At 68.6% G+C, this 114,604-nt stretch carries 102 protein-coding genes and 1 pseudogene (2 of these 103 running past the window's edge); 29 read left to right on the forward strand and 74 right to left on the reverse strand.

Annotated features, from left to right (window positions below):
* The 5 genes from mgtA to blaL1 all read left to right on the forward strand — a co-directional run.
* A protein-coding gene (gene mgtA / locus N8888_RS09930; RefSeq protein ID WP_263174378.1) for a magnesium-translocating P-type ATPase crosses the window boundary here: on the forward strand, positions 1–141 show its 3' end. Its footprint begins 2,619 nt before the window's first position; 141 of the gene's 2,760 nt are visible here — the last part of the coding sequence; its start codon lies off the left edge, out of view; its stop codon occupies positions 139–141.
* A 30-nt stretch (positions 142–171) separates the two neighbouring features.
* Positions 172–912: an MgtC/SapB family protein gene (locus tag N8888_RS09935; RefSeq protein WP_065176105.1), complete on the forward strand. Its 741-nt coding sequence runs from the start codon at positions 172–174 to the stop codon at positions 910–912.
* Positions 913–1,031: 119 nt separating this feature from the next.
* Positions 1,032–2,087 (forward strand): sensor histidine kinase, encoded by a 1,056-nt coding sequence (locus N8888_RS09940; RefSeq protein WP_128989685.1) that lies wholly within the window; start codon positions 1,032–1,034, stop codon positions 2,085–2,087.
* Entirely contained in the window at positions 2,080–2,721 is a 642-nt protein-coding gene (locus N8888_RS09945) for a response regulator transcription factor (RefSeq protein ID WP_197571380.1), read from the forward strand. Before N8888_RS09940 ends, N8888_RS09945 begins: the two co-directional genes overlap by 8 nt.
* A gap of 85 nt (positions 2,722–2,806) precedes the next feature.
* The gene (gene blaL1 / locus N8888_RS09950; RefSeq protein WP_262100595.1) at positions 2,807–3,673 is read left to right on the forward strand and encodes a L1 family subclass B3 metallo-beta-lactamase; all 867 of its coding nucleotides are present in this window, start codon (positions 2,807–2,809) and stop codon (positions 3,671–3,673) included.
* A gap of 40 nt (positions 3,674–3,713) precedes the next feature.
* Here blaL1 and N8888_RS09955 read toward each other — a convergent pair whose 3' ends face one another.
* Positions 3,714–4,241, reverse strand: coding sequence for a DUF411 domain-containing protein (locus tag N8888_RS09955; protein WP_081284412.1), 528 nt, complete (start codon positions 4,239–4,241; stop codon positions 3,714–3,716).
* A 504-nt stretch (positions 4,242–4,745) separates the two neighbouring features.
* Positions 4,746–7,037 carry an FdhF/YdeP family oxidoreductase gene (locus tag N8888_RS09960; protein ID WP_263174389.1) on the reverse strand — a complete coding sequence of 764 codons (2,292 nt, stop codon included), beginning with the start codon at positions 7,035–7,037 and terminating at the stop codon, positions 4,746–4,748.
* A gap of 212 nt (positions 7,038–7,249) precedes the next feature.
* On the opposite strand from N8888_RS09960, the gene fdhD reads away from it, so the two are divergent.
* Entirely contained in the window at positions 7,250–8,104 is an 855-nt protein-coding gene (gene fdhD, locus N8888_RS09965) for a formate dehydrogenase accessory sulfurtransferase FdhD (RefSeq protein ID WP_263174391.1), read from the forward strand.
* Positions 8,105–8,148: 44 nt separating this feature from the next.
* Here fdhD and N8888_RS09970 read toward each other — a convergent pair whose 3' ends face one another.
* From N8888_RS09970 to N8888_RS10005, 8 genes are all read right to left on the reverse strand, one after another.
* The gene (locus tag N8888_RS09970; protein WP_065182328.1) at positions 8,149–8,694 is read right to left on the reverse strand and encodes a TetR/AcrR family transcriptional regulator; all 546 of its coding nucleotides are present in this window, start codon (positions 8,692–8,694) and stop codon (positions 8,149–8,151) included.
* A gap of 4 nt (positions 8,695–8,698) precedes the next feature.
* Positions 8,699–10,231: an MFS transporter gene (locus N8888_RS09975; RefSeq protein WP_263174394.1), complete on the reverse strand. Its 1,533-nt coding sequence runs from the start codon at positions 10,229–10,231 to the stop codon at positions 8,699–8,701.
* A gap of 125 nt (positions 10,232–10,356) precedes the next feature.
* Positions 10,357–11,103, reverse strand: a complete 747-nt coding sequence (locus N8888_RS09980; RefSeq protein ID WP_128989671.1) for a hypothetical protein — start codon at positions 11,101–11,103, stop codon at positions 10,357–10,359.
* Positions 11,103–11,723, reverse strand: a complete 621-nt coding sequence (locus tag N8888_RS09985; RefSeq protein WP_065182330.1) for a DUF3299 domain-containing protein — start codon at positions 11,721–11,723, stop codon at positions 11,103–11,105. Before N8888_RS09985 ends, N8888_RS09980 begins: the two co-directional genes overlap by 1 nt.
* Positions 11,713–12,258 carry a DUF3299 domain-containing protein gene (locus tag N8888_RS09990; RefSeq protein ID WP_263178390.1) on the reverse strand — a complete coding sequence of 182 codons (546 nt, stop codon included), beginning with the start codon at positions 12,256–12,258 and terminating at the stop codon, positions 11,713–11,715. The genes N8888_RS09985 and N8888_RS09990 overlap by 11 nt, the downstream gene beginning before the upstream one ends.
* Positions 12,259–12,260: 2 nt before the next feature.
* Positions 12,261–13,514: an ABC transporter permease gene (locus N8888_RS09995; RefSeq protein ID WP_263174399.1), complete on the reverse strand. Its 1,254-nt coding sequence runs from the start codon at positions 13,512–13,514 to the stop codon at positions 12,261–12,263.
* Entirely contained in the window at positions 13,507–14,199 is a 693-nt protein-coding gene (locus N8888_RS10000; protein ID WP_065182332.1) for an ABC transporter ATP-binding protein, read from the reverse strand. The genes N8888_RS09995 and N8888_RS10000 overlap by 8 nt, the downstream gene beginning before the upstream one ends.
* On the reverse strand, positions 14,196–14,726 hold the full coding sequence (locus tag N8888_RS10005) for a ZrgA family zinc uptake protein (RefSeq protein ID WP_053516263.1): 531 nt from the start codon (positions 14,724–14,726) through the stop codon (positions 14,196–14,198). The genes N8888_RS10000 and N8888_RS10005 overlap by 4 nt, the downstream gene beginning before the upstream one ends.
* A gap of 31 nt (positions 14,727–14,757) precedes the next feature.
* Between N8888_RS10005 and N8888_RS10010 the strand changes: the two genes are divergently transcribed.
* From N8888_RS10010 to N8888_RS10030, 5 genes are all read left to right on the forward strand, one after another.
* Complete coding sequence (locus N8888_RS10010; RefSeq protein ID WP_065182334.1) at positions 14,758–15,246, forward strand: MerC family mercury resistance protein; 489 nt, start codon at positions 14,758–14,760, stop codon at positions 15,244–15,246.
* Positions 15,247–15,362: 116 nt separating this feature from the next.
* The gene (gene copC, locus N8888_RS10015; protein WP_053516266.1) at positions 15,363–15,740 is read left to right on the forward strand and encodes a copper homeostasis periplasmic binding protein CopC; all 378 of its coding nucleotides are present in this window, start codon (positions 15,363–15,365) and stop codon (positions 15,738–15,740) included.
* A 9-nt stretch (positions 15,741–15,749) separates the two neighbouring features.
* On the forward strand, positions 15,750–16,634 hold the full coding sequence (gene copD / locus N8888_RS10020; RefSeq protein ID WP_111187011.1) for a copper homeostasis membrane protein CopD: 885 nt from the start codon (positions 15,750–15,752) through the stop codon (positions 16,632–16,634).
* A gap of 31 nt (positions 16,635–16,665) precedes the next feature.
* Complete coding sequence (locus tag N8888_RS10025) at positions 16,666–17,364, forward strand: heavy metal response regulator transcription factor (protein WP_263174407.1); 699 nt, start codon at positions 16,666–16,668, stop codon at positions 17,362–17,364.
* Positions 17,361–18,755, forward strand: coding sequence for a heavy metal sensor histidine kinase (locus N8888_RS10030; RefSeq protein ID WP_111186898.1), 1,395 nt, complete (start codon positions 17,361–17,363; stop codon positions 18,753–18,755). The genes N8888_RS10025 and N8888_RS10030 overlap by 4 nt, the downstream gene beginning before the upstream one ends.
* Here the strand turns inward: N8888_RS10030 and N8888_RS10035 are convergent.
* Entirely contained in the window at positions 18,715–19,608 is an 894-nt protein-coding gene (locus tag N8888_RS10035) for a LysR family transcriptional regulator (protein ID WP_065176182.1), read from the reverse strand. The genes N8888_RS10030 and N8888_RS10035 overlap by 41 nt on opposite strands.
* A 107-nt stretch (positions 19,609–19,715) precedes the next feature.
* On the opposite strand from N8888_RS10035, the gene N8888_RS10040 reads away from it, so the two are divergent.
* Positions 19,716–20,459: an SDR family oxidoreductase gene (locus tag N8888_RS10040; RefSeq protein WP_263174408.1), complete on the forward strand. Its 744-nt coding sequence runs from the start codon at positions 19,716–19,718 to the stop codon at positions 20,457–20,459.
* 34 nt (positions 20,460–20,493) lie between these two features.
* Here N8888_RS10040 and N8888_RS10045 read toward each other — a convergent pair whose 3' ends face one another.
* The 3 genes and pseudogenes from N8888_RS10045 to N8888_RS10055 all read right to left on the reverse strand — a co-directional run bounded on the left by N8888_RS10045 (position 20,494) and on the right by N8888_RS10055 (position 23,685).
* The gene (locus tag N8888_RS10045) at positions 20,494–22,848 is read right to left on the reverse strand and encodes a GH92 family glycosyl hydrolase (protein WP_065182336.1); all 2,355 of its coding nucleotides are present in this window, start codon (positions 22,846–22,848) and stop codon (positions 20,494–20,496) included.
* 91 nt (positions 22,849–22,939) lie between these two features.
* Positions 22,940–23,263, reverse strand: a pseudogene (locus N8888_RS10050) (thioredoxin family protein).
* Positions 23,264–23,268: 5 nt separating this feature from the next.
* A complete protein-coding gene (locus N8888_RS10055; protein WP_053516277.1) occupies positions 23,269–23,685 on the reverse strand; it encodes a baeRF12 domain-containing protein in 417 nt (138 codons plus the stop codon).
* Positions 23,686–23,851: 166 nt separating this feature from the next.
* On the opposite strand from N8888_RS10055, the gene N8888_RS10060 reads away from it, so the two are divergent.
* The gene (locus N8888_RS10060; RefSeq protein WP_053516280.1) at positions 23,852–24,076 is read left to right on the forward strand and encodes a hypothetical protein; all 225 of its coding nucleotides are present in this window, start codon (positions 23,852–23,854) and stop codon (positions 24,074–24,076) included.
* A gap of 29 nt (positions 24,077–24,105) precedes the next feature.
* Here N8888_RS10060 and N8888_RS10065 read toward each other — a convergent pair whose 3' ends face one another.
* The 7 genes from N8888_RS10065 to N8888_RS10095 form a co-directional block, all read right to left on the reverse strand.
* The gene (locus N8888_RS10065; protein WP_263174415.1) at positions 24,106–25,701 is read right to left on the reverse strand and encodes a sensor histidine kinase; all 1,596 of its coding nucleotides are present in this window, start codon (positions 25,699–25,701) and stop codon (positions 24,106–24,108) included.
* Positions 25,702–25,710: 9 nt separating this feature from the next.
* Positions 25,711–26,115, reverse strand: coding sequence for a response regulator (locus N8888_RS10070; RefSeq protein ID WP_263174417.1), 405 nt, complete (start codon positions 26,113–26,115; stop codon positions 25,711–25,713).
* A gap of 145 nt (positions 26,116–26,260) precedes the next feature.
* Positions 26,261–27,715, reverse strand: coding sequence for a surface lipoprotein assembly modifier (locus N8888_RS10075; protein WP_164152784.1), 1,455 nt, complete (start codon positions 27,713–27,715; stop codon positions 26,261–26,263).
* Positions 27,716–27,806: 91 nt separating this feature from the next.
* On the reverse strand, positions 27,807–28,571 hold the full coding sequence (locus tag N8888_RS10080; RefSeq protein WP_065176177.1) for a Slam-dependent surface lipoprotein: 765 nt from the start codon (positions 28,569–28,571) through the stop codon (positions 27,807–27,809).
* Between the two features lie 54 nt (positions 28,572–28,625).
* Complete coding sequence (locus N8888_RS10085; protein WP_263174421.1) at positions 28,626–31,760, reverse strand: TonB-dependent receptor; 3,135 nt, start codon at positions 31,758–31,760, stop codon at positions 28,626–28,628.
* Between the two features lie 171 nt (positions 31,761–31,931).
* Positions 31,932–32,888 (reverse strand): FecR family protein, encoded by a 957-nt coding sequence (locus N8888_RS10090; RefSeq protein WP_253118528.1) that lies wholly within the window; start codon positions 32,886–32,888, stop codon positions 31,932–31,934.
* 82 nt (positions 32,889–32,970) lie between these two features.
* The gene (locus tag N8888_RS10095) at positions 32,971–33,471 is read right to left on the reverse strand and encodes an RNA polymerase sigma factor (RefSeq protein ID WP_053516292.1); all 501 of its coding nucleotides are present in this window, start codon (positions 33,469–33,471) and stop codon (positions 32,971–32,973) included.
* A 222-nt stretch (positions 33,472–33,693) separates the two neighbouring features.
* Here N8888_RS10095 and N8888_RS10100 point away from each other — a divergent pair, with 222 nt between their 5' ends.
* Positions 33,694–34,107: an OsmC family protein gene (locus tag N8888_RS10100; RefSeq protein ID WP_065182342.1), complete on the forward strand. Its 414-nt coding sequence runs from the start codon at positions 33,694–33,696 to the stop codon at positions 34,105–34,107.
* Here the strand turns inward: N8888_RS10100 and N8888_RS10105 are convergent.
* The 6 genes from N8888_RS10105 to N8888_RS10130 form a co-directional block, all read right to left on the reverse strand.
* The gene (locus N8888_RS10105) at positions 34,104–34,433 is read right to left on the reverse strand and encodes a hypothetical protein (protein WP_065182343.1); all 330 of its coding nucleotides are present in this window, start codon (positions 34,431–34,433) and stop codon (positions 34,104–34,106) included. The two genes, N8888_RS10100 and N8888_RS10105, sit on opposite strands and share 4 nt — an antisense overlap.
* Positions 34,434–34,531: 98 nt before the next feature.
* A complete protein-coding gene (locus tag N8888_RS10110; protein ID WP_263174426.1) occupies positions 34,532–36,277 on the reverse strand; it encodes a putative porin in 1,746 nt (581 codons plus the stop codon).
* Between the two features lie 42 nt (positions 36,278–36,319).
* The gene (locus tag N8888_RS10115; RefSeq protein ID WP_317629489.1) at positions 36,320–36,985 is read right to left on the reverse strand and encodes a cell envelope integrity protein TolA; all 666 of its coding nucleotides are present in this window, start codon (positions 36,983–36,985) and stop codon (positions 36,320–36,322) included.
* Positions 36,986–37,024: 39 nt separating this feature from the next.
* Positions 37,025–37,438: an ExbD/TolR family protein gene (locus N8888_RS10120; protein ID WP_053516303.1), complete on the reverse strand. Its 414-nt coding sequence runs from the start codon at positions 37,436–37,438 to the stop codon at positions 37,025–37,027.
* Between the two features lie 10 nt (positions 37,439–37,448).
* Positions 37,449–39,233: a DUF2341 domain-containing protein gene (locus N8888_RS10125; RefSeq protein WP_263174434.1), complete on the reverse strand. Its 1,785-nt coding sequence runs from the start codon at positions 39,231–39,233 to the stop codon at positions 37,449–37,451.
* Between the two features lie 38 nt (positions 39,234–39,271).
* Complete coding sequence (locus tag N8888_RS10130) at positions 39,272–40,894, reverse strand: ShlB/FhaC/HecB family hemolysin secretion/activation protein (RefSeq protein ID WP_263174436.1); 1,623 nt, start codon at positions 40,892–40,894, stop codon at positions 39,272–39,274.
* Positions 40,895–41,155: 261 nt separating this feature from the next.
* Here N8888_RS10130 and N8888_RS10135 point away from each other — a divergent pair, with 261 nt between their 5' ends.
* Entirely contained in the window at positions 41,156–41,431 is a 276-nt protein-coding gene (locus N8888_RS10135) for a hypothetical protein (RefSeq protein ID WP_229765786.1), read from the forward strand.
* A gap of 7 nt (positions 41,432–41,438) precedes the next feature.
* Here N8888_RS10135 and N8888_RS10140 read toward each other — a convergent pair whose 3' ends face one another.
* Positions 41,439–41,897, reverse strand: a complete 459-nt coding sequence (locus tag N8888_RS10140; protein WP_053516310.1) for a general secretion pathway protein — start codon at positions 41,895–41,897, stop codon at positions 41,439–41,441.
* Positions 41,898–42,012: 115 nt separating this feature from the next.
* Here N8888_RS10140 and gspH point away from each other — a divergent pair, with 115 nt between their 5' ends.
* From gspH to N8888_RS10155, 3 genes are read left to right on the forward strand one after another with little or no spacing between them, the layout of a single operon-like run.
* Entirely contained in the window at positions 42,013–42,459 is a 447-nt protein-coding gene (gene gspH, locus N8888_RS10145; protein ID WP_053516372.1) for a type II secretion system minor pseudopilin GspH, read from the forward strand.
* Positions 42,459–42,818: a type II secretion system minor pseudopilin GspI gene (gene gspI / locus N8888_RS10150; RefSeq protein ID WP_414487427.1), complete on the forward strand. Its 360-nt coding sequence runs from the start codon at positions 42,459–42,461 to the stop codon at positions 42,816–42,818. Before gspH ends, gspI begins: the two co-directional genes overlap by 1 nt.
* Positions 42,815–43,429: a prepilin-type N-terminal cleavage/methylation domain-containing protein gene (locus N8888_RS10155; protein WP_317629490.1), complete on the forward strand. Its 615-nt coding sequence runs from the start codon at positions 42,815–42,817 to the stop codon at positions 43,427–43,429. Before gspI ends, N8888_RS10155 begins: the two co-directional genes overlap by 4 nt.
* A 221-nt stretch (positions 43,430–43,650) precedes the next feature.
* On the opposite strand, the gene N8888_RS10160 is transcribed toward N8888_RS10155, so the two are convergent.
* The 15 genes from N8888_RS10160 to N8888_RS10230 all read right to left on the reverse strand — a co-directional run bounded on the left by N8888_RS10160 (position 43,651) and on the right by N8888_RS10230 (position 69,954).
* Complete coding sequence (locus N8888_RS10160; RefSeq protein WP_263174443.1) at positions 43,651–56,049, reverse strand: putative filamentous hemagglutinin family protein; 12,399 nt, start codon at positions 56,047–56,049, stop codon at positions 43,651–43,653.
* A 205-nt stretch (positions 56,050–56,254) separates the two neighbouring features.
* Positions 56,255–57,430, reverse strand: a complete 1,176-nt coding sequence (locus tag N8888_RS10165) for a substrate-binding domain-containing protein (protein WP_263174444.1) — start codon at positions 57,428–57,430, stop codon at positions 56,255–56,257.
* Positions 57,431–57,642: 212 nt separating this feature from the next.
* Positions 57,643–58,842, reverse strand: coding sequence for a type II secretion system inner membrane protein GspF (gene gspF, locus N8888_RS10170; RefSeq protein WP_263174446.1), 1,200 nt, complete (start codon positions 58,840–58,842; stop codon positions 57,643–57,645).
* Between the two features lie 7 nt (positions 58,843–58,849).
* Positions 58,850–60,232, reverse strand: a complete 1,383-nt coding sequence (gene gspE / locus N8888_RS10175) for a type II secretion system ATPase GspE (RefSeq protein WP_263178391.1) — start codon at positions 60,230–60,232, stop codon at positions 58,850–58,852.
* A 56-nt stretch (positions 60,233–60,288) separates the two neighbouring features.
* Positions 60,289–62,664: a type II secretion system secretin GspD gene (gspD, locus tag N8888_RS10180; protein ID WP_317629458.1), complete on the reverse strand. Its 2,376-nt coding sequence runs from the start codon at positions 62,662–62,664 to the stop codon at positions 60,289–60,291.
* Positions 62,661–63,188 (reverse strand): type II secretion system protein M, encoded by a 528-nt coding sequence (locus N8888_RS10185; RefSeq protein ID WP_263174451.1) that lies wholly within the window; start codon positions 63,186–63,188, stop codon positions 62,661–62,663. The genes gspD and N8888_RS10185 overlap by 4 nt, the downstream gene beginning before the upstream one ends.
* Complete coding sequence (gspL, locus tag N8888_RS10190) at positions 63,185–64,351, reverse strand: type II secretion system protein GspL (protein ID WP_263174453.1); 1,167 nt, start codon at positions 64,349–64,351, stop codon at positions 63,185–63,187. Before gspL ends, N8888_RS10185 begins: the two co-directional genes overlap by 4 nt.
* On the reverse strand, positions 64,348–65,208 hold the full coding sequence (gene gspK / locus N8888_RS10195) for a type II secretion system minor pseudopilin GspK (RefSeq protein ID WP_128988305.1): 861 nt from the start codon (positions 65,206–65,208) through the stop codon (positions 64,348–64,350). Before gspK ends, gspL begins: the two co-directional genes overlap by 4 nt.
* Positions 65,209–65,262: 54 nt before the next feature.
* Entirely contained in the window at positions 65,263–65,700 is a 438-nt protein-coding gene (gene gspG, locus N8888_RS10200) for a type II secretion system major pseudopilin GspG (protein ID WP_111186858.1), read from the reverse strand.
* Positions 65,701–65,757: 57 nt separating this feature from the next.
* Positions 65,758–66,318, reverse strand: coding sequence for a hypothetical protein (locus tag N8888_RS10205; protein WP_258012752.1), 561 nt, complete (start codon positions 66,316–66,318; stop codon positions 65,758–65,760).
* Between the two features lie 143 nt (positions 66,319–66,461).
* Entirely contained in the window at positions 66,462–67,010 is a 549-nt protein-coding gene (locus N8888_RS10210; RefSeq protein ID WP_065176118.1) for a hypothetical protein, read from the reverse strand.
* A gap of 53 nt (positions 67,011–67,063) precedes the next feature.
* On the reverse strand, positions 67,064–68,044 hold the full coding sequence (locus N8888_RS10215; protein ID WP_317629491.1) for a FecR family protein: 981 nt from the start codon (positions 68,042–68,044) through the stop codon (positions 67,064–67,066).
* 69 nt (positions 68,045–68,113) lie between these two features.
* Positions 68,114–68,644 carry an RNA polymerase sigma factor gene (locus N8888_RS10220; RefSeq protein ID WP_053516348.1) on the reverse strand — a complete coding sequence of 177 codons (531 nt, stop codon included), beginning with the start codon at positions 68,642–68,644 and terminating at the stop codon, positions 68,114–68,116.
* A gap of 16 nt (positions 68,645–68,660) precedes the next feature.
* Positions 68,661–69,341: a TonB-dependent receptor gene (locus N8888_RS10225; protein WP_128988257.1), complete on the reverse strand. Its 681-nt coding sequence runs from the start codon at positions 69,339–69,341 to the stop codon at positions 68,661–68,663.
* Between the two features lie 148 nt (positions 69,342–69,489).
* On the reverse strand, positions 69,490–69,954 hold the full coding sequence (locus tag N8888_RS10230; protein WP_128988259.1) for an Lrp/AsnC family transcriptional regulator: 465 nt from the start codon (positions 69,952–69,954) through the stop codon (positions 69,490–69,492).
* 125 nt (positions 69,955–70,079) lie between these two features.
* Between N8888_RS10230 and N8888_RS10235 the strand changes: the two genes are divergently transcribed.
* Together N8888_RS10235 and N8888_RS10240 are read left to right on the forward strand one after the other, a co-directional pair.
* A complete protein-coding gene (locus N8888_RS10235) occupies positions 70,080–70,814 on the forward strand; it encodes an AzlC family ABC transporter permease (RefSeq protein ID WP_065176122.1) in 735 nt (244 codons plus the stop codon).
* Positions 70,811–71,110, forward strand: a complete 300-nt coding sequence (locus N8888_RS10240; protein WP_053516356.1) for a branched-chain amino acid transport AzlD family protein — start codon at positions 70,811–70,813, stop codon at positions 71,108–71,110. Before N8888_RS10235 ends, N8888_RS10240 begins: the two co-directional genes overlap by 4 nt.
* Positions 71,111–71,176: 66 nt before the next feature.
* Here N8888_RS10240 and glgX read toward each other — a convergent pair whose 3' ends face one another.
* Genes glgX through glgA form a run of 7 tightly spaced genes read right to left on the reverse strand, consistent with a single transcriptional unit; the run spans position 71,177 to position 83,165 of the window.
* Positions 71,177–73,294 carry a glycogen debranching protein GlgX gene (gene glgX / locus N8888_RS10245; RefSeq protein WP_065176123.1) on the reverse strand — a complete coding sequence of 706 codons (2,118 nt, stop codon included), beginning with the start codon at positions 73,292–73,294 and terminating at the stop codon, positions 71,177–71,179.
* Positions 73,281–73,451 carry a DUF2934 domain-containing protein gene (locus N8888_RS10250; protein ID WP_080375226.1) on the reverse strand — a complete coding sequence of 57 codons (171 nt, stop codon included), beginning with the start codon at positions 73,449–73,451 and terminating at the stop codon, positions 73,281–73,283. Before N8888_RS10250 ends, glgX begins: the two co-directional genes overlap by 14 nt.
* Positions 73,420–75,993, reverse strand: coding sequence for a malto-oligosyltrehalose synthase (gene treY, locus N8888_RS10255; protein ID WP_263174475.1), 2,574 nt, complete (start codon positions 75,991–75,993; stop codon positions 73,420–73,422). The genes N8888_RS10250 and treY overlap by 32 nt, the downstream gene beginning before the upstream one ends.
* On the reverse strand, positions 75,990–77,834 hold the full coding sequence (locus N8888_RS10260) for a 4-alpha-glucanotransferase (RefSeq protein WP_430542945.1): 1,845 nt from the start codon (positions 77,832–77,834) through the stop codon (positions 75,990–75,992). The genes treY and N8888_RS10260 overlap by 4 nt, the downstream gene beginning before the upstream one ends.
* Positions 77,831–79,549 carry a malto-oligosyltrehalose trehalohydrolase gene (gene treZ, locus N8888_RS10265; protein WP_128988267.1) on the reverse strand — a complete coding sequence of 573 codons (1,719 nt, stop codon included), beginning with the start codon at positions 79,547–79,549 and terminating at the stop codon, positions 77,831–77,833. The genes N8888_RS10260 and treZ overlap by 4 nt, the downstream gene beginning before the upstream one ends.
* Positions 79,546–81,780 carry a 1,4-alpha-glucan branching enzyme gene (locus tag N8888_RS10270; protein WP_263174479.1) on the reverse strand — a complete coding sequence of 745 codons (2,235 nt, stop codon included), beginning with the start codon at positions 81,778–81,780 and terminating at the stop codon, positions 79,546–79,548. Before N8888_RS10270 ends, treZ begins: the two co-directional genes overlap by 4 nt.
* Positions 81,777–83,165 (reverse strand): glycogen synthase GlgA, encoded by a 1,389-nt coding sequence (gene glgA, locus N8888_RS10275; protein WP_430542983.1) that lies wholly within the window; start codon positions 83,163–83,165, stop codon positions 81,777–81,779. The genes N8888_RS10270 and glgA overlap by 4 nt, the downstream gene beginning before the upstream one ends.
* A 569-nt stretch (positions 83,166–83,734) precedes the next feature.
* Between glgA and N8888_RS10280 the strand changes: the two genes are divergently transcribed.
* Both N8888_RS10280 and N8888_RS10285 read left to right on the forward strand, forming a co-directional pair.
* On the forward strand, positions 83,735–84,163 hold the full coding sequence (locus N8888_RS10280; protein WP_263174484.1) for a PAS domain-containing protein: 429 nt from the start codon (positions 83,735–83,737) through the stop codon (positions 84,161–84,163).
* Complete coding sequence (locus N8888_RS10285) at positions 84,160–85,692, forward strand: flavodoxin domain-containing protein (RefSeq protein ID WP_263174486.1); 1,533 nt, start codon at positions 84,160–84,162, stop codon at positions 85,690–85,692. Before N8888_RS10280 ends, N8888_RS10285 begins: the two co-directional genes overlap by 4 nt.
* 45 nt (positions 85,693–85,737) lie before the next feature.
* Here N8888_RS10285 and N8888_RS10290 read toward each other — a convergent pair whose 3' ends face one another.
* The 15 genes from N8888_RS10290 to N8888_RS10360 form a co-directional block, all read right to left on the reverse strand.
* On the reverse strand, positions 85,738–86,406 hold the full coding sequence (locus N8888_RS10290) for a sulfate/molybdate ABC transporter ATP-binding protein (protein ID WP_263174488.1): 669 nt from the start codon (positions 86,404–86,406) through the stop codon (positions 85,738–85,740).
* Positions 86,396–87,079: a molybdate ABC transporter permease subunit gene (gene modB / locus N8888_RS10295; protein WP_065176130.1), complete on the reverse strand. Its 684-nt coding sequence runs from the start codon at positions 87,077–87,079 to the stop codon at positions 86,396–86,398. Before modB ends, N8888_RS10290 begins: the two co-directional genes overlap by 11 nt.
* 3 nt (positions 87,080–87,082) lie before the next feature.
* Positions 87,083–87,826 (reverse strand): molybdate ABC transporter substrate-binding protein, encoded by a 744-nt coding sequence (gene modA, locus N8888_RS10300; RefSeq protein WP_263174491.1) that lies wholly within the window; start codon positions 87,824–87,826, stop codon positions 87,083–87,085.
* 19 nt (positions 87,827–87,845) lie between these two features.
* A complete protein-coding gene (locus tag N8888_RS10305) occupies positions 87,846–88,622 on the reverse strand; it encodes a helix-turn-helix domain-containing protein (RefSeq protein ID WP_053519761.1) in 777 nt (258 codons plus the stop codon).
* Positions 88,623–88,677: 55 nt separating this feature from the next.
* Entirely contained in the window at positions 88,678–89,043 is a 366-nt protein-coding gene (locus tag N8888_RS10310) for a hypothetical protein (protein ID WP_111186844.1), read from the reverse strand.
* A complete protein-coding gene (gene mobA / locus N8888_RS10315; protein ID WP_430542946.1) occupies positions 89,040–89,597 on the reverse strand; it encodes a molybdenum cofactor guanylyltransferase in 558 nt (185 codons plus the stop codon). The genes N8888_RS10310 and mobA overlap by 4 nt, the downstream gene beginning before the upstream one ends.
* The gene (locus tag N8888_RS10320) at positions 89,569–90,063 is read right to left on the reverse strand and encodes a molybdenum cofactor biosynthesis protein MoaE (protein ID WP_065183010.1); all 495 of its coding nucleotides are present in this window, start codon (positions 90,061–90,063) and stop codon (positions 89,569–89,571) included. Before N8888_RS10320 ends, mobA begins: the two co-directional genes overlap by 29 nt.
* 3 nt (positions 90,064–90,066) lie before the next feature.
* Positions 90,067–90,327, reverse strand: a complete 261-nt coding sequence (locus N8888_RS10325) for a MoaD/ThiS family protein (RefSeq protein ID WP_193395874.1) — start codon at positions 90,325–90,327, stop codon at positions 90,067–90,069.
* Entirely contained in the window at positions 90,324–91,580 is a 1,257-nt protein-coding gene (locus N8888_RS10330) for a molybdopterin molybdotransferase MoeA (RefSeq protein ID WP_263174498.1), read from the reverse strand. The genes N8888_RS10325 and N8888_RS10330 overlap by 4 nt, the downstream gene beginning before the upstream one ends.
* Positions 91,577–92,575: a bifunctional molybdenum cofactor biosynthesis protein MoaC/MoaB gene (gene moaCB / locus N8888_RS10335; RefSeq protein ID WP_263174499.1), complete on the reverse strand. Its 999-nt coding sequence runs from the start codon at positions 92,573–92,575 to the stop codon at positions 91,577–91,579. The genes N8888_RS10330 and moaCB overlap by 4 nt, the downstream gene beginning before the upstream one ends.
* 8 nt (positions 92,576–92,583) lie before the next feature.
* Positions 92,584–93,564 carry a GTP 3',8-cyclase MoaA gene (gene moaA, locus N8888_RS10340; RefSeq protein ID WP_128988285.1) on the reverse strand — a complete coding sequence of 327 codons (981 nt, stop codon included), beginning with the start codon at positions 93,562–93,564 and terminating at the stop codon, positions 92,584–92,586.
* Positions 93,565–93,784: 220 nt separating this feature from the next.
* Positions 93,785–94,465: a L,D-transpeptidase gene (locus N8888_RS10345; RefSeq protein WP_263174503.1), complete on the reverse strand. Its 681-nt coding sequence runs from the start codon at positions 94,463–94,465 to the stop codon at positions 93,785–93,787.
* A gap of 142 nt (positions 94,466–94,607) precedes the next feature.
* The gene (locus N8888_RS10350) at positions 94,608–94,877 is read right to left on the reverse strand and encodes a hypothetical protein (RefSeq protein ID WP_053519770.1); all 270 of its coding nucleotides are present in this window, start codon (positions 94,875–94,877) and stop codon (positions 94,608–94,610) included.
* A gap of 111 nt (positions 94,878–94,988) precedes the next feature.
* A complete protein-coding gene (locus N8888_RS10355) occupies positions 94,989–96,389 on the reverse strand; it encodes an MFS transporter (protein ID WP_263174505.1) in 1,401 nt (466 codons plus the stop codon).
* A gap of 12 nt (positions 96,390–96,401) precedes the next feature.
* The gene (locus tag N8888_RS10360) at positions 96,402–97,148 is read right to left on the reverse strand and encodes a glucose 1-dehydrogenase (RefSeq protein WP_065183016.1); all 747 of its coding nucleotides are present in this window, start codon (positions 97,146–97,148) and stop codon (positions 96,402–96,404) included.
* 118 nt (positions 97,149–97,266) lie between these two features.
* On the opposite strand from N8888_RS10360, the gene N8888_RS10365 reads away from it, so the two are divergent.
* On the forward strand, positions 97,267–98,160 hold the full coding sequence (locus N8888_RS10365) for a LysR family transcriptional regulator (RefSeq protein WP_253118553.1): 894 nt from the start codon (positions 97,267–97,269) through the stop codon (positions 98,158–98,160).
* A gap of 72 nt (positions 98,161–98,232) precedes the next feature.
* A complete protein-coding gene (locus tag N8888_RS10370; protein WP_053519774.1) occupies positions 98,233–98,574 on the forward strand; it encodes an RcnB family protein in 342 nt (113 codons plus the stop codon).
* A 97-nt stretch (positions 98,575–98,671) separates the two neighbouring features.
* On the opposite strand, the gene N8888_RS10375 is transcribed toward N8888_RS10370, so the two are convergent.
* Entirely contained in the window at positions 98,672–99,568 is an 897-nt protein-coding gene (locus N8888_RS10375; RefSeq protein ID WP_263174509.1) for a retropepsin-like aspartic protease, read from the reverse strand.
* 264 nt (positions 99,569–99,832) lie between these two features.
* On the opposite strand from N8888_RS10375, the gene N8888_RS10380 reads away from it, so the two are divergent.
* The gene (locus tag N8888_RS10380) at positions 99,833–100,885 is read left to right on the forward strand and encodes a sensor domain-containing diguanylate cyclase (protein WP_111186834.1); all 1,053 of its coding nucleotides are present in this window, start codon (positions 99,833–99,835) and stop codon (positions 100,883–100,885) included.
* Positions 100,886–100,932: 47 nt separating this feature from the next.
* Here the strand turns inward: N8888_RS10380 and N8888_RS10385 are convergent, their stop codons facing one another.
* Positions 100,933–101,850, reverse strand: coding sequence for a M14 family metallopeptidase (locus tag N8888_RS10385; RefSeq protein WP_263174513.1), 918 nt, complete (start codon positions 101,848–101,850; stop codon positions 100,933–100,935).
* A gap of 144 nt (positions 101,851–101,994) precedes the next feature.
* Here N8888_RS10385 and N8888_RS10390 point away from each other — a divergent pair, with 144 nt between their 5' ends.
* Genes N8888_RS10390 through N8888_RS10405 form a run of 4 tightly spaced genes read left to right on the forward strand, consistent with a single transcriptional unit; the run spans position 101,995 to position 105,839 of the window.
* Complete coding sequence (locus N8888_RS10390) at positions 101,995–102,648, forward strand: DUF3348 family protein (protein WP_065175212.1); 654 nt, start codon at positions 101,995–101,997, stop codon at positions 102,646–102,648.
* 11 nt (positions 102,649–102,659) lie between these two features.
* Positions 102,660–104,837 (forward strand): DUF802 domain-containing protein, encoded by a 2,178-nt coding sequence (locus tag N8888_RS10395; protein WP_053517789.1) that lies wholly within the window; start codon positions 102,660–102,662, stop codon positions 104,835–104,837.
* Positions 104,834–105,472, forward strand: coding sequence for an OmpA family protein (locus tag N8888_RS10400; RefSeq protein ID WP_263174521.1), 639 nt, complete (start codon positions 104,834–104,836; stop codon positions 105,470–105,472). Before N8888_RS10395 ends, N8888_RS10400 begins: the two co-directional genes overlap by 4 nt.
* Positions 105,462–105,839: a DUF2894 domain-containing protein gene (locus N8888_RS10405; protein ID WP_263174524.1), complete on the forward strand. Its 378-nt coding sequence runs from the start codon at positions 105,462–105,464 to the stop codon at positions 105,837–105,839. The genes N8888_RS10400 and N8888_RS10405 overlap by 11 nt, the downstream gene beginning before the upstream one ends.
* A gap of 22 nt (positions 105,840–105,861) precedes the next feature.
* Here the strand turns inward: N8888_RS10405 and N8888_RS10410 are convergent, their stop codons facing one another.
* The 7 genes in view from N8888_RS10410 to N8888_RS10440 are tightly spaced (each overlapping or abutting the next) and all read right to left on the reverse strand, a layout consistent with a single transcriptional unit that may run on beyond the window.
* Complete coding sequence (locus N8888_RS10410; protein ID WP_128987976.1) at positions 105,862–106,620, reverse strand: 2,3-dihydro-2,3-dihydroxybenzoate dehydrogenase; 759 nt, start codon at positions 106,618–106,620, stop codon at positions 105,862–105,864.
* Complete coding sequence (locus tag N8888_RS10415; RefSeq protein ID WP_263174526.1) at positions 106,611–110,501, reverse strand: non-ribosomal peptide synthetase; 3,891 nt, start codon at positions 110,499–110,501, stop codon at positions 106,611–106,613. Before N8888_RS10415 ends, N8888_RS10410 begins: the two co-directional genes overlap by 10 nt.
* Positions 110,498–110,755: a phosphopantetheine-binding protein gene (locus N8888_RS10420; RefSeq protein ID WP_053517795.1), complete on the reverse strand. Its 258-nt coding sequence runs from the start codon at positions 110,753–110,755 to the stop codon at positions 110,498–110,500. The genes N8888_RS10415 and N8888_RS10420 overlap by 4 nt, the downstream gene beginning before the upstream one ends.
* A complete protein-coding gene (locus N8888_RS10425; protein WP_053517796.1) occupies positions 110,755–111,387 on the reverse strand; it encodes an isochorismatase family protein in 633 nt (210 codons plus the stop codon). Before N8888_RS10425 ends, N8888_RS10420 begins: the two co-directional genes overlap by 1 nt.
* A complete protein-coding gene (locus tag N8888_RS10430; protein WP_263174530.1) occupies positions 111,387–113,033 on the reverse strand; it encodes a (2,3-dihydroxybenzoyl)adenylate synthase in 1,647 nt (548 codons plus the stop codon). The genes N8888_RS10425 and N8888_RS10430 overlap by 1 nt, the downstream gene beginning before the upstream one ends.
* Entirely contained in the window at positions 113,030–114,223 is a 1,194-nt protein-coding gene (locus tag N8888_RS10435) for an isochorismate synthase (protein ID WP_263174532.1), read from the reverse strand. The genes N8888_RS10430 and N8888_RS10435 overlap by 4 nt, the downstream gene beginning before the upstream one ends.
* Positions 114,220–114,604 carry the 3' end of an MFS transporter gene (locus tag N8888_RS10440; RefSeq protein WP_065182925.1) on the reverse strand. The gene runs 812 nt beyond the window's last position, so 385 of the gene's 1,197 nt are visible here — the last part of the coding sequence; the start codon falls outside the window, past its right edge — the gene reads right to left on this strand; the stop codon is at positions 114,220–114,222. The genes N8888_RS10435 and N8888_RS10440 overlap by 4 nt, the downstream gene beginning before the upstream one ends.

Here is a 114,604-nt window from a genome sequence, read left to right on the forward strand (position 1 = left end):
ATGAGCCCGCTGGCCACCTACTTCAGGCTGCAGGTACTGCCGGCAGGGTACTGGCCATTCCTGGTGGCGATCCTGTTCGGCTATGCCGCACTGACCACTGCACTGAAGAAGCTTTACATCCGTCGCTACGGCTGGCAGTAGGCGTTGCCGGCCGTGCCTGGGGAGATCCTGATGTCCGCCATCAACCTGAACCTGCCCGCGTTCAACGCCGGCGCCACGCTCGGCTCGCTGCTGAGCCTGTCCACCGCCTTCGTCCTCGGTGCCGCCATCGGCCTGGAGCGCCAGCTGCGCCAACGTACCGCAGGGCTGCGCACCAACACGCTGGTAGCCGTCGGCGCGGCGGTGTTCGTCGACCTGGCTGTCCGTTTCCACGACCTGTACGGCGGGCCGCCGTCGCCGCTGCACGTGGTCGCCTACGTGATCTCCGGTGTCGGCTTCCTGGGCGCGGGCGCGATCATGAAGGAGGGCGCGCAGGTCTCGGGCCTGAACACCGCCGCCACCCTGTGGGGCTCGGCGGCAGTGGGGGCCTGTGCCGGCATCAAGCTGTTGCCGGAGGCGGTGATGGCCACGCTGTTCGTGCTCGCCGCCAACACGCTGCTGCGGCCGGTGGTCAACCGCATCCAGCGGCAGCCCTTGCCGGAGACGTTCAGCGAAGCCGTCTATGCCATCAATGTCGTCTGCCAGCGCGAACAGCAGGCCGAGGTACTGGATCGCCTGCTGCTGTTGCTGGAACAGGCCCAGTACCCCGTGCGCGCGGTGGACCACCATCCGTTCGGCGAGCGCGATGTGGAGATCGAAGCGGTGCTGTATGCCACCACCGCCGATGGCGACGAGCTGGATGCGGTCCTGGCGGCGTTGTCCACCACGCCCGGCGTCCTGCAGGGGTTCTGGAATGCCAGCCTGGAGGAGTGACGCGAGATCATCGCGCGCACGTGCAGCGCGGCAGCCGCTGCCGTCCAGGTGCACACGCCCAGCCACGGGAGGCAGAGCCGGCTTTGCTATCCTTTCCATCCCGCCAGGGAACTGTCCCGATGCCTTCGCTGTCGTCCCGCCGTCCACTGGTGCTGCTGGCCTTGATCGTCTCCGTAGTGGCGATCTTCCTGCTCGACACGTTGACCGACTACGCGGTGGCAGCCGCCTGCTTCTATGCAGCGGTGATCCTGGCAGCCTCGCGGGTGCTTTCGCCGCGCGGATTGCTGGCCCTGGCCGTAGCCTGTGTCGCCCTGACCGGCCTGAGCTTCGTGCTGACGCGTTTCGGCACCTACCGCATCGGTCTGGTCAATTCGGTGATCGGTATGCTGGTGATCGCCATCACCACCTGGCTGACGCTGAAAATGGAAGCCGCCAAGGCCGCCGTGCAGGAGGCGCAGGCACGCCTGCTGCGGGTCGCCCGCGCGTCCACCGTCGGCGAGCTGACCACGTCCATCGCGCACGAGGTGAACCAGCCGCTGGCGGCCATTGCCAGCAGCGCCGACGCCTGCCAGCGCTGGCTGGCGCAGGAACCGCCGAATGTTGACAAGGCACGGCAGGCGCTGTCACGCATCCTCGCCGACGCGCATCGTGCCGGCGATGTGATCGCCCGCATCCGCGGACTGACCCGGGGTGCGGCACCCCAGCGCGACACCTTCGACCTGAATCAGGCCGTGGAGGAAATGCTTGCGCTCTCGCGCAGCGAACTCGATCAGCATGGGGTGACCGTGGCCCTGCTGCTGGAGCCGGACCTGCCGCCGGTGCAGGCCGACCGCGTGCAGGTGCAGCAGGTGATCGGCAACCTGATTCTCAATGCCGTCGATGCGATGGAAGGCGTAGCGGTGGCCGAACGCCGGCTGTCACTGCTGAGCCGGCGCGACGGGCAACGGATCACCCTGAGCGTGCGCGACCGTGGCATCGGCCTGCCGGCGGAACAGCCGGAGCGCGTGTTCGAGGCGTTCTGGACCACGAAGTCGAGCGGACTCGGCCTGGGCCTGAGCTTGAGCCGCTCCATGATCGAGGCCAATGACGGCCACATCCGCGCGGAACGCGTTGCCGGCGGTGGCGCCTGCTTCGTGTTCGACCTGCCTGTTGCCATCGGGGACCGCCATGCGTAGACCCGCTGCACCGGCCGTCGAGCCGGCGCCCATCGTGTACGTGATCGACGATGATCCCTCGGTGCGCGCGGCGCTGGAGGATCTGCTGGCCTCGATGGGCCTGCAGGTACGGGGCTTCGCGTCCACCCAGGCGTTCCTCGAACAACCGCTGCTGGATGCGCCCGCTTGCCTGGTGCTGGATGTGCGCATGCCGGGCCAGAGCGGCCTGGAATTCCACCGCGGCATGCGCCAGCGTGGCCTGCACCTGCCGGTGGTGTTCATCACCGGCCACGGTGACATCGCGATGGGTGTCAACGCGATCAAGGACGGTGCGATCGAGTTCCTGACCAAGCCCTTCCGCGACCAGGAACTGTTGGATGCGATCCACAAGGGCATCGGCATCGATCGCCAGCGCCGCCGCGAAGGCGACGAACTGGGCGCCCTCCAGCAGCGCTGGGAGTCGCTGTCGGCCGGCGAGCGCGACGTGGTGGATGGCGTGGTCCGGGGCCGGCTCAACAAGCAGATCGCTGCGGACCTGGGCGTCAGCGAGATCACTGTGAAGGTGCGCCGCGCCCAGGTGATGCGCAAGATGGGCGCGCGTACGCTGGTCGACCTGGTCCGCCTGTACGACCGGCTGCGGGCCGGGCTCGCCTAGCCTTATGGGAGCCATGAAATCTATGCGGAACGCGACCGACGAGGCCCATGCTAGTTTCTGCGCCTCCTCCCAGCGAACCCTCACGATGCGCTCTCTCCTGCCTGCCCTCGTCCTTGCCGTGGCGGTCCCGCCGGTACACGCAGCAGAGCCGCCCCTGCCCCAGCTGCGGGCCTACACGGTGGATGCTTCATGGCTGCAGCCGATGAGGCCGCTGCAGATCGCCGACCACACCTGGCAGATCGGCACCGAAAACCTGACCGCACTGCTGGTACAGACCGACGACGGCGCGGTGCTGATCGATGGCGGCATGCCGCAGATGGCCGATCACCTGCTGGCCAACCTGCAGCAGCGCGGCGTCGCACCGCAGCAGCTGCGCTGGATCCTGCTCAGCCATGCCCATGCCGACCACGCCGGTGCGGTGGCCGAACTCAAGCGCCGCACCGGCGCGCAGATCGCCAGCAACGCCGAAACGGCCGTCCTGCTGGCGCGCGGGGGCAGCAACGATCTGCACTTCGGCGATGACATCACTTTCCCTCCGGCCAATGCCGACCGCATCCTGATGGACGGCGAGGTCGTGTCGCTGGGCGGAATGCACTTCACCGCGCATTTCATGCCGGGTCACACACCGGGCAGCACCGCCTGGACCTGGAACGACACCCGCGATGGTAGGCCGGTACGCATCGCCTATGCGGACAGCCTCAGTGCGCCGGGCTACCGGTTGCAGGGCAATCCCCGCTATCCGCACCTGATCGAGGACTATCGCCGCAGCTTCGCGACCGTGCGCCGCCTGCCCTGCGACGTGCTGTTGACCCCGCATCCTGGCGCCAGCGGCTGGGACTATGCCGCAGGCGCCAAGGCCAGTGCTGCAGCGATGCGCTGTAGCGCCTACGCGGATTCAGCCGAGCGCAGTTTCGAGGCACAGCTGGCCAGGGAGCGCGACAACGCGCACTGAAGCCGTGGCGGCCTGTGAGCCGCCACAGCAGCAGCGACCCTCAGCCGCCCTGGCCGTGGTGGGCGAACGGCTCGGTGCTGCCGTCACCGCGCACCAGTTCCACCGTGTACGGCTGCACATAACCGTCGGGCATCTCCATGCCGGGCGAACCGGCCGGCATGCCCGGCAGCACCAGTCCACGCGCCGCAGGACGCTCCTTCAGCAGCCGCTTGATGTCCTCGGCCGGAACGTGCCCCTCCACCACATAGCCGTCGATCTCGGCGGTATGGCAGGACCCCTTGCCGACCGGCACACCCAGGCGCTGCTTGATCGGGTTCATGTCATCGGTATCCCGTACGTCCACCGCGAAGCCCGCGGCCTGCAGGTGTTCGATCCAGACGCCACAGCAACCGCAGCTGGCGGTCTTGTGGACGATGGCGGTCGGCAGCTGCGCATCGGGGACGGAGGCGGCATCGGCCGCTGCGTGGGCATGGCCCGGCGCCGCGGCCACCTCTTCGGCTGCACGGGCGCAGCCGGCGCCGGACAGAATGCTGGCCAGCAGCAGGCCGAGAGAGAGAGAACGGTTCATCGTGTTGGTTCCTTTGTGCATGCGGGCGGAACGCCCGCGACCCACGCATCGAAGGCGCGGGAAAATCGGGAATGGGACAGGCAGGACAACAGGCGGCTGGCGCCTGCAGGCCATCACACGATGGGAGGTCGCAACGCGTCGGTCAGGGGCGGCGGCACAGGCCGTCGTGCAAGGGCAGCGCGTGGCGCCTCACGCCAGGGTGTGATCGCCACGGCGGAAGAGGTCGCAGGCACGCCGGTACACGCGGGAGGGCACGGACACTCACTGGCTGCGCAGTCGCCCGATGATCGATCGCCGCAGCATCCGGCCCGATCCACGGCCGTCTCATGCGACGCGGCGCAGTACTCCGTGTCGCCCTGTCCACCGTCGCCCGATGCAGCCCGCGCCAGCCCCGGTGCGGTCAGCACCAGGGCAACGAGCAACAGCCAGCGCAGCAGGAGAGCAGCAGCATTCATCGCAGGCATCATAGCCGATGGGCGTGGCAGGCTGGGCCGCCGCCCGACCCTATGCGGTGTTCGCGCTGCCTGTGTCTGCCCGCATGCGTACCGGAATCGACTTCGCCGCAGGCGTGCCGCTGAGGCGATCGTAGTAGTCCAGCGGCAGCAGCGCATTCAACTCAGGGTAGTAGCCCGCCAGCGCGCCCCGTGGCATGGGGTAGTCGAGCACGGTCAGCCCGTCGATGCGACGCCGCACGCCATCTGCGCTGAGCGTCTCCAGGCTGACCCGCGCCTCCTTCTCCAGACCGCGTGCCAGCCGGTCTTCGATGTTCATGAACACCACCCTGCGATCGTTGTATACGCCGCGATAGCGGTCGTTGTAGCTGTAGATGGTGGTGTTGAACTGGTCATGCGAACGCACCGTGGCCAGTCGCAGCATGTCAGGATCATCCACCGGGTCGTCCACATCCAGGCCCGGCATCACCAGGATGTTGGCCTTGCCGTTGGCGGTGGGCCACACCCGGCGGCGCGGTGCAATGTCCAGATGGAAGCCGTGCGGCTGCCGGATGCGCTCATTGAAGCCTGCATAGATCTGCGGGTACACGGCAGCGATCAGGTCACGGATCCGCGCATAGTCATGCCTGCAACCTGCCCAGTCGACCCTGCTGTCCGGCAGCGTCGCCATCGCCATGCGACAGACGATCTCGACCTCCGGCAGCAGCTGGTCGCTGGCCGGCTCAAGAACACCGCGCGAAGCGGTCACGTTCGACATCGCATCCTCGATCGTCACGAACTGCTCGCCTGCGGGCGTGACGATACGTTCCGAGCGCGCCACCACCGGCAGGATCAGCGCATCGCGCCCATGCACCAGGTGCCCGCGGTTGAGCTTGGTGGCGATACCCACCGTCAGCTGCAGGCTGCGCATGGCTTCGTAGGCCCGGGGCGTGTCCGGCACGGCATGGATGAAATTGCCGCCCAGCCCGACGAACACCCTGGCGCTGCCATCGAGCATGGCCTCGATCGACTCGACCACATGATGCCCGTGCTCCCGCGGCGGATTGAAACCGAACACCTCCTGAAGGCGATCCAGATACGCTGCCGCCGGCTTCTCGTCGATGCCGACGGTACGATCGCCCTGCACGTTGGAATGACCCCGGATCGGGCCGATCCCCGCCCCCGGCTTGCCGAAGTTGCCGCGCAGCATCAGCAGATTGGCGACCTGCTGCAGCAGCCGCGAACCATACTGGTGCTGGGTCAGGCCCATGCCATAGCAGATCACCGTGGCACTGGAGCGGATGTAGATCTCGGCGCAGCGCCGGATCTGCGCCTCCGAGATGCCGGAGACCCTGACGATGTCGTCCCAGTCCTGCGCCATCACGTCCGCGCGCAAGGCCTCCAGGCCGACCGTATGTTCATCCAGGAACCGATGGTCGAGCACGCGCTGGCCCTGTGCCTCGCGCTCGAACATCACCTTCATCATGCCTTTGATCAGCGCCAGATCACCGCCGATGCGGATATGCACGAATTCGCTGCTGATCTCGGTGGAGCCGAAGGTCGCCATCTGCACCACATCCTGCGGCTCGGCAAACCGGATCAGGGCGCGCTCGGGCATCGGGTTGACCGCCACGATCGGCACGCCGCGCCTGCGCGCCTCGACCAGGTTGCCCATCATCCGCGGCGAATTGGTGCCGGTGTTCTGGCCGATCACGAAGATCGCCTCGGCGTGCTCGAAATCCTCCAGGACGATGGTGCCCTTGCCCACACCGATGGAAGGTGGCAGGCCACGGCTGGTCGGCTCGTGGCACATGTTCGAACAATCGGGGAAGTTGTTGGTGCCGAACTCGCGTACGAAGATCGAATACAGGAACGCCGCCTCGTTCGGCGTGCGGCCCGACGTGTAGAACTCGGCCTGATGCGGGCTGTCCAGTGACCGCAGGTGACGGCCGATGAGTGCGAACGCCTCGTCCCAGCTGCATGGCACATAGTGGTCGGTGGCTGCGTCGTAACGCATCGGCTCGGTCAGCCGGCCCTGCATTTCCAGCCAGTAGTCGGTCCGCTCCATCAGCTCGCTGACGGTATAACGCGCGAACAGCTCGCGATCCGCCCGGAACCGGGTCGCCTCCCAGGCCAGTGCCTTGGCCCCGTTCTCGCAGAACTCCAGTTTCCTGCGCTCGTCGGCGTCGGGGAAGGCGCAGCTGGGACATTTGAAGCCAGCGGGCTGGTTCATCGCCAGCAGTGCCCTGGAGCCGTTGCCGATCACGCTCTGCTGCAGCAGAACCCGGGCGGTGGCGCCGGCCGCACCCCAGCCGCCTGCGGGCTGGTTGTAGGGCTTGTAACGGGGTGGTTTCTGCTCGGACATGTTCGAAGACCTGGCGCCAGGAGACGAGACTGCGAAGGGCACGACAGACAGAGTCAAGCACGGCCGGGACCACTTCGCCAGAGCCGCCCCGAATCTTCCGGCGCGCCCCCTCCGGGTCGACGGAGTCTGCTGCATTGCCACGGACGCACTGCGCTATCCTCGGGGCGTGGGGCAGCAGCCCATGACACGCTCACTCTGTCCGGACACTCTGCATGGCTGACTCGCCCCCGCCGCCCTCTCCGCCTGCCGGCACCGCGCAGCGCACGTTGCAGCGCTGGCGCGAGGGCGGGCTGCAGGTGCAGGCGCAGGCCGACGTGGTCGCCGAAGAGGTGCCGGTAGCGCTGCACTACAACGGCACCGTGTTCGCCGTGATGATGGCCACGCCCTGTGACCTGGAGGACTTTGCGCTCGGTTTCTCGCTCAGCGAGGGCTTGATCACCACGCCGACGCAGCTGCTCTCGATCGATGTGGCGCCGCAGCTGGAAGGCATCGAACTGCGGATGACGGTTGCCGCCGAGGCACCGGGCGCCGGTCTGGATCCGGCCGATGGCCGCCTGCTGCCCGGCCGTGGCGGCTGCGGCCTGTGCGGAACACGGCAGCTCGAGGATGTGCTGCGGCCCCTGCCCCCGGTACGCGAACGACGGACCTACGCGCCGGCGGCCCTGCAGCGGGCACTGGCCACGCTGTCGCAGCACCAGCCGATGAATGCGGCCAGCGGCTCCACCCACGCGGCCGCCTGGGCCGACGCCAACGGGCGCATCGGCTGGGTGCGCGAGGACGTGGGCCGCCACAATGCACTGGACAAGCTGATCGGCGCCCTGCATCACAACGAGCACGCCATCGACGGTGGACTGCTGCTGATTTCCAGCCGGGCCAGCTACGAGATGGTCAGCAAAGCAGTGCGCGCCGGTACCAGCGTACTGGCCGCCGTGTCCGCGCCAACGGCGTTGGCGATCGATCTGGCGCGCAGCGCAGGGCTGTGCCTGGTCGGCTTCGCCCGCGGCAGTGGATTCAATGTGTACACCCATCCAGAGCGGTTGCGGCCGGAAGACATGCCAACGGCATGAACGCGGCCATGGCGGGACCCGCCATCGTCAGTGGGCAACCCCCATCATCGGCCGGGTGACAACAGGCCCGCGATGCGCTCGGCCACCTGGGCGCGCACCGCGTCGTCCAGCTGTCCTTCGTACATGGCCTCGTAGATCCACAGCCCATCGGCCGCCAACCGTGCCACGAAATTGTCCAGCGCCGCAGGATCAACCACGCCGGCCGGCGGCGGCGATGGCGCCCAGCGCTGCACGGCCGGGCTCCATGGCCGCTCACCGGCCTCCGGGTCCACCGATTCGAGCATGAACATCAGCTCGGCGCGCGTCGCGCTCTGCGCCGACACGCGGACGAAGGTCTGATAGCGCTCGAGCGCCGTGGCCTCGCTGGCACGCTTTCCGAGCAGCGCTTCCATCGATGCCTCCCAGTTGTGCACCAGGTGCTCGTCGATGCCGCGCAGCAGTGCCTCGCGCGACGGGAAGTGATACAGCAGGCCGCCGCGCGTGAGGCCGGCTTCTGCCGCCACCGACTCGAAGGTCACCGCGCGCACGCCGTCTCGATTGATCACGTTGACGGCGGCATCGAGGATGCGCTGGCGCTTGCTGGTTCTCATCGCACTACTTTACGCGATCGGCCGCTCCCTCGCGGCTCCCCGCCCGCCCGCGCAGCAGGCGCGCGATCAGCGCTGCACCCACGGCCAGCACCGCGGTGATGACCAGCAGCACGATCTGGTAGCTGCGGTCATAGGCGGCGGTGGCGCCGGCGAACCACTCGCCCGGGCCGGCTTCGCGGGCGACCTGCTGCGCCTGGGCGAATCCTTCCCGCGCCAGTGCCGGAACATCCGCCGATACCGGCAGGAAGGCGCCGTACATCGCTGCGCCCAGGCTGCCCAGCATCGCCACCGCCAGCAGGCCGCCGAATTCGTAGGAGACCTCCTCCACGGAGGACGCCATGCCCGCACGGTGCGCAGGCACGTTGTTGAGGATGGCGGTGGATGCGACCGAGATTGCCGAGCCCATGCCGAACCCGGTGATCGCCATGCCGGCGACGACCCAGCCCAGTCCGTGCGGAAAACCGAATGCGACCACGCCCACGCCCAGTGCCCCCGCGGCCAGTCCGCCGCAGATCAGCGGACGCAGGCCGACGCGGTGCAGGATGCTGCCGCCGAGCAGCGCGCTGGGCAGGCTGCCCAGCGCCGCCACCGATACCAGCAGGCCCGCCTGCAATGGCGTGAATCCGGCGACCAGCTGGAAACGCTGGGTGGTCAGCAGTTGCAGGCCCGCCATCGCAAACAGGGTGAACACCGCAGACAGCGTACCGGCCAGGAATGCCGGATTGCGGAAGATCGCGAAGTCCAGCAGTGGATGCGGCAGGCGCTGCTGGCGGCGGGCAAAGGCGGCGCCCGCCATCAGCGCCAGCACCGATGCCGCCGCGCCGAGGCCATAGGAAGGCGGCGTGGCGATCAGCGATTTGATCGCCAGCACCAGCCCCGACAGCGCCGCCAGCGCCAGCAGCGAGGACAGCAGATCCCACGGCCGGGACGTGTCGCGCTGCCCCTCCGGCGCCAGCAGCAGCGTCGCGACGAAGGCCACGATCACCACCGGCACGTTGACCAGGAACACCGATCCCCACCAGAAATGCTGCAGCAGCCAGCCACCGATGATCGGTCCGAGCGCGGCGCCGACGATCGCCACCGAGCCCCAGATCGCGATGGCGATGTTGCGCTCACGCTCTTCATGGAAGCTGAGGCCGATCAGCGCGAGCGTGGCAGGCATCATCGCCGCGGCGCCCACGGCGAGCAGCGCACGGGCAGCGATCAACTGCGCTGCGGTGACAGAGAACGCTGCCGCCAGCGAAGCCACGCCGAAGACCACCAGGCCGATCAGGAACATGCGACGGTGACCGATGCGGTCGCCCAGCGTGCCCGCACCGAGCAGCAGGCCAGCCATCACCAGTGGATAGGCATTGATGATCCACAGCGCCTGACCCGCGCTGGCGGAAAGTTCTGCCGTCAGCGTGGGCAGCGCCGTGTACAGCACCGAGTTGTCCAGCGTCACCAGCAGCAGGCCGGCGGCCACCGTGAACAACAGCGACCAGCGCCGGGCACGGGACAGAGCCGGAGCATCGGCCAAGGACTGGGACAAGGCCATGGGAAACAAACCTGGGCAAGAAGGTTCCATTAACTATACCGGATGTCCTGTATAGTTATAGCGCTGCAGCGACACGTTCAGGTTTCGACCCAGGCGCTGTTCAGCCCCGGCAGGCGCCGCTGGTGCTACCTGCAGTCCACCGGTAACGCCGCCACCGCCGCGACCACCTGTTCCTGCATGCCCTGCCCCACGGCCATGTCGAGTTCGCCCGCGATGTCACCGTGCTGGCGCCGCAGCTCGTCCTCGCACAGGCTGCGCACCCGGGCCCGCGCGTTCGCCCGCAGCGACGCACAGCGCCAGTCCGCGTCGCCGAGCGGCAGTACCGAATAAACCACGCTGTTGCATGCGTTGGAGGCCCGCTCGCGCAGCGTATGCCCACCGAAATCCCGCGGCGCCCTGCTGCGCGTGGGATCGAAGTAGCTGTCCGGGAAGGTGCGTGCATACTGCTCGATATCGACGTGCAGCACGCGGCCACCGGCCGCTGCGAGGGGCAGCGGATCCGTGCAGCGGGCACTGTCGGCGCGGTGCTGGATGTAACGGTAGATGGGACGGTCAAGGCCTGGATCCTCCGCAGTCACCGCACTCACCGCGGCCAGTACCGGCAGCGCGGCACGGTTGGCCATGCGCGCGAGCAGCCCTGCCTCTGCCGGCCGGCAGCGGTCGCGCAGGGTTGCCACCAGCAGGAATGCCACGTCGTTGCGGAAGGCCGCATCGTCCCCCATCCGCCGCTCGATCCGCTGCCGCATCTCGTCGGTGGGCGCCACGGAAGTGGCCTGCGGCGGCTGCGGCTGCGCTGTCCGCAGGTACAGCCACCCGACCGCCGTGGCTGTCACCGCCAGCAGCGCCATCGCCAGTAGTGGACGCCCGCGCATCAGTTGTGGATCGGCGTCAGTGTGGCGGCCGCCACATCGTAGGAAGCGCTGGCGATGTCGGCGTCGAAGCGCTTGACCTGCACCCGCCCGGCGAGTCGATAGGGGTCCCACAGCGCACCCAGCGTGATCGGCGTGGCCAACGTCACGTGGATCATCTGGTTCGGCGGTGGTGGGGGTACATGGATGCAGGCACCATAGAACGGGACGAACAGCACCTCGTCCACGCGTCCATCGTCGGTGGTGCCCAGGGGCACGACGTAACCGTCCAGGTCCACCGCACGTCCATCCACCGATGCCACCACGCGCGAAGAGCCGAACTGCCGGGCGCGCTCCGGACGGGAGTGGTCGATCGCCTGACCGGGCGGCGTGCCGGCGCCGCTGTCGTCAATCAGGCCACCGACGCCGGCCATGCCGTCGCGTGACAGGCCGATCTGCGGCGGCGGTCGCTGGAAACGGTCCTCGTCCGGCATCAGGGCGTCCCAGCGGTCGATCGGGCGTGCCGACGGAGACGGCGCCGCCGCCGGCAACGGTGCAGGGTGCTGTCCGGCACCGTCGGGCACGCGGGCGCATCCGGCCAGCAGCGCGCATCCGGCGAGCCATGCAAGGCAATCACGGCGCATAGGGTTTCAGCCGTGCATCGCGCATGCTGTAGGCAGAGCCTGCCAGCTCATCCTCCAGGCGCTCGGCGTGCAGGTTTCCGGCCAGGAAGAACGGAGCGTACATGTCAGGCATCTCGATTGCCCGGTCCAGTACCACGTGCACGATCTGGTTCGGCGGCGGTGGTGGCACATGGATGCAGGCGCCGTAATACGGGACGAACAGGAATTCACTGAGCCGTCCTTCCGCAGTGCTGGCCAGCGGCACCACGTAGCCCGGCAGGCGCACCGGGCGCTGCAGCACGGCGTCGACGGTGCGGAACGTGCCGAACTGCGGCATGCGTCGGCTGCCGTTGTGTTCCACCTCAGGGCCTTCGCCACGTTCCAGCGCCGCCAGCTCGTCGGCGGGCATCATCTGCAGCCAGTCCAGCTCCTGCTCTTCCACGGTCGCTGCGTCCTGATCCGCCACCGGTGGCGGCAGCGCCTGCACGCCGGTGTCGACCGGCCGCTCGCAGGCAACCAGCATCAGCAACACTGGCAAGCCACCCAGCCGGCGCATGCTCATCCCGGCGACGCCAGACCGTCGGCGAGCGTGCGCCGGTAGGCCAGCGCGGCCGGCACCAGGCCCGCCACGGCGCTGACCAGCAGCAGGCCCGCCACCCAGCCCAGCTCGCGCGCATCCGGCCAGACGTGGGTGATCGACAGGCCATACTGCGCCAGCGCCCAGCTGCGTCCCACGGCACTGGCCAGCACCAGCGCCGCCAGTGCCAGCCCGCACGCCAGCGCGCTGGTCGCCACCGCCTCCACCACCAGCAGGCCGGCGATGTAGCGCGGGCGCGCGCCGACCGCGCGCAGCACCGCCATCTCGCGGCGCCGTTCCTGCAGGGTTGATACCAGCAGCGCCACCAGCGAGACCATTCCCAGCAGCACCACCATCGCGCTGATCAACCGCAGTGCCCGCTCGGCCGTGCCCAACGACTGCCACAACTGCTGCAGGGTGACGCCCGGCAGGATCGCCAGCATCGCCTCCTCCGGATAGTCGTTGATCGTGCGCTGCACGGAGAACGTCGCGATGCGGGTATTCAGGCCAAGCATGAAGGCGGTGATGCTGGTCGGGGTCAGATCAAGCCGCCGCGCCTGCTCCGCGCTGACATGCTGGCCGGGCAGCTGCACGCCGGAGCGCCAGTCGATGTGGATGGCTTCGATCGCCGGCAGCGATACCAGCACCGACGCATCCACCGGTGTTCCGGTGCGCTGCAGGATCCCCACCACGCGGAACGGCTTGTCGGCATGCGTGGCCAGGGGCACCGCCCCGGTGCCATGCGCCAGCACGATCGGGTCGCCCGGCGTGATGTTCTGCGCCTGCGCCACCTCCGCGCCGATCACCGCATCGTACAGGTCCGAGAAGGGCCCGCCCTGTGCGAAGACCAGTTCATGACCGGCACCGTAGCGGTAATGCTCGAAGTAGCCGCCGCTGGTGCCGACCACGCGGTAGCCCCGCCAGGAATCGCCCAGCGAGAGCGGCACCGACCACTTCACCTGCGGCAGCGCCGACAGCGCCTGATAGGACTGCCAGGAGACATTGTTGGTCGGATCGCCGATATGGAACACCGAATAGAGCAGCAGGTTCACCGGTCCGGAGCGCGCACCCACGATCAGATCGGTTCCGGACACGGTGCTGGCAAAACCTTCATGCGCCTGCGTGCGGACCCGCTCCACGCCCAGCAGCAGAACCACGCTGAGGGCGATCACCAGCACCGTGAGGGCAACACTGAGCGCGCGGCTGCGCAGGCTGGCCCAGGCAAGTTCAAGCATGGGCAGCTCCGGCATGATTGATCTCGGCCAGGACGATGACCCGGTCGAACAGAGGCTGCAGGCTTTCATCGTGGCTGACCACCAGCGCGGTGGTGCCGCAGGCCTGGCATTGCCGGGTCATCAGGCGCACGAACGCGTCCGCCGCGTGCCGGTCCAGTGCCGAGGTGGGCTCGTCGGCAAGCAGCACCTGCGGCCGCCCGATCAGTGCGCGTGCCGCTGCCACGCGCTGCTGCTGGCCGACACTGAGCCTGCCCGCCGGACGGCCCATCAGCGTCGGGTCGATCTGCAGGGACTGCAGCAGCCGTGCGATCTCCTCGTCCAGCGCTGCGCCGACGCGCTGCCTGCGCAGCCGCGAGAAGCGCAGACCCAGCGCGATGTTCTCACGCACGCTGAGGAACGGCAGCAGGTTGAACTGCTGGAAGATCACGCCCAGCTGGTCGGCACGGAAGCGGTCGCGGGCCGGACCGTTCATCGCATGCAGGGAGTGTCCGGCGACGTCGACCCGGCCCTGGCGAGCGCGCAGCACGCCGGCCAGCACACCCAGCAGGGTGCTTTTGCCACCGCCACTGGCACCGCGCAGCAGCACGCTGCTGCCCGCATCGACGCGCAATGCCGGAATCTCCAGTACCGGGCGATCGCCGTAGGCGAAGCGCAGGTCCTGCACATCGATGACCGCCGCACTCACGGCGCAAGTACCACGCGCAGAGTCTCGGCTGTCAGCACGTGCCGTGCCTGTCCGGCGGGCGTGGTGCTGTTGACGATGACCTCATGCAGGCCAGGGAACAGCACCGGCAGGCGGACCACCAGCACCCGCAGCGCGGACGGATGCGCGCACTGGAAACGCAGTCCGGCACTGAAGCCGGCATGGCCGTGGTGCCCGGCGTCGCGCATCGGGTCTGCAGCGAATCCGTCGGCGGCCACGCTGCTGGCGGCAAGGCGGCACTGGGCCGCAGTCGGCAGGGTGACCCATGCGCCTTCCTTCAGCAATGCCTTCGCACGTGCGAGCGCGGCGCGCTCCTGCGGGGTGGCGGGCGGTCGCTCGAAATCGAGCAGGCCGATACCGGGGGCCTGCATTGCCAGGTCCAGTGTTCCCCGTTCGAGCGCCACATCGACCGTGGCCTGGCCATGCACATGCGCGCCCTGCTGGCGCACCTCATGGGCGTGGGCGGACGCCGCAGAAAGCAGCAGCAGAAACGTGGCGGGAAGCTTCATGAGGGTACCGTTAGTGTTACTATGTAACATTATGGACCACATCCCCACCGTTCCTGCAAGGGGTCTGCCACAGCCGCCAGCATCGGCACGCTGGCATCCCCGTTTCGATCTGGCCGGCGCAGGGCTGTCATTGGCCTGCGCAGCGCACTGCATCGCGCTGCCGCTGCTGCTGGCCTTCGTCCCGGCGGCCATGATGGCGTTGCGCTCGTTCCAGCACCCCGGCCATGCCCTGATGACCACCCTGCTGCTGATGTCACGCTGGGAGTGGGCGTTCGCGTTGCTCGCCTCGCTGCTGGCGCTGGCCAGCACCGCTGCGGGCCTGCGCCGGCACCGCCACTGGCTGCCGATGCGACTGGCCCTGGCTGGGGCTGGCCTGCTGTTGTCCGCATCGCTGTATCCACCGCTGAAGGAATCGCTGCTCTGGCACGGCATGGCCACCGCCTGCGGCGGTGGGCTGCTGGCGATGGCCCACCTGTGCAACCGCCGCGCCCTGCGTGCCTGCGCACGCGCGCGCCGATGATGGGAAGGGCGGGTCGGCCCGGCACCGGCCAACCTGACAGATCGGTAATGTCCGGGTCAGGGCCACGAAAGGTGCCCGCCGTCAGCCTGAGCGCCCCATTCCTGCAGGCACCCACCATGTCGTCTTCGCTCCGCCGCTCCGCCGCTCTGCTCCTGCTGCTGCCGGGCGTCGCCGCCGCTCCGCTGGCCCTTGCACACCCCAGCCTGGTGAAGGCAACGCCCGCCGCCGATGCCAGCGTCGCGCCTGCCAACCGCATCGAGCTGACCTTCAGCGAGCGGGTGATGCCGCGCGCCACCCGCATCGAACTGAGCATGGCCCATGGCCGCACCCTGATGGCGATGCCTGCCCTTTCCCAGCAGGTGTCGGACGATGGTCACCGGCTGGTCGTGAGTTTCGCCAAGCCGCTGCCTGCCGGAGACTATCGCCTGCAGTGGCGCGCCGTCGGCCAGGACAGCCACCCCGTCACCGGCGACTATCGTTTCAGCGTGAAGTAAGCTGCGGTGGTGATCGAACTGTCTCCCTATGCCCTGCGGCTGGCGTTGTACCTGGCCTTGATGCTGCTGTTCGGCAGGATGCTGTTCATCCGCCCTGCGCCTGCGCGTCGCATCTTCCTGCCACTGGCCGTGATCGCGCTGGCAGTCGTGCTGCTGGACGCGGCGGTGCGGGTGACAGGCGTGCTGGGGCTTCCGCTTGCCGCGGTCGATCAAGCGACCGTCGCATGGTTCACCACCGCCACACCGGTCGGCGAAGCGGCACTGGTGCGTGCGCTGGCGCTGCTGGCAATGCTGCCGCTGCTTGCCGCAAGCGCGAAAGTGGCCGGGGCACGCCGTGTCATCCTGCTGCCGCTCTCGGCGGTCGCCCTGGCAAGCCTGGCCTGGAACGGCCACGCCGCCGCCGGCGACGGCATCCGCGGTGCGCTGCGCCTGGCGGCCGGGACCGTCCACCTGCTCGCCGCAGGCGCATGGGTCGGCGCGATCGCCGCGGTGCTGCATCTGGCCCTGCGCACCCAGGGCCCTTCCCTGCGTGAACGCACCCATGAACTCTGGCAGGTGGCGCATGGTTTCGCCCTGCCCGGTACGGTAATCGTGGCCCTGCTGGCGATGACCGGCACCTATACCTACGTGGATCTGCAGGGCTCGCTGCAGACCCTGTTCAACACCGCGCACGGGCGCTGGCTGCTGTTCAAGCTGGCCCTGGTCGCGGGCATGCTCGGCCTGGCCGCGCTGCACCGCTGGCGGCTGGTGCCGGCACTCGCCACCGCCATCCGTGGCGGCTGGCAGTTCCGCCCGCTGCGCTCGCTGCGTCACAGCCTCACCTTCGAGGCCGCACTCGGGCTGCTGGTACTGGCCTGCGTGGCCGTGCTCGGCACGCTGGACCCACTGGCATGAGGGCGGCGCTGTGCGGGCCGGCATGCACACGATGAAGCTGCTGATCGTCGAAGACGAGCCCAAGACCGGCAATTACCTGCGACAGGGCCTGATCGAAGCGGGCTACGTGGTCGATCTCGCCTGCGACGGCGTGGACGGCCTGCATCTGGCGGCAGGCGGCGAGTACCAGCTGGTCATCCTCGATGTGATGCTGCCCGGTCTCGATGGCTGGAACGTCCTGTCGCGCCTGCGCGATGCGGGGTGGCAGGTGCCGGTGCTGTTCCTGTCGGCGCGCAGCAGCATTGCCGACCGCGTGCAGGGGCTGGAACTGGGTGCCGATGATTACCTGGCCAAACCTTTCGCCTTCGCCGAGCTGCTGGCACGCGTGCGTACCCTGCTGCGACGCGGCCAGGGCCAGTCTCAGCCTGACCGCATCGTCGTCGCCGATCTGGTGGTGGATACGCTTCGCCGGCGCGTGGAGCGCGGTGGCCAGCGCATCACACTGAGCCCGAAGGAATACGCGCTGCTGGAGCTGCTGGCACGACGGCGCGGCGAGGTCCTGCCACGCTCGTTGATCGCCTCGCAGGTGTGGGACATGAATTTCGACAGCGACACCAATGTCATCGATGTGGCGATACGCCGCCTGCGCGCCAAGATCGACGATGGCTTCGCCGAAAAGCTGGTGGTCACTGTGCGCGGGATGGGCTACGTGCTGGAGGCACCCGAGGTCGAAGCAGCGCAACCGCAATGAGCCTGCGACGCTCCATTGCCGTCCGCCTCACCGTGCTGTTCGCCACGGTCGGTACGCTGGTGCTTGCTGCACTGGGCGTGGCGATCTATCTGAGCGCGCGCCATGATCTGGTCGCACAGGATTTCGCCGAACTGGAGAACAAGGCCGCGTTGATCGCCGACCTCGCCGGCAGCGGCACGTCCGATGAGCGCGCCCAGCGCCTGGGCGATGCGCTGCGCCACCATCCCGATATCGCCTTCCACATCGTCGATGAGCAGGGCGGCGTGCTCTTCTCCACCGCGCCGGAGGCCTTGCGCGCGCATGCGCGGACCCAACCCGCCGACACTGAACCGCGCCGCCATGACTGGACGCTGGCCGACGGAAGCCGCCTGCACGCCCTCAATCTGCGGCAGACGCTGGCCGATGGCAGCCGCCTGGCCACCCTGCTGGCGATCGACGATGCGCGCCATGCCGACTTCCTGCAGCGCTTCCGCCACCTGCTGGCCGTCGCTCTGGTCACTGCTGCCGTGGCCAGCAGCCTGCTGGGGGGCTACGTCGTGCGGCAGACGCTGCGCCCACTGCGCACGCTGGCCGACGAGGCCCGCCATATCACCGCCGGACGACTGCAGCGCCGGCTCACGGCCGAGCACGTGCCCGTCGAACTGGAACAGCTGGCGCAGAGCCTGAACGGGATGCTGGCGCGGCTGCAACAGGACTTCGAGCGCCTCAGCGGGTTCTCCGGAGACCTCGCCCACGAACTGCGTACGCCGATCACCAACATGCTGACCCAGGTGCAGGTGGTGCTCGCGCACCCCCGCAGCAACGAGTCCTATCGCGAGACGCTGCTCTCCTGCGCGGAAGAGCTGCAACGGCTGGCACAGACCGTGGGCGATCTGCTCTATCTGGCCCAGGCCGAAGCACCCGGCGCCCTGCCCTCGCGCGAGGGGGTGGCGCTGGATGCGATGGTCGATGCGCTGCTGGAGTTCTACGATCTGCTGGCCGAGGAGCGCCAGCTCACGCTGCGGCGGGAAGGCAGCGCAGAGGCCAACGGCAACCGCCTGATGCTGCACCGGGCGGTCGCCAACCTGCTTTCCAACGCCCTGCAGCACGCCACGCCGGGTACGGAGATCGTGGTGCGGCTGGACGGCACCGGGCCCACGAGCCGGATTGCTGTCCACAACCTCGGTCCGCCGATTCCCATGCAGGCACTGCCCCGCTTGTTCGACCGGTTCTTCCGCGGCGAGCGCGGCCGGCACGAGGGCGCCGGGCTGGGATTGGCGATCACCCGCGCCATCGTGCAGGCCCATGGTGGATCGGTGAGCGTGGTCTCCGACGCATCGGGCACCGTGTTCGAGCTGGCCCTGCCGGGCGCTAGCGGTCCGGCGCAAACACGCCGGCAATCCAGTCGATGAATACCCGCAACCGCGGCGACGGCGTGCGGTTGCGCGGGTGAACCAGGCTCAACGGGCTGGGTGTGGGCGGCGATTCCGCCAGCAACTCCAGCAACTGACCACGTTCGATATAGGGATCCAGCCGGTAGCGCGGCGCCTGGATGATGCCGAGCCCCGCCAGTGCCGCCCCCAGGAAGGCATCTGCGCCGGATACCCGTACGGTTGCCGGCAGAGGCACATGGCGCACCTGCCCGGCCTGCTGGAACTCCAGAGGAATCAACTGTCCGCTGGCACCGGAACGGAAACCGACCATCCGATGACCGGACAGCAGCGCGTCGATACTGTCCGGCAGCCCATGCGAACCCACGTAGGACGGTGAGGCAACGGTGACTTCGCGCAGCAGTGCCAGGCGCCGCGCGACCAGATCGCTGTCGGCCAGGGTGCCGACCCGAAGCGCGGCATCCACGCCTTCGCGCAGCAGATCCACGTAGCGATCCCCCTCGCTCACGTCCAGCTCGATGTCGGGATAGCGCTGCAGGAACTCGGGCAGGTGCGGAAACAACAAGTGCCGACCAAGCGTTCCGTGCACTTCGATGCGCAGCGTGCCGCGCGGCGGGACATCACGGAATGCGGCTTCGGCATCGTCCATGTCGGCGATCAGGCGCAGGCAGCGGCCATAGAAGGCTTCGCCCTCGAGGGTCGGCACCACCCGTCGCGTGGTCCTGTGCAACAGCCTCACCCCCAGCCGCCGCTCCAGCGCCTTGATCGCGTCGGTCACCGTGGCCCTCGGCAGCCCCAGGTCCTCTGCAGCGCGGGTGAAGCTGCGACGTTCGACGATACGGACAAAAGCGCGCAGGGCGGTGAATCGATCCATTGTTCGAACATCCGGATGATGTTGTCGGATTCTCCATGATTATCCGGGCGGCAGGAACCAGCAAGATGATGGGGCGCCACGCGGGCGCGTCTTCGAAGGAAGCCTTCATGTCCAGCTCCTCTCCCCGTACCGTCGCCCTGGTCACCGGCGGCTCCCGCGGCATCGGCGCCGCGATCTCGCGTCGGCTGGCGGCCGACGGCCATGCGGTTGCGATCAACTATGCCGGCCGCCGCGAAGAGGCTGATGCCCTGGCCGCCGAGCTGGTCTCCGCCGGCGGCCAAACCATTGCGCTGCAGGCCGACGTGGCCGATCCGCAGGCGGTGAGCCGCTTGTTCGATGCCGTCGAGGCTCGATTCGAGGGCATCGATGTGGTGGTCAACAGCGCCGGAGTGCTGCAGCTTGCGCCGCTGTCAGCCACCGACGACGCGTTGTTCGATCGGGTCACCGCCATCAATCTCAAGGGCGCCTTCAACGTGCTGCGTGAGAGCGCGCGACGCGTCCGCGACGGCGGCCGCATCGTCGCGCTGTCCACCAGCGTGGTCGGCCTCAAGCTGGAGAACTACGGTGTCTACGCCGCAAGCAAGGCGGCCGTGGAAACCCTGACGGCGATACTCAGCAAGGAGCTGCGTGGCCGTGGCATCACGGTCAATGCCGTGGCACCCGGCCCGACCGCGACCGACCTGTTCCTGGAGGGCAAGTCGCCGGAACTGATCGAGCGCCTGGCGCAGATGAATCCGCTGGAGCGGCTGGGCACGCCGGACGACATCGCCGGCGCGGTGGCTTTCCTGGCTGGCACCGACGGCGGCTGGATCAATGGCCAGGTGCTGCGAGCCAATGGCGGGATGGTGTGACAGCAAAGCCGCCGGGCATGGCCCGGCGCTACCGTTACGGCGTTGACATCGAGTACGGCGCCTGCGCGCCCTGCCCGGGCCAGTCCCTGTTCGGCTCGGCCTGCATGGTGAAGCGCAGCTCGCCCCCGGCCATGATCTCGTCGTGGCGCAGGAAGGTGCGCTGCAGCGGTTTGCCGTTCAGGGACACACTGCCCACATAGGTGTGCCTGTCATCCAGCCCCTCGGCCACGATGGTGAAGGTCCTGCCGTTGGGCAGGCGCATGGCGGTCCTTGGCAGGAACGGGCGGCCCAGGATGTACTCCCCCGAGCCGGGCGCCACCGGATAGAAGCCCAGCGCGGTGAACACGTACCACGCCGACATCTGGCCCACGTCATCGTTGCCGGCCAGGCCATCGGGACGGTCGGCGTACTGGGTGTCCATGATCTGCTTCAGGCGCGCCTGCGTGCGCCAGGGCTGACCAGCGTAGGCGTAGAGGTACGCAACGTGATGGCTGGGCTCGTTGCCATGCGCATACCAGCCGATCAGGCCGGTGATGTCTTCCATGTGCTCGAAGACCGCCGGATCGACCGTGGCGTTGAACACCTCGTCCAGCCTCGCCAGCAGCCGGTCGCTGCCGCCATGCGCGGCGGCCAGGCCCGCCACGTCCTGCGGGACGTACCACGAGTACTGCCAGGCATTGCCCTCGGTGTAGTCGGTGCCGTAGCCGCTGGCGCTGGGATCGAACGGGGTGCGGAAACTGCCGTCGCGCTTGCGCGCACGCATGAAGCCGGTGTCCTTGTCGAAGGCATTGCGCCAGTTCGCCGCACGCTTGTCGAATGTCGCCGCGATCTCGCTCCTGCCCATCGCCTGCGCCATGCGCGCGATGGTCCAGTCGTCGAACGCGTATTCCAGGGTCTTGCTGGCCGCTTCGCCCTCTTCATCGATGGGCACATACCCCAGCTCACGGTACTGCGCGATGCCGTCGTAGGGACCGTAATTGGCGGTCTCCACCATCGCGTCGAGCGCCTTTGCGGCGTCGAAGCCGCGGATGCCCTTCACATAGGCGTCGGCGATGACCGGCACCGCGTGGTAACCGATCATGCACCAGTCTTCCAGGCCGTGGAACGACCACACCGGGAGCATGCCGTACGGGCTGTGTTCGTGGTGCGCCAGCATCGAGTTGATGAAGTCGCTGTTGCGTTTTTCCGGCTGCACCAGAGTCAGCAGCGGATGCAGCGCCCGGTAGGTGTCCCACAACGAGAACGTGGAATAGTGGGCATACCCCTTGGCGACATGCACGGCGTTGTCGGGGCCGCGATACTGGCCATCCACATCCATGAACAGCGTCGGCCCCAGCATCGTGTGGTACAGGGCGGTGTAGGCGCTACGCCGCGCATGCTCCGGCGCATCGATGTCCAGCACCGATAGTGCCTGCGTCCATTCCTGCCGGGCCTGCGCACGCACGCGGTCGAAGTCGAAGTCGGCGACCTCGGCATCCAGGTTGGCGATCGCACCGGCCTCGCTCACGGGCGAGATCGCCACCTTCACCACCAGCGGAGCATCCAGCCTGCCGAAATCGAACGTGCCGACCAGCTGGCGGCCTTCGATCTGTGCGCGCTGTGCCGGATCTTTCTCACCCGGCGGCGGGAAGCCCTTGTACACGATGTCCTGCTCGGTGTTGTGCAGCGCATGGCCTGCCAACGGTTGCGAGAAGCGCATGGCGAAATATAGCTGGCGCCCCGGCGCCCAGCCGCGGGTCTCGCGGAAACCGGTGATGGTGCCGTCCGTACGCACTCGCACCCGCGACCACAGCACCTTGCCCGGGTAGTCGTACATGCTGGTCCGCATGTCCAGCAGTACCTTGGCATCGACGCCCTTGGGGAAGGCGTAGCGATGCACACCGACCCGGGCGCTGGTGGTCAGTTCGGCGCGCACCTTGTAATCGTCCAGGGTCACCGCGTAGTAGCCCGGTTCGGCCTTTTCGTCGTCATGGCGGAAGCGCGACGCATAGCCGCTGCGGGGCCGTTCGGGGTCGCCGCGTTCCAATCCCGGGTTTCCGGTGAACGGCATCACCAGGATGTCGCCGAGATCAGAATGCCCGGTGCCGGAGAAGTGGGTGTGCGAAAAGCCGACGATGCTGCTGTCGTCATAACGGTATCCGGCGGCCCAGCCGTAGGCCTTCTCACGCGGCTGGATGCGCGTGTCCGGGCTGAGCTGGACCATGCCGAAGGGTATCGTCGCGCCGGGGTAGGTATGCCCTTCACCACCGGTACCGATGAAGGGGTCCACCGAGGCATACGCCTTGTCGGCGGCGGACTTCGAAGGCGCTGCCCAGGCCGCGCCGGAGGCGAGCATGGCGGTGGCGGCGAAGGCGATCAGGAGACGACGGTCCAGCGTGGGCATCGGCATTTGGATCGATTCAGATGGTGTACCGATGCTAGCACCAGTGCCCGTGCATCGCATGCTGCAGTGCGGCCGCAGTCCCCGGTGCAGCGTGCCCTCAGTCGGGCAGCGCGCCCTCCAGCGCGGCGAGATCGGCACGCACGCGCGGACGCACCACGCGTGCCACTTCCCGGCCGTCGTGCAGCAGGATCACCGTGGGCCACAGCTTCACCTGGAACGAGCGACCGAGCGCCCGCCCTTTCCCATCCTCGATCTTCCAGTGCGCCAGATCATGTGCTTCCACGACCTCCTGCAGCGCCGGCTGTGCCGCCTGGCAATGGCCTCACCAGGGCGCACCGAATTCCAGCAGCTGCCAGCCGTCGCGCGCCTCCACTTCGGCGCGTGACGGCTCGCTGGACAGGTGCGTGCGCATGAAGGGCACCGAGGTTACCCCGCCAGGCTGCGCTGGATGTCTGCCAGCGGCGCGTTGGTCAGGTCCTTGGCGATGTCGCCCAGCAACCGTGCCTGCGTCTCCTTGTGCAGCAGCGGACGGATCCGTCCGAGCGTGGTGGGGTCGGCCACCAGCAGCAGGTGGGCATAGCGGTTGTTGAGCGCATCCTCGTTGAGCTGTTCGGCCACCTGCTTGGCGAAGGTGGCTTCGTTGAGCTGGGCGATGGACATGTCCTTGGGAACGGCACCGGCCGGGCCCTGCCCGGAGACGCCCGTCTCGCTGATGTCCTGCAGCCGCAGTTCGCCCTCCTGCTTCAGCGTGAGCTGCTGCGCGCTGCCGACATTGGTGAACACCCGGGCCGAACCACCATCGGCCACCACCACCAGCGTCCCCTCGGGAATCGTTCGTGCCATCGCTGCCTCCTCGTACGGGTTTCGAATGTTTCTGCAGCACCACCCTAGGTCGCCCGCCGTAACCGTGGCGCGCACACAATGTGATCCATTCGTTGGAATGGAAGATCGCGGCTCAACTTGCCCCGGCGCCGGCCGCTACCCACGGCATCACCGCGAGGATCCCCCCATGCATGCTGCCTCCCTGCTCCATGTCTGCTTCGCCGTTGGCCTGGCCGTCGCTGGATGCGCCGGCTGCATCCACCAGTTCCTGCAGGGCCAGCCGGTGCTCGCGCTCGGCATTGCCCTGGCTTCGCTGATGACCACGGGCACCGCGCTGGCGACGCGTCATCTGGCGGTACCGGTCGCGATGGCGCTCGCCTGCACCCTGATCGGCGCAGCCGCCACGCACTGACCCGGCCAGCCATTGAAGGAACGCAGGCGCTACCCGCGCGGCGGCGACAGGCTGGAGGTGGCATCGGTCTGCAGCAGGCTGTCGCGCTCGCGCAGCGGCAAGCGGATCCACGCATCCACGCCCTGGGGTGAGAACGCAAGTTCGCCGCTACCGCCAAGCTCGTAGGGAATGCGCTGTTCGACCAGCGCCCGACCCAGCCCGCGATGCGAAGGGACGATCCAGTCGTCGTTCACCGCGCGCCGCTCGCACCAGTGCAGGTCCAGCCAGGCTTCACCGTCGATGTCCTGCATCGACCAGGACACCTCGATCCGCGTATCGCTGTGCACCGATGCGCCGTGCGTGAGCGCGTTGCTGGCCAGTTCATGGACCGCCAGCGACAGCACCTCGGCCGCCTTGGGCGGCAGCAGCACGTCCTCCTCGCCCTGCAGAAGGAATCCGTCGGGCGCGTGTCCCTGCACCGCGATCTCCTGATCCAGCATGCCACGCAGGCTCACCCCGGCATTGGCGCTGCGGGTGAGCAGGGTCTGCGTGCGAGAAAGCGACATGAGGCGTGCGCACAGGCGGTCAGCGTACTCGTCCACGCTGTCGACCGACTCGCGTGTGCGCCAGGCGATGGCGTGGATCGTGGCCATGATGTTGCGCACGCGGTGCTGCAACTCGGCCAGCAATACCGCCTGCCGCTCGGTGGCACGCTTGAGATCATCGATGTCCACCGCGATGGCGAACACGCCCGTCACCTCGCCGTCGACATCTCGCAGCGGCGCCGCCGCGACCCGCGTCCAGCGGACACACCCATCCTCATGGGTGAACTGGAACTCCAGTCCGGGCACCACGGTTTCTCCGCGCAGGGCCCGTGCGATGGCGAAATCCTCGGGTGCGATCGGGCTGCCATCGGCATGCCAGCCCTGCCATCGGTGCTGGTTGACCGGATCGGCCGAGGGCACCTGGCTGCTGGGAAGATAGGCGCGCATCTGGTCGTTCGACAGCTGCATCCGCCCCTGCGCATCGACAATGCACAAGCCGACCGGCAGTACCTTGAACGCCAGCGCCAAGCGCCGGTCGCTCTCCTGCCGCCGCCGCTCCTCGCGCTCACGCGCGGCCTGTGCCACGTGCGCTGCCGTGGTCTCGAACATGGTGACCAGCACACCGCCCACCTGCCCTTCCTCGCCGCGGAGCGGACTGTAGGTGATGGTGAACCAGACGTCCTCCAGCCGGCCCTGCCGGGCCAGCGGGTACAACTTGTCCTCGAACGTGACGGTCTCACCCTGCCAGACCCGGTCGTAGATCGGCCCGTTGATGTGCCAGACCTCGGGCCAGCAGTCGCGGGTGGGCTGCCCCAGGCCAGCGGGATGCTTGTCGGCAAGGATCTCGGCATAGCCGTCGTTGTAGAGCTGGATGAGCTCCTGGCCCCACAGGATGATCATGGGAAACCCATGAGCCAGCATCATGTCCACGGTGGCGCGCAGATGCGCCGGCCACCGCCCAGTCGGGCCAAGCGGCGTCCCTGACCAGTCATGGCGCGCGATGCGCGCATCCATGCCGTCATGCAGTCCACCCAGACGATGCGCCGGAGGTGCTGTGCCGCGCACGGACGAGGGAGCAGCGGTATCCAATCGCCGGCCCATGCCGCGCAGTCAGACCTTGCCCGCAGCAGCCCGCGGTGCGGCGACCAGTCCGGCCAGCTGCCGGGCCAACGCGTCGATATGGTAGGGCTTGGGGCAGCGCGGCGCGCTGGCGAAGCGGCTCGGCAGGTTGTCGTCGTAACCGGAGGTCAGCAGGAACGGCGTCCCCGCCTCGGACAGGCGGTCGGCCAGCGGGTAGACCTGCTCACCTCCCAGGTTGATGTCCAGCAGGGCGACGTCGATCGGGTGATCATCGACCAGACGCGCCAACTCGCGCAGGTCACCGGCCGGGCCCACGACGTGTGCGCCCTTCAGCTGCAGATAGTCGGCCAGGAACATCGCAATGGCGAATTCATCTTCGGCCACCAGCACCCGCACCCCCTTCAGCCCCTCCCGTTCATCGCCCGACTCCAGCACGCTGTACTCCCTGACACGCGCGGCCCATCCGGCCGCAATGCCCGCAGGATGCGCGAGTTGCCCTACAAGAACGCGTGATGACGGATGAAGACAACAGCGAGATCGCATTCACCTCGGCCAAACACGCTGTGTGCCCGGCCCGCGGTCAGAACGCACGCTCCCATTTCAGGCTCAGCAGGCTGCGGTCATGGCTGTACAGCCAGTCCACATTGCTGTCGATGCGGGTGTAGCGCAGGCTCAGGCTGGGCACCAGGCCTGCCACCGCCAGCCGTTCGCTGCGTACCAGCGCGATGAGGTTCTGCTCGTCGTCGTGCCGGCGCGCTTCCAGCAGCGGACTCCAGGCATCGTAGCTGCGCTCGCGCAGCGAAAGGAACAGCGTGGCAGTCGTGCCGCTCCACTGCCGCGCCGCGCCGACGCGCAGGCCGCGCTGGCGATAGGCATTGGCTGCGTCGGCCGCTCCGCTGTCGGCCAAATCGATGCCGGCGAAGACGGTCCAGCGCGCAGTGAGCGCACGGAACCAGGTGGCGTACAGTGCTCCCATCGCGCCATCGTAGTTGTCGGCCAGCCCCGGTTGCCGATAGCGCTGGCGCTTCCAGTCCGCCTCCAGCTTCAGCAGGCTGCGCGGGTCCAGTGCGTATTGCCATTCCGCATGCGCGCCTGCGGCGCCCTGCAGGGTACGGTTGCCCAGTGCCTGATAGTCGTAGCCGGGGGCCAGCAGCAGGGTGTGCCGCGCACTGCGCCAGCTGTAGCCCACCTGCACAGTGGCGTTGAGTTCGTTGTAGGCGCGGTTGTCTTTCCATGCCTGGCCGAAGGCCAACCCGCGCACATACAGGCCGTGGTGGCCGGCCAGTGCCCAGCGGCGTTCCAGGCTGCCGTCGTAGTCCACCCCCGGTGCGCGCTGGGCATCGGGCAACCTGCGCTCGATGATGCAGTCCTCGCCCACGCCGAACAGGCAGGTGCGGCTGGCCGAACTGCGGTTGATGTTGTCGCTCCATGCAGGTCCGGCGGACAGTGCGCCCTTCCAGCGCCGCCGCGCCTGTAGCGCCTGCAGATACCCCTGCACCCGGCCGCGCACGCCGGCGGTGGCAGGGTCGCGGTCATCGATGTCGGCGGCGATCGCGGTGAACAGCGACGTCGCCTCCCGGTCACGCTGGTCCTCGGCGTAGACCCGCGCCAGTTCAAGCCGCGCAGGCAGGAAATCCGGCTGCCGGGCCAGCAGGGCCTCGTACTCAAGGGCCGCGCGATGATGCTCGCCCGCAACCCGCGCCAGCGCGCCCTGCGCGTAGTGGCGCAGCAGCGGGTCATGGCCGGGAAGTTCAATGTACTCGTGCAGGAAGGCCTGCGCGGCGGGCCATTGCTGGTGCTGCAACGACAGGTACAGCGCCTGGCCCAGGTCGTCGACCGTGCGCTCCACGCGCAGGGTCCGGCCATCGAGGGTGACGGTCGGCCGATCCGGTTCGGCCTGTTGCAGCCGCTGCTGGTCCTGGCGTTGATGGCGCACGTCGTTGCCCTGCTCCAGCACGCGGCGCAGGTCGTCCTGCTGGGCGTGCGCCGTGGCGGTCAGCGCCAGCAGAAGGAGGCAGAAAAGAGGGAGGCGCATGGTCGATCCGGTGTGAAGCGATGCAGCGGGCCGAAGCAGGGACTGGCGGATCGCGGCTTGTCCCTGCCCTGCCCCGTCAGGGGCGTGGCGATCAGTTCTTGCTGCCGCCGAAGGCGGTGTCGTACTGGCTGTTGCCGGCGAAGGTGGCGATACCGGCCAGGGTGGCGGCATTGGCACCGAAGAACTGGCCCTGGGTGGTGCCACTGACCGAACCGTTGGCGGTGGCCGCGCCTGCGAACGAGGCGGTGGCGCTGTTGATGGTGGCGTTGATGTTGACCGACAGGCCACCGCCGCTGAGGCCGCCCAGCAGAGTGCCGGTGCCGAAGTTGGCGCGGAAGGTGCCGCTGAGCAGGTTGCTGCCGTTGAACTTGTTCAGGCCAGCCACGCTGTAGGTGGCCACGCCGGCCGGCAGGGTGGTGCCGGCACGGTCGCCGACGAAGTACACCTGGCGGTTGTTGAAGCCACCTGCGGCGCCGTCCTTGGACCATTCACCGAACCAGACATCGCCACTGCCGACCTTGACGAAGTTGAAGTGGCCCATGCCCGCGTGGCTGCCCGGCGCACCGGTGATCGGCATGGCCAGCGTGCGTACGGTGGTGCCATTGATGGTGGTCGGCACCGAATAGCTGGCCAGGCCCTGGAAATCGACGCGACGGGCGTTGGACACGGTGCCGACGCCGATACCGGCCTTGCCGGCCGAGTGCGGGCCACCGTTGACCTGGGAATCACCGACGGCGACATACAGCTCGGCATCGGTCACCGGGCTGGCCGCACCGACGATGTCGGCTGCCTGCGCCGCGCCGGCCAGGGCGAAGGAGGCGGCGACCGCCAGGACGGAACGGGAGATCATTTTCATGGTGTTGCTCCTTGGGTTGAGGGAACTACGGGTACAACGCTTGAATGCAGGTGTTCAGAAGCGTGCGGTGATGCCCAGCTTGAGGGTGCGACCCGGCGCCGGCAGCGTGGACCGCGTGGCCGGGTCGACGTAGTAGCGGTTGCCGAGATTGCTGCCGACCAGCTCCACGCTGGCGTGCTCGTTGAAGCGCCAGCGCGCATACGCATCCACCGTGGTGATGTTTCCCCAGGTGAACGGCACGTTCTGCCAGAGCAGGCTGCTGCCACCGGCCAGCAACCGGTCGCGGTAGGCCTGCAGGTCCGGGTTTTCGTGGCGCCGGTAGTGGATGATGCGGCTGCCCAGCTCCAGTCGTTCGTCGAACAGGCGGGTGCCCAGTGACGCGTTGACCGACAGCTTCGGAATCGCCTGGGTGAGCAGGTAGCCGCTGACGAACCCGTCCTGCACGCAGTTCGGGACCAGGCCACGGTTGGCATCCAGCAGCACGGCACTGCTCTCGTCGCAGACCTCGTTCTCCAGCGTGCGGGCGATGCCCAGATCGGTGAAGAAGCGGCGGTTGTCGAAGCGCGCCTGCAGTTCGATGCCGCGGATGGTCTGCTTGTCGATGTTGTCGAACAGGAAGTAGGCATCGCGCTCGATCACGTTGCGGGTCTTGTGCACGTAATAGGCCAGCTTGACGTCGGCGTCGGCGGTGTTTCCGAACAGCGCCGACAGGTCGTGCACGTAACCCAGCTCGTAGTTGTAGGCATGCTCCGGCTTGAGGTCATACAGCGGGTTGAGGCTGCTGGAGAAGGCGATGGTGCTTTCGAACATGCTCGGGAAACGCACTGCTTCGCTGTAGCGCAGGTAGATGCGCGCGGCAGGCGACAGATGCGCCGTCGCCGAGAAAGTGGGCAGCCACGCGTGATCGCGCTGGCGCCGGTTGCTGCCATCCACCGGCCGCGCCTGCACGGTGTTGCCGATGCTGCAGACCAGGTCGCTGCCGGCGAACAACGGCAGCACGCCCGGGATCGCAGCCACCTCGCCGTTGAGGCACGGGTTGGTGGCACGGGCATAGTTGCCGTTGGCGTCGGGCAGCCACGCGATGTTGTGCTCCACTGCCTGCGGTGTTTCGTAATAGGCCAGCAGTCCCCGGATCGAATCATCGATCACCGAGCCCATGCCGATGCTCTCCCAGAACTCGCGTTCTGCTTCCAGCGCATCGATCTCTGCCTGCAGGCTGGCCGGTCGCTCGGGCAGCTCGTTGACCCGATAGGTAGCCTGCTTGCTGCCCACCCCCTTGGTCAGAAGCTCCGGGTGCGCGTCGAGGAAGTCGTCGAAGGCCCAGTAGCGGCTGTAGCGGACGCCGGCGTTGAGGGTGAGGACATCGAGCGGCCGCCATTCCAGGTTGAGGTAGCCCTCGCCCTCCTGGCGGCGGCCGGCACGCGGAAACATGCGCCAGCCATCAGTGGTGCCGAAGTAGGGATCGCGCGAACCCAGGCTCTCGTACTGCCAGTTGCCCCCTACGGTTAGGTCGAGGCTGGAGTGCAACGCGAAGCGGTTGCTGACCGTCAGGCCGGTGCGATCGTTGCGCGCGTTGGCCAGAGCGGTGTTGCGCAGGATCGGGCTGGCTTCAGGGTCCCATTGCGGATTGCCCGGCGCGAAGTTGGGGAAGCCGCCCGCGGTATAGGTATCGCTGTCGGTCTCGGTGCGCCACAGATTGGCATACAGATCCAGCCAGCGGCTGCCGGCCGGCTGCCAGCGATACTCCAGGTTCCAGGCATCCGAGTCGACGCGGCTCAACGGCCACTGGATGCGGCCGTAGTCCGGCGCCGACAGGATGCGCGAAGGCATGATCTCGCCGTAGTGCGAGAGCGTGTGCCGCCAGCTCGCCTTCAGCTGCTGGTCGTCATTGATCTGCCACGTCGCCTTGAGCAGCCACGACTCCTGTTCACTCGACGTATTGGGCACTTCATCACCCGGCTTGAAGTAGCGGGCCAGCGTGGTGATGTAGTCGATGCCCTGGTACTCGTACTGCTCGCGCGGGTCCTGGTCGTAGTAGTCGCTGCCCTGGCTGCCGGAGAAATAGTTGCCACGCCGGCGCCACGCATAGGCCGCCATCACGTCCACCGTCTCGCCGCGCAGGCCCAGCGCCAGTCGCCATGCCTGGTCCTCGCCATCGAATGGAGTGTTGCCGCTGCGCGACTGCACCGGCACCACCAGGGTGCGGTCGTCATAGGGCGAGTTCGGCGACCCCTGCGGGAAACCCGGCACCGTCCGGTAGTCCTCGCCGCTGTGGAGGCGTGGCAGGCGTGGCGCCACCGCGTTGCTGCTGCCTTCGATCTTCAGCTCCCCGCCGAAGCGTTCGCCCGCCGGCACGACGTCATCGATGTCGATGGTCCTGATGACCAGCGCGCCGCCGATGCCGCTGTGCACGTCACGCACCAGGCCGGGCCCCTTGATGACCTGGATGCCACCGATCAGGTTGGGATCGATGTAGTTGCGGTTGCTGACGCCGTTGTAGCCCCGCCAGACCGTGAGGGCCTGTTCACCGCCGTCAATGCTCACCGGCACCCGCCCCGGCCCCTGGATGCCGCGGATGTTGATGTCCAGCGCGCCGCTGTTGCGCGCATCGCCGCTGAAAACGCCGACCAGATCCTTGACCACGTCGGCCGGGTTGGCGCCGCGGAAGCGCTCCACCCGGTCCCGCCCCGAATACACCGTGGTCAGGTCCAGCGCGAACACGTCGTCATAGCCACGGCGATCGCGCGCTTCGCCGCCTTCCGGCTGCAGGCGACCGGCGACGTCCAGCGTATCGGTCACCCGCACCCCTTCCCCCTCGGCCGATGCCTGCGCTGCGTCCGCCGCGGCGCGCAGGCTCCAGGTGCCATCCAGGCCTCGCTGGGCCCGCACCCCACTGCCCTGCAGCAGCCGCTGCAGCGCCTGCATCTGGCTGTACTGGCCCTGCACTGCGCTGGAACGACGCCCTTCGACCAGGTCGCTGCGGAACACCACCTGCGCATCGGCCTGGCGCCCGAACGCGCGTACCGCGTCTGCCAGCGACTGCTCCGGGATGGCGTACTGGCGCAGCGCCGCCGCTGTGCTGGGTTGCGCCTGCGCGGCCGGCACCCGGGCCAGCGGCAGCAGTGCGGTGCAGATGGCCAGGGCCAGTGTGGTGGCGCGACGGTGACAGGCAGACGCCGTGGACGGCATGGACGGAACTCCTCAAGCGTGGGGAAACCACGGGCACAGCCGCTGCCGGTGGTGTGTCTGGCTTGAGGAAAAACGGTGTTTCGCTCTGGCTGTACCTCTATAGACAGCGCACGCTGCAGGCTGCCCACGCTTTTTTCAGGCTTTTTTCATCGCGATCTAAACCTGCCGGCATCACCAGACCACAAGCGCGCCACCCGGCAGCCGCTGCACGCGCAGGCCCGCCTGGGCCGCCACTGCGGAGATGGCCGGGTCCGGCTGGCGCAGATGGAACAGGCCACTGACGCGGATCTGCTCCGCTTCTGTCCCCAGCACCCAGACCGGTGCGGCCCGATAGCGCGCCAACCGTTCGATGGCCTGTGCCGCGCTCAGATCGTCGATGGCAACCTCACCGCGCCGCCAGGGTGCCACCGCGTCGCTGGCGAGGCTGCTCACCGGCTGCAGCCAGCGTCCGTCACGGAACGCGCGTGCCTGCCCTGCATGCAGCCGTTGCAGGCTGCCATCACCGGGATGTACGTCCACTACCCCTTCGCTGACCTGGGCGGTCACCACCGCGTCCTGCAACGAAACGCTGAACGCGGTACCGATGTCGCGCACCAGGCCACCGCCGGCCTCGACCCGGAACGGCCGCGCTTCATGCGCGACCCGGAACCACGCCTGGCCGCGCAGCAGCCGCAGTTGCCGCTGATCCCCGTCGAATGCGACGGCCAGCGCGGTGCGGGCATCCAGCACGACCGTGCTGCCATCCTCCAGTTGCACCACACGGGGTGCATCGCCGCTACGCAGATCGCTGCGCGCCCACAATGCGACCCCGGGGAGGGCTGGGACCGCCAGCACCACCGCGGCCACGCTGGCCCACCACCAGGACAGGCGCCTGCGCGGGGCGATCGGGCGCAGGCCCTGGCGATCGGAGGTCAGTGCCGGCAGTGCGGCCAGCACCTCCGGCCCAGCCGCGTCCAGGCCGTCCCAGAATGCCTGCTGGCGGCGCCAGGCCAAGGCATGGCGCGGATCGGCCTGCAGCCATCGCTGCAGGGCCCGCTGCTGCCGGTCCGGCAACGGGCCTGCACTGCACCGGATCACCCAGCGCAACGCCTGCCTGGCCTGTCGCGGCGAGGGTTCGGACGTGGTCATGGTCGTAGCCTGTCGCACCACGAACCGGTGCGCGTGACTGTTGTGACAAGGGCGGGCGGCCTCTGCCCACGGTAATTGCAGGTCATCGGCGTGCGCCCTGCTGGTGCTGCTGGATCAGCATTGCCGCGCGCAGCACATGCTTGCCGACCAGGCTCTTGGAAATGCCCAGACGGGCGGCGATCTCACGCTCGCTCAGGCCCAGGTAGCGGTTGAGCACGAAACACTCCCGCACCTGCGGCGGCAGCGCAAGGATGGTCCGGGTGATCTCGCGCAGCTGCGCCTGGTCCAGCGCCTGTTGCTCACCACCAACGGCATCGCCGACCTCGCACGCGTACTCGGCCATCGCCCGGCGTTCACGTGCGTCGGCCTGGCTGCGGTTGAGGGCGTGGTGGTACGCCATGCGGTACAGGTAACCGCGCGGTTCAAGGATCGGCGGATCGCCGGGCACGCTGCTGGCCTTCAGGTACAGGTTCTGCAGGGTGTCCTCGGTGCTGGCCGGGTCCAGGTAGCGCGCGATGAAGCGTGACAACGCACGGCGCTCGCGGATCAACAGCTCGACCAGCGCCAGGGCATTGGGAGACATAGGTGCCAGGCCGGACCGGGGAATGATGGGCGTGATGGCGACGGTCCGGGACGTGATTGTAGGGCGCGGCACCCCATCACGCCCAGCCCGCACCACGGCACCCGCCACTCCCGGGATCGTCAGTCCCATTGTCACGATAGCCCTGCCACCCGATCATCACCGGTGATGGTCGCGCGGCACCGCGCCTGATCCGGCCCCACATCCCCCGCACAGGAGAAGCCCATGGCCTACGCACGCATTGTCTCGACGGCTGACAACTATCTGCACCACATCAGCAACGGCACCTTCGATGTCAACGCCGACGAGCCGGCCTCGCTGGGTGGCCAGGGCAAGGGATTCGCCCCGTTCGACCTGTACCTGGCCTCACTGGCCGCCTGCACCGCCATCACCCTGCGCATGTACGCCCAGCGCAAGGGCTGGGAGCTGGGTGAGTTCCATGCCGAACTGCGCTCGGAGCGCGATCCTGATGGTCGTTTCCATGTGCACCGCATACTGCATGCCAGCGCCGCGCTGGACGATGCCCAGTGGCAGCGCCTGCTGGAGGTGGTCGAGAAGACCCCGGTCACCCTGGTGATGCGCGAAGGGGCGCGCATCACCAGCGAACGCGGCCAGAACGCCGCTCCCGGAAAGTGCTAGCGGCGGGGATGCAGCACGGTGCGCCGGCGCATCGCGTTGAACTCCCGCTCCACCTGCTGGATGTCCTCGGCCTGGAAACCCGCGGCATCCAGCATCTGGTTGGCCGCGGCGGCCGCCAGCGGATCGTCGTCACGCTGGCGCCAGCAGCGGGACGGCAGGAAATAGCCCACCTCGCTGCGCCCGCGCATGATCACCACCGGGCGGCCGGCGTACAGCAGGAACTCGGCCAGGTGCTGGCGCAGGCCCTCCACCGAGACATAGGCCGGACCGATGCCCAGCATCTGGCTGGACGTCCCGGGATTTTCGAACAGCTTGCGACGGCTCATCACACTCCTCCTTGTTGCCACGCGTGGTCTCCTTTCCCTAGACGGGCGCATCGCTGCACCCCCGCCACGTTTCGTGCCGGCCCGTCATCGCTGGCGGCTCAGAAGCCGGTGTTGAACTCCAGCTGGAACACATCGATCGCCAGCGGCGGGCCCGACACCGCCTTGGCAGCCATCCACTTGCCGCTGATCCAGCTGCGCGTGTCCAACGCATAGGCACCACCCACGTAATAGCCGCGCGCGTTGGTGCCACCCAGATGGAAGTTCGGATCGTTGTAGGCATCCGGCAGCGCATCGGCCTCGATCCGCTTGTAGCCCAGCAGTGCCTGCCACTGCCCCTTCTCCTTCAGGTCGGTGGCGCCGAACGTTGCCTGCAGCATCCACGCGGTGTCGCCGCTGCGGAACGTATCGATGCCGGGAGCTTCACCCGCACCGAAATTGTTGACGATGCCGTTTTTGGCGCGGCGGAACATCGCCTGCGTGTCGTACGCCAGGTTGCGGATGAAGTCGCCTTCCAGGCGCAGTCCGATGTCCTGCGCCAGCCGGGTATCCCAACGCAGGTTCAGCGTGGCCAGGCGGAAGGCGGACGCCAGGCCGACATACTGCGGCGTCGGCGTGCCGGCCGGATCCATCGGATTGAGCGCAATGTCGCGGATCAGCATCAGGGTGTTGCCCTTCTGCATGAACGCCGGGCGCGACCAGTCGGTGTCGCAGCCGACGGCGCCGGAGTACAGGGCACAGGGCGAGGACAGCCGACCGCTGATGTTCTTGAAGTCGTAGTAGCCCAGTGCGGCCCGCAGTGCGTTGTCGTCGTTGAAGCGCCAGTTCACGCCAGCCTGCGCGCCGGACAGCCATTTGTTCTCGTTCGGCGACTTCTCTCCGCTGCGGCTCTGCAGGCTGTCCGAGGTGTACTCCAGCGGCGCCACGGCAAGGGTGCCGAACAGGTCCAGATCGCCGTCGCCGAACCCGTACTTCAGGTTGGCGGCCAGTCCATCGAAGTTCAGATCGTTGGAGAACAGGGTGTCGCTGCTCCAGAACGGATTGCCGAAACGGCCACCACGCACGGTCACCCAGTCAGCCGGACTGTAGGCCAGCCATGCCTGGTCGAGCCACACGTCCTTCTTGCTCAGGCCGCCCCCCAACTGCTCGGTGGTGGACACCGGGCCATTGCTGCTGCCGCTGGCCAGGCGGATGCCAGCGGTGGTGTGATCGCCGATCATGGCCTCGACCCCCAGGCGGGCGCGGATGCGCCACAGGTTACGGCGGTCCTGTCGGGTGTTGAGCAAGGGCGGCAGCTGCAGGTTGGTATTGGTGTTGGTGTCGAATCCACTGCCCGCATTGACCGCGGCCCAGTTGCTGACGATGCCGCTGTTGTCGTCGCCATAGAAGCGCGACTCGCTGCGCACACGCACGTCCCCGGTCACCTTGATGCGCTGTGTCCATTCGGCGACCTCATTCGGCGCCGCCCAGCCCTCCGCCTTCGCCTGCGCCATTACGTCCTGGCGCACTTCGTCGCGGATGCCATCACGGACACTCTGCGGCACATAGGGCACACGCACATCGCCCGCCTCAAGCGCGATGCCTCCACTGCTGGCCGATGCAGCACCGGCAGCACCGCGCTGGGCTGCTACTGCCTCGGCTTCGGCCTGCACCAGCAGCGCCTGGCCGTCCTCGGGCTTGAGCGCGCCACTGGCCATCAGGCCTTTGATCAGCTTGATCATGGTGGTCTCAGCAGCCATTGCACCGGCCGGCGCCGCCAGGCTGAGCAGCACAGCGCAGCACAGCAGCGCCCGTCGGGCCGGCCGCGACGGGCGGGAGTCGGTTCGAGCGCGGACGTGGTTGTTCATCACGGTTCTCATCGGAAGAAGGGAAATCGGGGAAATCACGGTTCACGCCCCCGGCCTGCGGCCCTGCACAAGCACGCGCGCGGGGAAGTCCAGCGAAGGTGGCGGCGGCTGGTCCACCCGGCCGATCTGGCGCAGCGCGTCGAGCACGGCGGCGTCGGCCTCTTCATTGCCGCTGCCGCGCACCAGCTCGACTTTCTCCAGGCGCCCATCCGGCGCCAGCCACACGTTCACCTGCAACTGGAAGGCCAGGCGCTTGACCCGCGCATCGCGCGCAATCGCCTGCTGCATCAGGTAACCCAGATAGCGGCCATAGGTGGCATTGCCGGCACCACCGCGACCGGTACCGGACGCGCCGCCGCCACTGCCCGCCTGGATGCCGAAGTTGTCACCGCCCGCCTGCGCGTCGGCGTTCATGGTCACCGGGTCGGCGTTGTCCGGCGTCGGCGTCGGCTCCTCGGCCGGGGTCGGCTGATCCAGCGGCTCCGGCTCGGGCAGGGTCTCCTCCGGCGGGGTCTCCGGTTCGGGGGGCTTCTCAGGCGGCGGCGGTGGGGGTGGCGGCGGGGGTGGCAACGCCAGCATCGGCGGCTGCACCACGGGGCGGCGGGTGCTGGCCGTGTCCTTGAACAGCAGCCACCACAGCACGGAGCCCACTACCAGCAGCACCGCCAGCACCAGCGCGACGGTCACCAGCAGCGGGCGGTCACGCAGGCCGGGCTCCGGCCGTGGGGAATGAGGGCCGGTCATGCCTCAGCCCTGTGCCTTGCCGGTGACCAGGCCAACCTGGGCCAGTTCCAGCCGCCGCAGCAGATCCAGCACCTCGACCACGCGCGCGTACTGCACCTGGGCGTCGCCACGCACGATTACCGGGAAGTCCGGCGAGGTCGCGCGCTCTGTCCTCAGGCGGTCCTCCAGCTCGGCCATCGTCACCGGGTAGGCGTCAAGGAACACCTGGCCGCTGGGATCGATGGTGATCGCCTTGGTCTTGGGCTTCTCCAGCGCCACACTGTTGCTGGCCTTCGGCAGGTTGACCTCGATGCCGGGAATGGAGGCGTTGCTGGTGAGGATGAAGATCACCAGCACCACCAGCAGCACATCGACGAAGGGCGTCACGTTGATGCCCTTCTCGCGCTTCTTGATGCCGAACTTCGCCTTCTGGGCCATGACGCGCTCCTCAGCCCTGCACCGTGGCCGGGCCGCGCCCGTCCTGCTCTTCAGCCAGGCGGGCGGCGAATTCGTCGATGAACACGGCCATGTCGGCACCGATGGCCTCGGCGCGTGCGCCCAGCCAGTTGTAGCCGAACAGTGCCGGGATCGCGACGCCGAGGCCGGCGGCCGTACACAGCAAGGCCGCCGCCATGCCCGGCGCGACCGAGTTGATGTCCACCGCACCGGCCATCGCCGCGACCACGAACACCAGCATGATGCCGATCACCGTACCGAACAGGCCCACATAGGGCGCGCCTTCGATGGTGGTGGACAGCCAGTTCATGCGACGCGACATCGCCTCCTGCTCGCGCACCATCACCGCATCCATCGATGCGCGGATCGCCGCGATGGTCGCCGCGCTCAGATAGCCGCCGTTGCCGTCGCGCTGGTGGCGTTGCTGCATCTCATCGATGGCCACCTGGTAGATGCGCCACAGCGAACCGTCGCGCATGGCCGCCGGTGCCTGGCCCTGCCGGTCCATGTCCGAGAGCGTGCGCAGCGGCACGCCGGCCAGCTTGCCGAAAGCATCAGTGAACACCGCATTGGCCTTGCCGGTGCGGCCGAAGTGACGGCTCTTGGCGATCATGATCGCCCACGACATCAGCATCATCAGGCCGAGGATGGCCACCACCACCCAGGCGTCGAACGGCATCGCCTTCAGGATGAAGCCGAAGTGGCTCTGGCCCGTGGACTGCTCATCGGCGCCATAGCTGATCAGGCGTGAGTCAGCGCCCTGCGCGGTGGCATCGGCCAGCAGCAGTGCCGCCGGACGCGCAACGCGAGAAATCCGCAGTTCATCCAGCGCACCGTCGAAGCTGGCCAGCGGCTGCTCGGCACCCGGCGCGTCAGCACCCACCACCGCTGCGGTGGACATGGCCGGAAGTTCGCCGCTGAGCTGCGCCACCACGTGGCCATTGAGATACAGCTGCAGCGACCCCTTCTCCGCCGTCAGCGCCAGATGCGCCCACTGTCCCTCCGGAATCGGCTGCGCAGGCGTGCTGCGCTGGCCATTGAGCTGCACGAACGGCACCCGGTTGTCGATGCCCAGCAGCAGTTCCGCGCTGCCATCGCGACGGGCATAGATGGCCTGCGCCGCATTCTGTGCACCCGGCTTGATCCACGCGGACACGGTCAATGGCGCGCCGGCCTCCTGCGCCAGCGAAGCACTGGCTGGCAGCGGCAGCGCAGTGCCGGCGAACTGCACGCCGCGACCGATCACCGAACCTTCGGCGGCCGGCACCACTGCGCCCGCATTGTTGCCGTAGGCCGTGGTGTCACGTGCCGGGGCATTGGCGTCGGCGAAGTGGTAGACCAGCGTGTAGTCCGGATCGAATACCTGCTGTCCATTCCCACTGGCCGGCGCCTTGTCGTTGCCGTAGTACATCCAGATCGTCTGCGGTGCGGCGGCGCTGACGGCCGGCACATCCACCCACACCAGGGCCAGCCCCAGCGCCGGGTCGAACTGTTCGATCTGGTGCGCCAGCACGGTGCGCCCGTCCGCCGACACGAAACGCAGATCGCTGCCGGCATCCTGGGTGCCGTCGAAACCGAAGTTGCCCGTATGCAGGCGCAGCAGCAGCGGGGTTCGACCGGGATCGCCTGCCAGACCGGCACCCTGCGGGCCTGCGTCGATCGTGATCGGCTTGCGGTATTTCCATTCGGCCTGCCACCAGCTGGCATCGGCCGCAGCGGCGGGCAGCGCGATCAGCGCGGCCAGCAGCAGCAACATCCGGGAAAGCAAACGGTCCATGCGAGGGGTCTCCGGAGAACGCATGTTCAAGGGAAGGGTCAGTAACTGGTGCTGATGTTGAAATGCAGCCGCGGGTCGTCCTTGCGGGTCACCGGCCCATCGGCATAGGGCCACGCATAGTCCAGGCGCAACTGCAGGTGATCTCCCAGACGCAGCTGCGCGCCGAGCCCGACCGAGGCCAGGTTGTACTGGTCGCGCTGTTCGGGCAGCGGCCGCCGCAGGCGCAGGTAGGCCGCGTCGGCAAAGCTGTACACGCGAAGCTGGCTGCCGCTCCACAGCGGCCATGCCGGGGTGCGCCATTCCAGGTTCGCCACACCGCCGTAGTCGCCGATCGCCTCGGCCGACAGGTAGCCGCGCACGGTGTACATGCCACCGGCGGCGAACTGCTCGGCCGAGACCAGTGGCGCATCGGTCACCTGCAGGGCCCCGCGTGCATACCATTGCCAATCGCTGCCGAAGGTATGCGTATTCGACACATCGGCCTTGAGTGCGACGAAGCTGGGATCGGCCCACGCCCGCTTCTGGCTGAAGTCGTACCCATTGCTGCCATAGCCGAACAGGCGGCGGGTTCCGGCCACCAGCTGCGTGCTGATGCTCAGCTGGTCCTGTTCGCCCTGGCGCACACCCACGAATGCCAGCGTGAGCGGTGCGTACTTCAGGGGAGTCTTCAGGTTGTCGCTGCCCATCCAGGTGTCCTCCTCGGTGTCCTTGAAGTCGACGCCGAGGCTGAGCTGCCGCCACCATGCAGTGCTGCCGGGCAGGCGGTAATTGAGCTTGAGGCCGATCGAATGACCATTGCCGATCACGTTGGTGCCGGTTCCCGCGCCCCCCTGGCCGCCGGCATTGAGCACGCGGCTGTCGGAGGTATAGCCCGATGCCTCCAGGCTCCAGGGGCTGCCTTCAAACGGCAGCGTGTACGACGCCGAGAACACCTTGGCCTGATCGGTATCTTGCGGAGCGAGGAACACGCCGAGACTGGCGCTGTGCCCGCGTCCCCACAGGTTGTCATGCGCCAGCGAGGCACTCAGGCGCAGTTTCTCGGTGTCGGCACTGCGGTCATTGTTGAGTGCGGCGCTCGCTCGCCAGGGCGACTTTTCTTCCACCTGCAGGTCCACGTCCATCGTGCCGGGCGTCTTTCCCTCACGGACCAGCGGCATCACCTGGCGGCGACCGCCTTCGTTGAGCGCGGTCAGTTCCTTCTGCGCCCGGTCGAAATCCGGCACCTGGCCCTCGGCCAGCGCCGGTACCCGTGCGCGGATCCGCGCCGACGCAGCAGGCGCCGCACCGACCACGCGCAGTTCGCCGATCGGCGTCTGCTGCACCTTCAGCAGCACCACGCCGGCACTGACCTGCTGCTCGGGCAGTTCCACGTACACCGACTGGTATCCCGCCTGCTGGTACAGCGCGCTGACTGCATCGCGCGCCTGCTCGACGTCGGCCAACGTCCTGCCCGGGCCGAGATAGGGCTCAACGGCGCGCTCGATCAGACGCGGATCAAGTACGGTGTTGCCGCGCACGATGTACTCGTTGATGTTCACCCTGGCCGCCGGCGTGGCATCCTGCGCGAGCAGCGGCAATGGCAGGGACGCCACGGCCAGCGCGAGTACCCGCGGACGCAGGCGCAGCGGGAGTCGGACAGCTCGGCACGGAACAGGCGTCATTGAAGGCATCGCGTCGTATCGAAGGAAGTGGCCAGGGAGCGGCGCGTGGGTCTACCCACAGGACGTGCAGGGCGCGTCAAAGCCGCCAACAGTTTTGTGACAGCACTGTCATCTGTTGACGGCGGCGGAATGCGCGCAGGCGGACACTGCGCCCGCCACCCGTCTATGAAGCAGCCGACATGGGGTGGCGGGAGATAGGAGATGAGCATGATCCTGACTGCATGGCGCTGGCCTGCCGTGGCGTTGCTCGCGTCCATCGCGATGCCGATTGCGCACGCCGATGACCGCGCAACGCGCGCGGACACACCGCCCTGCATCGACGTGCAGGTCAACGGAGAGCGCATTCCGGCCTGGGAATGTCTGCAGCGCAGGCTCGCACCGGCACCGCCGCGTGCACGATCACCGCGCCTGTCCGAGTCGGAGCGGCTGATGCGGCAGCCCGGCAACCAGCTCATGCAGTACAACCTGGAAGGCACCCGGCAACGGATGGGCGACGCCTTTGGCCGCTCGGTGACACCGCAGCGCCCCTCTCGCTGATCGCGCCTCAGTGCCGCCCCGCAGCGGCAGGCACGATGCCATCGGCAGGAACGGGCGGCAGCGCGGGCACCGGCAGGCTGCGCGACCGCCCCGCCTGCTGCAGTTCGATGGTCTCTGCGCCGATGCCGGCCAGTACCGTGGACGGTCCCAGGCGCTGCCCCGGCACATAGGCATCGACAGCGCCACCATCGACCGACAGCAGTGCCAGCGGTGCGTGCGCGCTGGCCATCACACCCAGTACCACTACCTCGGTGTGGATCGCACCCGGTGACAGCAGCCGCACCAGCGGAGCGCTGGCCGCAGCGTCGAACGGTGGCCGGGCCGGTGTCGACGGCCTTACCGCGCTGGCCGCCGCGGGTGGTCCTGCAGCGAACAGGGCAATGCCCCAGTAGGCCATCACGGCCAGCAGCAGCGTCGCCGCCAGCAGTGTCAGCAGGTGATTGCGATCCCAGCGCCTGCCGTCCATGTTCCGCACCTTCGTCGACATTGACGGCCACCACGCTAGCAGTCGCCGCTGACGCTTTTGTTTCATCATCCGCCGCTACCCTGTCCGCGATCGGCAGGCACAGGAGGCGATGTCGATGCGGCGCATCCCGCGCGGCTTCACCCTGCTGGAACTGATGGTGGTGCTGGTCATCATCGGCATCTGTACAACGGCCATCGGCCTGGGCCTGGGCACACTGCTCGATCCTGCGCGCCAGCTCCGTCAGGAAGGCGAGCGATTGGCGCAACGCCTGCAGGTGGCACGCGATGAGGCCCGCATCGATGGCCGCAGCCTCCGCTGGCAGGCGGATGCCGAGGGCTACCGCTTCAGCCGACGCGAGGGCGACCGCTGGACCGACGTGCAGCGCGACGACCTGCTGCGCCCCCAGCGGTGGCAGAGCCCGGGCATCGCCGTGCAGCCGGCGGCAGCCATCGAACTGAGTCCGGAATGGATCGGCGTGCCGTGGGAGCTGGCGCTGTCGCTGCAGGGGCGACAGCTGCGCCTTCGCGACGACGGCAGTGGACAGCTGCAGGTCGTGCAGTGATGCGGCCGCGGCGGGGGTTCACCTTGATCGAGGTACTGATCGCACTGGCCATCGTGGCAGTCGCGCTGGCGGCGGTGATGCGCTCGGTGGCAGTGGCAACCGATGACCAGTCGCGGCTGCGCGACCGACGTCTGGCACTGCTGTGCGCACAGGACCGCTGGCAGGAACTGCGGCTGGCCGCGCAACCGCCCGCGGATGTGCAGCAGCGCTGCGTGCAGGGTCGCAGCCGCTTCCTGGTGCGGCAGCATCTGGGCAGCGGCAGCGACGGGCAGCCGCTGCTGGAGCTCATCGTGGTGGCGGAGGATGCACCAACGCAGTCGCTGGCACGCATGCTGCTGCCATGGACCGCTGCACCGTGAAACGGCGCGTGCAGGGCTTCACCCTGATCGAAGTGATGATCGCGATCACCCTCATGGGCGTGCTGGCCGTGATCTGCTGGCGCGCGCTGGACAGCGTGTCCAGCAGTGACCAGCGACTGCGCCAGGCCGATGCAGGCACCAATGCCGCATTGCGGGTGCTGCAGCAGTTCCAGCGCGACATCGAGATGCGCGCGGACGATGCCCTGATGAATGGTGCGGTACGCCCCGCTGACCAGCCACAGCGCCTGCTGCCGCCGGCGCTGGTCAGCGAACGGCAGGCCGACGGCAGTTTCGCGCTGGAGATCACCCGCAGCGTCGGCAGCGACGGGCTGCGCTGGCAGCGGGTGCGCTGGTGGCGCCAGGGCAATACCCTGTGGCGGGCCAGCGGGCCGCCATCGGATCGCTATCCGTTGCCGCCACCGGAGCAGTCACGCGGGCTGGCCGTGGCGCACGATGTCCAGTTCTTCGATGTGCGCGCCTGGCAGCCGGGCGCCGGCTGGACGACGCTGCCCAGCCAGGGCGTGCTGCTGCCGGCCACCGGGCTGGAACTGAGGCTGCGGCTGCGTGATGGCCGCGGTCCGTTGAGCTACCGTCGCGTCCTTGAACTCTAGCCGCAGATGCAGCTGCACGCCGTCGACCCACGTCATCCGGGGCGCAGCGTCCGCCATCCCGGCCACCGGGCGCTGTCCCGCGCCCGGTGGCGCCTGTGGGTGCTCCTCACCGCCGATGGCTGCTCCCTGCCCTCCGTGCCGTCCTGGCGGGGGCCGCCACCGCTCCGTGGCAGCGGGCCCTATTCCGGATCTCCACGCACCGCGTGGATCACCCCCGGCAACTATCGACGCTGTGTGCCACCCTCTCCACGCGCCTGCGGTTCGCGGGCCTGCGGGAACTGGAAAGCACTGTCTACGTCGTAGCCGCTGGCCGCGGTCGTGCCGCGTGCCGGCGGGTTGATGCTGCTGCTGGCGTTGCCGAAGCCCAGGATCTGCACGCTGATCACCGAAGGCTGGTTGCGCCGGGCATCCTCCTGGCTCTTGCGGATCACATCCTGCGCCGCCTGGCTGGCACTGCTGGCGGCGGCGCTGGCCGAAGCCAGCGCGTTGACGTTCACCGATGCCTGCACCGGCAGGCCCTTGCTGTCTCCCTGCACCTGGATGTTGGCCGCATTGAGTACCTGCAGCGCGGCCAGATTGATGTTGCCCGACACACGGATGCCCGCCTCGCCCGCATCGATGGTGCCCAGCGGCGCGATCAGATCCACATCGCCCGGCGCGACTTCCGCGATCGGATTGAGGGTGGCAATGCCCGCACCACTGGCCGGCGCCTGGGGCGACAGGATCACATTGCCCCAGGTGTCATAGACGCGCCGTGGCGGTGTGTACAACAGCGTGGTGCGCGAGCCGCGACCGGCATTGATGTCGCCCTGTTCCGACCACGCCAGGATGTCGCCACCGAAGGTGGTCATCACCCGCGACAGGCCCAGCAGCACGCTGTCCTGGCTGAACAGGCGGATATCGCCCTGCCCCTGGGTGACGAGGCCGGCACTGGCAGGCGGCACCACCCCCTGTACACCCACCACGATCTGGCCTCCCGGTGCCATCAGTTCGATGTTGCCGCCCGCCTCGGTGCGCACACCGGAGCCACCGTACATCACGATATCGCCGGTTCGGTCGATCGTCGCACCGGCCGCATTCCTGTCCGGCATCAGCGTGGCGATGGCCTCGCGCCCGCGCAGATAGGAGCCGAAGCGCGGCCCTTCCGCATCGGTGTACTCGCGTCCGCCTTCGCGCAGCTCGGCGTAGTAGATCTGCCGCAGGAAGATGCGCTGCTGTTCCTGCGGCAACGCATCGAACGCTGCCAGCGCTGCCTCGCCATCGGCGGCCATGCCGAAGCGTTGCTGCAGCCACTGCTTCAGTTCCTGGTCGTAGACCTTGACTGCCCTGCCCGGCTGCGACGCAAGCGATTGCGCGGGATCGGCCAGGTTTGCGGGATCCAGATAGCGGGCACGCAGGGCGGCGAAATCGATCTGCTGGTTGCCGGCCGTCAGCGCGATGCTGGCACCCGGACGGGTGTCACCCTGCACGATGCCACCGAGGCTGACGATGCTGCCCGCCTCCTCCTGGCGCAGCTGACGGCCGGCACTGATCTCGACGTTGCCGGGGCCGGCGATCGTCGCGTCCAGATGCACGATGTCACGTCCCGCCGCCGCCACCGTGATATCGGTGGGCGCGCTGTTCAACGCGGTCATCGACACGCCGAGGATGTCCCGCCCTGCCCGCAGCTGCACCGCGCCTGCTGCCTCGAACCAGTTCAGCTGCGTGCGCTGCCAGGCGGTGCCGTCGAGCGTGCGTTGGGCGCCTGTCGCCAGGCCGATGATGTCGCCCTGCACGGCGTAGAAGCGGCTTGGTGCCAGTGCCGAGGAGACCGTGGACAACGGCGTACCGGGGCCGAACGCGAACAGCGGAAGCGATGCCTCCGGCGAGGCGATGTTGCCATCGACCGACAGGTTGTGCCGCGGACGCGTCACATTACCGCTGGCATCGCGTTGCTCGGCAACGAATGCGGGGTCGAACGGCCCCGGCAGGCGCGCATCCGCGCCCGAGCGCGTGATCTGGGTCGCGCCGCTGCGGGCGAAGATGCTGCCGCCGGCCAGGACGTCCAGCCGCCCGGTGGCCGAGGGCGCCAGCAGGATCACATCCTGCGTCCCCGTCACGGCACTGATCCGGTCCAGCTTGATGTCACCCTGGGCGGCAACGGCGCTGAAGCGCGAAGGATAGAGCCAGTAGTTCAGCAGCTCCTCCCGGCTGCCCGGTGCCAGCGCAACCTGCTCGGGCCACAGATTGCTGCCGGTCACGTTCTCCGGCCCGGCGAGGCCCGGCGCCAGGTCACCACCGGCACTGAACAGATCCACGGCTGTGTTGGCGGTCCACAGGGAGAACCAGGTGCTGCCCGCAGCGCGGCTGCCGTTGTCCTGCACCACCGTGCTGTAGTTGGCCAGTGGAACCCGGCCGGCATCGGCGACGCCGCCGAGCACGACATCGCCCCGCGCCTGCAGCTGTGCGACCGCATCGCCCAGCACCAGCACCGGCCCGCCCATCGGGCGGGCGGCGTCGGCGGCGAACAGATCGGCCGCACGCAGCTGGCCCAGCGTCCCGTAGCTGTCCAGGGTGACGCCCATTGCACCGATGCGTCCCGCATCGAGCAGCAGGCTGCCACGCAGGTTGATGAAGGTACCGTTGAGGTCGAGATTCTGTGCGGCTCTCGATGGATTGAGGCTGGAGATCGTCGCCTGCAGATTCGGGTTCAGCGCGCCACCGATGCGCAGCTGCAGGTCACCTCCGCCGGTCAGGTGCAGCTGGCCATCACTGACACGGCCGGTCGATCCCACGGCAGCGATGATTGCACTCGAATGCGGCGCCGTCAGCGAGCCCAGCGCGTCACCCATCGCATCGCGTACGCCGGCGTGGCGCCCGGCCTCCAACATCAGGTTGCCACCGCCCAATGTGCCGAAGCCAGTGAAGCCCACCATCCGCGGGGTACTGCCGGCGATGGCCGACACGTTGGTGTACGTACCGAAATTCACCCACCAACTGGTCGGCACCGGCGCCACGCCGGTGGTGCTGCCGGTTCCCTGCCGCCACAGCCAATTGCCGACCGCGGCACTGGAGTACAGCGCCCAGTCGCGCTCACTGGTGCCCGACTCCGCGCGCGCGGTCCAGACATCACCGACGATATCGCGTCCGGCCTCGACGCGCAGGTTGCCGCCATGATCGGGATACCAGGCCTGGTATCCCGCGATTGCGGCGTCATAGCTGCCCGGCACCAGGTTCTCACCCAGCAGCGCGGTGTTCCAGGGCGCCGCCGCGCGCGGTGAATCAAACGCGGCGTCACGGCCCTCGCCGAGTGAGCTGGGCGTACCGGCGGTATAGACGCCGAACCCGGACTTCATCGCAACGTCGCCCGCCGCGAGCAGTTCCAGGTCGCCCTTGCCGGTGCGCAGGACACTCCAGGCCGGTGTACCGGCGCGCTTGCCGTAGGTGGTGACCTCGGTCTGGGTGCCACCGCCGGCACAGTAGCCCGGTGCCATTCCGCAGAATTCGTCCTCGGTCATGCCCAACAGCTCGGCGAAGTCCTTTGCCGGCGTGCCGACATAGGATTCATCGCCCCAGAAATCCAGCGAACCCTGCGCGGCGACCTGTCGCGGCGCGGGGCCGCAATAGCCATCGGAAAGCGCGCAGAACTCATCCTCGCTGAAGCCGAACATGTCTGCCAGCTCGGAAATCGGACGGCCGGCATAGGAGGTGTCGCCCATCCAGTCCAGTGACGCCTGTTCGGTCAGGACCCGGTCGCCCACCCAGATGATCTCGGTCGTCACGGTGCCGACCGAGCCCTGATGGGTATCGGCAAGCACCACACTGCCGTCGCTTCCCCAGCGTCGCGAACGCGGATCCGCGGCGTCGCTGTCAGCCCCCGCCACCAGTGTCATGTCCCACGATGTCGTACCTTCGGCCAGCATCGGGGCAAGCGCCCAGTTGCGTCCCTGGTTGCCGTTGGCGTCGGCGGGACGCAGGTTCACCGGTGCGTCGCCGGGCAGCTCCACCTTGGTCAACGATGGTATGTACGCACCCACCTTGAGCTCGACTTCCCGTGCCAGGCGCAGGGTCACCGGCAGCATCGCGCCGGCCGGCCAGTCCTGGGCGGCCATCTGCACATCGCTGCGCAGGCGGAAGCCGGCCCCCAGTCGCGCGCCCGCCGCCAGCACCAGCGGCGCCTGCAATACCGTGCCGGCAGCAAGCAGCTGCCCCGACTCGGTGGTCACCGCCGCACCCAGCACGGTCCCTGCGGGCAGGCGAAGGTCCTGTGCGATCACCATCGCAACGGGCAACACGGTCCCGAGCGGAAGCGTGGTGCACTCGACCGGCACGTCATAGTTCAGGCGGGTACCGGCCTGGAACTCCGTACCGGGCTGCAGCTTCACTCCGTCCACCGGCACCACCAGGTCGCCGCCGAACGGCGTGTGACCGGCGGTGCCGTTGCGGCTCTCATGCAACTGCCATCCTGCCTCGTCCGGATTGGCCGGTGGCGGCGCGAAGCCATCGTTGATGCTGCCGTGCACGTTGATGTTGCCCTCCGCGCGCAGCACCAGCGACGCCGACTCGCCGAAGCCGCGCCGCGCCGGATCATTGCGATCGGCCTCAGGCCCATAGCGGTAGCCGGACAGGTCGATGTCACCGGATACGGTCAGGTCACCTCCGGGATTGGCCTCGCTGCGGCGGGCGAGGACCTGCACGCCGGGGCGCAGGCGATGCGTGCCCAGCGCAGCCGTGCGTTGTCGGAGATCCGCATTGGCCAGCGCGCCGTCCATCCACGCGCGGTTGTCCGGATCGACGATCTGGTCCAGCCACTGCTGGGTGACGCGCTGCGCGCGGTTGCCGTTGACGTCGACAGTGTCCGCCAAGGGTGCGTCCTCATAGCGTCGCACCGCATTGACCTGGATATCGGCCGCACCTTCGACGCGCAGACCGCTGGCGACCGTTATCGCAGCATCGTCGCCGCCGATGCGGGGCGCATCGATCTTCAGGGTGCCGCGGGCCACGCCGTCGTTCTGCCCGCGGCCGCCGCCCACCGCCACAGCCGTCCCCGCGCGCAGGTCCAGATGAGCGCCGGCGCCGATGTCGATCCCGCCGGCGGCGCTGCCCAGTTCGATCGTGGCCCGGTTCGGGCTGTCGATGATCTTGCCCTGGCTGTCCACGCGCAGGCCGGTGCCATGCGTATCCAGCGTTCCCTCCACCTGCAGACCGTCACGTGCGTACAGGCGGATCGCGCCGACCTGCTCGCCGCTGGCGTCGATGCGCCCCGCCACGCGCAGGCTGCCTGCGTCGAGGCTGATGTCGACCCTGCGCGCCTTCACCTCGTCACCGATCAGCAGATCACCCTCACCGATCCGGAACGTGCGCCCGCCGGTGACACCGCCTGCGTTCAAACGCTGGTTCAGACCTGCGAAGTCCTGCAACGTGCCGGCGCGAACGACGAGGTCTGCGCCGTCGTAAGGCACCACGGTGCCACCTGCGTCGTAACGGCCACTGGCAGCCCCCTCGATGCCACCGACCAGATCGGCCCGCCCGGCCAGGGCATTCACCGTCAGCCGTCCGCCGCGGTTGTTGCGCGCCGAGAGATCGATGCGTGAGGCGGCATCAGTGCTGACGTCACCCGCATCGCTGGACAGCAGCACGTCGCCGCCCCAGCTGTACCGGTCCACGTCGTACAGCGTAACTCTGCGCCCCGCCAGGTCCAGCGCCGCCTGGCTGCCGAGCGCGATGCCTTCGCGTGCGCTCGCTGACAGCCGGCCGGAGGCCAGTGCGATCGTGCTGTCCAGCGCGATCCGCTGCGCATCGATGCTCAGTTCGCTGCCCAGCGCGTCGCCGCCGGTCGTGCCGCGGCCGCCCAGCAGACGGAAGTCGCCGCCGGTCCGCACCCGCAGCTGCGCACCGGGATCGGCTGTCAGCAGCGGCGTGTCGATGCCGATGCTGCCACCGCTGTACTGCCAGCCCTTGTCCGCGAGATAGCCGCCGCGCTGCTGGTACACGTCCAGCGTACCCTGCGCGGAAAACAGCAGCTGCCCGGACGCGCTGAGGTTGAGCGCGCTGAAGCCGAGCACCTGGCGGTTCGCGGGCACCTCGGAGCTGGGACGGCTGAACGGGGCGCGCGCCAGCTGCAGGTTGCGGGTGACGATGTCCAGCTGCCCCGCGCCAAGCCGGTCCACCATGGGATCGGCCGGCGGCACCGATGCATCGCTGCCCGCCGCCTGCGTCGCCGCCAGCGAACCGTCCCAGACCAGTGTGTCCACCAGGATGCGCGCACGGTCGCTCGCCGCACCATAGCCATGGATGGCCTGCGCGCCCAGTACCAGCGTCTGCAGGCCACCGCGGCCGGTGGCACTGTCGCGCGCATCCAGGTCGACGCTGCCGAACACGTTGACCGAATCGCGTGCGACCAGGCTCAGCGTATCCAGCGCCGGTGCGCCGGTGGCATCATTGCCGCGCAGCAGCTGCTGCAGCACGGACTGGTTCATGGTCATGCCATTTGGCAACGCCCCTGCGGCCGCCGCCTGCGCGATCGCCTCGGCGCTGCCGAGGTTGAGCGCCGCCATGCTCACGCCCAGCTGGCGCGTGCCATAACGGGCGGAATCGCGCATCTGCAGCACGCCATCGGTGGCCACCCCGATGCTGCCATCGGATACCAGCCGTGCCTCGCCTTCGCAGTCCGTCTGGCAGCCGCCGATGTCGATCGCGACCGGCCCTGCCGCCACGCCGGTCGTACCGGTGATCAGGTTCAGGCGCTGGTTCGAGACGGCCAGCAGGCCGCCATTGACCTGATAGGGCACGGTCGGCGCGGACGCGGTGTCGCGTGCGAAAGACAAGGTATCGAGTGTCGCCCCGGCTTCGACCAGGATGCCGCTTCCACCGGACGCCGCAGCCACCAGTATCTCCGGTGCCTGCAGGCTCGCACCGGAGCGGATCGCCACATCGCGCACCGCGCCGGACACCGCCACCAGCGACGCCGACTCGTTGAACTGTCCGCCGATCACCATGCGTTCCGGCCGCAGCGCATTCAGTGCGTCGTCGGTGAAGGTCGCACCGCGATCGCGCGCCTGCGACGGACTGCCGGCAGCGGCGACCTCCAGAGAACCCACGGCCGGGCTGGCGAGCGTGGCCACCAGGGTGCCGCCGCGTCCCTTTTCATTGGCCGCGGAGAAGCGCGCCGTGCCGGCGAAGTCGATGGCCGCGGTTCCCTCGCGGCCAGCGCCTTCACCCAGTGCCAGGGTCAGCCCCAGCGCATCGATGGTCTGCCAGCCGCGCGCCTCGCCACGACGGTCGGCGGTGGCCTGCACGAAGCTGTTGTAGCTGGTTTCGTTGTAGCCGGAATGCCGGCGCACCACCGCCGCCGGCGTCAGCAGGATGTCGGTGAGCAGCGGCGACGCCACCCCACCCAGTGCCGATCCCTGCTGGCCGGACACGCGCCAGGTCCCGGTGCCGGTCTGGATCGGCTGCGGTACGCCGGAGGTTCCCGTCGCGCCCAGCTCGACGCGGAATGCACCCGGCTGCAGCGCGAAGCTGGCCGGCAGCAATGTGTAGGTCCCCGCAGGCAGGCCGGGAACGCCGGCGGGTACGGTGATCTGCTGGCCCACCGCTGGAGCAGCGAAGCCATCATCACTGCTGGGTGCGAAGCTGCCGGCACGTCCCGGCACGATCGCGTACACCGGGTTGCCGGAGGCACTGAACGCATAGCGCGGGTTGGCATCGGCCAGCGCGGTGCGCAGCACGTCGACGGAGCCACCGCGGCCTGAGACAAATGCCGCGCCGGTCAGTTCGCCGCCACCTGACACGTCCAGCAGCGCACCGGCATGCACATCCACATCGTTGGCGGTAAGGGTCACGCCCTTGGATGCAACGCCACCCGGCGTCAGTGATTCCAGGCTGCTGCTGCCCCTTCTCCACGACACGCCGTCCACGGTACCGCCGTAGGGCAATGCCAGACCTGCGCCACTGGTGGAGGTGATGCTGCCCGGCAACAGCTCCACCCGGCTGGCACGTGTGCCGCCCAGGACCAGGCCGCCCAGTTGCAGCGCTCCCATCGGCGCCTGCACGTTGCCGCCCTGCTGCACGGTCGCCGCCACCAGCTGCAACGCGCCCAGCGCTGACTCCGGCGGGGTGGTCGCCGCCGTGCCCGTACCCCGGATGCGCAGCACCGCATCCGGATCTGACCAGTATCCAGGCGTCGCCACGGTCGCCGCAGACGCACCCGCGACGAGGTAGCCCGTCGCACCGGAGGTGGGGTACAGGCGGGCGGCACTCACGTCCATCGACCCGCTCGCCATCAACGCACTGATCGATCCGCCGTTGGACACCGCGTTGAGCAGCCGCACGTCGCTGCGGCTGTCCAGCACGACCTGGTTGAAGCCGGGCAGCCAGGTGACATCACGGATGTCGATCAGATCAGCCCTCGCCGACAGCACGTGGTCGCCTTCCGCAGCCGACGCCACGGTATCGGTGACCACCAGGTTCTCACCCGGCAGCGACTGCCAGTGCGACTGTGCCAGCAGCAGGTGCGGAGCACTCAGCGAAATGCCGCTGGACTGCGGTGCTGCCACGGCCATGCCGAGGCTTGACTGCCCCTGTCCGTAGATGCGCAGGCTCTGGCCCATGCGCAGGTCGACATCGCCCTCCGCGCGGACGTCACCGAACACGGACAGGGTGTCGAAGCCACCGGCCTGGATCTGCTCCACCGACAGCGCCGCGTGCCCGTACTCCAGCCGGTCCGGCAGCACCGCGTCGACCGGGCTGCGCTGGCTGAGCGTGATGCCACGCGCGCGCAGTACCTCCTCGCTCGCACCGCGCGCATGAACGCTGCCACCAAAGGCTACGCCCAAGGTGCCGCCACGCGCGCTACTGCCGCCGGCAGAGGCATCCATTGCGCCGTCCAGGTACAGAGCGTTGGCCGAACGCAGCACGATCTGTCCGCCGTCGCTGTCCACCCGGGTCCGCCCCTTCCCGTCGACATCCAGCGGCGCCGAGGCGCCTGCTGCCCGCAGCTGCGCGCCACGCTCGAGCACGACGAAGGCTTCAGGCGGACGGTTGTCCACCGACGCAGAGCTCTCCCAGTCGAGCGCGCCGCCGATCTCGATGCGCCCGCCGGCCCGCACCTGTCCCTGCAGGCGGCCACCGGCATCGGCCAGTGACACCGCATCCGCACTGACATCCAGCAGCGCACCGTCGGCGAACCGCCAGGTCCGCTCGATCCGCTGCCCGGCATACAGCGTGGTCGGCAGGCGCACATCGTCGATGCTGATGCGTCCCCCCTGCGCACGCAGCGTACCTTCCACGTCGATGTTGCCGGCGCCGAGCAGGGAGATCGCCTGCCCCGGGTCGACCTCGATCAGCGCGGCCTTGCCCACCCGCAGGTCGCCGCCGACGCTGTTGCGATCCGAGCGCAGGCTCACGCTGGCACCGCTGCGCTGGCGGACCAGCCCGCTCAGTGGATCGGCACTGTAGAGCGGTGCCAGCCAGCTCTCCAGTGCCTCTTTCCGATCCGTCGCGGTGCGCGCGTCCGCGGTCATCCGAAGGCCCGGCATGCGCGCTGCCAGCTGCGTGCCATCGGCAACCTCCAGCCCTTGATGGCCATTGATGTCGTACTGGGCAAAGCCGCTGCCGAACAGGCCGGCATCGATCTGCAGCGCGGCTGCATCGGCCGGATCCGCATCGCCCACCCGCACCCGGCCACCGGTGCCCAGCGAGAACGTGCCGCTGCCCTGGCCACGGCCACTGAACCGGCTGCCCTCGCCCAGCTGCACCCGGCCGCTGCCGTCCGTTGCCACCGTGCTGCTGTTCGCCTGCAGACTGATGCTGCCCCCTTTGCCGACACGACCCTTGCCGCGCAGGTCCAGCGCGGCGCCGGCCTCGACGTCGACCGTCGCCCCCGCGCCCACCCTCACGTCATGGCTGTTGCCCAGGCTCAAGCGGCCGCCATCCGTCCAGGCACCACCCGCATCCAGTGGCTCTCCCAACGCTGCGTTGCTCCATTCACCGGCAAGATCGATGTAGGTACCGTCGGCAATAACGGTGCGTGCGCGGCCATCGTGCAGCAGTGCCGTCGGCCTGCCCTGCACCTCCAGCAGGTTGCCCGCCAACAGCTGGCCACCGGCAATGCCGATGTCGCCCGCCAGTTCAACCTCGCTGCCAATCAGGTTCAGCTGTCCGCCCGCCTGCAACCGAAGACGGCCGTCAATGCTGATGCGATCGGCGCTCGCCAGATCGATCCGCCCCCACTGCTGGGCACTCAATTCTGCGATGTCCAGCCACACCGTGTCGCGCCGCTCCTCCCCGACCGGTGCCAGCAGTGACCACGCCGCCGTCTTCGGCGCATTGTCATCCACGCGCACGTCCGAACCGAACACCCCGCTGCGGCCCTGGCCGTCATAACGCCCGAGGTAGAGCTGCGCATTGCGTGCTGCCGCCGTCTGCGCCTGTGCATAGCCGTCCAGTGCGGCATCAGGCCGGCGGTTCTGCTGCGCGCCCTGGAAGGTGGCGGTCTCCACACGGCCCTCCAGCACCGCCGTCGGGGCGGAGACGATCAGGCGTCCTGCATCGCGGCCGACCGTATACCCGTTGTCGACACGCTGCGCCGCGAACACGACCGGATCGCGGAACGTCTCGGTGACGCCCCAGCGCTCCTGTTTCACCTCATGGCCGTTGTACACCCCGTCGAACAGCATCTCCGCCGGTGCGTCATCAAGGCGGTACACCTGGCCATCCACGCCGCGCACCCAGCTCTGCCGGATCACGCCGCTCTGCACATCCAGGCTGCCACCCGCAAGGTTGATGCGTGACCCACCATGCGTGATCACTTCACTGCCACCCAGCAGGACGGTGCCTCCCTGCGCGGCCCATTCGCCGATCGAATGCCCCTGGTTGTCGAGGTAGCCGCCCACTTCCAGCAGGCCGCCTGCGGCATACCAGCGCTCACCGTCGTAGCCCCCGGTTCCGGCTGGCACGTGGATGAGCCTGCGGCGGTCGACCCAGACCTCGCTGCTGGTCAGCTTGCCGCTGTCGCGGTTGTCCAGCGCATCGCGCAGTTCGTTGCCCTGCACCTTGATCTGGACATTGTTGCTTTCCATCGAGACCTGCACGCCCACGGCACCCGACACGTCCACGCGTGCTGCATCGTCGACGTAGCTGCGGGCCGCCGCGTCGGCGATGACCTGGCCGCCCGTGGCAACCGTGAGCGAATCGGGGCGGAAATGGATGGTGCCACCGGAAACGATCTCCACCCGCGACTGGTCGCGTCGGTCGTTGTGCTGGGAGAGATTGTCGAAGGTTGCCGAGCGCGCACCCGCGCGGATCGCATCCTGCTCTGCCGATTCCCTGATGAGGCTGTCGCGCTGGGTGTCCAGTGCCGTGGCCTTGCCATCGTCCTCGATCAGCACCGCCGTGATCGATCCATCGGCGAGCGTGACGGTGCTGCCGGTATCACTGGCCGAGGTCAGAAGATGCACGGTGCCGCGCTGTGCGAGCGTCGTGCTGGCCACGGCCACGCCGGCCTGCTCGACGTTGCGTCCGGCCAGGGTCACGTCACCCTCGCGGGCACGCAGCAGGCCGGTATTGCGCACGCTGCCCGCGGTACTGTCGGCGATGAAGCGCGGCGCGATTTCATTGCCACGCGTGGTGGAGCTGGTATTGGCTGCGGTGCCGACGCCGCGCCGGATCACGAAACTGTCGCCGGCAGCCAGCTGCACCTGGCCCTTTCGCGCCTCGATCTGGCCGGCGTTCTCCACGCTGTGTCCCGCCAGCAGCACGTAACCGCCGCCACGCGTGGCGCTGGTCGGCTCGTGGGTCGCGATACGTGCGCCCCGCTCCACCATCACCTTGCCAGCGGCATCGCTGAGGGCGGCCGTATTCGTATCCGCGCTGTACAACCCGGTGTCGCGGAACTGGCCATCGCTGATGCGCGCCGCCGCCGCGACCAGGTTGCGGACGTTGACCTGGCTGTTGTTGCCGAACACCACGCCGTTGCGGTTGGCCACGAACACGGTGCCGCCCGCGGTGAGCTGGCCGAGAATCTGGCTGGGCCGCGCATTCGGATCGTTCACCCGGTTGAGCACGGCCCAGTCCGGGTTCTGCAGGAAGTTCAGCGTGGTGTTGCCGCCGATATTGAAGGTCTCCCAGTTCAGGATCGCCTTGTCCGCGGTCTGCTCGATGCTGACCTGGACACGTCCGTCACTGCCCTGTGACTGGATCGCCTCGCGGGCGTTGATCCAGCCCCGGGTCAACGGATTCTCATCGACCTTCAACCCGTCCCTGCCCAATCCGTCGGCAACGATGAACCCGGCCTCCCGCCGCGATTGCCGCGCCTGATCCTGCAGGCGCTGCTGCAGGGCGATGGCCTGCGCGGCGGTGCCGAGATTGTCGATCGACTGCTGCAGCTTCTGCCGCGCAGCATCCTGCTGCTGGGCCGGCAACTGGAACTGGATGGGCACGCCGTTGGGCATGCGCCCGCTCTGGGTGGCCGCGCCCTGCGCTGCGCCGCGTTCGGCGAACCAGGCCGGGCTGAACGCCTGCTGGGCCTGGCTGGCCGGGGCGACCACGCTTCCCAGTGCGACCGCGATGGCCCAGGCCATCGGATGATTGCGGCGCATCGGCGCGGCCGGATGAACAGCGGACGGGAGCGGGTGCGACATCGTAACCTCATCAACCTGGTGGACCGCACTGGCGGCGGTGATCGCAGACACGCGCAACGCATGCCCTGCCACTGATAGACGGTTCGCATGACATGAAGCCGACAGCGTGCAGGGGGCGATGGCGCTGCACGCCGCACGGCGGAAATGGCGACGCCGGCCACAGGGGCCGGCGCCGGGTCAAACAGGGTTCGCGCGGTGCTGCGGATTACAGCGGACGGCCGATGCCCGCACAGGTGCTGGGATTGTTCAGGCCGGCTGCGCTGCTGGCCAGCACGAAGCGGTTGCGGATCGCATCGCGCCAGGCCTTGGTCAGCGGGATGAAACCATGGCCGGTGATCGACGCCTCGTAGGCCGCCGGGTAGGTCGCCGGATAATGACGGGCCAGGAAGCCGCGCAGGCTGGTGGCAACCGCCGAATCCTTGTAGCACTGGCCGATCACCAGGTTGGTGTAGCCGGCAATCGGATAGCCGGCCGACGGGTTGCCGAACACCGGCACCCAGTTGGCGGGATTCTCGGCGGCGGTGCCGGTCGGCGGAGCGACGGTATCCAGGGTGGCCTGCACGCTCACCTGGTCCGGCGAGAAGCCCTTGACCTTGGCAACCTTGGTCGCATCGGTCAGGCTCGGGATCACGTCCGGGCCGACGTAGCCGATGCGGCCATCCGCCGCATAGACAGCGTTGTACAGCGAGGTGCCGCCCGTGGCCGGCGCGGCAACCAGGAACGCCGGCAGGTTGTTGTTGGCATCGCGCTTGTACAGGTCGGCGAAGGTCGACTTCACGGCGAACATGCCGCCGACCAGGTTCGAGGTCGCAGCCGGCTCAGCGGCGCAGGCCGCAGCCAGGAAGCGGGTGAACATTTCGCTGGTGCCGCTGCTTTCGGTGCGGTAGACCACACGGATCGGACCGCTGCGGTTGGCGTCGATGGTCGACCAGTCGCTGATCGCGCCGGAGAACACGCCGCAGATCTGCGCCACGCTCAGGTTGACGGCCGAACCCGGCTTGTTGAACGGGATGGTCACCGAGGTGGCCACCGACGGCACCTGGATCAGGGCGCCGTAGCGGTTGGCATTGGTCGACTGGTTGTAGTTGGTGGTGTAGGTGCTCAGTTCAGTCGCGCTCAGCACCGAGTCGCTGCCAGCGAAATGCACGGTGCCGGTGGTCGAGAACAGCGCCGAATTGTTCTCCAGGAACGCCTTCTTGCCGGTGCCCGAACCGGTCACGGCGTAGCTGAAGTTGGCCGGCAGGATGCTGTCAGCCTGGCCCTTGTAGAGGTCGGCCGGCAGCGATGCACCACCGCCGGTAACGGTCTGCGCCGACGCGGCGCCGGCAGTGGCGAGCAGCGCGGTGGCAACCAGCGCGGCCAGAGTCTTGTACTTGTACATGATCTTCTCCTGAAGGGTTTGCTGCGAAGGGAAACGCCAAGGGAGGAACGGTCACTACACGCCTGCTGTCGCTGAGGGCCTCCCAGCCCGCTCCGCGACGACAGGCTCATGCTCGTCCGTGCCGATGACAGGCCGCTTAAGAAACCTGTGGAAGATCGAAAAAAGGTATGGAGGATTGTGTGGAGAAGCGTGGCCTGTGCGCCGCACGCCCGTCACTGCACGAGCTGGTTCATTTCCATGATCGGCATCAGCACCGCCAGCACGATGGTCAGCACCACCCCGCCCATCACCAGGATCATGGTCGGCTCGAGCAGTGCGGTCAGTGCCATCGCGCGCCGCTCGATCTCGCGCGAGAGGGTCTGCGCGGCGCGATCCAGCAGGGGCGCAAGTGTGCCGGTCTTTTCACCACTGGTGACCAGATGCACCAGGATCGGCGGATAGACCTTCTGCACTTTCAACGCAGCGCCCAGTGCCGCGCCCTCACGCACGCGCACGGCAACATCCTCGGCGCAGCGCACCAGCAGCGCGTTTCCCAGCGTCTGCCGCGCTGCCTCCAGCGCGCGCAGCAATGGCACGCCGGCATCGAGCAGGATGGCCAGCGTCGAGGCGAAGCGCGCACTGTTCACGCCAAGCACGAAGCGGCCCATCACCGGTACGCGCAGCAGCATCGCATCCCAGCGCAGGCGCAGATCGGTGCGGCGCAACGCCAGCCGCCATGCTGCAACCAGCAGGCCGATGCCCAGCGCTGTCCATGCACCCCAACTGCGCACGAACGCGCTGGCGGCCAGCATCACCTGGGTCAGCATCGGCAGTGTCTGTCGTGCCTGCACGAACGCTGTCACCACCTGCGGCACCACATAGCTGAGCAGGAAGATCACGATCGCCACCGATACCAGACTGATCGCCGCTGGATAGATGAACGCCGTGAGCACCTTGGCCTGCAGCGCATTGCGCTCCTCGATGTAATCGGCCAGGCGTTCCATCACCCGCGCCAGGTCGCCCGAGTCCTCGCCGGCGCCGACCAGGGCGCGATAGATCGGCGGGAAGTCGCGCGGCCGGGCCGCCAGGGCCACGGTCAAGCGCTGACCCGCACGCACATCGGCGCGCACCGAGGTCAGCGCCTGAGCCACATGCGGTCGCTCTGCCTGCTCGATGACGGCACTCAATGCGCCCTCCAGCGGCAGACTGGCGGCGAGCAGGCTGGCCAGCTGGCGGGTGGCCCAGGCCAGTTCGCTCGCTGAAAGCCGGCGTGTTCCCCAGCCCCCGCCTGCGCCGCGCGCGGGGCTGACCTGCACGGGCGTCAGCCCACGCCCACGCAGCAGCTGGCGCGCGCCACGCGGGCTGTCGGCATCCAGCTGGCCCTTTTCGATGCGTCCCTGCGCGTTGGCGGCCTGGTAGTCGAACAGCGCCATCGTCGCGTCAACCGTCGCCGCTGACGCGCAGGATTTCCTCCAGCGTGGTCAGCCCGCTGTCGACCCAACGCTGGCCGTCCTCGCGCAGGCTGCGCATGCCGGCGGCCCGTGCCGCCTGGCGCAGCGCGGGCTCGCCCTGCCCTTCATGGATCAGCGCGCGCACCCGATCATCAACCACGAACAGCTCATGGATGCCGGTTCGCCCACGGTAGCCGCTGTGTGCGCAGGCTGCGCAGCCCACTGCCCGCCACACCGTGCGACCGTCGGCGTCGACCTCCGCGCGCCGGCACTGCATGCACAGGCGCCTTACCAGCCGCTGTGCCAGCACACCGCGCAGCGAAGACGCCAGCAGGAACGGCTCCACCCCCATGTCTGCCAGCCGGGTCACTGCCGAGATCGCATCGTTGGTATGCAGCGAGGCCAGCACGCCATGACCCGTCAGTGACGACTGCACGGCGATCTGCGCGGTTTCCAGGTCGCGGATCTCGCCGATCATGATGGTGTCCGGGTCCTGGCGCAGGATCGCGCGCAGCGCGGTGCCGAAGGTCATCCCGATACGCGCATTGACCTGGATCTGGCCGATGCCCGCGAAGTCGTACTCCACGGGATCCTCCACGGTGAGGATGTTGCTGGTGCTGCTGTCGAGCTGGCCGAGCGCTGCGTACAGCGAGGTGGTCTTGCCACTGCCGGTCGGGCCGGTGACCAGCACGATGCCGTGTGGCTGGCGGATCAGGCCGGTGAACGTGGCCAGGGTGTCGTCGGCCATGCCAAGGCGCTGCAGCTGCAGCCGGCCGGCATCCTTCTCCAGCAGGCGCAGCACCGCGCGCTCGCCGTGCCCGGTCGGCACGGTGGACACGCGGATGTCCAGCGGCCGGCCGCCTACGCGGAGGGCGATGCGCCCGTCCTGTGGCAGGCGCTTCTCGGCGATATCCAGGTGCGCCATGATCTTGATGCGCGACACCAGGGCGGCATGCAGGGCGCGCCGCGGCTGCACCATGTCGCGCAGCGTGCCATCGACACGGTAGCGGACCACCGAATGGGTCTCGAACGGCTCGATGTGCAGGTCGCTGGCGCCATCGCGCGCGGCCTGTGCCAACAGCGCATTGATCATGCGGATCACCGGCGCGTCATCCTGTGCGTCCAGCAGATCGGTGATCTCCGGCATGTCCTGCATCAGCCGGTCAAGGTCGACTTCGCTCTCCGCCGCGCCGACGACCGCCGCGGCGTCGCCGCCGTCACGATACTGTTCGCCCAGCCGCTGCTGCCAGGCCGCACTGTCCAGTTGCTGGAACGGCAGGGGTCCATGCAGGCGGCGAAGCTCGGCGACAGCCCAGGCCGGGGTCTCGGTGGTGCCCAGCAGGACCGGCCCATCACCCGTGTCGGCCAGCATCACCCCGTGGCTGCGCACCCAGGCATACGGCAGTGATCGCAGATCGTTGGCCACGGTCACGGCCCGATCACCAGTTCCGGGGTGTATCCCAACCCCCGCAGCTGCTGCAGGGCCGGGTCCAGCTGTGCCGGATCGCGTGGCAGTCGCACCCGCAGGCGCTGACCCGCTGCGCCGGGTGTGGCTTCTGCGTACGCCTGCAGCCCCAATGCCCGCACCTGCGCCACCGCCTGCGCGGCGCGTGCGGGGTCCAGGCCCTGCGCGAACTGCACATGTTGCGCAGTGCCCTCGCCGGTCGGGTACAGGGCGGCCAGACTGGTGTTCTGCAATGGTCGCCCCTGGCCGTCGCGCGCGTTGCCCTGGCCGAGCGTACCAAGGTCCTGTGGCGGCAGCTGCGGCGCCGACAGCGCCGGCAATGCCCAGCTCTGCACCGGCTGTGCACCGGCCTGGGCGTTGCGCATGTAGTCGTAGCGATCGCGGGTCAGGCGCTGGCCGGCCGCCGGGTCACGCACCACGTGCGGTCGCAGGAACACCATCAGGTTGGTCTTGGCGCGCCTGCGCGTGTCGCTGCGGAACAGCGCGCCCAGTACCGGAATCCGGCCCAGGCCTGGCACCGCGTCGCGACCGTGGCTGACGCTGTCCTCGAGCAGGCCGCCCAGCACCATGATCTGGCCGTCGTCGAGCAGCACGCTGGTGTCCAGTGCCCGCTTGTTGGTGATGATGCCCTCGCTGCTGGAGCTCTGCCCGTCGATGCTGCTCACTTCCTGATAGATGTCCAGCTTCACCGTCCCGCCTTCGGAGATCTGCGGGCGCACCCGCAGCTTCAGGCCGATGTCCTCGCGCTCGATGGTCTGGAACGGATTGTTGCTGCCACCTCCGCCGTCGGTGACATAGCGGCCGCTGACGAATGGGACGGTCTGGCCGACCATGATGCTGGCGGCCTCGTTATCGAGCGTCATCAGGTTCGGCGTGGACAGGATGTTGGCACCGCCCTTGCTCTGCAGCGCGTTGGCCAGTGCCTTCATGTTGAGGATCTGGCCCACGCCCGGCAGCGTGATGGTGCCATCGATCACGCCCACGTTGAGGCCATCGCGCGGCAGCACGTCCAGCGTGGTGCGCGCGGTGCCATTGAGGCCGCTGCCGCCGGTCGCACCACCGAAGTGGGTGCCTGCGAACGTGCGGCCATTGCCCAGCATCCACTGCACCCCCAGTTCAGCGGCATCGGTCTGGTTGACTTCCACGATCAGGCTTTCCACCAGCACCTGCGCGCGCCGCTGGTCGAGCTGGTCGATCACCCGACGCAGGTTGCGGTACACCGGCTCCGGCGCCGAGATCAGCAGCGTGTTGGTAGCGACATCGGCCTGTACGGAGATGCCGTTCTGGCTAAAGCCACTGCTGCCGGCATCAGCGGGGTCGCGCCGGTCCGGATCGAGCCGCTGCGACGGCAGCGCATTGCCCGTGGCCCCGGCCTGCTGCGGCTGCGGCTGCGTCGGCGCGCTGCGAGCGGACCCGCCAGGCAGCGGCGTGATGCCCTCGCTGCTGCCCATCGCCTGCGCGTCGCTCTGCCCGGCCACCACGCCACGCAGCACGCCCGCCAGCTGCGTGGCCTGTGCATTGCGCAGATAGACCACATGCAGGTTGCCGGACTCGTCCTGTGCCCGGTCCAGCTTCTCCACCAACTGGCGTGCCAACCGCGTGCGCCCCGGGCTGCTGGAGCGCAGCAGCACGCTGTTGCTGCGCGGATCGGCCATCACCACCACCTTCTGGCCCGGCTCGGCGCCCTGCGCATCCAGCAACGGTGCGACCATCGCGGCCACATCCACGGCGATCCCCTGCTGCAGCTTGACCACGTCGGTGTCCATGCCAGCCGGGGTGTCCACGCTGGCGATCACCCGCGCGATGCGTTCCAGATTGTCGGCATAGTCGGTGATGACCAGCGTATTGTTGCCCGCGTTGGCCGTGATCGGGTTGTCCGGACTGATCATCGGCCGCAGCACCGCGACCAGTGCGGCCGCATTCTCGTAACGCAGCGCGAAGGTCCGTGTGGCAACCTCTCCACCTGCCGCTCCGCCGCCTACCCGGCCGCCCAGCAGCTTGGCATCGGCCTGTGGCACGACCCGGCTGATGCCACCGTTCTCGACCACGGCGAAGCCACGCATGCGCAGTGCGCCGAGCAGAAGCTGATAGGCCTGCGCGCGACTGACAGGACCATCCGATACCACCGTCATCTTGCCGGTCACGCGTGGATCGATCAGGAACTGGCGGCCGGTGAAACGCGCTGCCATCCGCAGCACGCCACCGATATCGGTATCCACCAGATTCAACTGCACCGGCTCGTCGCTGGCATCCTGCGCCCATGCCGGCGCGGGCAGGTGGAGCATCCCCACGACCAGAGCCAGCACCGCGCCACAGGCAAGACCGTGCATCGACCTCATCGAAGCTCACCCGCAACGGCCTTCATCACGATGCTTCCTGAAATGCGTGCCGCCGGCATATCCGCGTCCCCTGTGCGTTGCAGTTGCAGTCGTTGCAGTTCGATGGTCGGGTCGGCCAGCAGCGGCAGGAGCCAGTTCCAGAGCACATCGGCGGGCACCGACTGCACCTGCAGGTGCCAGCGTCCCTCGCGCGCGTCGACCCGCACCCCATCGGCAAGGCCGGCGGCGGCGATCCGCGAACGCAGGCTGGTCAGTGTCGGCCGCTGCTCCCGGGCCAGGCGCTGGCGCTCGCGCGCGTCCAGCAAGGGCGCCAGTGCCCGTATCTGTGCCTGCAGGCGCGGCAGCTCAACCTGCCAGTAGCTGCGCTGCTTCAGCAGGGGCTCCAGCCAGAATGCCCACAGCGCAGCGGCCAGCAGTGCACCCACCATCGTCGTCAGCATGACGCGTTCGCGTAGCTGCAGGCGCCGCCAGCACTGCGACAGCGCCGCGATGCCGCCTTCCATCCACGCAGTCCGTACCCTCATCGGCTGCCCCCGGTGCTCAGCCGCAGGCGGCCACCGCCCTGGCGGACCAGCTGCAGGCCCTGCGCCTGCGCCGCCTGCTGCCATCGTTCCAGATGCTGCGCATCATCGGCCAGCGCCTGCGCATCGGCGTCCAGTTCCAGTTCAAGCGCGCCGGGCGTGTAGTCCATGCCGCGAACGCGGCCGGCCAGCTCCGGAACCGCCTGCAATGCCAGCGCGACCTGTTGCTGTATCCGCGGCAGTGGAGCCGTCTGCACCGGTGCGGCCAACGCACGCCGTGCCTGCAGGACCGGATCCAGTACCTCGGTGATTTCCGGATACTGCGCGCTGAACTGCCGCGTCATTTCCCGCTGCAACGCCTCACCTTCGCCGCGCCAGCGCGAGACCTGCAACTGCAGGCCCGTCGCGGCGAGCACCGCGGCCGCCAGTGCCAGCCCGATCGCCACTCGTGGCAGGCGTCGTCCGCCGCGCTGCAGCGGTAGTGCCCATGCCGGCAGCGGGCCGCTGGCCTCGCTGCCCGCGGCCACTGTGCTGGTCTGCAGGTGTCCGGGCCAACCCGAGGGCACCGCATGCACCCATTGCACGGCCTGCACGCCGGCCTGCTGCAGGCGCAGGGAGGTTGCCTGCAGCACGGCTGCCACGTCGCGCCCGCCACTCCACTGCACGAAGCCGCGGTCGCGCCCGCTGCGTACCAGCAGGTGCTCGCCCTTCGCCTCCAGCGTGGCCCGCCCCTCCGTCCACGGCAGCAGCAGCGGCGTCGGGTACAGCCCCTGCAGGCTCAGGCCGCACGACGCCAGCAGCTGCTGCGCCTGGGCCACGGCCTGCTGGCCCAGCCATGCCACCGGCACGGTCCCGTCAGCCGCCTGCGGCCCATTGGCCAGCGCAACATCCTGCAGGTCGTCCAGCAGCATCGCCTCCACCTCGCCCTGCAGCGCGGCCTGCAGCCGGCGACCTGACAGCGGCGGCAGCTGCAGTTCCAGCAGGATCAGGTCATGCGGATCGAGGCAGGCGTGCACCTGTGCCTGCGGATGGCGCTGTCCCAACGCCGATAGCGCCTCGCAGCCATGCGCCGCCACGTCACCGCGTTGCAGTTGCGCCCACTCCACCCGGCTGTCGGCCTGCAGTCGATCCAGCGCCGGCAGGCGCACCCGCAGCTGCACGCTCATGCGCCGATCCTCGTCCATACACGCTGCACGCGCACGCTGTCATCGCGGTACTCACGCCAGATCAACGCGCGGAAATCGACGTCGCGGTCGTCTGCCTGGACCTGTCCGACCGCCAGGAACCATTCGCTGTGGATGCCCAGCGGCATCACCGACATCTGCTCGCTGCTCACCTGCAGGCGGTTGGCAATATCACCGCGGTTGAGCAGCCAGCGGCCGCCATCGCGCTCGTCCACCAGCGCCCGCAGCCGGCCCGGATCAGCGCCGGGTGCAACCGCCTGCAGCACGGCCAAGTCAGTCGTATTGGCGTTGACCAGCGTCTGCGCCGGCAACACCACCGTGCGCCGGGACAACGCCCGGACGGCGCGTGGCTCGGCATCGGCCAGCGCCTGCCCGATCAGGGCTTCGCGCGGCAGGGGCGCCTGCGCGGCGCGATCACCGTCGCGCAGCCGTGCCTGGATGTGGTCCGCGGCACCGCTGCATGTAGCCGCAGACACCCCCTGCTCCACGCACAGCGCCACGAAGGCCTGCCGCGCCTGCGCATCCGGTTGGCCCTGCGACAACAGGTTGCGCAGGTTGAACAGCGACTGCGCGTCCACCATCTGCAGGCGCACCGGCAGCGGCGCATCCAGTTGCACCGGCCGTGCCCAGCGACCGTCGCGCACGGTGGTCAGCTGCTCGCGCGCGTCGTCACGAAGCTGCTGCCCCGCGCGCTCCAGCGCGGCATCCACGGCCATGCGTACCTGCGCCCGCAGCTGGTCGCCACGCAGCGCACGCAGCTGCGCGGCCTGGCGGGTCAGCAGCGCGGTCGCGATCACCGCCACCAGTGCGACCACCAGCATCGCGACGATCACCGCCATGCCCTGCTGGCGACGACACGGAAAGGCTGCCATCGGAGGCGACATCGGTGGACCTCACAGCTGCCAGGAGCCGATGTCCGCATTGCCGGCATCACCTCCGGCCTTGCTGTCCGCGCCAAGGGAGAACACGTCGATGTCGCCGTGCGCGCCCGGGTTCTGGTACTGGTACGGATGCCCCCACGGGTCGTTCGGCAGGCGGTCCAGATAGGGGGTTGTCGGCATCGCGCCGCTGCTCTTGGGCGGCGCCACCAACGCCTGCAATCCCTGCTCGGTGCTGGGGTAGCGGCCATTGTCCAGGCGATAGAGCTTCAGCGCCTGCATCAGTGCGGCGATGTCCTGGCGTGCCGCCACCACCCGCGCCTGATCGGGACGATCCATCAGGCGCGGCACGATCAGTGCGGCAAGAATGCCGATGATCACCACCACCACCATGATCTCGATCAGGCTGAAACCGTGCTGCCGGGCCCTGCCACCACGAAGCTGTCTTGCCATTGTTCCGCCCTCGTCATCCTGGAAGGGACCGCTGCACCATGGTCAGCGGCGCATGTGTCAGTACGATAAACATCCACCTGCAATTCGCTGCTGCTCCACCCTGTCTGCGCTGGCGCCCGCCGGCGGCACGCCAGCCGACTGCAGCAGCGTTGCAGGTACTGCCGCCAACGCGCCTTCCACGCAGCGACGCAGCAGCGGGTGGCGACTGGCCTGCAGGATCCGCACGCATTGCGTCGGCGACCAGGCGCTGCCACGGCCGAAGCCGACGAAGCGGCGGTACACCTGGTGATGGCGCAGGTCATCGTGTACCCGTTGCGCGCTGTCCAGTGCCTGCACCCACAGCAGCAGAGCGGCACGCTGCAGCATGCGGACATCGTCCATGTCCAGGGGCAGCGTCGCGATGGCTGCTTCCGGCCACGCCGGCAGTTGCGCATCGGTTGCGCGGCGCAGCGCCAGCAGCGGATGCGCCTCGACGTCCAGCGCCGCCCATCGCGCGGCGTCCGCCCAGGCGTCGCTGGAAAGCACCCAGACCCACGGATGCCCGTAGCGCTGTACGCACAGCGGCGCGTGCCGGGCCTGTTCCAGCGACCGGCTCAGGTGGCGATCCAGCTCGAGCATGCTGATCCTGCGACGTTCCGCCATCGACGCTGCCTGCGCTCCACGACGCGGATGCGCCGTACTCTGGAGAAGACGTCAGCAGGGTCGATGAAGCGACAGCGCGTTGCGCGTGATGTGCCGTGCGTTGCGCTTCAGCCGCTCTGTCACAGCGACGTCATGCGCCTGCAGGCATCGGCATCCAGCAACGGAGCGATGCCGCCGCATTGTCGTGCCAGCACCATCACGTCGGGACGTCGGCCAAATGCGGACAGCAACCCGGCCGCGTCCGCGTCGGCCAGCAACGCGGCCGTGGCCTGGCGCAGTGCCGGCAACTGCCATCCGTCCATCGCGGTCACCGCACCGGCCACAAACCAGTGCCACAAGCGGTGATGGATCACCTGGTCGTGCAACTGTGGCAGGCCCTGTATGCCATGCATCGCCATCAGCAGCAGACCGCGGGCCGCCATTGCCGGTGATACGCTGCCCTTCTCCGGCAGCGACAGCGCCTGCTGCAACCTCAGCAGGGCAGCCAGCGGATGGCCCTGCGGGTCGAAATCCAGCAGCACGGACTGTTCCTGCCACTGCGGATCGGACACCACGCAGACCCAGGGCGATCCATAGCGATGCACCGTCAATGGACGTCGCTGCGTGGTCTCCAGCAATGCGGACAGGTTGCGTCGCAGGTCGAGCACACCGATGGTCTCGTTGCGCATTCCTTGGCTTCTCCTTGCATGCGGCAGCCACGCGACGCGCGTGGCCGGGGGCTCTACCCCAGGACGGCGATACCGCCCGGGAAGCGACGCAGCTCCAACGACAGCGTCAACCGCAGCTGTTCCAGCGCCGCGTCCGGGTCATCGATGCGGAAGCGACCGCTGACCGGCGCACGCGCCTGTGCGCCGTCACCGAGCAGGACCCTGCCGCGGCGATAGCGATTGATCTCGTCCACCACCTCGCGCAACGGCGCGCGGCGGAACACCAGCATGCCTTCGGTCCAGGCGCTGACCTCGCCGGCCACGGCCTCGGCCACCACGCCGCTCAGGCGTTCGTCGTAGCGGGTCTGCTGTCCGGCCTGCAGCCGTAGCCGGCCCTGCGGGTGCTCGATGCGGGCGCTGCCGCGCAGGCACGTCACCCGGACGTGTCCCCCGGTATTGCGCACGTCCAGCCGGGCTGCGCCCTCATCGGCGATCACACAGCCCGGCCCCGCGTACAGTGCGAGGCGTGAACCCGCAGCGGTCTCGAATGCCGCCTGCCCCTGCACCAGCTCGTAACCCTCGCCGCCCGCACCCATCCGGCGCCGCAGACTGCTCTGCGTATCCAGCTCCAGCGTCAACTGCGGCGTCAGCGCAAGCTGGAGGCGCTCGCCGGTGCCGGTATGGAAGTCGGCCGCCATCGCACTCACCGACGGCCACAGCCCCAAAGGCGGACGGATCGCCGCCACCACGGCGAGGCTGGCGGGAGCGGCGATGGCCGCCCCCAGGAATGCACGCCGGCTCCATCGCCTTGCCGGGCCCGGTGCCTGCGGCTGGCGTGCCGCAGCCGGGACCTGCTCACCGGCCACGCGCACCTGCTCCCATTGCCGCCGCGCACGGGCAAACGCTTCGCGGTGACGCGAATCGGCCGCGCACCACTGGCGGAACCTGCGTCCGTCGGCTGCCGTGGCCTCGCCCGACGTCAGACGCACCACCCACGCGTGGGCCTGGCGCTCCACGGCGTCGAGCGTGCGGTGCGGGCGATCATCAGGGTCCATGCGCAGTCCAGCCATGCCCGCACGCTGCGGGGTTCTGCTCGGCGTCAAAGTGTAGACGGACGCCGCCGGTCAGAACCGCACCTGCCGGTCCTGCCCGCTGCGCTCGGCCAGATAGTCCTGGGCCGCTTTCAGTTCGCGCTGCACCAGCCGCAGCGACACGCCCAGCTGCTCGGCCACGTCCCGCTGCTGCAGGCCGTCCACGCGGATCGCCAGCAGGATCCGGCGGCGGCGTTCGGGCATGCGGTGCAGCAGGCCGACCATGTCTTCGAGGGCACGATCAAGCTCCGCAGCCTGAGCCGGACCGGGGCCCGGATCGGCCATCTCCATCAGCGCGTCCACTTCTTCCAGGCTGAGCAGGCGATGGTCGGCGCGCTGCCGATCGATCACGGTGTTCATCGCCATCCGCAACAGATAGGCCGCCGGATTCTGCACCGGGTCCAGCCGGTCGCGGCGTGCGCTCAGGCGCATCCAGGTGTCCTGCAGCGCATCGCCTGCCAGCTCTTCCGAGCCCAGCTTGCGCACCAGCCGGCGCTTGAGTTCATCGTAGGCCCCCAGCAGGTGATCCATCAGGTCCACCGCCCCGGCCGTTCCGTTGCTCATGTTCGAATCCTTGAAATCATGGAAGGGGCTGCCGCCGGCCGCAGTCGTGGTCGGCACGGGAGGGCTGGATCTGCAGCGTCACCGGCTGCGGCAACGCGGCGGCGTCGATGGACGGCGCCAGCCTGCCGATAGCCAGCAGCAGGCGCCGATCGCGCCGGGCGTCGCCGCTGCCGACGAGCAGTTCGGCATCGTCGACATGGCCCTCGGCGGTGATGCGGAAACGCAGCGTCGCCGCGTAGCGGCCCGGTGCGAGCAGGGGGTCGTCACAGAACGCGTCGCGCAGCCGCTGCTGCAGCCCGCCAAAACGACGGCTGCGCTCGGATTCCGGTAGCAGGCCGACGGGACCGGCTGCGCGTTCGGGTTGCGCGCCCAGCCGAAGCACCACGCGCTGCGCGCCGATCACCTCGGCTTCGACGCCGGTCTCCTGCAGCAGGGTCTGCAGCGCCTGCAGCGGCGGCAGGCTGGCGTGCAACGGGTAACTGCGCCGACCGGCAGCGAGTTCGCCGGCGTACATCACCGACCACCCGCTGCTGACGCTGAAGCGCTCCACTGCCTGCTCCAGCGGCTGCGCCGGAATGTCGTAGGCACGGACGTCGTCCTCGGCCGTGGCGACGAAGGCGAGCAGCAGCCACGCAGCGATGGCCACTCTCCATGTTCTGACCGCGTGGCGTCCATCCAGCCCCCTGACGTTGAACACATGACCCTCGGCAGCGACAGCAGCTGTGACGGAGGCAGGCGGCACGACCGGGAGGTCGCCCGCGCGCGACCGGCAAGCGGGGTCAGACCCTACCGGGGGCAGATGTCATTGCGATGACCACCGCACCGGCGGCCGGCGCGGCACGGCCTCAAAGCGGCAGCCGGGTGGTCTGCTTGATCCGCTGCATCGGGATCTCGGTCTTGGTGTTCTGCACCCCGGCGATCCTGTTCAGATGCCGGATCTGGAACTGGCGATACGCGTCCAGGTCGGCCACGGCCACCCGCAGCAGAAAATCGCAATCGCCTGCCATCAGATGACATTCAAGCACTTCCGGCAGGGACTTGATGCTGTTTATGAAGTGGTTGGTGGTGTCCTCGTCCTGCCCACGCAGCCAGACCCGCACGAATACGGTGAAGCCCCGTCCAACCTTGGTCTCGTTCAGCAGCGCCACGTAGCGGTCGATGTAGCCGCCCTCCTCCAGCAGGCGGACCCGGCGCAGGCAGGCCGACGGCGAAAGACCGACCTGCCTGGCCAGCTCCAGGTTCTGCAGACGACCATCGACCTGCAGCGCCTCGAGAATCCGGCGATCAAGGTTATCGAGTTGAGATTGCATTGGATTTCAGCCTTATGACCATCTGCCGCATCAGATGCGCAACATTCTCAATTGAATGGCATCAACGCAACCCGATTTCGTGCCGTCGCCGCTACGATGAAGCCCCCCTCACTCGCTTCCGCTACATGGACGCCCAACCCTCCCTCCTTCCGCCTGACGCCCCCTGCCACGTCACGCCCCGCGCCGAGTTCCTGCGCGGCCTGCGCGCTGCCGTGCCGGTGATGATCGGCTTCGTTCCCTTCGCCCTGGTGCTCGGTGCACAGGCTGCGCAGAAGGGCCTGTCGGCGCTTGAAGTACCGCTCATGACCGGGCTCAACTTCGCCGGCGGCTCGGAGTTCGCCGCCATCGAGCTGTGGACGTCACCTCCGCACATCGCGCTCATCGTAGCGATCACCGCGCTGGTCAACAGTCGCCATCTGTTGATGGGGGCCAGCCTGGCACCGCTGCTGCAGCACCTGCCACGCCGTCGCACGCTGCCGGCGTTGTTCTTCATGTGTGACGAAAGCTGGGCCCTGGGTGTCGCCGACGCGCGGCGGCGCATGCACGGTTTCAGCCTCGCCTACTACCTGGGCACCTCGGCCGGCCTGTATGGGGTCTGGGTGACCTGCACGACGCTGGGGGCGATCGCGGGCCCGCTGCTGGGCGACATCCATGCCTATGGATTCGACATGGCCTTCCCCGCAGTGTTCCTGGTGCTGCTGCGTGGCATGTGGCAGGGCCTGCGCGCAGCGCGGCCCTGGCTGGTCAGCCTGCTGGTGGCCGCAGGCACCCATCTGCTGGTTCCGGGCGCCTGGTACGTCGCCAGCGGTGCGCTGGCCGGGCTGGTGGCCGCCTGGCTGCTGGCGGAGGACGCGGCATGATCCAGTGGAGCTCGCTGCTCACCATCGTGCTGATGGCAGCCGTTACCTACCTCACCCGCATCATCGGCTTCCTGGCTCTGCGCAACCGCACCCTCGGCAAGCGTGCGGTGACGGTCATGGAGGCCGCGCCGGGCTGCGTGCTGATCTCGGTGATCGCCCCGGATTTCGTTGCCGACAAGCCCGCCGATCTGGCTGCGCTGGCCATCACCCTGCTGGCCGCCACCCGGCTGTCGATGCTGCCGACCGTGCTGATCGGCGTGGTCTCGGCCGGGTTGCTGCGCCATCTGCTGGGCTGATTCACGGCAGGCCGGGCGGGACCCGGCGCTGCCGATCGGTCTTCGCGCCGAGCGGGCGCGCTGCAATCAGGCGCTGCTGGCCGCGAGCAGGCACAGGCTGCGCGGCGGCAGGGTCCAGTCGCCGGTGCCGTCCTGCTCCAGCGGCGCCTCGTCGGTCTGCAGCAGTACGCGCCGGAACGACAGCGCCTGATCCGATACGCGGAACCGCTGCGGCTGGTCTCCGGCATTCAACAGCAGGGCGAGGCTGACATGCCGCCCGGGCTCACGCAGGCCGCTGTCGGGGCTTCGACCGTCCAGCACAATCAGCAGCGCGCGCAGTTCGGGGTCGTGCCAGTCCGCCTCCTCCATGCTGCGGCCGTCCGGATGCCGCCAGTCGATATCGCGCAGGCCCAGCGCTTCATCGTATTCACCGCGCAGGAACCGGTTCCTGCGCAGCAGGCCATAGCGCCGGCGCAGCGATAGTGCACGCCGCACGAATGCCACCTGCGCCTGCGCCGCCGGCTGCGAGGCACGCTCCCAGTCGATCCAGCTCAGCGGGTTGTCCTGGCAGTACGCGTTGTTGTTGCCCTGCTGCGAATGGCCGAACTCGTCGCCGGCCAGCAGCATGGGCGTGCCCTGCGACAGCAGCAGCGTGGCCAGCAGGTTGCGCATCTGCCGTGCACGCAACGAGAGGATCGCCGGATCATCGGTGTCGCCCTCCACACCGTGGTTGCTGGAAAGATTGTGCGAATGGCCATCGCGGTTGTCCTCGCCGTTGGCCTCGTTGTGGCGGTCGTTGTAGCTCACCAGATCGTGCAGGGTGAACCCGTCGTGTGCCGTTACCAGGTTGATGCTGGCCGACGGCCGCCTGCCGTGGTGTTCGAACAGGTCGGCCGAGCCGGTGAAACGGGTGGCGAACTCCGGCAGCTGCCCGCCATCGCCACGCCACAGCGCGCGCACTGTATCGCGGAAGCGGTCGTTCCATTCCGCCCAACCCGGCGGGAACTGGCCCAGCTGGTAGCCGCCCGGGCCGATGTCCCAGGGCTCGGCGATCAGCTTCACCTGGCTCAGGATCGGGTCCTGGCGTACGGCATCGAGGAAGCTGCCCGAGGCGTCGAAGCCATGGCGCTCACGGCCAAGAATGGTCGCCAGGTCGAAGCGGAAACCGTCTACCCGCATCTCGGTCACCCAGTAGCGCAGCGAGTCCATCACCATGCGCAGCGCACCGGCATTGGTCAGGTCGAACGTGTTGCCGGTGCCGGTATCGTTGATGTAATAGCGGCGATCATCGGCCAATCGGTAGTAGCTGGCATTGTCGATGCCCTTGAACGACAGCGTGGGGCCCAGCTCGTTGCCCTCGGCGGTGTGGTTGTAGACCACGTCCAGGATCACTTCGATGCCGGCATTGTGCAGCCGCGCGACCATCTGTTTGAACTCGGCCACGGTGCCCATCGACAGGTAACGCGGCTGCGGGGCGAAGAAGCCGATGGTGTTGTACCCCCAGTAGTTGCGCAGCCCACGCTCGAGCAGCTGCTGGTCGTCCACGTACGCGTGCACGGGCAGCAGCTCGATGGCGGTCACACCCAGATGGCTCAGGTGGTCCACCACCGCATCATGCCGCAGTGCAGAGAAGGTGCCGCGCTCGGCCTGCGGGACATCAGGATGCTGCATGGTCAAGCCGCGTACGTGCGCTTCGTAGATCACGGTCCTGTCCCAGGCCGTTTCGGGTGCACGCTCGACACCCCAGCTGAAGGCCGGATCGATCACGGCGCAGCGTGGCATGTAGCTGGCGCTGTCGCGGCGGTCGAAACTGAGATCGCCATCGCGATGGCCCAGGGTGTAGCCGAACAGGTGGGGCGCCCACTTCAGCTCGCCGACGATCTGCTTGGCGTAAGGGTCCAGCAACAGCTTGTTGGGATTGAAGCGATGCCCTTCCTCCGGCGCATACGGACCGTGCACCCGGTAGCCGTAGCGCTGCCCGGGCCTTACATCGGGCAGATAGCCGTGCCAGATCTCATTGGTGTACTCGGGCAGCGCGATGCGTTCGACCTCGCGGTTGCGCGCGTCGAACAGGCAGAGTTCGACCCGGGTGGCATGCCGCGAGTACAGCGCGAAGTTCACGCCCAGCCCGTCCCAGGTTGCACCCAGCGGGAACGGCCGGCCTTCGCGCACGCGCGACGTCTGTGCCCACTTACGGCTCGCCATCGCTGCCCTCCTCGCCGCGCGCCGCGGCAATCTCGGCCTCCACCAGCCGCTCGGCCATGTGCCAGTGCCGCTGCTGCTGGTCGTCCGGGCGCCCTTCCGCTTCCCATATCTGGTGGGCCAAAGCCTCAATCCGCTGCCGTCGTTCCCTGCTGTCCATCCCTACCCGTCTCCTCGTTGATCCATACCGCCAGCGGGCTGCCAGCCAGAAGCCGTGCTGCATCCGCGGTTTCATTGAAATGTTCGATGCGTCCGTCCAGGAGGTTGCGCATGCGTCCTGCCGGAAGGCCGCGCAGCGTTGGGCCGGTGGCGACGCCACGCGCAACGTTCAGGCCGGGCCCGGGCACGGCGACGGGCGAGCCGCGCTGCACGATCACCAGCAGTACCTGCATCTGGTGCCTGCGCACGAACGCCAGCCAGGGCGAGCGCGCCGGCGCGGACAGCGGCTGCAGCTCGCCGTACAGGAAAAGGTGCGGGTGCCTGCGGCGGCAATCCAGCAGCTGCCGCAGCAGCAATGCCTTGATGCCGCCGTCCCGCCAGTCCTGCAGCAGCGCGGGCCAGGAGCGCGTGTCCCGCAGCCATGCCTGCCGCGCCGGATAGTCCACGGCCCGGCGGTTGTCCGGGTCCACCAGGCTCAGGTCCCAGCCTTCGCCGCCTTGATAGAGGTCAGGCACACCGGGCAGGCAGTGCTGCAGGCACAGCTGTGCCAATCCATTGCAGGCGCCCGCCGGCGCGATGCGGGCCACGAAGGTCGCCAGCGCCTCGCGCACCGGCAGCAAGGGTGCTCCCTCCAGCAGCGCGTGCAGCCACTGCGCGGCGGCGTCCTCCACTGCCACATCGGGATCGGACCAGTTGCTGATCCGTTTGCCCTCGCGCAGGGCCTTGGTCAGCCAGTCCGCCATCCTCGATGCGAAGTCGGCACCGGGGGCGCCCTGCATCGGCCACGCCGCCACCAGCGCCTGCCACAGCGCATACGCCTCGGCGCCCGGCAACGGCAGCGGCATGCCGGCCTTGGCGGCCATCCGGCTCCAGCGCCGTACAGCATCCCGCCACTCCGCCGTGCAGGTGCTGAGCACCGCCAGCCGCGCCCGGCTGTCGCTGCCCCGCTTGTGATCGTGGGTCGCCAGCGCAAGCAGTGCCTCGGGATGGCGTCGCAGGCGCCGCGCTGCATGCTGCAGCAGCTCGCGTCCCTGCATGCCCAGCCGCTGCGGATCACTGCCGACTTCGTTGCGTGAGAGCAGTCTGAAGTAACGATAGAAGCCGGTATCCTCCACCGACTTGGCGTTCAACGGCGCGGCCAACTGCCCGAAGCGCACGCGCAGCTCGCTTTCAGCCGGTGCCTGGCCGGGAAGTGCCTGCAGCAGCAGGTCCAGTGCCGCCCGTCCGGCACCGTCCAGCGCGGCTCGCGCGGCGGCAGCAGCGGAGACCAATGCCTTCCGCTCACCGGCGTCACGCAGCGAATACGGGCGATAGGTGCGGTAGTGCCGCAGCAGCGCGGCCAGCCCGCGCGCCAGGGCGGCCGTACCGATGTCGGCCTCGGCCAGCCGGGGCTGCAGAACCTGCTGCGCACTGCGCAGCAGGCGCTGGAAGTCGGTGTGAAGCGACTGGCGCAGCAGCATCCCGCGCGCGTCCTGCTGTATCTGTTCAAAGTCGTGCGTGTCGCCGCTCGCCGCCTGCCAGGCGCGCGCGAGCGCGGGCGCCGCTGCCGGATCGTGCAGCCACGCGCCGACCTGGTCCATGAAGTCATAGCCGGTGGTCCCGTCGCAGGCCCACCCCTCGGGCAGCTGCTCGCCCTCGGCCAGTATCTTCTCGACGTGCAGGGTCACCGCCTCCGGATCACGGCTCCCGGCTGCGCAGGCAGCGTTGATCGCTTCGCGCAGGCGCTGCAGATAGGTGCCGGGCGACGACAGGCCATCCACATGGTCGATGCGCAGGCCATCCACCCAGCCCTCACGCACCAGCCGCAACGGCAGCGCATGCACCGCTTCGAACACGTCCTCGCGCTCCACCCGCAGCGCGGCCAGTTCGTTGATATCGAAGAAGCGCCGGTAGTTCACCTGATCGCCTGCCGTGCGCCACCACGCCAGCCGGTAGTGCTGCCGCTGCAGCAGTGCCTGCAACCGCTCGACGCTGCGGTTGCAGCGTTCGGCCCACGCCGGCCACTGCGCGGCGTCCAGGGGATGACTGCGCGGCGACAACGGCAGGACCAGCCCATGATGGCGCAACCCTGGCCGCTCATCGTCCACCCCCACCCGCAGTACGCCGTCGCGCACGGCGTCGTGCAGTGGCCGGTCCAGCACCGGCAACCATAGCCGGCCTTCGCAGCCCGGCGCCTCCCAGTCGATGTCAAACCAGCCTGCGTGGCGGCTTCGACGCCCGTGCATCAGCACATCGCTCCACCAGTGGCTGCGCGGGGATGCCGCCAGATGGTTGGGCACGATGTCCAGGATCAGACCCAGGCCGTGTGAGCGCGCCGCGGTGGCCAGCTGGCGGAAGGCCGCTTCGCCGCCCAGCTGCGGATTGATGCTGGCCGGGTCGATGCCATCGTAGCCATGTGAGGACCCCGGGACCGCAGCCGCGATCGGCGACAGGTAAAGGTGACTGACGCCCAGTGCGGCGTAATACGGCACCTGCGCTGCGGCCGCTTCCAGGTCAAAGCCTGCGTGCACCTGCAGGCGCGCGGTGGCACGCAACCTCGTCATCGCCCTGCCCTGCGGCGCGTGTTGCTCAGGCGCGCCAGGCGCGCATCGGCGGCGGCACCGTCCCACGCCAGCGGCAACCGCCGTCGCCAGTTCGGATGCCCGCTGACGGTGCCTGGCAGGTTCACCTGCGCACGGCTGCCCAGCACATCTTCCAATGGCAGCAGCGCCAGCCGCGACGCTGCGTGGGCAACCAGTGACAGCGCTCCGTCCTCCACGGTCGCGCCGTCACCACCGCAGACCGCGGCCAGCGCCTGCACATCCCGCGCGCGCGCGCGCAGTGCCGCCGACAGGTCCTCCAGCTCACCCAGGCGGGCACGCCAGCGCAGGTCGCGCCCGCGCAGCCAGCCGGCCAGTGGCGGCAGGTCGTGGGTGGACGGCATGGCCACCGCATCGCGGCGCCACCGCGACGCCGGCAGGAAGCGCTCGCCGTTGCGGGCGAACGGCAGCACCTCGATGCCCAGGATGCCCCGGGCTGCCAGCCGCTGGCGGATGCCCGGCGGCACCACCCCCAGGTCTTCACCGATCAGCACGCAGCGATGCCGCCACGATTCCAGCACCAGCAGATTGATCAGGTCATCGAATGGATAGCGCAGGTACACGCCCTGCCTGGCGCCAGCGCCGTGAGGCAACACCCACAGCCGCTGCAGGCCGAGGATGTGGTCGATGCGCAGGCCACCGCGGCCGGCCATCACGGCGCGCAGTACGCGGATGAACGGTGCAAAGCCCTCGCGGTGCAACGCCAACGGTGACCAGCTGGTGATGCCCCAGGCCTGGCCGAGCGGATTGAACGCATCCGGCGGCGCACCCAGTTCAAGCCCCTGCAGCAGATCGGCGCCACCGGTGCGTGCCTCGACGCCCTGCGGTGCACAGCCCACGGCCAGATCGGCAATCAATCCGATCGACGCGCCATCACTGCGCAGCGCCGCGTGCACCTGCACCCAGCCCTGCTGCGCCAGCCACTGCGCAAATGCATGGTCGTCGGCGCTCCCGGTGATCCCGTCGGCGGCATGCTGGCAATAGCGCAGCAGCGGTTCGCCCTGCGCATCGCACCAGGTCTCGATCTGCTCGCACTGTGCCGGTGCCTGCTGCCGCAGCCAGTGGCGCACCTGTCGCAGCCAGCGCCACTTCAATGCCGCCGAGTGCGGCCAGTCGATGCGGCGTGCAGCGGTGGCGGCATCAATTGCCATCGCCAGTGCCTCGTCCTGGCGCAGCACGCTGTCGGCAGCCTCCGGCAGCACCTGCGGAAGAGATACCTGCAGCGGGTCGAGCCAGCGCCGGTCACTGGGCGAATAGGGGCTATGGCCCAGGCCGGGTGGCAAGCCGGCGTGCAGCGGACTCAACGCCAGTGCATCGCCTCCATGCCGCTGCAGCAGCTCACGCCACTGCGCACAGCCGGCGCTGTCACCGATGCCTGCATCGCCGCGGGCGCGCAGACTGTAGACCTGCACCGACAGACCCCAACCGCGCAGCAGGCGCGGTGGCCACCAGGCTCGCGGCGGCGCCACCGCGACCGCCTGTTGCCGCCCGCCCCGGCGCCACTGCCAATAGCCCGGTTGATCCGGAACGCGCCAGCGCCCCTGCGCATCAGGCCGTGCTGGCAGCTCGCGCCCCTGTTCATCCACCCAGCACGCCGCCCCCGTCGCCTCCGGCATCACCAGTACCTGGCCACAGCAGGCGGTGAGCAAGCGGGCGCGCACCGGCGCACCATCGCCTTGCAGCCCTTCCAGCACCGCGCGAAGCACGTCCGGCGCGACTTCGCGCTCGACGCCGGCCACGTCGGTCCAGCGCTCCAGGAGACCTGCCCGGCGTGCGGCGTCCCGAACCGATATATCCGTCCTCATGCCGCCACCCAGCACGCAACAACACTGCCGCCTGCCGGCAGCACACCGGCAACGTCGGGACCCACAACGCGCTCGCCGGCCGGCACCGCATGCGCCACGGGCCGTGGGCCCACATTGATCGCGATCCACCATTGGCCCGATGGCAGCTGCCAACCCGCCTGCACCGCCCCCTCGCCAAGCACCCGCGCACCCAGCGACCGGGCCTGCAGCAGGCCGGGCTGCAGATAGCGTCTGCGCAGGGCCAAAAACCCGCCTGTGCAACGCAGCCATTGCTGCGACCAGGGATCATCGCCGGGCGGCGGCGTGTACGAGACCTGCAGGGTGGCCGGATCGTTCGGGTCCGGAATACGCGCACGCGAGGCGGCATCGGCGAAGGCACTGAAGCCGGAAAACTCGCGGCGACGTCCCTCGCGCACCGCCTCGTCCAGCGGCGGCGCATAGTCGGTGAAGAACAGGAACGGCGACCGCGCCTGCCACGGTTCACCCATGAACAGCAGCGGGATCATCGGCGTCAGCAGGGTCAGCGCCAGTGCCGCGCGCAGCCGCGCCGGATCCACCAGCATCGACAGGCGCTCGCCGAAGGCACGGTTGCCCACTTGGTCGTGGTTCTGCGCGAATACAACGAAACGCGCGGGCGACAGGTCGCTGCTGGGTTCGCCGCGGGGATGGCCGCCCAGGTCAGGTTCACCCTGCCAGGCGAATCCTTCTGCCAGGCAGCGGGCCAGCAGCGCGTCGGCGCGACCGGCGTAGGCCGCGTAATAGCCTTCCTGCTCGCCGGTCAGCATCACGTGCAGCGCGTTGTGGAAGTCGTCGTTCCATTGCCCCTGATAGGCACCGCGCAGCCACCGCGCCTGGTTGCGTTCGTTCTCCAGCACCAGGTGCGCGTGCGGCACCTCCGCGCGCACCTCATCGGCCAGCTGCTGCAGGAAGCGGTCATCGTCGATGGCGTGTACCGCGTCCAGGCGCAGCCCATCGAAGCCATAGTCGCGCAACCACATCAGCGCATTGTCGATGAAGAAGCGCCGCACCCAGGGCTGGCGGAAGTCGATCGCCTCACCCCAGGGGGTGCTGCGATCGTCACGGAAGAACGCCCGCGCGTAGTCACGCAGAGGGTTGCCCTGTGGTCCGAAGTGGTTGTAGACCACATCCAGCAGCACCGACAGTCCGGCATCATGCGCCGCGTCGATGAAAGCCTTCAGCGCTGCCGGCCCGCCGTAGACATGGGCCGGTGCGTAGGGGAACACACCGTCGTAGCCCCAGTTGCGCCGGCCGGGAAACTGCGCAACCGGCATCAGCTCGATGGCGGTGATGCCCGTTGCGGCCAGCATCGGCAGCTGCGCGGTCAGTGCAGCGAGGCCGCCGCCTGCCTCGATGTGCACCTCACAGATGACCAGGTCCTGCCAGGCGGGCCCCTGCCACGTGGCCTGCGCCCTGCCGGTGTCCAGCACCACGGCGCTGTCGCCATCGACGCCGTCCGGCTGCCAGCGCGAGGCCGGATCTGGCACGTCCTGGCCTGAAGGGAGGCGGAACCGGTACCGGTCGCCATGCGATGCCTGTGTCCGCAGCCAGTGGCAACCGTCCGGCTCGCGTTGCATCGGCCGCAGCGCGCCCTGCAGGCACAGCGTCATCGTGTCCGCGTCCGGCGCCCACACACGGAACTCCACCCCCTCACCGGCCGCACGCCAAGCGCCCAGACGCGGCGACGCTGTGGTCATGCATCAACCTGCAGGTACAGCGTGGACAGCGGCGGCAGGGTCAGCCGCAGCGACTGGGCGTGGCCATGCATCGGCCTTGGCTCGGTCTGCACCGCTCCGAGGTTGCCCGCATTGCCGCCGTTGTAATGCGCGCTGTCGGTGTTGAGGCGTTCCGTCCAGCGCCCCGGTTGCGGCACGCCAACCCGGTAACCCTCGCGCAGCAACGGGGTGAAGTTGCTCACCACCAGCAGGGTGCGGCCGCTGCCGGCAGGATCCCGGCGGATGAAGGCATACACGCTGTTGCGGCTGTCATCGGCCACGCTCCAGTCGAAACCGCGTTCATCGCGCTCGTCACGATGCAGCGCGGGTTCGGAGCGGAGGACGGCATTGAGGTCGCCCACCAGACGCGACAGGCCCCGGCCCTCACTGCTGGTCGCCTGTTCCCAGTCCAGTGCTGCATCGTGCGACCACTCATGTCCCTGGCCGAACTCGCCGCCCATGAACAGCAGTTTGCTGCCCGGGTGCGCCCACATGAAGCCGTAATACGCACGAAGCTGGGCCAGCCGCTGCGCCGGTTCGCCTGCCATCTTGGCCAGCAGCGCGCCCTTGCCATGCACCACCTCGTCATGCGACAGCGGAAGCACGAAGCGTTCGGAGAAGGCGTAGACCAGGCCGAAGCTGATCTCGCTGTGGTGATGCTGGCGATGGACAGGATCGCGCCCCAGGTACTGCAGGGTGTCGTGCATCCAGCCCATGTTCCATTTGTGGGTGAAGCCAAGCCCGCCCTCCTCCACCGGCGCGGTCACCCCCGGCCACGCGGTGGATTCCTCGGCAATCACCAACACGTCCGGGAAGCGCTCACGCAGGGTCTGGTTCATCCGCCTCAGGAAGGCGACCGCCTGCAGGTTCTCTCGCCCGCCCTGCTCGTTGGGTATCCACTCACCGTCAGCACGGCTGTAATCCCGGTACAGCATGGACGCCACTGCGTCCACGCGCAGTCCGTCAATGTGGAACCGCTCCACCCACTCCAAGGCACTACCGATCAGGTAAGCGGCCACTTCGTTGCGGCCATAGTTGTAGATCAGCGTGTCCCAGTCAGCGTGCACCCCTTCGCGCGGGTCGGCATGCTCGTACAACGCGGTTCCGTCGAAACCGGCCAGGCCATGCGCGTCGTTGGGGAAGTGTGCGCTCACCCAGTCCACGATCACCCCCACTCCGGCCTGGTGACAGCGATCCACGAAGCGCGCAAAGGCGTGCGGCGTCCCATGGCGTGCCGTCGGTGCGTAGATCCCCAGCGGCTGATAGCCCCAGGAACCGCCGAAGGGATGCTCGCTGACCGGCAGCAGTTCGATGTGGGTGAAGCCGAGTCCGGCCACGTACGGAATCAGCCGGTCGGCCAGCGCATCCCAGTCCAGCGGTGCGCCATCATCGCCGCGCTGCCAGGAGCCCGCATGTACCTCGTAGATGGACAGCGGCGCGCTGGCGCCCGCTTGGCGCCGGGCCGCCCTCCAACCCTCGTCATGCCACTGCATCGGCGCCGCCGAAGGCACGCGTGAGGCGGTGGCCGGTGGCAGTTCGGCCCAGCGCGCCATCGGGTCGAACTTGTCGGGCATCACCTGGCCATCAGCCCCGACAATGCGGAACTTGTAGCGGGCACCGGCCTGCACGCCGGGCAGGAACAGTTCCCACACGCCAGCCGCATGGCGCAGCCGCATCGGATGGCGTCGGCCATCCCATCCGTTGAAATCGCCGACCACGGCGACCCGCCGCGCATTGGGCGCCCACACCGCGAAGCGCACGCCGGCGATCCCCTGCACCTGCATCGGGACCGCGCCCAGCTGGCGCGCCGCATCGGCATCACCGGCATGGAAGCGTTGCAGCAGCGCCTCGTCCAGCAGCGGGCCGAAGGCATAGGCATCGTGCACCTGCTCCACACCCTGCTCGAAATGCAGGGCAAGCAGCGGCACCGCCGCTTCACCGGCGGCGCCCTCGAACAGGCCGGGCAAGGGGCCCGGGTGCAGATCCCAGCGTCGCCCGTCCTCTCCGATCACCTCGACGCGCTGCGCGTGCGGCACCAGCACGCGCAACCGCCGTTCACCCTCGCGCTGGCGGTGCGGGCCCAGCCAGGCAAATGCATCTGCCGGGCGGGCATGGACGAGGTCCTCCAGCGCCGGCGCGATGCGGTGATCCAGTGCTGTGTCCGCGGTGATGTCGTCCTCGAGGGCGGCCAGATGCGCGCTGTCGTGGCTCATGCGGCCACCTGGCAGGTCTGCTGGTACAGCGCCAGATAGGCTCGCCCGGCCGCATCCCAGCCGCCCGGCCGCAGCATGGCGGCGCGGCGCATGGCCTGCAGCAGGCCTGGCAGACGGAAGGTGCGCATCGCCCGCTCCACGCAGCGGCGCAGGCCATCGGCATTGGCACCGTGGAACAGGAAACCGGTCACGCCATCCTCGACGGTGTCCACCAGCCCGCCCGTCGCATGCGCGACCGGCAGGCAGCCGAAGCGCTGCGCGTACATCTGGCTGAGCCCGCAGGGTTCAAAACGCGAAGGCATCAGCAGGAAGTCCGCGCCGGCGAACATCTGGCGCGCCAGCGCTTCCTCGAACCCGATGAATGCGCCCACCCGGCCCGGGTAGCGCCGGGCCAGCGCCTGCACCTGTGCTTCCACCTGCGGCTCGCCGCCGCCGATGACGACCAGCTGCCCCCCGGCCGCGACGATCTGTGGCGCCACGTCACAGGTGATGTCCAGGCCCTTCTGGTGCACCAGGCGGGAAACCACCGCGAACAGCGGGCCGGTCGAGGGCGCCAGGCCGAACGCCCTGCGCACCGCATGTGCGTTGGTCGCGCGTCCGGTCCATTCGCCGATGCCGAAGTGCGCCTTGAGGTGGATATCGCGTCGCGGATCCCAGCTGGCGTCGATGCCGTTGACGATGCCGCTCAGGTGACCGCCGGCGGCGCGCCGGGCCAGCAGGTCATGCAGTCCGCATCCATCATCCGGGGCGGTGATCTGCTGTGCATAGCGCAGGCTGACTGTGTTCAGCCGCGTGGCATTGGTGATGCCGCCCTGCAGGAATGACATCTGTCCGTGGAAGTGCAGTTCATCCAGGTGCGCGGCCGGTACGCCCAGCACCGGCGCAAGCGCATACGGGAACAGGCCCTGATAAGCCAGGTTGTGGATCGTCAGCAGCGTCGGCACTGCCGTCCGGTCCCAACGCACGTAGGCGGCGGCCATGGCCACCGGCCAGTCATTCAGGTGCAGCAGCTGCGGTGACCAGTCCAGCCCGGCACGCCCGGCCGCAATCTCCGCAGCCGCGTGTGACAGCGTGGCGAAGCGAACCGCGTTGTCCTTCCACTCCTGTCCCTGCCCATCCACGTAGGGCGAGCCTTCCCGCTCATACAGCTCAGGCGAGAGCAGCACGTAGATCGGCAGGCCGTCGGCCTGCACCGCCATGCCGATGGTGCACGCAGGCAGGCCGGCCCTTGGGCTGACCTGCCCCACCGGCCGCAGCTGCGGCAGGCGCTGCAGCACTTCCGGGTAGCCGGGAAGCAGCACGCGCGAATCACACGCGCCGCGCACCGCGCGTGGCAGGGCCGCGGCCACATCGCCCAGGCCTCCCGCCTTGACGAAGTCGGCCATTTCGGTCGCGACAAACAGCACGCGCTGTACCAGTTCCGGCAACTTCAACGGCTGTGAGTGGCCCCGGCGGGTCCCGATTGGTACAGATGCAGCGGGAGGCGTCGCAACGGGTGAAGCGGACTGGACGACGCGGGCCATGGCGATGATCTCGGAAGTGTTCAGGCAGACGGACGCCAACGGCGCCCGGACGGGCGCTGAAGCGGAGAGGGAAGTCGACGCAGAACGTGGGGGACGTCAGCGAGAGGCTCAGGAGGACAATAGCCCCGAATGCGATCAATCGGCCGTGAAGCCCTGGCGATTTCTTTGTGACAACGCGTCATGAGCTGAGTACGCATGCCGCGTTCATCACGCCCATCGATGCCTCCCGGACGGGACATCCACCTGGATGCCGTGCGCGCGCTGCCCGTGGCCTGGGTGGTGGCGGTCGGCTGGGTGCCATATGCGACATCCCGTCGCAGGCGGTCCCTGCCTCCCCCTTGACCAATGTCAAACCGGCCGCCGGCACGCGGGGGTATCTCTATGCAGGACCCGAACATGCCGGCGTTTCCGGCAGCCACAAGGACCCTGCAATGCACGACACCCCCGACAACAGCCAGCTCCTGAACGCCCTGCAGAAGGTCATGGTGATCTCCACCACTGACCTGCAGGGCAACATCACCTACGCCAATGATCTGTTCTGCACGCTCACCGGCTTCGCACGTGAAGAACTGATCGGCCGGCCGCACAGCATCGTGCGCCATCCGGATGTGCCCAAGGCCGTCTACAAGGACATGTGGGACACGATCAAGGCCGGCGGCATCTGGACCGGCATCGTGCCGAACCTGGGCAAGGGTGGCGTGCTCTATGTGGTCGACACCACCGTGCAGCCGCTGTTCGACGCCGAAGGCAACATCACCGCGTACATCAGCATCCGCCGTGTGGTGAACGACCTGATGCAGGACTTCGAGCAGGTCGAGTTCAGCAAGGAGAAATTCGACGACTTCTACGAGGCCGCGTGACCACCATCGCTGCCACACCGGTTCGCCGCCTGCTGGTGGGTTTCGCCTCCGAATCGGGCAATGCCCGCGCCCTGGCCCAGCGCCTGGGCGCGGACCCGGGCCTGCAAGCGCTCGCGCCGCAGGTGCTGCCGTTCAACGACATTGACGTTGCCAGCCTGGGCCAGGGCGATGTGCTGCTGGCGATCTCCAGTTCGTTCGGCGACGGCGAGCCGCCCGCCAACGGCGAACGCTTCTTCCAGAGCGTGTGCCAGACCGGGTCGCTGCCCGGCCTGCGCTACGCGGTGTTCGGCCTGGGCGACACCGGCTACCCTCGATTCTGCGGCTTCACCCGAGCGCTGGACGCGGCGCTGAGCGAACGCCAAGCCCAGCCGCTGCTGCGGCGGGTCGACGCCGACCTCGGCTATGAACGGTTCTTCCAGCAGTGGCAGCCGGTGCTCCGCCAGGTGCTCGAGGGCGATGCCGCCGCCGGCCAGGACCTGCATCTGCAGGTTACCGCCTACGGTGACGACAATGCCTTCGCCGCGCCCATCGTCGAGCGCCACCGCGTCAACAGCAGTGATCCGGCCGCGTGGCACCTGCAGCTGGATATTGCCGGCAGTGGCATGGTCTACCGCGCCGGCGACACGGTGCACGTGCTGCCGGACCACGACCCTGCACTGCTGCAGGCCCTTGCCACCTGGTACGGCGACAATGCGGCCATCGCCATGCTGCAGGACCGCGAACTGCGGCTGCTGGGCAGGGGCGTGCTGCGCGAGCTGGCCAGGCTGGGCGGCAGCGAGCGGTTGAGGTCGCTGCTGAAGGTCAGCCAGAAGCGCGAGCTGGATGCCTACCTGCACGGTCTGGACGTGCTGGATATCCTGCAGGACCACGCCAGCCCGGACCGCGTGCCGCTGGCCAGGCTGCGCGACATCCTGTCAGCGCGCCTGCCACGGGCCTACTCTATCGCCTCGCATCCCGGCAACGGCCAGCTGAGCCTGTGCATACGCGAAGTGCGCTACACCCTGCGCGGCCGCGAGCGTTCCGGTACCGCCACCGGCAGCCTGCTGCGGGGGGGCAGCCACGCCCGCGTGTACTGCCGCTCCAATCCCGGCTTCCATCTGGCCGACACCGGCAGCGCGCCCCTGCTGCTGATCGGCACCGGAACCGGCATCGCGCCGCTGATCGGCCTGGTGCAGCAGGTGCAGGCCAATGGCTGCGGACGCGAACTGCATCTTGTGTTCGGCGAGAAGCATTGCGAACACGATTACCTCTATCGCGAGCAGCTGCAGGACTGGCATGCGCGCGGCGTGCTCGCCGGCCTGCATCCTGCCTTCTCGCGTGACGGAACCGAAAAGGTGTATGTGCAGCATGTGCTGCGGCAGCGCGCCCGCGAAGTAAGGCAGGTGTTGTCCCGCGGCGGGCACCTGTACCTGTGCGGCAACAAGCGCCACCTGGAAGACGCGGTGCGCGAGGCCATCGACGCCATTGGCGGCCAGGGGCATTGGGACCTGCTGCGCGGGGAGGGCCGCATTCACTGCGAGCTGTACTGACCCTGCATCGATTCGGCCGGCCGTGGCCCGGCACGAGCGCATGCATCAATCGCCGACGACCCGGCCGTCCGCCATGTGCGCGACCTGCTGGCCGAAGACGACGGCATCCTGAGGATCGTGGCTGATCAGCAGCAGCGGAATGCCGTTACTGTCCAGCACCGCCGCCAGCTCCTCGCGCAGGTGCTGGCGCAGGTCGTGGTCCAGTGCGGCGAACGGCTCGTCCAGCAGCAATGCCTGCGGTTGGGTCACCATGACCCGCGCCAGGGCCGTACGCTGACGCTGGCCGCCGGAGATCTGCGACGGCAGAAGATCCCCCACGTGGTCGATACGGAACGCCTGCAGCCACTGCTCGACGACGTCGAAGCGCTGGCCACGGCGTGGATTGAACCACCCCCGCTGCAGCCCGAACGCCACGTTCTGGCGCACGCTCAGGTGGGGAAACAGCGCGTAGTCCTGGAACACGTACCCCAGGCGACGCCGCTGCGGTGGCACGTCGACCCGCGCGTGGGAATCGAACAGCACCTGCCCCTGCAGCGTCACATGGCCCTGTCCGGGACGCAGCAGTCCGGCCACGGCCTTGAGCGTCAGGCTTTTGCCTGCCCCGGACGGGCCGAACACCACCACCTGGCGCTGCGTGCACTGCAGCGTGACGTCCAGTTCGAAGACCTGGCCCGCTGCCTGCATCCGGCGCTGCACCTTCAGGTCAAGCCACATCGCGCAGCTCCCTGCGATGCCCGCCCACCAGGCGTGCCGCCAGCAGCAGGATGACGATGCACACTACCGACGTCAGGATCACCAGCGCATTGGCCCTGCCGTCCTGCCCTGCCTGCACCGCCTCGTAGATGGCGATCGACAGCGTCTGCGTACGACCCGGGATGCTGCCGGCCACCATCAGCGTCGCGCCGAACTCACCCATCGCCCGGGCAAACGCCAGCAGGAGGCCGGCGAGAATGCCGCGCCAGGCCAGCGGCAGCGTGATGCGGAAGAACACCGCCGCCTCCGACACGCCGAGCGTGCGCGCGGCCTGCTCCAGCTGCCCGTCCACATCCTCGAACGCCGCGCGTGCCGGCTTGAACACCAGCGGCAGCGAAGCCACTGCCGCGGCGACCACCGCCGCCTGCCAGGTAAAGATCAGGTTGATGCCGAACCACGACTGCAACCACGCGCCAATGGGGCCGTTGCGCCCTATCAGCACCAGCAGGTAATAACCGAGCACCGTCGGCGGCAGCACCATCGGCAGGGTCAGCAGCGAATCCAGCAGTTCGCGGCCGGGGAAGCGCCGACGCGCCAGCAACGCCCCCAATCCAACGCCCAGCACCAGATTGATCGCCGTGGCCCAGCCGGCGACCTTCAGCGACAACCCCAGCGCGCTCCAGTCCAGGTCCATCCGTCAGGGCTTGCCGAACCCGTGCCTGGCCAGGATCGCCTGACCTTGTGCCGACCGCACGAAGGTGGCGAAGCGCCTGGCTTCGGCTGGCTGCGTGCTGGCCCGGGTCACCGCCAGCGGATAGGCGATGCGTCCGGACACCGGCACTGCGAAGGCACGACGCACGCGGCCGGCCATGGCCTGTGCGTCGGTGGCGTAGACGAAACCGGCGTCCACTTCGCCCCGCGCCACGTAATCCAGCGACTGGCGCACGTTCTGCGTGGTGACGATCCTGCTCTGCACCGACGGCCACAGGTCCGCCGCTTCCAGCGCACCCTTGGCATAGCGGCCGACCGGCACGCTGTCCGGGTTGCCCAGCGCGAGGCGCCGCACGTCGGCACCCGCGAGATCCTTCAGGCTACGCGGCCCGCCCCGGGTCTGCGGCGGCACCACCACCCACAGCGCGTTCACCGCGAACACCTCGCGGGTACCGGCAGCCAGCAGGCCCTGCCGCTGTGCCTGATCCATGGTGACTTCGTCGGCCGAAGCAAACACATCGACCGGTGCGCCCCGGCTGATCTGCTGCAGCAGCACGCCGGAGGCGGCGAAGTTGAAATCGACCCGGGCGCCGGGGTGGGCCTTCTCATAGGCGGCACCGAGTTCACGGAAGCTCTCGGTCAGGCTCGACGCCGCCGATACCGTCAGCCCGGCTGCGTACGCCGGCAGCGACGCCAGCATCCCCAGCAACATCAGTCCCGCTCGCATCATCTTCGGCTCCCGGCCAGATTCAGTTCGGATCGGATTCATCGGCCGATGCCAGCAATGCCAGGCGCTCGGGCTGCAACAACAGGATTTCCCGCTGCCTGACCGCGATGATCCCATCATCGCTCAGCCGGCGCAGCACGCGGCTGGCGGTTTCCGGTGCCATCCGCAGGTAATTGGCGATCTCGGTGCGTGCCATCGTCAGGTTGAACCGGGTGGCGGAGAACCCGCGGCGTGCGTAGCGCTCGGACATGTCCAGCAGGAACGCGGCCATCCGCTCTTCGGTGCGATGGTTGGCCGCCAGCAGGGCAACCTTGCCGATCTCCGCACTGAGCAGGCTGAACAGCCGCGCCTGCAGGCCCGGCATGCGGGTGGCCAGCAGGCTCAGCCTGGGGAATGAGATCCGGCACAGGTACACGGTATCCAGCGCCACGGCATTGCAGGGAAAGCGTGCCTCGTGGATCGCGTTCAGGCCGATCACCTCACCGGGCAGACTGAAACCGAGCACCTGCTCGTTGCCCTGGCTGTCATCGACAAACGTCTTGACCATGCCGGCACGCACCGCCGCGATCGAATCGAACGGCTCGCCGGCGCGGAAGATGTAGTCGCCCGCGTGGAACGGGCCGACATGGTCGACCAGCACATGCAGTTCGCCCAGCGCGGCCTTGTCATACCCCTGCGACATGCAGGCATCGGAGAATGCACAGGTACTGCAGAAGTGCAGCGCGTCGCCGTCATCGGCAGCGGCGGGGTTCGGCGTCGCCGCGCCCTGGCGAACCTGGGGGTACGGAGTGGAGAACATCACGAAATGCCTGGATGAAGGCCTTCATCATACGGCAGGCGTGCCACGGCCGGTCTCACGGCGGCGGACGCTGCCCCCGCCGCTGATGGCCGCGCTGGCGCATGCTGTCGCGCACATCCACGTCGAACTGAAGCTGCAACGAACTGTCATCATCCAGCGCGATGGAAAATTCCAGACCCTCACGCGACGGCAGTCGTGCTGCCAGCCCCTGCACTGCATCGCGCGGCAGCACCAGCCGGCAGACCGTGCCACCGTCCAGCAGCACCGCCTGGTCGCCCCCATGCAGCGACAACGCGGTTCCCCACCCGCCCGTGCCACCAAACCGGGTCAGGTTCTCCAGCGAGTCACCGGCCAGCAGTGCTGCCAGTTCCTCTTCATCGACACGCAGGCGCATGGATTGCCGCTGCAGCTGGACTTTCATGTTGCGATGGACTCCCAGTCGGCCCCGGTATTGCAGTTGAACAGCAAGGCACGCTCATTCTCAGGCAGCGGCAACGCCGTCGCCGCCAGCCGCTCCTGCAGGGCACGCAGCGAACGCCGCGCCTGTGGATCTTCGATCAAGGTCCGCAGGGCCCGCCGGCAATGATCATCGATCTGCAGACACATCGGCAATGGCTCGCCGGAGAACACGCTGCAGGCGGAAGGCACCCCGTGCAGCCGATGCAGCAGGGCGCCGGTCAAGCTGGGCATGTCCACCGGCACCACCCACGCAACGGTATCGGGCATGGCCAGAGACACGCTGTAAAGCCCGCCCAGCGGGCCGCAGCGCGCGACCTGGTCGGGAATGCCATCGAAGGCCGGATGGTCACCGCTCACCCACACCCGCTGCGCACCGGCCTCGATCAACACGTCACGCATGTGCTCAAGCAGGGTGCGCCCGCGCCAGGGCAGCAGCGCCTTGTCGCGGCCCATGCGGCTGGACAGGCCTCCAGCCAGCACGATGCCGTCAATGGCCGTGCTCGTGGTCATGGCCATGTGCGGGCGTGCTGTCCGCATGGCACAGGCTGCAGCCCTCGCTCCAGGCGCTGTCGCCATCCTCGTAGTGTTCCTGCTTCCAGATCGGGCACTGGTGCTTCACTGCCTCGATCAGCTGCCGGCACGCGCGGAATGCTTCGTCCCGGTGCGGGCTGCCGGCGGCCACCACCACAGCCACATCGCCGATGCCCAGCCGCCCCCTGGCATGCGCCACATACAGCTTCAGGCGCGGCCCGAACGCCGCCTCCACCTCGGCCGCCAGGCGCTGGATTTCGTTCAGCACCAGCGGCTCGAACAGGTCGTAAGTGATGCCCGTGACCACCCGACCGACGTTCACGTCACGTACCTTGCCGATGAACACGTCGATACCGCCGAAACCCGGGTCGGACACCGCGGCGATCCCTTCTGCCGGGTCGATCGCCCCGTGCGCCCGGTCCACCACCTTCGCAATCGGCTTCGCGTCCATCGCTCAGCCCCCGCTCACCGGCGGCAGGATGGCCACGCGGCCATCCTCCGGCAGCACATCGTGATCGCGCAGCACGCGCTGCTGGTCGGCGAAGGCCGAATAGTCCAGCAGGCCGGCACGGAAACCGGGCCAACGCACCGGCAGCAGCTCGCGCAGCGCCTGGCGCAGGTCGGCCACGGTCGCACCCTGCACCTCCAGCGTGATCTCCCGACGGTCATCCAGATCGGAAAACGCACCGAACAACTGCAACGTCACCTGTTTCATTCCCACTCCCTGCCCGTCAGCTGCACCGGGTCGCCGTGGCCCCAGCCCTGTACGCGCACCGCGCTGCCGGCCGGAACCAGATCGCCCTCGTCCTCCAGCACCACCCAGGCGTTGGCCTGCACCATGGACATCAGACGGAACGATTCCTGTCCGGACAGCACCCGCGCACTCAGCTGGCCCTGCTCGTCCAGCTCCACCCGCGCACGGGCGTGGACGCGCAGACCGGGCGGCTTGCGCACCATCGCCTGCAGGGGAAGCCGCAGCACCGGTTCCTGCGCCAACCCCAGCAGCCGGCGCAGTACAGGCTCGACAAAGAACCGCTGCCCCACTGCCGCCGACACCGGGTTGCCCGGCAGGCCGAAATACAGCGCACCGTCGGGCAGTACCGCAAACAGCAGCGGCTTTCCCGGACGGATCGCCACTTTGTGGAACACGATGCGCGCCCCGCGCGCGCGCAGTGCGTCGGGTACGAAGTCGTAACGGCCCGCAGAGACCGCACCGGTACTGACCAGTACCCGCGCACCGGCCGCCAGTGCCTGGTCCAGCGCTGCATCGAACGCGGCCACATCATCACCGACGGTGCCCTGCCACACCACCTCAGCTCCGGCCGCGTGCAGCCGCCCGACCAGGTAGGGGCGGTTGCTGTCACGGATCTGCCCGGACTCCAGCGCCTGCGTCGCGTCGCTCACCAGCTCCTTGCCGGTGGCAATCACCGCCACCGCCGGTCGCGACATCACCACCACCTCGCCAACGCCAAGGGCGTGCAGCAGGGTCCGTGCGTTGATATCCACCCTCTGTCCCGCCCGCAGCACGCATTCGCCTTCGGCTACGTCCTCGCCCCGCAGGCGTACGTTCTGGCCCGGCCTGACCACGCTCTTCAGCGCGATCCGGGTCGGACGGCCCGCTTCGCTGGCGAGGATCTGCACGTTCTCGATCGGTACCACCGTGTCCAGGCCGCCCGGCATGCGCGCGCCGGTCATGATCTCCCAGGCGCCCTCGCCGCCTTCGGCATCGCCATCACCCGCCGCCTGCCAGCCCTGCACCGTGAATTCGGTACCCGACTCGAACGCCACCCCGTTGGCGCGCAGCGCAAAACCGTCCATTGCCGAATTGTCGAACGGCGGCAATGCCTGCGCGCTGTGGATGTCACTGGCCAGGGTGCGGCCTGCGGCCTCCTGCAGGGGCAGACGCTCGGCGGGAAGCGGCGTGGCCGCCTCCAGCAGGTGCTGCAGTGCTTCACTGTAGAGAATCACGCGTGGTCACCACCGTCGACCATCGCCAGGGCGTGGCCCAGCACCGGCGCCAGGATGTCCAGGCACTGCGCTGCCGCCTTCGGGCTGCCGGGCAGCGCGAACACCAGCATGCTGCCCAGTTGCACCACCTCGGCGCGGCTCAGCCAGGCCATCGGCGTGTGCTGCGCGCTCAGCGCCCGGACCATCTGCGCCAGCCCATGCACCGGCCGCGCGTTCAACGAACGCAGCGCCTCCGGGGTGAGGTCGCGCGGGCCCAGACCGGTACCGCCAGTGCACAGGCACAGGCGCACGCCGTCGGCGGCCAATGCCTGCAGGCGATCCGCCAACGACTCGATGCCATCGGGCAGCACGTCGGCAGCCACCACCTCGCCGCCCAGCCTGTTCAGGCCGGCTACCAGGGTCGGGCCAGAAACGTCCTCATAAGTGCCTTCACTGGCACGGTCGCTCAGGGTGATCACCGCGCAGGCCGCACCTTGCAGGCCCTTCGGCGCACGCGGTCTGAAGCGCGCGCGCTCGGCATCATCCATGCCATCAGGATGCAGCCACAGGCCGCGCTTGCCGCCCTCCTTGAACAGCAGGCGGATACCTTCGATGCGCAGCGCCGGTTCCACCGGCTTGCTCAGGTCGTACAGGGTCAGCAGCGCCGCGTTGACGCCGGCCAGCGCTTCCATTTCCACACCGGTACGCGCCTCGCTGGCACACTCGCACCAGACCCGGATGGCGTGCCGTTCCGGCACCGGCGCGCAGAACACCTGCACCAGCTCCAGCGGCAGCGGATGGCACAGTGGCATCAGCATCGACGCCATCTTCGCCCCCTGCAGGCCGGCGATCTCGGCCATGACCAGCGCATCGCCCTTCGGCAGGCGGCGCTCGACGATCAACGGGTACGCCAGCGGACCGGCATGCAGTTCGCCCACCGCCACCGCCCGCCGGCGACTGATGCGCTTGTTGCGGACATCGGCCATATGGAATGCCGCGTTCAGTTCCCCACTCATCGTGCTGCTCATCCTCCGATGGAAGCCAGGTGCGGGGTCAGCCCGGTCCGGCCCTGGTGCAGGCCATGCCCGGCCGCTTTCAGGCCAAGCTGGGTGGTGATGCGCGCCAGCAGCGCGTCATGGTCGTCATCGTGCTGCAGCAGCGCGCGCAGCGGCACGCCGAAGTCGCCGAACAGGCACAGCCGCAGGTCTCCCCTGGCTGTTACCCGCAAGCGGTTGCAGCCCTTGCAGAAATCGCGCGAGTACGGCGCGATGATGCCGATGCTGCCGCGATGGTCCGGGTGGCCGAACTCGCGCGCCGGGCCGGCATCGGCCGCCCGTGCACGCTCGCGCCAGCCGGCAGCCAGCAACTGATCGATCACCCCGTCGGCACGCAGGTGATGCTGCTGGAAATAGGCTTCGTTGTCGCCGGTGCGCATCAGTTCGATGAAGCGCACGCTGAAGGGACGGTCGCGCAGGTACGCCATCCACTGCGGCAGCTCATCGTCGTTGAGGCCGCGCAGCAGCACCGCGTTGAGCTTGATCGACGGCAGGCCCAGCGCCTGCGCCAGGGCCAGGCCCTGCTCGATCTCCGGCAGGCGGTCATGCCCGGTGATCGCAGCAAAGCGTTCGCGCCGCAGACTGTCCACGCTGACGTTCAGCGCCGTCAGGCCGGCGCGGTGCCAACCCGGCAGGCGACGCGGCAACTGCGTGCCGTTGGTGGTGATGGCCACTTTGCCGATACCCGGCACCGCCGCCACCGCCGCAATGATGTCATCAAGATCCTTGCGCAGGCTGGGCTCGCCACCGGTCAGCCGGATCTTGCTCATGCCCAGCGCCGCGAAGGCGCGGACCAGGCGGCTGATCTCCTCGACCTGCAGGAAGCGCGGGCGGCCATCGGCCTGGTACCCCTCCGGCAGGCAATAGCCACAACGGAAGTTGCAGGCTTCGGTCAACGACAGGCGCAGGTACGGAAAGCTGCGTCCGAAACCGTCGGTGAGTTGGCTCATGGCTGGTCCACCTTCTTGCTCCACCGTCCTGCCTGTTGCCGCGTGATGTCGGCGCATCACAGCATGCGGCCTGCGCTGCCACGGGAGTGTGACTGGGCCCATCATGAACGATTTCCGGCAGCGGGTGCACGCTGCCGGGCAACAGGAAGAGCCGCAGCCAGTGTCCGGATGGATGCGCGCCAGGCTGACCGCGCCGCCCACCGGGCCGGCGGTGGAGCGTCTACCTGCGGGCAGATCGTGTGCGCTTGCCGCCGTTGTGCTGCGCAGCCGCGCGGCTCTGTGCGAACTCGGGGAAGGTCTGCTCGATCGGGTCCACGTCCGGCAGGATGTAGAACACCCCGCCCCGCTCGAAGGTGGAACGGATGATGCGTTCGTAGAACTCCGGCGAGACGTTGATGCAGCCGTGGGTGACGCGGTTGTCGTCCGGCGACGGCGATGCCAGGCGCTCGACACGCCTCTCTGCTGGAACGCCGGTTGCGGTCGGATGGATGGAGACTGCGGACTCGTAGTCCACCCACAGCACCCGCCCTGCATCGATCGAAGGGCCGTAGCCGCCCACGAAGCGACCTGCAGGCGTGGTGCGGTCCCGTCCCGGAATGGCACGCAGGGCGAGACCCGCAACGCCGGGCGCGGTGTGGTCGCCGGTCGCTGAACCGAACAATGCAGGGGCCGCGCCGCGCAGCCGGCCGTCGCCACCGAACACCAGGATCTGCGCGGCAGCCTTGTCCATGACTGCGAACGGATAGCCCTGGCTGTCCTTGGACGCCACGACCCAGCCCGCCAGTTCGATCACGGTTTCGGAGACATCCTGGCCGGGTGGCAGTTCATCAACGGCGGCCGACGGCGGCGCGACGGCATCTTCCGCATTGACGACACCAACCACCAGGAACGCCAACGCCACTGCCAGAGCAGCGCGATGGGCACGGCGCGCAAGGGAGGAGTGGGTATGGATGGGAGCATTCCTCGAAAACTGTTTTACGGGAGGACACCAGTGGCCGCTGCGGCCACTGGGCCCCTGACTCGGATGTGCAGGCTACAGGTGGTCAGCCGCGCGGGGTGCGGCGAGGTGCCCGTTCAAGCTGCTGGACGCGGCCTTCGATCTGATCCAGACGCTGGTTGGCCTGCTGCGCCGACTGATTGGCCGACTCGGCGCTCTGCGCCGCACCCTGCACCTTCACATCAAGCTGGTCGAGCCGCGAGTTGATCGTTGCGAAATCGTCCTTGTAGGTGGCGCAGGCCCCAAGGCCTACGGTGGCGACAATCGCCACACCGAGCGTACGTGCCATCATCAGGTGCTGCTTGGTAAGAATCATTCCACTCCCTCCTTCGTCTGGGGTGTCTGGAATATAGCGGCGTTTCGGCACACTCTCCGATTGGCTTTCAGCTGCAGGTGGAAGACGTGGACGTCGCGTGAAGACCCCGTCTCAACCGCGTCGCCAAGCCAATCCGGCGGCAATCGCCAAGGATGCCGCGATCACCAGCGAGGCCACCACGAACGCGGTGCGCACCTCCGCGGGCGTTGCCGTGTCAGGCGCGACGGCGAAGAACACACCGCCCACCAACGCCACCGACAGCGCCGCACTGATCTGCAGTGTCGCACTCACGATGCCTGCGGCCAGCCCGGCGTGGCGGGCATCCACATGGTCCACGCTCTGCTTCACCAGCGCCGGAAGCGCAATGCCCTGTCCTGCGCCGATCAGAAACAGCGGAAGCGGCAGCCACGACGGCATGTCCAGCAGCGCGAGCGTTGCGACCGCCAGCAGGCCCGCAACCTCCATCACCATCCCATGCGATGCACCCTGTGCGGCCAGCCGCCGGAACGCCGAACCACACAGCGGCCCGAGAAGGAAACCCAGCCCCAACGGCAGGATCGCCAACCCCGCCGACGCGCTGCTGCGCCCCAGCGCGGACTGCTGATACACCGCGAAGACGAGAAAGAACGCAGCCAGCGCGTAGAAGAAGAATGTCGCTGACAGACTGCGCCTCAACCCGCGTATCTGCAGCAGCGATGGCAATACCAGCGGCATCTGCCCACGCCCCACGCATCGCTGCTCATGCCTCCAGAACAACAGCAGCAGGGGGCCGCTTGCCAGCAGCAGTCCTACGCACCACCACGGCCACTGGCGCTGGCGGCCCTCGATGATCGGTACCACCAGCGCCAGCAACGACGCCGCCAGCGCCACCGCTCCGACAGCGTCCAGCCGTGCTCCCTGGCGGGCGTGCGACTCACGCAGCAGCACGAATGCAGCCGGCACCGCGGCTGCGATGATGGGAAGATTGATGAGGAACACGCTCCTCCACCCTGTTCCCCACAGATCGGCTGTGACCAATACACCCCCGAGCAGTTGCCCGCCCACCGACGCGAGGCCGAAGGTGGCGCCATACAGGCCAAGCGCACGGCGCTTCTCGCTGTCCGGGAACAGGGCATGGATCGATGCCAATGACTGCGGGGCCATCAGCGCGGCCGACATCCCCTGCAGCAGCCGTCCGGCCACCAGCACTTCAGCCGCAGGCGCCAGGCCGCACAGCGCCGATGCCAGGCCAAACCCCAGCATGCCTGCGATGAACACCCGTTTCCTGCCGTAGATGTCGCCCAGCCGGCCTCCCAGGATCAGGGTCACCGCGTAGGCCGTGGCGTAGACCGAGATGACCAGCTGCGAGACATCCGGGGGCGCGTGCAGATCGACACGGATGGCCGGCAACGCGACATTGACGATGAAGAAGTCGAGCGGCGGCAGCAGCGTGCCTGTCAGCAGTACAGCCAATGCCATCCAACGGCGCGGATAGGGCGACACGGGGCCCGCAGCGTCAGCCGGTAGATTCATGTCGTCCCCCACTCAGCGCATGCCGCCTGAGGCAAGCAGGGTGTCGCCGCTCATCCATCGCGCATCATCGGAGGCGAGAAACGCAACGATCGGCGCCACGTCCAGTACCTGGCCTGTCCGGCCCAGTGGTGTCTGCGCCAGATTCCAGGCCTGGAACCCGGAATCGACGACACCCGCAGCATGTGTGCCCTCGGTCTCGATCAGGCCGGGATTGACCGCGTTGACACGGATACCGCGCGGACCAAGCTCCCTGGACAACACGCCGGTGATGGCGTCCATCGCGCCCTTCGAACCGGTGTAGATGGCGCTGTCCACCGGCAGGATGCGGGTCACGAATGAACTGATGTTGATGATGCTTGCACCGGGCCGCAGATGGGGAACGGTGGCGGCAGTGACCAGCAGCGGGCCCAGCACATTGATGTCGAACTGGTGGCGATAGAGCGCCTCGGTGGTGTCCTCGATCTTCGCGAACCGGTACACGCCCGAGTTGTTCACCACTACATCCAGCCTGCCGAACGCATCCAGGGCCGTGGCCACCAGTGCATCGACCTCGCGCGCGTCACGCACGTCGGCGCGCACCGCCAGCGCCCGACCACCGGCGGCTTCGATATCGGCAACGACCCGTTCGGCGCCCTCCCGGCTCGAGGCGTAGTTGACGACGACGCTGGCGCCGTCGGCCGCCAGGCGGCGGGCAACCGCAGCGCCAATGCCCTTCGAAGCGCCGGTGACCAGCGCGACCTTGTCTTTCAGCGTGTTCATATCAAGCGGATCCAGTTCCAGGGGGAGGCGGTCAGTGCGACCGGGGCCCATGCTGGACCTTTCAAACTTGTATGTGGACTGACACTGATGCACATTTGCCGTACATTTTTGAACGAGCATGATCATGGAATGGGGTGATGTCCGCGTCTTCCTGGCGATCGTGCGGGGCGGGTCTCTGGGTGAGGCCGCGCGTCGCCTTGGTGTCAGCCATCCCACGGTAGGCCGCCGGTTGAAGGCCCTTGAACAGCACGCCCGGCAGCCCCTGCTGCGGCGGACGCGGGACGGGCTGGTCACGACCGATGCCGGTGATGCGGTGCTGGCCCTGGCCGAGGCCATGGAGAACTCCGCCCTGGCCATGGAGCGCCGCCTGGAAGGCAGCCCGGGCCGGCTGGAAGGCATTCTGCGCATTTCGAGCGCGGACTGGTTTGCCTGCCACGTGCTGACGCCCGTGCTCGCCGAACTGGTACGCCGGCATCCGGCGGTGGTTCCGGAACTGATCGCCAGCTATCGACTGCTGGACCTGTCGCGCCGCGATGCCGACGTCGCGTTCCGCATCGTGCCGTTCAGTGAGCCGGACATCGTCCAGCGCCTCGTGATGACCCTGCCCTACGGCCTGTATGGTTCGGTCTCGACCATCGCCCGGCTGCAGGACGACCCCGATTCGGTCGGACTCATCCTGATGAACACCGCGCAGTCGCACTTCCCCGACGTGGAATGGTTGCTGCAGCGGTTTCCGCGTTCGCCGCGCGCATTCACCAGTACCAGTCGCAGTGTCCAGGCGCAGATGTGCCTGCACGGTACCGGTATCGCCGTGCTGCCCCGTGCGTTGGGTGACGCGGTGGCCGGACTGCAGCGCATCGACTCACACGGGACGCCCCCTTCGCGGGGCATCTGGGTGGGCTATCACCAGGATCTGCGCCACATGGACCGTCTGCGTGCCCTGCTGGACATCCTCGATTCGACGCTGCCGCCAACAGGCGCCACCCCCTCGGCAGGGAAACGGACAGCATGATTCCGTTCACGGGCGTTGACCTATGGTCCACCTCACCAGGCCGGCAGGACCGGTCACTGACAGGAGGATGCCATGAGGACCCGACACGTCGTACCTGCTCTGATGGTGGCACTGCTCGCCGTCGCACCGGCCTGGGCGGATCCGCCGCACCACGCCCGCGGAAACGGTCCCCCACCGCACGCAGGCGGGCCGCACAATCGCGACGCACCGCCGCCAGGATGGCAGAAGAAGGCATGGCGGCGCGGCGATCATCTGCCGTGGGCGGAAGTGGATCGTCGCTACTGGGTGGATGACTACGCACGCTACAGGCTGCGTGATCCCGGCCGCGGCCAGCGCTGGGTCCGCCAGAGCGACACCGAGTATCTGCTTGTTGAAATCGCCACCGGCGTGATCGTCGACGCGCTGCGTCGGTGAACGCAGCCCTGGCTGACCCATCGGGCGCAGACGCGCGATGGGTCAGCCCTTCCTGCGCTGCCTGCCGCTGCTGCGTCCAGCGGTGGGCGCTGAAGGGCTAGTTCGGCAGCGCGCGCGCGTTACCGTTTGGCCGCAGATGGAGATGCCCGGTTCCGGTATCCAGCAGGATGTTGAAGTTGCGCAGTGTTTCGCTGCCCAGCGTGCCGTCGGCATTGGATCCATCCTCATCGATGGTGAACGACACCTTGGGCTGTTCCAGTCGCAGCCCGCCCACATCGACCGATGCGATCCGTGCATCGACGGCCCGGATCTTCCTGCCCGCCGAGCCGCTGAACTGTGAGGTACCGATCGTGCGGGTGAACACCTCCTGCAGTCGGTGGCGCGAGCTGTACGCATGACCCAGATCGATGGCGCCGTTGCTGCCGGTGTCCACGAACAGCCAGGCCGCAAGTGTCGAGCCACCCTCACGCAGAAGCACTTCGATGGCGGGCGTATTGTCGATCCAGCGGACGTTCGCGCGGGTGTATCCGTGCAGATCCGGCAACCGGTCGTGCACGTGCAGCAGCTTGCGGTCGTAGTCGATCTCGATGATGCGCCCCGCGAAGAATGTCCAGCCAAGCACGGCGTCGAACGGACGCTTGCCGTAGTCGATCACGGCCGCCCCCATCGTCCGGCGCATGTCTCCCACGACGACCGTGTTGTGGGTACTGTAGTCCACGAAACTCACGCCATCGGAGCCGGTGTTCTCGGAGCGGTCATCGACCTGCATCGACGCGGCCTTGCGGGTGGCAACCGTGACTGCCAGTCCGTCAGCGCCGGTGTCGACAAGAAAGCGCAGCGGTCCTGACTGGTTGATCCGCCCTTCCACATAGATCCGATGATCCTTGTCCTGCTCGAAAGGAAGGGTGATCGTCCCGGCCGCGGCGCGGGGCTGCGGAAGAACAAGCAGCCCCGCAACCAGGGCGACGTACCACGAGCGTATGGACTGGCGCATTGATGGCTTCCAGTGGAGGCAACGGCAGATTGCCGCCTGCCTTGGATGCGGCAGGGGTGCAGAAGGTTTAGACGCCCGCCGCGCTGCCCTCGATGATTCCGGACCGAAGCAAACGGGCGCCCGGCGCCCGCGGCCCCGTGTTGCCATCCGGCGCTGACGTCGGCGACCGCAGCATGCACGGGCCGTTGACGTCGCAATGCCAGACTGCTGGAGCGCGCTCCACCGTGGAGCGCCGTTGGTCGTGCGATCTTGGGGGGATCGGCAATGCCCTACTTCACTGATTCGACCGAGGTGGCCGTCGAGGGTATCGGCGCGGCGCGGCGCATCGGTTGGATGCGGTTCGTCGGCAGCAGCCTGGCGGCGCTGCCCCTGGCGTCCATCCTGCTCGAACGCCAGGATGGTGTGTGGCCATGGACGCTGCTGCTGCTCAACGCGCTGGCATGGCCGACGATCGCTCTGGTCCTCACCCGGCGTTCCCCCGAGCCGGCCGCCACCCAGTTCCGCTGCATGGTGCTCGATTCCTTCCTTGGCGGCGCGTGGATCGCGTTCATCGCCCTCAGCATCGTGCCCAGCGCGCTGTTCACCGCTCTGCTGGTGGCCGACAAGATCGCAGCAGGGGGAGTGCGGCTGGCGCTGCGGGCGACGCTGGCGCTGGTGCTGGGTTTTGGACTCGTCTGGTTCGCGCTGGGCTTCCCCTACCAGCCGACCACCTCGCAACGCAGCATCATGCTGAGCATGCCGTTCCTGTTCGTGTACGGCATCGGCCTCAGCATCCTGAGCTGGCAACTCGCGCGCCGGGTCAAATCACAGAACCGGCAGCTGCGGCGGCTGAGCCGGATGGATCCGCTGGTGGAGCTGGCCAACCGGGGCTTCCTGATCCACCGTGCCCAGCAGGCGCTGGACAAATCCCAGCGCCACGGCGGCATGGCGTGCCTGTTGATGCTGGATGTGGATGACTTCAAGCGCATCAACGACTCGCAGGGGCATCGCGCCGGCGATCAGGTCCTGCGGAATATCGCCACGACACTGCGCGAATTCGCCAGCCCGGCCGATACAGCTGCACGGCTCGGGGGGGATGAGTTCGTCGTGCTGCTGCGCGACTGCGCCGCGTCAGACGCCATGCAGATGGCGGCACGCATCCGGCAACGCCTGCACGAGAACGCACGCCGGACAGGACCGGCGAGCGATTTCAGTGTCAGCATGGGAGTCGCTGCGAGCCCGCGACACGGCAGTGTCGAGGACTGGCTGGCACTGGCCGACCGAGCCCTCTACCACGCCAAGCGGCAAGGCAAGGACACCGCCAGTTTCGCCGAGTAATGGCCGCGTAGCAGCGTCATCCCGGTCGGTCGCGGTCCCGATCCGGATCAGTGCGCCAGGGCGAAATCCAGGCCCGCACAGACCGCCGCGACCTGCGCGTCGTTGCACTCCTGCGGGTGGGTACGCGGACTGTCCGGGTAGACCTCCGTGGTGGTGGCAAAACGCGCATCGGTGAATCCGGCGCAGGCCCCGATCGAGCGCGATTCACCCCATACCACGCCCGGTGACTGCAACGGCAGGCCGACCAGGTTGCCTTCGGCATCGGCCGGGGCGATATGGGTGATCGGCGCCACGGCAGCGATCAGCGCCCGCTGGAATGCCGGTTGCGGGTCTTCGCTGTTGCCGATCACGTAGAAGCCATCGGGAATGGTGTCCCGCTCGAAGGGCTTGCCATCACGGGCGCAACGGGCCGGGTCGAACTCGTGCAGGTCGCTGTCAGTGGTTTCGTGCAGGTCCAGGTGCACCCGGATGTCGGCCTTGCGCCCGGCCACCCAGCGCATCAGCGAGGCGGCTTCCTCGATCAGGCCGCCGTCGCGGAAGCTGCGGTTCGGGTCCAGGGCAGCGGGGTTCCAGCGCTGGATGCGCTCATAGCCCCACGGACTCACGCAGGGGGCCACGATCAGGTTCAGACGCCCCAGGTAGCGCTCGGCCTGCTGCTCCAGGAACTGCAGGGCACCGTGTACGCCGCTGGTCTCATATCCATGCACGCCGCCGGTAACCAGCGCCGTCGGCAGTGCCGAGTTCCAGTCGTGGTTGACCACGGCGAACAGGGGATAGTGGTCCGGCGCGTAATCGAGCTGCCCGTACTGGATCACGTCGAAACGCTCGTCCAGGCGTTCCAGCGCCGCCACCACATCGTCATGGTAGCTGCGCTGGCGTTGCTGGCGGGCCCGCCACTGCGCGCGTTCCGGATCGCCCCAGGGCTGTCCGGGGGTGCCGATCGGGTAGAACTGCGCAACAGTCATGGGTGCTCCAGAGGTCGAACGTGGTGAGTGCAGCCGGTCATTCTAAGCCTTGTGGCGCCTGCGGGCCCGCCCACCCGTCCCGCCCTTCATCCAGCCAGGCTCATCTGGCTGTAAAATCAACGGTTTTTGGCCCCTCACCCCTTGATGGCGAACGCAGCGCAGACGGTCCTGGGTGGACCGGATTTCCTTCGCCTGCTCGCCCGTCTCAGCGACGGCGCGATGCCGGCCACCAGTCCCGTCCTGACCGATCGCCTCGGTCAGTGGGTGGACTGGAGCCGTGCTGTCGCGCTGTCGACGGCACTGGGCGGACGCGTGCCTGCAGCGGCGGACGCGGGCGAGGCGATGGACGACCTGCTGGCCGACTGCGAGCAGGCCCATGCCAGCCTGCTGGCGTCGATTCGTGACGACGCCGAAGCCGAGCGCCTGCTCGATCTGGCCGAGGCGGCCGCCACACCCACCTTTGCCTCGTTGCGGCAGCGCTACCGGGTGCTGCAGCAGGCCATCCAGACCGCGACCGGACGCCTGCGCGGACGCCTCCGTGACCAGTTGCTGCGGGCCTCGCCCGATTTGGCGCGGCTGGCCGAGATCGACGCCGTGATGGAGCAGACCCTCAGCCCGCGCGAGCACAGCCTGCTGGCCATCGCCCCGGCAGTGCTGGGCACCCGCTTCGACCGCGTGCATGGCCAGCCTGGCTGGCGCACCGCATTCCGCCATGACATGCGCTCGCTGCTGCTTGCCGAGCTGCAGCTGCGCTTCCACCCGATCGAGGGGCTGCTGGCAGCCCTGCGCTCCCACTGACCCGGAACACCATGTCCAGAACTGCTTTCCCTGTCGTTGTCTTCCTTGTCGGCCTGCTGGCCGTGTGCTGGATCGGCATCGGCTACGTTTCGGTGCACCCGTTGGGTGCAGCGGTCGCGGCGGTCATTGCCGCCTGCTACATCGCCGGTGGTGTGGAGCTGTACCGCTATCGCCAGGCCAGCGCGGGCCTGCGCGATGCCCTGGGCGATCTGTCCGCCGCCGAGGAGCGCCTGGCACCCTGGCTGGAGCGCGTGCCGGCAAGCCTGCGCAATGCCGTGCGCCTGCGCGTGGAAGGTGAGCGCACCGCCCTGCCCGGCCCGGTCCTGACACCGTACCTGGTCGGCCTGCTGGTGCTGCTGGGCATGCTCGGCACCCTGCTGGGCATGATGGACACCCTGCGCGGCACTGGCCTCGCCCTGCAGAGCGCCACCGACATGGCCGCCATCCGCGGCTCGCTGGCATCCCCGGTACAGGGCCTGGCCGTCGCCTTCGGTACGTCGATTGCCGGTGTCGCCAGTTCGGCCATGCTGGGGCTGCTTTCGGCGCTGTTGCGCCGGGATCGCCTGCAGGCCGTGCAGCAGCTCGACCGTGCCATCTCCGGCCCGCTGCACCCGTATTCGCAGGCGTGGCAACGCGCCGAATCCCTGCGACTGCTGCAGGCGCAGTCCGCAGCGCTGCCGGCCCTGGTCGACCGCCTGCAGGCGATGACCGGTGCCTTCGAGCAGCACAGCCTGGCGGCCAACGAACGGCTGCTGGCCGGCCAGGCCGAGTTCCTCAGCCAGAGCCAGGCGCTGCAGGAGCGCCTGGCGGCCTCCCTCCAGCAATCGCTGCGCGAAGGCGCCGAAGCCAGCGCAGCGGCCATCGGCGGTGCCCTGCAGCCGATGGCGGAAACCACGCTGGCTGGCCTGGCCAGCCACGGCCAGGCCCTGCATGCGCGCGTTGAACAGGCGGTGCAGCAGCAGCTGGCCGGGCTGGCGGACGGCTTCGAGCGCAGCCGCGTATCGACTGAAGCCAGCTGGACGCGGGTGATGGCCGAACAGGCCCAGGCACAGCAGGCGCTGGTGACCGACCTTCGCCAGCATCTGCAGGCCTTCAGCGATGCCCAGGGTGCACACGGCGAAGCAGTGGTGGCACGCATCGGCGAACGGCTGCAGGCGGATGCCGACCGCCAGACCGACGCGTGGCGCACTGCGGCCGACCAGCAGCATGCGCTCAACACCACGCTGGTCGAGCGCCAGCAGCAGGCACTGGAGGCGGTCAGTCAGCATCTGGACGAACGGGCCCAGTCGCTGCTTCACGCGCTTGAAGAACGTCATGCAGCCAGCCAGTCGCTGCTGCAGGACCACGAGCAGCAGCGCCAGGCGCGCTGGGAGGCCGCCAGCACCCATCTGCAACAGGCCCACGCCGCGCTGCAGGCACAACTGCAGGCCGGTGACGAACAGCGCCTGCAACGCTGGAGCGACGCGCTGCACACCCTGTCGAACGATCTGGCCGAACGCCTGCACGCCAATGGAGAACGCCTGGCTGCGCAGCAGCAGCAGATCTGCGACACGCTGGCGGAGACCGCGCAGCAGATCGGCGAGAACGGCCGTGCCCAGGCCAGCGCCACGCTCGCGGAAGTCTCGACCCTGCTGCAGACGGCTGCCGCCGCACCGAAGGCCGCTGCCGACGTCATCAACGAGCTGCGCAGCACGCTCTCCGAGAGTCTGGTGCGCGACAACGCGATGCTGGAGGAGCGCGGCCGCCTGCTGGCGACGGTGCAGACCCTGCTGGATGCGATCAACCATGCCTCGCATGAACAACGCAGCGCGGTCGATGCACTGGTGGGCGGCTCGGCGGAACTGCTGGAGCGCGTCGGCAACCGCTTCACCGACCACATCGCGGCCGAAACCGGCAAGCTCGACGGCATCGCTGCACTGCTGGATGGCAGCGCCACTGAAGTCGGCCACCTCGCCGGCGCCTTCGGCGACGCCGTGGCCCAGTTCGGCGCCGCATCGGCCGAGCTGTCGGGCCGGCTGGAACAGATCGGTGGCGCGCTGGATGCCTCGCTGGCCCGCAGCGACGAGCAGTTGGCCTATTACGTGGCGCAGGCGCGTGAGGTGGTCGACCTGAGCCTGCTGTCGCAGAAACAGGTGATGGAGGAGCTGCAACAGTTGGCCGCGCGCCGCGGCAAGGCCGGCACCGCATGAGCGACGAGCTGGAGGTCGACGGCGGTTCGCACGCGCCGATCTGGGCGGCATTCGGCGACCTGATGTCGGTACTGCTCGGCGCGTTCGTGCTGATCCTGGTCGGCGTGGTAGCGGTCCAGCTGGAACTCTCGCAGCGGCTGGAGGATGAAGTCAGGCAGCGCCAGGCCGAAGCCAAGCGCCTGCAGACGCTGGAGCAGGCACTGGCCGGCCCGCTGGCGGCGGGCCGGGTGACGCTGGTCGATGGCCGCATCGGCATCAGCGGCAATGTGCTGTTCGCCCTCAATTCAGACCAGCTGCAGCCGGAGGGCCAGGAGCTGCTGCGCAGCCTGGCCGCACCGCTGGCTGCCTACCTGGGCAGCCGCGAAGAGATCCTGATGGTCAGCGGCTTCACCGATGATGCGCCGGTGCGCGAAGGCAACCGTCGTTTCGCCGACAACTGGGAACTGTCCGCGCAGCGTTCGCTGACGGTGACCCGTACCCTGATCGCCGATGGCGTACCGGCCGATGCGGTATTCGCCGCCGCCTTCGGCAGCGAGCAGCCGGTCAGCTCCAATGCCAGCGAGGATGGCCGCGCGCGCAACCGCCGCGTGGAGATCGCGCCGATTCCCAGGCCCAGGGCACCGGATGGCAGGTAAGCTGCCAGCGCTGGAGGGGCTGCGTGCACTGGTGCGCGATCTCGATGCGGGGTCGCGCTCGCTGGCGGACTACCCGCAGGTGCCGATGCTGCAGCAGGTGCAGCACGAGTGGTCGGAGCTGCGCAGTGAACTGCAGGTGCGCCGTTCGCTGCGCACCGAGGCCCCCGCCGACGGCGGCCCGCTGAACTCCGCGGTACTGGTGCAGCGCATGCTCGATTCGATGCAGGCCGCCAGCCCCGGCTATCTGCGCCACTTCATCGATTACGTCGATACCCTGTCGTGGTTGCAGGCGCTGCAGGACGGTGCGGCCAGCGGCGGTGATGCGGCGAAACCGAAGCGCGCGCGCAAGCCCCGCAACCCCGGTTGAGGCCCGGCCCTGCATCAGGGGGTCAGCCGCGCAGCGTGGCGCCGCCGTCGACGTACAGGTCACTCATCGCCACATGCCCGGCCTGCTCGGACAGCAGGAACATCACCGACTGGGCAACGTCCTCCGGCGTAGCCAGCTTGCGCAGGGGAATGCCGGCCTTGTAGGTGTCGAGGTTGCCGGCAATCACCCGCTCGGCACCGTACGCGTCTTCCCACATGCCGGTCTGCATGGCGGTCAGCGTCGAACCGGGTGCGACGATGTTGCAGCGGATGCCCAGTGGCGCCAGCTCCAGGCCCAGGCAACGGGTGAACATGGTCGCTGCCGCCTTCGAGGCAGCGTAGGCCGCCATGCCGTGACGCGGCACGCCTGCGGCGTTCGAGCTGACGGTGACGATGGCGCCCTGTCTGCGCGGTGACATCACCCGCGCCAGTGCGCGGCCGAGATGGAACACACCGTCAGCGTTGACCGAGAAAACACGGCGCCAATCGGCATCACAGGTATCCGTCACCGCGCCGACCTGCAGCACGCCGGCCACACTGGCCGCCAGGGCGATCGGTCCGATCTTCGCCTCTACCTGGTCGATGAGCGCATCGACCGCTGCGCTGTCGCTGACATCCAGCGCACAGGCATGGACGCGCTCGCCCACGATCGCGGGCGACTCGCGGTCGGTGGCCACCACCTGGCAGCCGGCGGCGACCAGCAGCTTCACCAGCGCGGTGCCGATCCCCCCGGCTGCGCCGGTCACCAGCGCCACGCGACCCTCAAAACCGGTCAACTGCATGTTGCGATCTCCTGTTGTTCATCCCAATGCCGCAGTCGCGCCGACAGCCATGGCGCGAGCCGCGCCACCGCATCACGACCGGTCAGTTCGGCATGCAGGAACGGCAGTTCGAGCGCCTGCACCGTGCGCGCATGCGCCTTCCACAGCGCCGACTGCAGCTGTGGTCGTGCCTGGTGGTCCCGCCCTGCGCGCACATGCACCAGGGTGCCGTCGAATGGCCGGTGGTGGTGCTCGCGGATCAGGCGGTTGGTTCCGGTGACCGCGCGCACCACGCCGTCCAGCACCACGTCGGGCAGGCCGCCCAGCGCACTGCCACCTCGACGCAGGAAGGCCAGAATGCGCTCGCGGCTGTCCAGCTCCGGGTGTGCGTCGGGATCGTGGCCGGCGATGGCCAGCAACGCCCGCAGTGCGGCGATCGGATCCGGCTCCGGCTCGGCCCGCCAGCACTCACTGGGATAGGCGTCGAGCAGGACCAGCTCGCCGACCTTGCGACCGATCTCGTGCAGGCGCACGGCCATCGCCTGGGCGATGATCCCCCCCACCGACCAGCCGAGCAGGTGCACCGGCCCGCGCGGCTGCAGGGTCACTACACGCTGCACGTACTCGTTGGCCATCGCCTCGATGCTGGCCGGCAGCGGCTGCGCGGCGTCCAGCGCCGGCGACTGCAGCCCGTACACGGCCCGCGCCGGTTGCAGCGCACGCGCCAGCGCGCGGTAATTCCAGGCAATGCCGCCTGCCGGGTGCAGCACGAACAGCGGCGGGGGTTCAGTCCCATCGGTCGTGGCCAACGCGATGACCGGGCCCAAGGCATGATCGGCCAGCATCGGGGGTTCGGCGATACGCCGGGCCAGCGCCGCCACCGTCGGCTCCGCGAACAGAACGCCGAGGCCCAGCTCGCAGCGCCAGCGCTGTTCGATGGCCAGCAGCAGGTGCACGGCCGAAAGCGAGTCGCCCCCAAGGCTGAAGAAGTCCGCATCGACCGCAACGGCCTGCTCACGGCCCAGTGCCTGTGCGAACAAGGCGGCCAGCGCATGTTCCAGTGGCGTGCGCGGTGCGACACCGGTCATCCCGACCTGCGGAGGTTTCGGAAGCGCGCTGCGATCCAGCTTTCCGTTGGTGGTCACCGGCCAGTGATCGACCCCGACAAACGCCGACGGCACCATGTAGTCCGGCACGCGCGCCGCCAGGTGCGCGCGCAGGGCAGCGGCGTCGGCCATTGCCGCTGGCACGTAGGCGACCAGCCGCGGCTCACCGGGAAGGTCGTGGCGCAGCAGCACGTCCACGCGCTCCATGCCGGGCAGTTCCCGCAGCGCCGCCTCGATCTCCCCCAGCTCGATGCGCAGACCGCGCAGCTTCACCTGATGGTCGCTGCGGCCCAGATACTCGACCGCTCCGTCGCTGCGCCAACGTGCAACGTCCCCGGTGCGGTAGATGCGCTCGCCCGCGAGGAAGGGATCGCCCAGGAAACGTCCGGCGGTGAGATCGTCGCGGCCCAGGTAGCCTCGTGCCAGCTGCACGCCGCCGAGGTAGAGCTCGCCCGCCACGCCCACCGGCAAAGGCTGCATGCGTGCATCGAGCACATACAGGCGGGTGTTCCAGACCGGGAAGCCGATCGGCACCGGGCGTGAGCGATCGCCTGCCGGGGCTGGCCAGTAACTGACATCCACCGCGGCTTCGGTAGGCCCGTACAGGTTGTGCAGCTGCGCGTCGATGCGGGCATGGAAGCGGTCGCGGAGCGAGGCGTCGAGCGCTTCGCCGCTGGTGAACACCCGGCGCAGCTGCAGGCCCTGCGAGGCCGGCGCCGCGAGGAAGGCGTCCAGCATCGACGGGACGAAGTGGGCGGTGGTGATGCCCTGCGCGCGGATCAACCGGCCCAGCTCGGTGGGATCACGATGCGCATCCGGACCCGCGAGAACCAGCGTGGCGCCGCACAGCAGCGGCAGGAAGAACTCCCAGACCGACACGTCGAACGTGGCGGGCGTCTTCTGCAGCACGCGGTCGTCTGCGCCGAAGCCGTAGTGCTCGCGCATCCACAGCAGGCGGTTGACGATGGCGCGATGCTCGATGACCACGCCCTTGGGTTCGCCGGTCGAGCCGGAGGTGTAGATCACATAGGCCGCATCATCCGGCGCCGGGTCCGGCCAGGGCGCGGCAGCCCCCTGTGCCATCCATTGATCGGGTGGCAGCACCGGCACGCCTGCGGCCCGGTGCGCCATCGTGCTGTCGGCCAGCACGCAGGCCGGACGCGCCGAGCGCAGGATGCGCGCCAGGCGCTCGTCGGGATGTGCAGGATCCAGCGGAAGATAGGCGGCGCCGGCACGCAGCACGGCCACCAGGGCGATGACCAGCTCCATCGAGCGCGGCAGCGCGACCGCCACCACACTGCCCGGCCCCACCCCCAACGCGCGCAGCTGTGCGGCCAGTGCGAAGCTGCGTGCCTCCAGCGCGGCATGCTCAAGCGTGGCGTCGCCGCAGACCAGCGCCGTTGCCTGAGGGTCGCGATCCATGCCCTGCTGCAACAGTTCCACCAGTGTGGTTGCAGGCAATGGATGGGTGGTCGCGTTGAAGCGATGAACCACCTGCGTGACCTCTGCCGCGGTGGCCAGTGGCACGCTGGCAATGTCGTCGGCATCCAGCGCCGCCGACACGAAATGCAGCAGCCGTTGCGCATGCGCCTGCACGTCGGCGTCGCTGTACAGGGCGGGGTTCGCCTCGATCTCCAGATCCAGCAGCGCCTGGCCATCACCGCGGAAGCCCAGCACCAGATCCTCCACCGGCCCGGTGCACAGCACCTGCAGCGTGGCCTGCACGCCGGGCAGCGCCAGCGGCCTGTAGAACGGCTGTATGTTCACCAGCGGGCCATGCAGGCGCTGCTGCGCACCGACCAGGCCCAGATCGCGCCGCAGCTGTTCGCCGCGATACCGGCCATGCCTGCGGCTCTGGCTCAACTGCCGGCCGATGCCACGGGTGTAGCTTTCGACACTGCCCTCGGCAGCGGCCACGCGCAGCGGCAGCACGTTCATCACCATCGCGGGCACGCGCGCCGACGCGTTTCCCAGGCGCCCCATGTAGGGCACCCCCAGCACCACTTCCTCGGCCGCACTCATCCGCCGCAGGTACTCGGCCGCAAGTGCGGCCAGCACATCCGGCCACGGCTGCAGCCAGCGCACCGATGCCTGCAGCAGCTCTTCACGGAAGGCGGCATCCAGCGGCTGCACCCAGCGCAACGCGTCATCACTGGCGGCGGCGACGCCGGCCAGACCAGCGGCGGCCGGCGCGTCCCGCAGGTGGTCGCGCCACCAGGCACCGGCCATCTCGCGACGCGGATCGATGCGGTATGCCGCATCGTCGGCCAGTACACCGGCCAGGGGCGGCAGCGCATCGCCGCCGCGCCCGGCGTACAGCGCGCAGACACGATCGCTGAACAGTGCCATGCCATAGCCATCAGCGCCGAGATGGTGAACGCGCAGGTACCAGACCCAGCGCTGGCCTCCCAGTGCGTAGAGCACCTGCTGGCTGATCCGGTCGCGGGTGGGATCGACCGGGCTCAGCCGGTCGGCCCGCATCGCGGCGTTGGCGTCGGCCACCGGATCGGCAGCGCTGGAAAGATCATGGACTGCCAGCAGCGGTACATGCGCCGGCTCATGCCATTGCAGCGGCTCGCCATCGCTGCCTTCCGTGAAGCGCAGTGCGAGCGCCTGCGCCTCTGCCGCCGCCTGGTTGGCGGCGGCCGTGAACGCCGCCACGTCCAGCGCGCCGTCGATCCATACGGCATGGGCCGTGTTGAATGCAGGGTTGTCGGGAGCCAGGCGCTGGGCATACCACAGCCCCGCCTGGGCCTCGGTCAATGCCACCGGTGAGGCTGGCGCTGCACCGTTCATGCGCCTTGCGCGGCCTGCAGCCGTTGCACCACCTGCCACCACTGGCGCAGCGTGGTGTGCTCGGCCAGCTGCGAGAACTCCAGCGGAAGGCCAGTGTTGCTCCACGCAAGAACGAGGCCGAGCATGCGCATCGAATCCAGATCGAGATCGATCAGGTTGTCGTCATCGCCGATGTCGGCCGGCTCGCATTCGAGCACGCGCGCCACGTCCGCGCGCATCCGTTCCAGGTCAAGCACATCGCCCGTCCTATCCATCACAGTGTCTCCAGCAGCTGGCCGGTGGTCATCGGTACGCCACAGGTCCGTGCGATCCAGTGCAGCGCCTGCTCATGATCGGCGCGCGAGAAGTCGGCGACCGCGTCCGCGGCGATGAATGCCTCGATATCACGCTGGAAGGCTTCGACCACGGTCGCGGTGCAGCCGATATGCGCATACACACCGGTCACCAGCAGCTGGTCGCGCCCGCGCGCGCGCATCAGCGTCTCCAGGTTGCTGCGCTGGAACGCGCTGTAGCGATGCTTGACCAGTACGTGCTCGCCCGGCTGCGGGGCCAGCGCGGTGATGATCGGCTCATGTTCCTCACTCCGGCGCATGCCGGGTCCCCACAGGTCGGCCTGCAGGCCGCGGTCGCGCCGGTCCTGATCGCCATGCTGGGCGGTATAGAACACGGGAATTCCCTGCGCCCGGCAATGCGCCAGCAGGCGCGCGACGTTGTCCACGGCGGGGCGCAGCGGCTCGCTGTCCGCGTCGAACGCTGCCAGGAAGTAGCGTTGCATGTCGTGCACCAGCAACGCGATCCGCTCGCGCTGCGGGTGCCAGGGGCCGCGCGGCTGTGGTAACTCGCTGGCGGTCGGCAGGGAATATGAAGCAATGCGGGGCAGCGCCATCAGCGCGTTCCTCCTGTCTGTTGCAGATGACGCGCACGCAGCTGCGCACGCAGTTCGCGGCGGCTGATCTTGCCGACCGCCGTTGTATCGAAGCTGTCCACGAACACCACCTGGTCCGGCACCTTGAACGACGCCAGCCCGCGCCCGCGCATCCAGGCCTTCAGTGCCGGCGCCGTGATCGGCTCGCCCTGGCGGATGACGAAGGCGCAGCTGCGCTCACCCAGGTATTCATCGGGAATGGACACCACCGCCGCATCGAACACACCCGGATGGGCCAGCAGATGGTCTTCGATCTCCTCGGCGGAGATCTTCTCGCCGGCACGGTTGATGTGGTCCCCGGCACGCCCCTGCACCACCAGATATCCCCCGGGCAGCTGCTGCACGCGGTCGCCGGTGCGGTAGAAGCCGTCGTCGGTGAACGAGCGCGCGTTGGCTGCGGCATCGTTGTGGTACCCACGGATGGTGTACGGGCCGCGGGTCAACAGATGTCCGATCTCGCCCTCGGCAACCGGCTGATCGTGGTCGTCGACCACACGGACTTCGTCGTCAGGGCTGATCGGACGTCCCTGGCAGGCCACCACCAGTTCCTCGGGATCGTCGAGGCGGGTGTAGTTCACCAGGCCTTCGGCCATGCCGAACACCTGCTGCAGCGTGCAGCCCAGGCCATCGATGACGCGCCGCGCGGCCTCCGGCACCAGTTTTGCGCCGCCCACCTGCAGCACCCGCAGGCTGGACAGATCGTGCTTCGTCGATGCCGCTGCCTGCGCCCACAGCAGGGCCAGCGGCGGCACCAGCCCACAGCAGGTCACCTTCTCGCGTGCAATCAGCGGGAACGCGACATCCGGGCCCGGCCCCGGACTGAGCACCACGCGGGCACCGGCATACAGCGCACCGAAGAAGCCCGGCGAGCTCATCGGAAAATTATGCGCGGCCGGCAATGCGACCAGATACACGCTGTCGCGGTCGATCCCGCAGATCGCGTTGCTGGCACGGAACGAATAGATGTAGTCGTCGTGCGTGCGCGGAATCAGCTTGGACAGGCCGGTGCTGCCACCTGACAGCTGCAGGAACGCCACCGACTGCGGATCCGGGTCGGCCGGCAGCTGGCTGCGGTCGCCCTGCAGGTTCGCCAGCCCGACGAACTCCTCCGCATCGCCGTCGATCACCACGTGGCGCAGGGCCGGCACCTCCGCCTGCAGTGCCCGTGCCAGCCCGCGATGATCGAAACCCTCGTGCACATCGGCGGTGACAAAGGCACTGGCCTCGGCCTTCGTGGCGAAGTGCACCAGCTCGGTGATGCGGTGCGCGGGCAACGCGTACACCGGTACCAGGCCGGCGCGGAACAGGCCGCAGACGGTGGCGATGAAGCCGGCGCTGTTGCCCAGCTGCACCAGCACCCGTTCACCGGGCTGCAGGCCCAGCGCCAGCAGGCCGCTGCCGATGCGCCCGGCCTCGTGCCACAGCTGCGCATAGCTCAGTCGGACATCACCTGCCACCACCGCGATGTCATCGGCGTAGCGTTCGGCGCGCTCGCGCAGGAAGGCCGGGAAGGTCTCCCCGCGCCAATGCCCCATCCGGCGATAGTGGGCGACCCGGTCTTCGGGCCATACCTGCTGCAATGGCAGGCGGGAAGAAGATGGGCTCATGCGAGGGGCTCGGTCGGGGGCGCGGGCTCACTGACGCCCAACGCGTTCAACAGGGCAGCAAACTTCGCTGCGGTTTCGGCCACTTCGGCCTGCGGCTGCGACCCGGCGACGATGCCGGCGCCCGCATACAGGCGCAGCTGCGTGCCCTGCAGTCGTGCGCAGCGGATGGCGACGTACCAGTCGCCGTCGCCCTGCGCGTCCAGCCACCCCACGGCACCGGCGTAGAAACCGCGTGGAACCGGCTCCAGTTCGCGGATGCGCTGCAGCGCCGCCTGCTGCGGCGTGCCGCATACGGCGGGCGTGGGATGCAGCTGCGCCAGCAGGGCGGCCGCCGGCACCCGTGGATCCTTCAACGTGGCATGGATGCGGGTTCCCAGGTGCCACATGGTGGCCGTGGCATGCAGCACCGGCCGCGCCTGCGCGTCGATATGGCTGCAATAGGGAGAGAGGCCATCAATGATGGCCTCGACCACATGACGGTGCTCGTCGTGATCCTTGGCCGACACCAGCAGGGTCTGCGCGGCACGCTCGTCCTGCACCGGATCCGCACTGCGTCGGGCTGAGCCGGCCAGCGGGTGCGACAGCACCTGCGCGCCGCGCTTGCGCAGCAGCAGCTCGGGCGTCGCCCCGACCAGCCATGCCGGGGCTTGGCCCAGCTCCACCGGCAGCGGCACCGCGTAGGTCGCCACCGACGGATCGGCTCCCAGTCTCGCCAGCAGCACATCGGGCGTCAGGGCGTGGCGTGTGTGTGCCAACAGGCTGCGCGCCAGTACCACCTTGTGCAGGTCCTGTCGGGGATCACGCAGGGCCTGCACTGCCCTATCCACCGCTGCGGCGTAGTCGTCCGCCGAAGGTTCGGCCTGCACGACACCCTCCAGCGCAGGCGCAGCCTGCGGCTGTACCGGCAACGCAGGCAGCACGCGTTCGGGCTGGTACAGCGCATCGTCGGCACGTGGCTCGAACGGAATCGCTCCGACCAGCAGGCCCGGCCCGCCCCGCTGCTGCGCGAAGAACGCAGCCACGCGCCCGGCCAGCGTCACCAGCGGACCGGACGCAAGCGCCGCACGACAGCCACGCGCATGCACATGCTGCCCTGCATGCTGCAGCAGGAACAGCGTGGGGTCATCCGCAGCCGGCAACGGCAACGGCGCCGTCTCCTGCCATGCATCGTCCCTGAGCGAATCGTTCATGTCGCCTCCTTCATCCGGTGCGCTGCCGCCAGCACGCACAGCAACAGCAGCAGCACACCGACCAGCAGATACGGCAGGCTCGGCCCGCCCCGATACAACAGCGTGCCGAGCATCGGCCCGACCACCATGCCCAGCCCCTGTGCCGCAGCGACCGTTCCGGCGGCGGCACCCTGTTCGTGTGCCTGCACCGCGTCGGCGGCCAGCGCCTGGAACGACGGGAACACGAAGCCCATGCCGAATGCCGCCAGCGCATAGGCCGCCGGCAGCTGCCAGGACTGCTGCACGGCGGCTACCGAGGCGAAGCCGATACCGGCGATCAATGCACCCAGCACGATCCAGCGCCGCGGTGGCACCTCCAGCTTCATCACCAGTGCCTGCGCC

It is taken from the genome of Stenotrophomonas maltophilia (assembly GCF_025642255.1).
Taxonomy (GTDB): Bacteria; Pseudomonadota; Gammaproteobacteria; order Xanthomonadales; family Xanthomonadaceae; genus Stenotrophomonas; species Stenotrophomonas maltophilia_P.

Bases quoted from the DNA above. Each gene is read 5' to 3' on its own strand.
- N8888_RS09955 (WP_081284412.1), bottom strand. From the start codon at position 4,241: ATGAACCGTTCTCTCTCTCTCGGCCTGCTGCTGGCCAGCATTCTGTCC.
- glgA (WP_430542983.1), bottom strand. From the start codon at position 83,165: ATGGCCGACTTCGTCAAGGCGGGAGGCCTGGGCGATGTGGCCGCGGCC.
- glgX (WP_065176123.1), bottom strand. From the start codon at position 73,294: ATGGCGAGCCGTAAGTGGGCACAGACGTCGCGCGTGCGCGAAGGCCGG.
- N8888_RS09975 (WP_263174394.1), bottom strand. From the start codon at position 10,231: ATGGCCTTGTCCCAGTCCTTGGCCGATGCTCCGGCTCTGTCCCGTGCC.
- N8888_RS10250 (WP_080375226.1), bottom strand. From the start codon at position 73,451: ATGGACAGCAGGGAACGACGGCAGCGGATTGAGGCTTTGGCCCACCAG.
- N8888_RS10125 (WP_263174434.1), bottom strand. From the start codon at position 39,233: ATGGACCGTTTGCTTTCCCGGATGTTGCTGCTGCTGGCCGCGCTGATC.
- N8888_RS10400 (WP_263174521.1), top strand. From the start codon at position 104,834: ATGAGCGACGAGCTGGAGGTCGACGGCGGTTCGCACGCGCCGATCTGG.
- N8888_RS10030 (WP_111186898.1), top strand. From the start codon at position 17,361: ATGAGCCTGCGACGCTCCATTGCCGTCCGCCTCACCGTGCTGTTCGCC.
- gspI (WP_414487427.1), top strand. From the start codon at position 42,459: ATGCGGCCGCGGCGGGGGTTCACCTTGATCGAGGTACTGATCGCACTG.
- N8888_RS10105 (WP_065182343.1), bottom strand. From the start codon at position 34,433: ATGAGCCGTCGCAAGCTGTTCGAAAATCCCGGGACGTCCAGCCAGATG.
- N8888_RS10205 (WP_258012752.1), bottom strand. From the start codon at position 66,318: ATGCTCGAGCTGGATCGCCACCTGAGCCGGTCGCTGGAACAGGCCCGG.
- N8888_RS09995 (WP_263174399.1), bottom strand. From the start codon at position 13,514: ATGCTTGAACTTGCCTGGGCCAGCCTGCGCAGCCGCGCGCTCAGTGTT.
- gspG (WP_111186858.1), bottom strand. From the start codon at position 65,700: ATGGCAAGACAGCTTCGTGGTGGCAGGGCCCGGCAGCACGGTTTCAGC.
- N8888_RS10435 (WP_263174532.1), bottom strand. From the start codon at position 114,223: ATGAACGATTCGCTCAGGGACGATGCATGGCAGGAGACGGCGCCGTTG.
- N8888_RS10395 (WP_053517789.1), top strand. From the start codon at position 102,660: ATGTCCAGAACTGCTTTCCCTGTCGTTGTCTTCCTTGTCGGCCTGCTG.
- copC (WP_053516266.1), top strand. From the start codon at position 15,363: ATGTCGTCTTCGCTCCGCCGCTCCGCCGCTCTGCTCCTGCTGCTGCCG.
- N8888_RS10110 (WP_263174426.1), bottom strand. From the start codon at position 36,277: ATGAACAACCACGTCCGCGCTCGAACCGACTCCCGCCCGTCGCGGCCG.
- treY (WP_263174475.1), bottom strand. From the start codon at position 75,993: ATGACGAGGTTGCGTGCCACCGCGCGCCTGCAGGTGCACGCAGGCTTT.
- moaA (WP_128988285.1), bottom strand. From the start codon at position 93,564: ATGAGCCAACTCACCGACGGTTTCGGACGCAGCTTTCCGTACCTGCGC.
- N8888_RS10420 (WP_053517795.1), bottom strand. From the start codon at position 110,755: ATGGATAGGACGGGCGATGTGCTTGACCTGGAACGGATGCGCGCGGAC.
- N8888_RS10375 (WP_263174509.1), bottom strand. From the start codon at position 99,568: ATGCGCCAGTCCATACGCTCGTGGTACGTCGCCCTGGTTGCGGGGCTG.
- N8888_RS10025 (WP_263174407.1), top strand. From the start codon at position 16,666: ATGAAGCTGCTGATCGTCGAAGACGAGCCCAAGACCGGCAATTACCTG.
- N8888_RS10165 (WP_263174444.1), bottom strand. From the start codon at position 57,430: ATGTACAAGTACAAGACTCTGGCCGCGCTGGTTGCCACCGCGCTGCTC.
- mobA (WP_430542946.1), bottom strand. From the start codon at position 89,597: ATGGCCATGACCACGAGCACGGCCATTGACGGCATCGTGCTGGCTGGA.
- N8888_RS10120 (WP_053516303.1), bottom strand. From the start codon at position 37,438: ATGGCCCAGAAGGCGAAGTTCGGCATCAAGAAGCGCGAGAAGGGCATC.
- N8888_RS09980 (WP_128989671.1), bottom strand. From the start codon at position 11,103: ATGCGCGGGCGTCCACTACTGGCGATGGCGCTGCTGGCGGTGACAGCC.
- N8888_RS10325 (WP_193395874.1), bottom strand. From the start codon at position 90,327: ATGAAACAGGTGACGTTGCAGTTGTTCGGTGCGTTTTCCGATCTGGAT.
- N8888_RS10160 (WP_263174443.1), bottom strand. From the start codon at position 56,049: ATGTCGCACCCGCTCCCGTCCGCTGTTCATCCGGCCGCGCCGATGCGC.
- N8888_RS09985 (WP_065182330.1), bottom strand. From the start codon at position 11,723: ATGCGCCGTGATTGCCTTGCATGGCTCGCCGGATGCGCGCTGCTGGCC.
- N8888_RS09935 (WP_065176105.1), top strand. From the start codon at position 172: ATGTCCGCCATCAACCTGAACCTGCCCGCGTTCAACGCCGGCGCCACG.
- N8888_RS10405 (WP_263174524.1), top strand. From the start codon at position 105,462: ATGGCAGGTAAGCTGCCAGCGCTGGAGGGGCTGCGTGCACTGGTGCGC.
- blaL1 (WP_262100595.1), top strand. From the start codon at position 2,807: ATGCGCTCTCTCCTGCCTGCCCTCGTCCTTGCCGTGGCGGTCCCGCCG.
- N8888_RS09970 (WP_065182328.1), bottom strand. From the start codon at position 8,694: ATGAGAACCAGCAAGCGCCAGCGCATCCTCGATGCCGCCGTCAACGTG.
- N8888_RS10185 (WP_263174451.1), bottom strand. From the start codon at position 63,188: ATGAGGGTACGGACTGCGTGGATGGAAGGCGGCATCGCGGCGCTGTCG.
- N8888_RS10280 (WP_263174484.1), top strand. From the start codon at position 83,735: ATGCACGACACCCCCGACAACAGCCAGCTCCTGAACGCCCTGCAGAAG.
- treZ (WP_128988267.1), bottom strand. From the start codon at position 79,549: ATGACCACAGCGTCGCCGCGTCTGGGCGCTTGGCGTGCGGCCGGTGAG.
- gspK (WP_128988305.1), bottom strand. From the start codon at position 65,208: ATGGCGGTGATCGTCGCGATGCTGGTGGTCGCACTGGTGGCGGTGATC.
- N8888_RS10260 (WP_430542945.1), bottom strand. From the start codon at position 77,834: ATGAGGACGGATATATCGGTTCGGGACGCCGCACGCCGGGCAGGTCTC.
- N8888_RS10095 (WP_053516292.1), bottom strand. From the start codon at position 33,471: ATGTCTCCCAATGCCCTGGCGCTGGTCGAGCTGTTGATCCGCGAGCGC.
- modB (WP_065176130.1), bottom strand. From the start codon at position 87,079: ATGGACCTGGACTGGAGCGCGCTGGGGTTGTCGCTGAAGGTCGCCGGC.
- N8888_RS10390 (WP_065175212.1), top strand. From the start codon at position 101,995: ATGGCGAACGCAGCGCAGACGGTCCTGGGTGGACCGGATTTCCTTCGC.
- N8888_RS09945 (WP_197571380.1), top strand. From the start codon at position 2,080: ATGCGTAGACCCGCTGCACCGGCCGTCGAGCCGGCGCCCATCGTGTAC.
- N8888_RS10235 (WP_065176122.1), top strand. From the start codon at position 70,080: ATGGACGCCCAACCCTCCCTCCTTCCGCCTGACGCCCCCTGCCACGTC.
- N8888_RS10085 (WP_263174421.1), bottom strand. From the start codon at position 31,760: ATGCCGTCCACGGCGTCTGCCTGTCACCGTCGCGCCACCACACTGGCC.
- N8888_RS10320 (WP_065183010.1), bottom strand. From the start codon at position 90,063: ATGGACGCGAAGCCGATTGCGAAGGTGGTGGACCGGGCGCACGGGGCG.
- N8888_RS10210 (WP_065176118.1), bottom strand. From the start codon at position 67,010: ATGCGCAACGAGACCATCGGTGTGCTCGACCTGCGACGCAACCTGTCC.
- N8888_RS10425 (WP_053517796.1), bottom strand. From the start codon at position 111,387: ATGGCGCTGCCCCGCATTGCTTCATATTCCCTGCCGACCGCCAGCGAG.
- N8888_RS10060 (WP_053516280.1), top strand. From the start codon at position 23,852: ATGCATGCTGCCTCCCTGCTCCATGTCTGCTTCGCCGTTGGCCTGGCC.
- gspD (WP_317629458.1), bottom strand. From the start codon at position 62,664: ATGAGGTCGATGCACGGTCTTGCCTGTGGCGCGGTGCTGGCTCTGGTC.
- gspF (WP_263174446.1), bottom strand. From the start codon at position 58,842: ATGGCGCTGTTCGACTACCAGGCCGCCAACGCGCAGGGACGCATCGAA.
- N8888_RS10140 (WP_053516310.1), bottom strand. From the start codon at position 41,897: ATGGACGGCAGGCGCTGGGATCGCAATCACCTGCTGACACTGCTGGCG.
- N8888_RS10065 (WP_263174415.1), bottom strand. From the start codon at position 25,701: ATGGGCCGGCGATTGGATACCGCTGCTCCCTCGTCCGTGCGCGGCACA.
- N8888_RS10370 (WP_053519774.1), top strand. From the start codon at position 98,233: ATGAGGACCCGACACGTCGTACCTGCTCTGATGGTGGCACTGCTCGCC.
- moaCB (WP_263174499.1), bottom strand. From the start codon at position 92,575: ATGAGTGGGGAACTGAACGCGGCATTCCATATGGCCGATGTCCGCAAC.
- N8888_RS10365 (WP_253118553.1), top strand. From the start codon at position 97,267: ATGATCATGGAATGGGGTGATGTCCGCGTCTTCCTGGCGATCGTGCGG.
- N8888_RS10005 (WP_053516263.1), bottom strand. From the start codon at position 14,726: ATGAAGCTTCCCGCCACGTTTCTGCTGCTGCTTTCTGCGGCGTCCGCC.
- N8888_RS10130 (WP_263174436.1), bottom strand. From the start codon at position 40,894: ATGACGCCTGTTCCGTGCCGAGCTGTCCGACTCCCGCTGCGCCTGCGT.
- N8888_RS10430 (WP_263174530.1), bottom strand. From the start codon at position 113,033: ATGAGCCCATCTTCTTCCCGCCTGCCATTGCAGCAGGTATGGCCCGAA.
- N8888_RS10240 (WP_053516356.1), top strand. From the start codon at position 70,811: ATGATCCAGTGGAGCTCGCTGCTCACCATCGTGCTGATGGCAGCCGTT.
- N8888_RS10220 (WP_053516348.1), bottom strand. From the start codon at position 68,644: ATGAGCAACGGAACGGCCGGGGCGGTGGACCTGATGGATCACCTGCTG.
- modA (WP_263174491.1), bottom strand. From the start codon at position 87,826: ATGATGCGAGCGGGACTGATGTTGCTGGGGATGCTGGCGTCGCTGCCG.
- gspL (WP_263174453.1), bottom strand. From the start codon at position 64,351: ATGAGCGTGCAGCTGCGGGTGCGCCTGCCGGCGCTGGATCGACTGCAG.
- N8888_RS10355 (WP_263174505.1), bottom strand. From the start codon at position 96,389: ATGAATCTACCGGCTGACGCTGCGGGCCCCGTGTCGCCCTATCCGCGC.
- gspH (WP_053516372.1), top strand. From the start codon at position 42,013: ATGCGGCGCATCCCGCGCGGCTTCACCCTGCTGGAACTGATGGTGGTG.
- N8888_RS10090 (WP_253118528.1), bottom strand. From the start codon at position 32,888: ATGACCACGTCCGAACCCTCGCCGCGACAGGCCAGGCAGGCGTTGCGC.
- N8888_RS10415 (WP_263174526.1), bottom strand. From the start codon at position 110,501: ATGAACGGTGCAGCGCCAGCCTCACCGGTGGCATTGACCGAGGCCCAG.
- fdhD (WP_263174391.1), top strand. From the start codon at position 7,250: ATGGCTGACTCGCCCCCGCCGCCCTCTCCGCCTGCCGGCACCGCGCAG.
- N8888_RS09990 (WP_263178390.1), bottom strand. From the start codon at position 12,258: ATGCGCCGGCTGGGTGGCTTGCCAGTGTTGCTGATGCTGGTTGCCTGC.
- N8888_RS10305 (WP_053519761.1), bottom strand. From the start codon at position 88,622: ATGTTCTCCACTCCGTACCCCCAGGTTCGCCAGGGCGCGGCGACGCCG.
- N8888_RS10385 (WP_263174513.1), bottom strand. From the start codon at position 101,850: ATGACTGTTGCGCAGTTCTACCCGATCGGCACCCCCGGACAGCCCTGG.
- N8888_RS10035 (WP_065176182.1), bottom strand. From the start codon at position 19,608: ATGGATCGATTCACCGCCCTGCGCGCTTTTGTCCGTATCGTCGAACGT.
- N8888_RS09940 (WP_128989685.1), top strand. From the start codon at position 1,032: ATGCCTTCGCTGTCGTCCCGCCGTCCACTGGTGCTGCTGGCCTTGATC.
- N8888_RS10135 (WP_229765786.1), top strand. From the start codon at position 41,156: ATGCCGATTGCGCACGCCGATGACCGCGCAACGCGCGCGGACACACCG.
- N8888_RS10310 (WP_111186844.1), bottom strand. From the start codon at position 89,043: ATGAAAGTCCAGCTGCAGCGGCAATCCATGCGCCTGCGTGTCGATGAA.
- N8888_RS10055 (WP_053516277.1), bottom strand. From the start codon at position 23,685: ATGGCACGAACGATTCCCGAGGGGACGCTGGTGGTGGTGGCCGATGGT.
- N8888_RS10215 (WP_317629491.1), bottom strand. From the start codon at position 68,044: ATGGACCCTGATGATCGCCCGCACCGCACGCTCGACGCCGTGGAGCGC.
- N8888_RS10230 (WP_128988259.1), bottom strand. From the start codon at position 69,954: ATGCAATCTCAACTCGATAACCTTGATCGCCGGATTCTCGAGGCGCTG.
- N8888_RS10380 (WP_111186834.1), top strand. From the start codon at position 99,833: ATGCCCTACTTCACTGATTCGACCGAGGTGGCCGTCGAGGGTATCGGC.
- N8888_RS10010 (WP_065182334.1), top strand. From the start codon at position 14,758: ATGGACCACATCCCCACCGTTCCTGCAAGGGGTCTGCCACAGCCGCCA.
- N8888_RS10270 (WP_263174479.1), bottom strand. From the start codon at position 81,780: ATGAGCCACGACAGCGCGCATCTGGCCGCCCTCGAGGACGACATCACC.
- N8888_RS10350 (WP_053519770.1), bottom strand. From the start codon at position 94,877: ATGATTCTTACCAAGCAGCACCTGATGATGGCACGTACGCTCGGTGTG.
- N8888_RS10410 (WP_128987976.1), bottom strand. From the start codon at position 106,620: ATGCAGTTGACCGGTTTTGAGGGTCGCGTGGCGCTGGTGACCGGCGCA.
- N8888_RS10075 (WP_164152784.1), bottom strand. From the start codon at position 27,715: ATGCGCCTCCCTCTTTTCTGCCTCCTTCTGCTGGCGCTGACCGCCACG.
- gspE (WP_263178391.1), bottom strand. From the start codon at position 60,232: ATGCTGGCCGACACGGGTGATGGGCCGGTCCTGCTGGGCACCACCGAG.
- N8888_RS10360 (WP_065183016.1), bottom strand. From the start codon at position 97,148: ATGAACACGCTGAAAGACAAGGTCGCGCTGGTCACCGGCGCTTCGAAG.
- N8888_RS10100 (WP_065182342.1), top strand. From the start codon at position 33,694: ATGGCCTACGCACGCATTGTCTCGACGGCTGACAACTATCTGCACCAC.
- N8888_RS10290 (WP_263174488.1), bottom strand. From the start codon at position 86,406: ATGTGGCTTGACCTGAAGGTGCAGCGCCGGATGCAGGCAGCGGGCCAG.
- N8888_RS10040 (WP_263174408.1), top strand. From the start codon at position 19,716: ATGTCCAGCTCCTCTCCCCGTACCGTCGCCCTGGTCACCGGCGGCTCC.
- N8888_RS10080 (WP_065176177.1), bottom strand. From the start codon at position 28,571: ATGAAAATGATCTCCCGTTCCGTCCTGGCGGTCGCCGCCTCCTTCGCC.
- N8888_RS10045 (WP_065182336.1), bottom strand. From the start codon at position 22,848: ATGCCGATGCCCACGCTGGACCGTCGTCTCCTGATCGCCTTCGCCGCC.
- N8888_RS09960 (WP_263174389.1), bottom strand. From the start codon at position 7,037: ATGTCCGAGCAGAAACCACCCCGTTACAAGCCCTACAACCAGCCCGCA.